Origin of the sequence: Pseudomonas soli, from assembly GCF_900110655.1 — a bacterium.
Taxonomy (GTDB): domain Bacteria; phylum Pseudomonadota; class Gammaproteobacteria; order Pseudomonadales; family Pseudomonadaceae; genus Aquipseudomonas; species Aquipseudomonas soli.
Map to the genome: position 1 here is coordinate 1 of NZ_FOEQ01000006.1, position 111,501 is coordinate 111,501.

Here is a 111,501-nt window from a genome sequence, read left to right on the forward strand (position 1 = left end):
CGAAGCACCTCCGCAACCCTCTTGATCGATCAACTCATTGATATTCAAGGAATTTTTCGTTCCGATGTCGCTGGAAGTGGGGCGCATTATAAGGGGTTCTGAAAGCCCGTCAACCGTTAATTTCATAAAAATCAAAAAGATCGCACCAGGTGCTCGCCGACGCCCTACCATCCTGACACCTATAGTAAGCAGCGCTAAAACAAAAGCGGGGAGGCCTACCGGCCTCCCCGCTTCTATATAGCTACACCTGCAGGCAATCACTCAGCCTTGAGGGTAACCCGAGCAAACGCCTTCTTGCCCGCCTGGCACACGTGGGTCGCGCCGAGCACAAACATGAAGTCACGGTCGATCACCTCACCATCCACCTTGACCGCGCCAGCGCCGAGCAGATCCCGCGCCTGCGCCGAGTTCTTCACCAGGCCAGCCCGGTTCAGCACGGCGGCGATAGGCAGATTTTCAGCAGCGGCCACTTCGATCTCCGGCAGGTCTTCTGGCAGCTCGCCTTCCTTCATGCGGTTACCCGCAGCACGGTGCGCATTGGCCGCGGCCTCTTCACCATGGAAACGCGCCACGATTTCCTCGGCCAGCTTGATCTTGATGTCACGCGGGTTGGCACCGTTCTCGACATCCGCCCGGAACTGATCGATCTCTTCCATCGAACGGAAGCTCAGCAGCTCGAAGTAACGCCACATCAAGGTATCGGGAATCGACACAAGCTTGCTATACATCACCCCAGGGGCTTCCTGGATGCCGACATAATTGCCCAGCGACTTGGACATCTTCTTCACGCCATCCAGCCCTTCAAGCAGCGGCATGGTGACGATGCTCTGCGCCTCCTGGCCATAGGCGCGCTGCAGCTCGCGCCCCATCAGCAGGTTGAACTTCTGGTCGGTGCCACCCAGCTCGACATCGGCCTTCAAGGCGACGGAGTCGTAACCCTGGACCAGCGGATAGAGAAACTCATGGATCGCGATTGGCTGGTTGGTGGTGTAGCGCTTGTCGAAGTCATCGCGCTCGAGCATGCGCGCCACGGTGTACTGCGAGGCCAGACGAATAAAGTCGGCAGGCGTGAGCGTGTCCATCCAGGTGGAGTTGAACGCCACCTCGGTCTTCGCCGGGTCGAGAATCTTGAAGACCTGCTGCTTGTAGGTCTCGGCGTTGTCCAGCACCTGCTCGCGGGTCAGTGGCGGGCGAGTAGCGCTCTTGCCGCTGGGGTCGCCGATCATGCCGGTGAAGTCGCCGATCAGGAAGATGACCTGGTGGCCCAACTCCTGGAACTGACGCAGCTTGTTGATCAGCACCGTGTGCCCCAGGTGCAGGTCGGGCGCGGTTGGGTCGAAGCCCGCCTTGATGCGCAGCGGCTGGCCGCGCTTGAGCTTCTCCACCAGTTCCGACTCGACCAATACCTCTTCCGCACCGCGCTTGATAAGCGCCAGCTGCTCTTCAACCGACTTCATAGACAGACCCGCAACGCTAGGATTCAAGGGGAGCCAACCATACAAGATCGGCCATCAAATACAAGTTTCGCAACGGATTGTGACCCGAACGGCGCACCGCAACGTCTATGCGCCCTTGCGTGAGAATGGATTTGGTTATATTTTATACAGTTATTTCATCTTCATCATGTCATTCATCTTTTCCATTTCACCTTTTTCAAAGTCACCTTACCTATGACCAACGAAACGCCTAAAGCGCCCCCGCTTTATCCGAAAAGCCATCTGTTGGCCGCCAGCGGCATCGCCGCCCTTCTCAGTCTGGCTTTGCTGGTATTCCCGTCCAGCGAAGTGGAAGCCAAGAAAACCACCCTCAGCCTGGAGCTGGAAAGCCCGGCCGAACAGCTCAAGGACGAGTCCCGCGGCGCCCCGCTGGTACAGGCCGAGCAGAACAGCGACTCGCCCTTCGCCCAGATCGAAGGTGCAGAACCCGAAACGGCCAAGGCGGAACCCGCTCCAGCCCCTGCGGCCAAACCGGAGGACAAGGCCCCGGGTCACCGCGAAGTGGTCGTCAGCCGCGGCGATACGCTCTCGACCTTGTTCAACAAGGTCGGCCTGCCTGCCAACGTCGTTCACGACGTGCTGGCCAGCAACAAGCAGGCCAAGCAGTTCAGCCAGCTCAAGCATGGCCAGGTGCTGCAATTCGAGCTGGACAAGGACGGTCAGCTGGCAAGCCTGCACAGCAAGGTCAGCAACCTCGAGACCATCCGCCTGAACCGCACCGACAAGGGCTTCGCCTTCGAGCGCGAGGTCAGCAAGCCGGTGGTGCGCACCGCCTACGCCCATGGCGTGATCAAGAGCTCGCTGTCCGCCTCCGCCCAGCGCGCCGGCCTGTCCCACAGCATGACCATGGACATGGCGCGTATCCTCGGCTACGACATCGATTTCGCCCAGGACATCCGCCCGGGCGACGAATTCGACGTGGTCTACGAGCAGAAGATGATGGACGGCAAGGTGGTCGGCACCGGCAACATCCTCTCCGCCCGCTTCACCAACCGCGGCAAGACCTACACCGCCGTGCGCTACACCAACAAGCAGGGCAACACCAACTACTACACCGCCGACGGCAACAGCCTGCGCAAGGCGTTCATCCGCACCCCGGTGGATTTCGCCCGCATCAGCTCGCGGTTCTCCGCCGGCCGCAAGCACCCAATCCTCAACAAGATCCGCGCGCACAAGGGCGTGGACTACGCCGCGCCACGCGGCACGCCGATCAAGGCTGCAGGCGATGGTCGCATCGAGCTCGCCGGCCGCCGTGGCGGCTACGGTAACACCGTGATCATCGCCCACGGCAATTCTTACAAGACGCTCTATGGCCACATGCAGGGCTTCGCCAAGGGCATCAAGACCGGCTCCAGCGTCAAGCAGGGGCAGATCATCGGGTACATCGGCACCACCGGCCTTTCGACCGGTCCGCACCTGCACTACGAGTTCCAGGTCAATGGCGTGCACGTCGACCCACTGAGCCAGAAGGTGCCGATGGCCGATCCGATCGCCAAGGCCGAGCGCCAGCGCTTCAACCAGCAGAGCCAGCCCCTGATCGCCCGCATGGATCAGGAAAAGGCCACTCTGCTCGCAGCCAACAAGCGCTGAGCCCATGGCGCTCTACCTGGGGGTGATGTCCGGCACCAGCCTCGATGGCCTGGACATCGCCCTGATCGAGCAAGACGAGCAGCTGCGGCTGCTCGCCACCCACTACATCCCCATGCCCGTCGACCTGCGCCAGGACCTGCTCGGCCTCTGCGCCAGCGGCCCCGATGAGATCGCGCGTGCCGCCCTGGCAGAGAATCGCTGGGCCACGCTGGCCGCCCAAGGCATCAACAACTTGCTGAACGCTCAAGGGCTGGCACCCGAGGCCATTCGCGCCATCGGCAGCCACGGCCAGACCGTTCGCCATGAACCGGCTCGCGGCTTCACCGTGCAGATCGGCAACCCGGCCCTGCTGGCCGAGCTCACCGGCATCTGCGTAGTGGGCGACTTCCGCCGCCGCGACGTGGCGGCAGGCGGCCAGGGCGCCCCCCTGGTACCGGCATTTCACGAAGCCTTGTTCGGCCATCTTGGCCACAACCTGGCGATCCTCAACGTAGGCGGCTTCAGCAACCTCAGCCTGATCGAGCGGGATCAACCGGTACATGGTTTCGACTGCGGGCCGGGCAATGTGTTGCTGGATGCCTGGATCGAGCGCAAGCAAGGCCAGGCCTTTGATGCCAACGGCGCCTGGGCGGCCAGCGGCTGCGTGCAGAACGATCTGTTGAAGGCGCTGCTGAGCGATCCGTTCTTCGCTGGCAGCGGCCCGAAGAGCACCGGGCGCGAGGTATTCAACCTGCCGTGGCTGGATGCCCACCTGGCCCGGCTACCCGCTTATCGCGACGAAGACGTCCAAGCCACGCTGCTGGAGCTTACGGCCCACACCATCATCGACTCGCTACGCCAGGCTCAGTCAGGGACTGAAGCCCTGCTGGTCTGCGGTGGTGGCGCCCGCAACGGCGTCCTGATGGCTCGCCTGGCCGCCCTGCTGCCTGGGGCAAAGGTTGCCAGCACCGCCGCGCATGGCGTGGACCCCGACTGGGTAGAGGCCATGGCCTTCGCCTGGCTGGCCCACTGTTGCCTGGAAGGCATTCCCGCCAATCGGCCGAGTGTGACCGCCGCCATAGGCCTGCGCATCCTCGGCGCGATCTACCCCGCCTGAATGCAAAACGCCGCGCAAATGCGCGGCGTTTTTATGCCCGACCCGATCAGATCGAGAACGACGAACCGCAACCGCAGGTGGTGGTGGCGTTCGGATTCTTGATCACGAAGCGCGAGCCTTCCAGGCCCTCCTGGTAATCCACCTCGGCGCCGGCCAGGTACTGGTAGCTCATCGGGTCGACGACCAGCGCGACGCCTTCGCGCTCGACGATGGTGTCGTCATCGGCCACGTCCTCATCGAAGGTGAAGCCGTACTGGAAGCCCGAGCAACCGCCGCCGGTCACGAACACACGCAGCTTCAGCCGGTCGTTGCCCTCTTCGCTGACCAAGGTCTTCACCTTGTGCGCAGCCCCGGGGGTGAACTCCAAAGCCGTGGGGGTGAAGGATTCGACGCTCATGTTGATTCTCCCGGCGCAGTGCCGCCATAAAACTCGATGGGGCGTATTATCCGCTTGTCCGAGAAAATCGGTCAAGAATTGTGCGGCTTTAGTCGGCCCCACGAAAAAGGCCCGCACACGGCGGGACTTGGCAACGTACGCTGGCTTACGGCAGCAGGCCCGCGTGGGACAGGCCCATGCGTTCATCCAGGCCGAACAGGATGTTGAGGTTCTGCACCGCCTGGCCTGACGCGCCCTTGACCAGGTTATCGATCACCGACAGCACCACCACCAGGTCACCGCCCTGCGGCCGGTGCACGGCGATGCGGCAGACGTTGGCACCGCGCACGCTGCGGGTTTCCGGGTGGCTGCCGGCGGGCATCACGTCGACGAACGGTTCATTGGCATAGCGCTTCTCGAACAGCGCCTGCAGGTCGACAGAAGTGTCGGCGACCGTCGCATAGAGCGTGGCATGGATGCCGCGGATCATCGGCGTCAGGTGCGGCACGAAGGTCAGGCCGATGTCCTTGCCGGCTGCCTGGCGCAGGCCCTGGCTGATCTCCGGCAGGTGACGATGCCCCTTGACCGCGTAGGCCTTCATGCTTTCCCCAGCCTCGCAGAACAGCGAACCTACCGCAGCGCCACGCCCGGCGCCACTGACGCCCGACTTGCAGTCGGCGATCAGGCGCGACGGATCGGCCAGGCCAGCCTCCAGAAGGGGCAGGAAGCCGAGCTGGGTGGCGGTCGGGTAGCAACCCGGCACTGCGATCAGCTGCGCCTGGCGGATCTTCTCGCGATTCACCTCGGGCAAGCCGTAGACCGCATCCTTGAGCAGTTCTGGTGCACCATGGGGCTGGCCGTACCACTTGCCCCACTCGACAGCGTCCTGCAGACGGAAGTCGGCGGACAGGTCGATGACCTTGGTCCCGGCGGCCAGCAGCTCACCGGCCAAGGCGTGGGCGACACCGTGGGGCGTGGCGAAGAACACCACATCGCAGGCCGCCAGGGTCTTGCTGTCCGGAACGCTGAACGCCAGGCCGTCGTAGTGGCCCCGCAGATTCGGATACATGTCGGCAACCGCCACGCCCGCCTCGGAGCGCGAAGTGATGACCGCCACTTCGGCCTGTGGATGCTGCGCCAGCAGACGCAGCAGTTCGACACCGGTGTAACCCGTGCCGCCGACGATACCGACCTTGATCATGACGCTTGCCCCTTATCAACGAGACCACTGGAAAGCGCACGATAATAGGGGGCCAAGGCGCCTGTAACAACTCTTGGGATGACCCTTCGGCCCCTTGGCCTCTACTATCTGACGACCGTGAAAACCTGAAGGAACTCCCCATGCTCTATCTATGGATCAAGGCGCTGCATATCGTCAGCGTGGTCTGCTGGTTCGCCGGCCTGTTCTACCTGCCACGGCTGTTCGTCTATCACGCCCAAAGCCAGGACAGCATCAGCCTCGAGCGCTTCGTCACCATGGAGCGCAAGCTGTACCGGGGCATCATGAACCCGGCGATGATCGCCACCTATGTGTTCGGCGGCTGGATGCTGTACCTGAACCCCGGCTGGCTGAGCCAGGGCTGGCTGCACGCCAAGCTCACCCTGGTCGCGCTGCTCACCGTCTACCATCACATGTGCGGCGCCCAGCGCAAACGCTTCGCCGCCGGCACCAACACCCGCAGCCACGTTTACTACCGCTGGTTCAACGAAGCACCGGTACTGATGCTGCTGGGCGTCGTAATCCTCGTGGTGGTCAAACCGTTCTGACGATATCCACCCGCCTACAGGAGTTTCGCCATGTCCCTGCCCGCCTCGCTCGCAAAACACCTGCGCTTGCCTCTGGTCGCGGCGCCGATGTTCCTGATCTCCAACCCCCGGCTTGTGCTGGCCTGCTGCGCCAATGGCGTGGTGGGCAGCTTCCCGGCCCTGAACCAGCGTGACAGTGCAGGGTTCAAGGCCTGGCTGGAGGAGATCGAAGCAGGGCTGGCCGAACTGCAGGCACCCGCTGCCTATGCGGTCAATCTCATCGTGCATCCGAGCAACCCGCGTCTACAGGCCGACCTCGCACTGTGCGTCGAGCATCGGGTCCCCATCGTCATCACCAGCCTTGGCGCGGTGAAGGAGGTGGTCGACGCGGTGCACGGCTATGGCGGCCTGGTGTTCCATGACGTGACCACCCGCCGCCACGCCGAAAAGGCCGCAGAGGCAGGTGTCGACGGGCTGATTGCCGTGGCGGCCGGCGCCGGGGGCCATGCCGGCACCTGGAGCCCGTTCGCCCTGGTTGCGGAGATCCGCCAGTTCTTCGACAAGACCCTGCTGCTGGCGGGCTGCCTCAACCATGGCCACGAACTGCTGGCCGCACAATTGCTGGGGGCGGACCTGGGCTACATGGGCACACGCTTCATCGCCACCCGCGAGAGCCAGGCCCAGGACGCCTACAAACAGATGATCCTGGGCGCGGGTGCGGCCGATATCGTGCATACCCCGGCGGTGTCCGGCATCCCCGCCAGCTTCCTGCGCCAGAGCCTCGAACAGGCCGGTTACGACCTGGCCGCGCTCAAGAGCAACCACGAGGCCGGTAAGCTCAAGCCGCTGGACGAGGAAGCCAAGGCCTGGAAGACGGTATGGTCGGCCGGCCAGGGTGTCGGCGAAATCCATGACCTGCCCACTGCCGGTGACCTGATCGCGCGCTTGCAGGACGAATACCGAGCGGCCCTCGAACGCAGCCAGCAGCTGCGCAGCAACGCCTTGTAGCAAAACGGCCACGCTGTACACTAGGCGCCCCTTTCGCCCCAGGAGCCTTGCATGACCCGTTACGCCATGATCACTGGTGCTTCCAGCGGCCTGGGCCTGGCCCTGGCGGAGGCTCTGGCGCGGCGCGGGCGCAACCTGATCCTGGTGGCACGCCAGCGTGAAACGCTGGAGCCGGTGGCCATCGAACTCACCCAACGCTTTGGCGTGGAAGTGCTGTTCCGTGCCTGCGACCTCAGCCAACCCTTGCGCCTTTCGGGCTTCGTGCTCGAGCTGGAGGAAGGCGAGCGGCGTATCGACCTTCTGGTCAACTGCGCGGGGCAGCGCACCTATGGGCCATTCCTGGCGCATGAATGGGCCGATGAGCAGGACCTGCTCGAGGTCAACATCCTCGCGCTCAGTCGCCTGTGCCATGCCATCGGCAACCTGATGGCGATCCAGGGTGGCGGGCAGATCCTCAATGTCGCGGGACTTGCCGGCGTCGCCCCCGGGCCGTGGATGGCCGCCTACGCGGCCAGCAAGGCCTATGTGCTGAGTTTTTCCGAGGCATTGCGCGAAGAGCTGAAACGCACCGGGATCAAGGTGTCGGTGCTGTGCCCGGGACCGGTGCGCTCAGCCAGACGTCGCATTCCCCGGCTGGAAGGCAACACCCGCTGCCTAAGCCCCGAGGAAATCGCCTTGTATGCGGTGCGCGCCCTGGACAAGAACCGCGCCCTGATCCTGCCCGGCAGGCGCAACCGCTGGCTGGCCTTCGCCCCACGCCTGCTACCGCGCTGGTTGGCGCGCAAGCTGGCCGGCGTTATCCATCGGCGCTACTGCCCGGTCGGCATGGAATAGCCACTGGGCGAGCAGCGTCGGGCTCAGTACACTCAGCCCCGACACTCACCATGGAGCACGTGCTGTGGACGATCTATTCCTCAAAATCATCAACCGGGAAATCCCGGCGGATATCATCTACGAAGATGACCAGATCCTGGCCTTCAAGGACATTGCCCCAGCGGCACCTGTGCATTTTCTGGTCATTCCGAAAAAACACATCCGCACCCTCAACGACCTGACCGAAGAGGACAAGGCCCTGGCCGGCCATATCCTGTTCACCGCCCAGCGCCTGGCCGTCGAGCAGGGCTGCGAGGAAGGCTTCCGCGTGGTCATGAACTGCAACCCGAAAGGCGGCCAGACCGTCTACCACATCCACATGCACGTGCTTGGCCAGCGCCAGATGAACTGGCCACCTGGCTGATCCAAGGCAAGCCCGTCCAAGGGGATTGAGGTAGACTGTCGGGCATCACTTCAGCGGAGGTGCCCGATGGCTACCGAACGTCACTACTCGCCGCTCGACCGCTTGTTGCTGCAGGCCGATACCGCCATGCGCACCTTGCTGCCCTTCAGCGGCCAACCCGCCCGCCCCTCGCCGGCCATCGTCCAGCCGGACGCCGAGCTCGATGAGCAGCAGTCCCGCCATATCGCCGGTCTGATGCGCATCAACCACACCGGCGAAGTCTGTGCCCAGGCGCTGTACCAGGGCCAAGCCCTGACCGCCAAGCTGCCCCAGGTGCGCAAGGCCATGGAGCATGCGGCCGAAGAAGAAATCGACCACCTGGCCTGGTGCGAGCAGCGTATTCGCCAGCTCAACAGCCACCCCAGCGTGCTCAACCCGGTATTCTACGGCCTGTCGTTCGGCATCGGCGCCCTCGCCGGGCTGGTCAGCGACAAGGTCAGCCTGGGCTTCGTCGCCGCCACCGAGCATCAGGTGTGCAAGCACCTGGACGAGCACCTTGAGCAGATCCCCGAGAACGACGGCAAGTCCCGCGCCATCCTCGAACAGATGCGCGTCGACGAGGAACACCATGCCGAGTCCGCGCTGGAAGCCGGCGGCTACCGCTTCCCCGCGCCCGTGCGCTTTGGCATGAGCCTGCTGGCCAAGGTCATGACCAAGAGCACCTACCGAATCTGAGACGCGCACCATGGAACGTTTCGACGCCAGGGACCTGGCACGCGCCGTAAGCGCCGGCGTGCTGCACCCGGGGCAGGACCAGGCCTTGCTGGCCTTCCTGCGCCAGCAGCCGGAAAGCCGCGCCAGCTTCCAGCTGGCCCATGTGGCGTTCTACTTCGGCGCACTGTTGATCATGGGTGCCATGGGCTGGTTGCTCACCGAGGCCTGGATGCGTATAGGCGACGGTGCACTGCTGGCCATCGCCCTGCTCTACATCGCCGGAATCACCCTGTTCGCCTTGTCGCTGCAACGACGCAACCAGCCTGTCGCCGCCGGCGTGCTGGCCGCCGTGGCGGTCAGCATCGTGCCGCTGGCGGTGTTCGCTATCGAGCGCCTGGCAGGCTGGTGGCCGCTGGACGACGCCCAGGGCGACTACCACCAGTACTACACCTACGTGCAGGGTGGCTGGTTGGCGATGGAGGCAGCGACGGTACTGGCTGGACTGCTGATGCTGCGCCTGATTCCCTTCCCTTTCATCGTCATGCCGATCGCGGTGGCCCTGTGGTTCATGTCCATGGACCTGAGCGAGTGGTTCCATGGCGACCTGTTCAGCTGGGAGCAACGGCGCACGGTCTCGCTGTGGTTCGGCCTGGGCCTGCTGCTGGTATTTCTGGTGATCGACGGACGCACCCGCCGGGACTATGCCTTCTGGGGCTATCTCGCCGGCCTGGCGGCGTTCTGGGGCGGGCTGACGCTGATGGACAGCGGCAGCGAGTGGGGCAAGGCGCTGTACTGCCTGATCAACCTGGGACTGATGGGCCTGGCCGTCCTGCTGCGCCGCCCCGTGTTCATGGTGTTCGGAGCGATGGGGGTGGCGGCCTATCTGGGCTATCTGTCCTACGAGGTGTTCGCCGATTCCCTGCTGTTCCCGGTCATACTGACCTTGATCGGCCTCGGCGTGATCGGTCTCGGCGTGCTGTACCAGAAGCGACGTGAGGCATTGAGCGAGCAGCTTCGGGCACAGCTACCCGAACGCCTGTTGCAACTGCTGCCGGCATTGCGTCGCTGAACATGGGACGATCGCTTACCCGGCTGCTGCAGGGCCTTGGCCTGATCCCGGTCGCCTATCTGTTCGTTTGTCTGATGGTCGCCAGTGTCGGGCACAGTACTTTCAGCCTGGAACTGCCGACGCTTACCGACCCTGACAGCAACAGCACCGCTGAGCTGATGCTCGGCACACTGCCCGCGCAATTGCTGTTCCTGCTGCTCAGCGTGTTTTTAGCCAGCCGCCAACTGCTGATCGGCACGTTCGTGCTCGCTGGCACGTTGGCTGCGTGGCTGCAGTGCCAGGTGTTTGCCGAACACTTCGGCACCACCTGGAGCAGCAGCGAAATCCTCATCCTGCTCGGGGTGAATACGCCCTGGCTGGTGCTTGCGCTGATCCCGGGGCTCGCGTTGCTGCTAGGTGTCGAACGCCTGCACAAGCAAAGCGCCTGACCGGCAGGCGCTGCCTTCGATCAACCGAGTTCGACGATTTCGTAACCGTGGGTGATCTCCACACCGGCACGCTCGAGCATGATCGACGCCGAGCAGTACTTCTCGGCCGACAGTTCCACTGCGCGCTTGACCTGCGCCTCTTTCAGCCCTCGCCCTTTGACCACGAAGTTCATGTGGATCTTGGTGAACACCTTGGGGTCTTCACCGGCGCGCTCGGCTTCGAGGAAGGCTTCGCAGCTTTCCACGGCCTGGCGGGATTTCTTGAGGATGCTGACCACGTCGAAGCTGCTGCAGCCACCCAGGCCAAGCAGGAGCATTTCCATCGGGCGCACGCCCAGGTTGCGGCCTCCGGCTTCGGGCGGGCCGTCCATGACCACGACGTGGCCACTCCCCGACTCGCCAAGGAACATCGCTTCACCGGCCCACTGGATGCGTGCCTTCATCTATCCGGACTCCCGATCTCGTAAAAGGGTGTCAGCTTAGACCTTGCGAGGCTGTCGGAAAAGCTCAAGCCGCGTCGCTTTTGTGCCGATTCAAGTTGAAGTGTCTGATAAGCTGGCGCCAAATGACTGGCGCGTACTGCCAGGCAGCCTCTATAAAAAGCCAATGCGTCGCATCGAACAGGATTTCGTGATGGTCTCCTCAGCCCTGCCACCCAAGATCAAGAACATCGACAAGCTGCTGGCCCACTGCCAACGCCGCCGCTACGCCGCCAAGAGCAACATCATCTGCGCCGGTGACCGGGCCGAGACCTTGTCGTTCATCATCAAGGGTTCGGTGACCATCCTGATCGAGGACGACGACGGCCACGAGATGATCATCGCCTACCTCAACAGCGGTGACTTCTTCGGCGAGCTGGGGCTGTTCGAACCCGCCGGCCAGGAGCATCAGCGCAGCGCCTGGGTCCGCGCCAAGACCGAGTGCGAAGTGGCCGAGATCAGTTACGACAAGTTCCGGGAGCTGGCGCGCCTGGAGCCGGACATCCTCTATGCCCTGGGTAGCCAGATGGCCCAGCGCCTGCGCAACACCACGCGCAAGGTCGGCGACCTGGCGTTCTTCGACGTCACCGGCCGCGTCGCCCGCTGCCTGCTCGACCTGTGCAAGCAGCCTGATGCCATGACCCACCCCGATGGCATGCAGATCAAGATCACCCGCCAGGAGATCGGTCGTATCGTCGGTTGTTCACGGGAGATGGTCGGCCGCGTCCTCAAGGACCTCGAGGAACGCAGCCTGGTGCAGGTCAAGGGTAAGACCATGGTGGTCTACGGCACCCGCTAGGCTCTGTACGTAATGTATCTGCACTCGCCCATACTGCGTTGAAACGGGGCTCGGAATGCTCATGTACTCCAGTACATTCCGCTTCCTCCCCCCGTTTCGCCTTGTCTGGCCTTCGCGCAGACACATTTCGTACAGACCCTAGTCCGTAGGTAGCGCCGCGAGCACTTGCGCATAGGCCTGGTTCAGACGCTCGAACCACGGCGCGGCGGGCGCCACTTCGTGCAGGGCGATATGGCTGTCGGCGCGGCAGCGCTGCTCCAGTTCGCAGCATTCATTGAAGCGATTGACCGCCGCCACCATCGATTCGCGTTCGTTGTCCAGCAGCAACGCTCCATGTACCAGCACCACCGGGCGCTTGCCGCCCAGGCCCTGGCGCCAGCGCTGGGCCGTGCCGACCAGCTTGCGACCGTTGAGGTTAACGTTGTAACGGCCGTCGCAGAAAGCCCCGTCGATCTCGCCCACCGACGCCACTCCACCCCATTCGCGCAGCACTTCGCACAGCGGCAGGCACAGGCGTTCGTAGGCATTTTCGATACGGCCATGGTCGCCTTCGCTACGCGGAGCCACATAGACCAGCGCGACGTTGACCGTCGAGTGCGACTGCGGCACCGGCTCGCCACCGGTTTCGCGCAGCAGTACCGGCCAACCGGCGATGGCCAGTTCCGCGCAGGCGGCTTCGAAGTTATCCAGTCGGCTCATGCGCCGGGGCATGACCAAGGCGTGGTCGGTGGGGCGCCAGAACAGCACGCCGGAATCGCGTTCGCCGCGGCAGACGGCGGCCAGCAGGTCTTGTTCGGCGTGCAGGCCCTGCTCGACGGTCAGGGCTAGAGGTTGATCGCTCATCGAGCCACCTTGCGTGTTGGATTCACCGGCCTCATCGCCGGGCAAGCCCGCTCCCACGCCAATACGGGACAACGTGGGAGCGGGCTTGCCCCGCGATGAGGCCGGTACAGGTATGAAAAAGCCGGCAAAAACGCCGGCTTTCGGTTCGATCAGTCCAGTTGCTGAACGGTCTTCTTCACTTGCTCGGGGAAGAACAGCCGCTGCAGCTCCAACCCTGGCTGCTCCGCGCGCATGAACGCCTCGCCGACCAGGAAGGAATACACCTCGTTGATTTCCATCAGCTCGACATCGGCTCGGTTGAGGATGCCGCTTTCGGTAATCGCCAGACGGTCACGCGGGATGCGCGGCAGCAGGTCGAGGGTGGTCTCCAGGCTGACCTCGAAGGTGTGCAGGTTACGGTTGTTGACCCCGACCAGCGGTGTGTCGAGGGTCTTCAGCGCACGCTCCAGTTCATCGCCGTCATGCACTTCGACCAGCACGTCGAGGCCGACGTCCTTGGCCGTGGCCGCCAACTCGGCCATTTTCACGTCGTCCAGCGCCGACACGATCAACAGCACGCAGTCGGCACCCAGGGCGCGGGCCTCGACGATCTGATAAGGATCGACCATGAAGTCCTTGCGGATCACCGGCAGCGAAACGGCGGCACGCGCCTGCTGCAGGTAGATGTCAGCGCCCTGGAAGTAGTCCACGTCGGTCAGCACCGACAGACAGGTCGCGCCACCCTTCTCGTAGCTGACGGCAATTTCCGCCGGCACGAAGTTTTCGCGGATCACGCCCTTGCTCGGCGAAGCCTTCTTGATTTCGGCGATGACCGCCGGCTGCTTGCGCCTGGCCTGCTCGATCAGGGCATTGGCAAAGCCACGCGGGGCATCGGCCACCTTGGCCAGGCGCTCGAGCTCGCCCAGGCTGACCCGCGCGCTGCGCTCGGCCACTTCCTGGAACTTGCGGGCGATGATCCTTTCCAGCACCGTCGGTACACTCATGCTTCGTTCTCCACCTTGAATACCGCGGTAAAGGCGCCCAGTTCCTGGAGTTTTTCCCAGGCCAAGCCGGTGTGCAGGACATCGTGAGCCAGCTCGACACCCTGGGCCAGGGTCATCGCGTGATCAGCGGCATACAGCGCCGCGCCAGCGTTGAGCACGATCATCTCGGCGGCCTTCTGGCCGTTCTCGGTCTTGCGTCGGCCCAGGGCATCGCGGATCAGTTCCAGCGAGGCCTGCGGGCCCTCGACCGCCAGGCCATGGAGGCTCTGGCTCTTCATGCCGAGGTCTTCCGGCTCGACCCAATACTCGGTGATCTGGCCGTTCTTCAGTTCAGCGACAAAGGTTGGCGCAGCCAGGCTGAACTCGTCCAGGCCATCCTTGGAGTGCACCACCAGCACATGCTTGCTGCCCATCCGCTGCAGCACTTCGGCCAATGGGCGGCACAGGGCCTGGGTGAACACGCCGACCACCTGGTGCTTCACACCGGCCGGATTCGTAAGCGGGCCGAGCATGTTGAACAAGGTACGCAGCCCCAGCTCGCGACGCGGGCCGGCGGCGTGCTTCATCGCGGTATGGTGGGTCTGGGCGAACATGAAGCCGATGCCGAGGCTGTCTATGCAGCGGGCCACCTGCACCGGGGTCAGGTTCAGGTAGATGCCGGCGGCTTCCAGCAGGTCGGCGCTGCCGCTCTTGCCGGAAACGGCGCGGTTGCCGTGCTTGGCCACCGTGCAGCCCGCAGCCGCCAGCACGAAGGCCGAGGCGGTGGACACGTTGAAGATGTTGGCGCCGTCGCCGCCGGTGCCGACGATGTCGACCACGCCGTCGAGGGTCTTGAGCTCGACCTTGTCGGCCAGCTCACGCATCACCGACACCGCGCCGACGATCTCGTCGATGCTCTCGCTCTTCATGCGCATGCCCATGAGGAAGGCGCCGATCTGCGCCTCGGTGCACTGGCCGGTCATGATCTGGCGCATGACGTCGCGCATTTCCTCTGTGGACAGGTCCAGGTGGCCGACAATGCGGCTCAAAGCGGTCTTGATTTCCATGATCGGTCCTTAACGGCGTCCGCCGGTCTGCTTGAGGAAGTTGGCGAACAGCTCGTGTCCCTGCTCGGTGAGGATGGATTCCGGGTGGAACTGTACCCCCTCCACGTTCAGGGTTTTATGACGCAGGCCCATGATCTCGTCGACGGAGCCGTCTTCATGCGCGGTCCAGGCGGTCACTTCCAGGCAGTCGGGCAACGTGTCGCGCTTGACCACCAAGGAGTGGTAGCGGGTCACGGTGAGCGGGTTGTTCAGGCCCGAGAACACACCCAGGTCGCGGTGGAACACCGGGCTGGTCTTGCCGTGCATCACCTGGCGGGCACGCACCACGTCACCGCCATAGGCCTGGCCGATGGACTGGTGACCCAGGCACACGCCGAGGATCGGCAGCTTGCCGGCAAAATGCAGGATGGCCTCGATGGACACACCCGCTTCGCTCGGCGTGCAGGGGCCCGGGGAGACGACGATGCGTTCGGGGTTCAGGGCTTCGATCTGGGCGATGGTCATTTCGTCATTGCGAATGACCTTGACCTCGGCACCGAGCTCGCCGAGGTACTGCACGACGTTGTAGGTGAAGGAGTCGTAATTGTCGATCATCAGTAACATCTGGAACGAACCTCTTGAATACTGACTTTTGATTCGAGCCTTCCCTGCTGCCGTGGGCGCGGGAAAATTCCGCGGTGGGCGGCGGTTAAAGCGAAGGGAAGGCAAACAGGAGCGGGCCGGGCATGCCGGCAAGAGATAAAGTCAGGCGCGCCAACGCCAACGGGCGACGGCCTTGATAACGCGCATCAAGAGTTTGCTGACGATCAACACGGGGTAGGTCTCGTTCATACGTCAGGGCACAGTAGCCTACCGGGGCGACGGGCGCAATACGCCCGTAAACACTGGGAAACCAATGCGATGGTGGGCGAAGACCGGCGATTTGCTAAGGTCATGCGGCTTGCTTCGATAAAAACAACGAAAAGGATATTCATGCATGCGCAAGACTCCCTTCCTGTACTCCGCCCTCGGCATCCTCGCCCTGGCTTGCAGCCAGGCGATGGCCGGCCCCTCCCCTTATTCATCGCTCATCGTCTTTGGCGACAGCCTCAGTGATGCCGGGCAGTTTCCCGACCTGACCGGCGGCACGCCAGGCATGCGTTTCACCAACCGCGATGCCGATGGCAACTACGCGCCCGTCTCGCCGATGATCCTGGGGGGCAGGTTGGGCTTTTCGGGAACTGCCCTGGGACCATCGACATCACTCACCAACCAGTTGCAAGGCACGCCCGACGGCAACAACTGGGCCGTGGGCGGCTACACCACCCAGCAGATCCTCGACTCGATCACCGACACCTCGAAAGCCGTCATCCCGCCCGGGCGCCCTGGCGCGGGGGTGGTCCTGCGCGAGCGTGACGGTTACCTGGCCAACGGCCTGCGCGCCGACCCCAATGCCCTGTACTACCTGACCGGTGGCGGCAACGACTTCCTCCAAGGCCTGGTCAACAGCCCCGCGACCGCAGCCGCAGCAGGTGCCCGCCTGGCGGCCAGCGCCCAGGCGCTGCAACAGGGCGGCGCGCGTTACATCATGGTCTGGCTGCTGCCAGACCTGGGACAGACACCGAACTTCAGCGGCACCCCCCAGCAAGGACCGCTGTCGCAGCTGTCCGGCGTGTTCAACCAGTCATTGGTCAGCCAGCTGGGGCAGATCAACGCCGAGATCATTCCGCTCAACATCCCAACCCTGCTGCAAGAGGCCCTCACCAGCCCCGCCCAGTTCGGCCTGGCCGCCGACCAGAACCTGGTCGGCACCTGCTACAGCGGCGACGGCTGCGTGGGCAACCCGGTCTACGGGCTGAACGGTACTACCCCGGACCCGACCCGGCTGCTGTTCAACGACTCGGTACACCCGACCATCGCCGGCCAGCAGCTGATCGCCGACTATGCCTATTCGATCCTGGCCGCGCCGTGGGAACTGACCCTGCTCCCGGAAATCGCCCACGCCAGTATCCGCGCCCACCAGGATGAACTGCGCAACCAGTGGCAAACACCCTGGCAGGCCGTCGGTCAATGGCAGGCCTTCGTCGCCACCGGCGGCCAGGACCTGGACTTCGGCAGCCAGCGCAGCGCCGCCAGTGGTGACGGGCGCGGTTACAACCTGACCCTCGGCGGCAGCTACCGGCTCGACGACGCCTGGCGCGTGGGGCTGGCGGCCGGCGTGTACCGGCAAAAACTCGAGGCGGGCCAGGATGACTCGGACTACAAGCTCGACAGCTACCTGGCCAGCGCCTTCGCCCAGTACCGCCAGGATCGCTGGTGGGCCGATGCGGCATTGACCGCCGGTCACCTGGATTACCGCGACCTCAAGCGCACCTTCGCCCTGGGTGTGAACGACCGCAGCGAGAAAGGCGACACCGATGGCGAGGCCTGGGCCGTCACCGGCCGGGTGGGCTACAACCTGGCGCCCGAGAGCAGCCACTGGCAACTGGCGCCGTTCATCAGTGCCGACTACGCGCGGGTCAAGGTCGATGGCTACGACGAGAAGAGCGGCCGCTCCACAGCGCTCGGTTTCGACGACCAGGAACGTACGTCACGCCGGCTCGGAGCCGGCCTGCTGGGTAGCGTGCAAGTGCTGCCGACGACAAAGCTGTTCGCCGAGGTGGCCCGCGAGCATGAGTTCGAGGATGACCAGCAGGACCTGCGCATGCATCTGACCAGCCTGCCGGCAAACGACTTCACCCTCACCGGCTATACACCACACAGCAACCTGACGCGGGCCAGCCTGGGGGTGAGCCATGAACTGGTGCCGGGATTGAACCTGCGGGGGAACTACAACTGGCGCAAGAGTGATGAGTTGCGCCAGCAGGGAGTGAGCGTGGCATTGAGCCTGGACTTCTGATTTGTCGGGGCCGCGTTGCGGCCCCGATCAATCTACTTGGAGCAGCTCTGCTCGGCCAGCGCCACCGCACGGAACATCGCCCGGCGCTTGTTGATGGTCTCTTCCCACTCCAGCGCCGGCACCGAGTCGGCGACAATGCCGCCACCGGCCTGCACATGCAGTTCGCCGTCCTTGATCACCGCAGTGCGGATGGCGATGGCGGTATCCATGTTGCCATTCCAGGCAAAATAGCCCACCGCGCCACCGTAGACACCGCGCTTGACCGGTTCGAGCTCATCGATGATTTCCATCGCGCGGATCTTCGGCGCACCCGACAGGGTGCCGGCCGGCAGGATCGCCCGCAGTGCGTCCATGGCGGTCAGGCCTTCCCGCAGCTGACCAGTGACGTTGGACACGATATGCATGACGTTCGAGTAACGCTCGATCACCATCTTCTCGGTCAGGCGCACACTGCCGGTGGACGATACACGGCCCACGTCGTTGCGCCCGAGGTCGATCAGCATCAGGTGCTCGGCGATTTCCTTGTCGTCCGACAGCAGGTCGTCTTCCAGGGCCCGGTCGGCTTCTTCGGTGGCGCCACGCGGGCGGGTACCGGCGATCGGGCGCACGGTCACCAGGTTGTCTTCGACCCGCACCAGCACTTCCGGCGAGCTGCCGACCACATGGAAGTCGCCGAAATTGAAGAAGTACATGTACGGCGTCGGGTTGAAGCAACGCAGCGCCCGGTAAAGGTCGATGGGCGCGGCCTTGAAGTCGATGGACATGCGCTGGGACGGCACCACCTGCATGCAGTCGCCGGCCAGGATGTATTCCTTGATCCGGCCCACCGCACTTTCGTAGTCGTCACGGGTGTAGCTGGAGCGGAACTCGGGCTCGGCCGCCTGCGGCCCGCTCAAGTCCAGGCCGCGCCGCGGGGTGATCGGCTGGCGGAGGGTGTCCAGCAAACCTTGCAGGCGGGCCTGGCCCTGCTCGAACGCTTGTTCTTCGGCCGGATCGACCAGCACGATCGCGTGCATCTTGCCGGCCAGGTTGTCGAACACCACCACCGCGTCGGAGACCATCAGCAGGATATCCGGCACGCCAAGCGGATCGGGGTTCGGGCTGGCACCCAGGCGTTTTTCCACATAGCGCACGCAGTCGTAGCCGAAGTAACCGACCAGGCCACCATTGAAGCGCGGCAAGCCTGGGATGTCAGCGACCTTGTAACGGTCCTTGAACGCCTCGACGAAAGCCAGCGGGTCTTCGACGTCGTGGCTTTCGACCTCGACGCCATCCTGCAGGATGCTCACATGGTAGCCATGCACACGCATGACGGTGCGCGACGGCAAGCCGATCATCGAGTAGCGGCCCCACTTCTCGCCACCTTGCACGGACTCGAGCAGGTAGGAGTTGGGCTGGTCAGCCAGTTTCAGGTAGATCGACAGCGGCGTGTCGAAGTCAGCCAGGGTTTCGCAGGCCAGGGGGATGCGGTTGTAGCCGGCAGCGGCCAGGCGCAGGAATTCTTCGCGGGTCATGTGTAGCCTCGGGGCAAGCAGCAATGGGGTCGGGCAAACGGATGTACCGGCAGGCGCCGGCGGGCGGGAGTCAGGCGCGCCAGCGCCAGCGGGCCAGGGCCTTGATGACTTTCATCCAGAATTTGCCAGTAACCACCACGTCGTTGTCTCTGCTTTGCGGGGCTTGAAGGTCCGCCAACGTTATCCCAGTGTCGGTGACTAAGCAACCGGGCAGCAGCAGGCGCAGGTCGCTGAGCACCAGGCTGGGCGACTCCTCGTCGATGGGGCGGCCATGGTTGTAGCCATAGCTCAGGCCGACGCACTGCACCCCCGCGGCCTTGGCGGCCAGCACGTCGCTGCGTGAATCGCCGACGAACAGCGCCTGCTCGGCGCTGACGCCGGCCATTTTCATGACAAACAGCAGCGCCGCAGGGTCGGGCTTCTTCTGTGGCAGGGTGTCGCCGCCGATGATCCAGCGGAAGTAGCGCCCGATCTTCATCTGGTCGAGCAAAGGGGCAACGAAGCGCTCGGGCTTGTTGGTGATCAGCGCCATTTCCACACCCTGCTTGCGCAACCAGCGCAGGGTGTCGCGCACACCGGGGTAGACCACGGTGAGTTCATGATTGTCGGCATAGGCCTCCATGAACAGCGCCAGCGCGCGCTCGGCCAGTTCGTCGTCCACTGCGGCGTGGTCGATACCACCGGCCAGCGCCCGGCGCACCAGCACCTGGGCACCGTTACCGACCCAGTGGCGCACGGCCTCAAGGCCTGCAGGCGGTCGCCCGAGTTCGAGCAGCGTTTGGTCGACGGCTGCGGCCAGGTCGGGTACCGAATCGATCAGGGTGCCATCCAGATCGAACATCACCAGCCTGGGCAGTGTCCCCGGGAACAGCTGCTCGAAGCCGCTCATGCGCGTGCCAGCGCCATTTCAGCACGCATCTTGTCGATGACTTCCTTGTAGTCCGGGGCATTGAAGATCGCCGAGCCGGCGACGAAGGTGTCAGCACCGGCGGCGGTGATCTCGCGGATGTTGTTGACGTTCACGCCACCGTCGATCTCCAGGCGGATGTCACGACCGCTGGCGTCGATCAGGGCACGGGCTTCGCGCAGCTTGTCGAGGGTGCCGGGGATGAACTTCTGGCCGCCGAAACCCGGGTTGACGCTCATCAGCAGGACCATGTCGATCTTGTCCATCACGTACTTCAACGCATCCAGGCTGGTGGCCGGATTGAACACCAGGCCAGCCTTGCAGCCGCCGTCCTTGATCAGTTGCAGCGAGCGGTCGATGTGCTGCGAGGCTTCCGGGTGGAAGGTGATGTAGGTGGCGCCGGCCTCGATGAAGTCACCGATGATGCGGTCGACCGGGCTAACCATCAGGTGCACGTCGATGGGTGCGGTCACGCCGTACTTGCGCAGGGCGCTGCAGACCATCGGACCGATGGTCAGGTTGGGCACGTAGTGGTTGTCCATGACATCGAAGTGGACGATGTCGGCCCCGGCGGCCAGGACCTTGTCGACGTCCTCGCCCAGGCGGGCGAAGTCGGCGGACAGAATGGAGGGGGCAATAGCGTAGGGCTGCATGGCGCACCTGTTGGGCAGAATCACGGTGGCGCGCATTGTAACTCAGGGAAGCGAATCGGGGCTGATTGGTATCAACGCCGGCGCAGCAGATGGTCGAACGGATGGCGCGGGAGCGGGTTTGCCCCGCGATTGCGATCGCGAATTCGGTATGCCATCGCGGGGCAAGCCCGCTCCTACGTCACCCGCGCCGAAGATTCAACCTGGCTGCTGGGTCCTCAGTTTTTCACTGCGCCCACGCAGCCACTCCAGGGTCAGCAGCAGGATCACCGAGAAGGCGATCAACAAGGTGGCCGCCGCCGCGATGGTCGGGCTCAGGTTCTCGCGGATGCCGCTGAACATCTGCCGTGGCAGGGTCGCCTGCTCGGGCCCGGCAAGGAACAGGGTCACCACCACCTCATCGAACGACGTGGCGAAGGCGAACAGCGCACCGGAGATCACCCCAGGGGCGATCAACGGCAAGGTCACCCGACGGAAGGCCAGTAGAGGCGAGGCCCCAAGGCTCGCCGCCGCGCGCACCAGGTTGTAGTTGAACCCCTGCAGCGTGGCCGACACGGTAATGATCACGAACGGCACACCCAGCACCGCATGCACCAGGATCAGCGAGGTGAAGCTGTTACCCATGCCCAACGGCGCGAAGAACAGGTAGCTGGCCACACCGATGATCACCACCGGCACCACCATCGGCGAGATCACCAGCGCCATCACCAGCGACTTGCCGGGGAAGTCGCCACGGGTCAGGCCGATGGCCGCCAGGGTGCCGAACACCATGGCCAGCAGCGTGGCTGCCGGGGCCACGATGATGCTGTTCTTCAGGGCGCGCATCCATTCGGCGGAGGCGAAGAAGTCCTGGTACCAGTGCAACGAAAAGCCTTGCAGGGGATAGACCAGGAAGCTTCCGCTGTTGAACGACAGCGGGATGATCACCAGCACCGGCAACACCAGGAACAGCAGGATCAGGCCGCACAGGATGCGCAGGCTGTAGAACCACACCCGCTCCACGGGCGACATGTAAGGGCTCAGCATGACAAGGCTCCTCAGCTCAGGCGCAGGCGGCTGGCGCCGACCAGCCAGCTATAGATCAGGTACAGCAGCACGGTGGCCAGCAGCAACAACCCGCCCAGGGCGGTGGCCATGCCCCAGTTGATGCTGGTGTTGGTGTAGAAGGCGACGAAGTAGCTGACCATCTGGTCGTTCGGGCTGCCCAGCAGCGCCGGGGTGATGTAGTAGCCGATGGCCAGGATGAACACCAGCAGGCAGCCGGCGCCGACACCGGCGTAGGTCTGCGGGAAGTACACCCGCCAGAAACTGGCGAACGGATGGCAGCCGAGGGAGATCGCCGCCCGCATGTAGCTGGGCGAGATGCCTTTCATCACGCTGTACAGCGGCAGGATCATGAACGGCAGCAGGATGTGCACCATGGAGATGTACACGCCGGTACGGTTGAACACCAGTTCCAGCGGCTGGTCGATGATGCCCACGGCCATCAGCGCACTGTTGATCAGCCCGCCTGACTGCAACAGCACGATCCATGCAGCCACCCGCACCAGGATGGAGGTCCAGAACGGCAGCAGCACCAGGATCATCAGCAGGTTGCTCTGCCGGGTCGGCAGGTTGGCCAGCAGGTAAGCCAGGGGATACGCCAGCACCAGGCAGATCACGGTGATCACCACCCCCATCCACAGGGTGCGAGCGAAGATGTCCAGGTAGATGGCCTGATCGGGGGTGGCCTTGGCCAATTCGCCCAGGTCGTCGATACGGTGGTCCAGCGCGGCCAGCAGGTAGAACGGCGTGACACTGCTGGTGTTGCGACGGATCGCCTGCCAGTAGGCAGGATCGCCCCAGCGCTCGTCGAGCGTCTGCAAGGCTTCTTTATAGGAGGCAGGCTCGGCCTTGAACGGCAGCGCCCGCGCGGTCTTGGCCAGTAGGCTGCGGTAGCCGGCCAGCTCCATGTTAAGGCGCTTGGAAAGGTCACCCAGGGTCTGGTTCTTGCGAGACTCGGCCAGGTCCTGACTCAGGGCCTTGTAGACCTCCTCGCCCGGCAGGCTCTTGCCATCCCACTGCGCGACTGCCTCGACGGTGCGCGGAAGGCCGGCGACAACCTCGGGGTTGCCGACGCTCTTGTACAACAGTGCCGCGATCGGCACCAGGAACACCAGCAGGAGGAACAGCGCCAGCGGCGCGATCAACGCCTGGGCCTTCCAGCGGTTGACCCGCTCGGCATGCTTGAGGCGCTGCTTGAGGCTTTTACCCGCGCCTTCGTTGAGGGGCACTGCAATGGCCATGGCGAACTCCGCGATACAGGCTGAAATTGGGGCTGCTGCGCAGCCCATCGCCGGCAAGCCGGCTCCCACAAGTACTGCACAGGTTTTATGGGAGCCGGCTTACCGGCGATGAAGGCTCCAGATGGTTTACTTCTTCGCCGCCCAGGCGTTGAAGCGTTGCTCCAGCTGTTCGCTGTTGTCGGCCCAGAAGGCCACGTCGATCTGCACCTGGTTGGCGATGTTCTCAGGGGTGGTCGGCATGTCCTTCTTCACCGCGTCGGCCAGCAGCGGGACGGCCTTGGAGTTGGCCGGGCCGTAGGCAATGTTCTCGGAGTAAGTCTTCTGCTGCTCGGGCTGGACGGTGTAGGCAATGAATTTCTTCGCCTCCTCCGCATCCTTGGCGCCTTTCGGGATGGCCCAGGCATCGAAGTCGTAGATGCCGCCGTTCCACACCACCTTGAGGTTGCTTTCCTTCTGCACCGCGGCGATACGACCGTTGTATGCCGAGCTCATGACCACGTCACCCGAGGCCAGGTACTGCGGCGGCTGGGCACCGGCTTCCCACCACTGGATGCTCGGCTTGAGTTCGTCGAGCTTCTTGAAGGCGCGGTCCTGGCCTTCCTTGGTGGCCAGCACCTTGTACACCTCTTTGGGTGCGACGCCGTCAGCCATCAGGGCGAATTCGAGGGTGTACTTGGCGCCCTTGCGCAGGCCGCGCTTGCCCGGGAATTTCTTGGTGTCCCAGAAATCGGCCCAACTGGCAGGCGCGCTCTTGAGTTTGTCGGCGTTGTAGGCCAGCACCGTGGACCAGACGAAGAAGCCCACGCCGCACGGCTGAATGGCCCCGGGCACGAAGTCGCCTTCATTACCGAACAGTGCGGGGTCAAGCTCTTCGAACATGCCTTCATCGCAACCCCGGGCCAACTCCGGCGACTCCACCTCGACCAGGTTCCAGCTGACGCTCTTGGTGTCGACCATGGCTTTGACCTTGGCCATCTCGCCGTTGTACTCCCCGGCGACAATCTTGCCCTTGCCCGCCTTTTCCCAAGGCTCGTAGAACGCCTTGGTCTGGGCCGCCTTGTTGGCGCCGCCGAAGGAAATCACGGTCAGGTCGGCCGCCATGGCCTGGCCGGCGGCGAACAGGCCAAGGGCCAGGGCGGTCAGTTTCAACTGCTTGCGCATTATTATTCTCTCCACAGTTCAGGGTTGGTGAAGCAAACCATCAATGGGCCTCGGCAATCGGATCGAGCGCGCGGGCGTGCTCCACCTCCCAGCCCAGCGGTACCACGTCGCCCAAAGCCAGGGCCGGGTCGAGCTCGGCGATCGGCTGCTTGACGAAGAAATCGGCCTTGCCACAGACCTCCAGGCGTACCCGCACGTGGTCACCTAGGTAGATGAACTCGGCGACACGACCGGAGAAGCGGTTGACGCAGTTCTCGCTGTGGCCGTTCAAGCGTACCCGCTCGGGGCGGATCGACAGGGTCACCGGGTCACCGGCCTGGCCGACATTCACCGCCAGCGCATCGACCCGCTCGCCACGGGCCAGTTGCACCTGGCAACGATTACCGTCACTGGCCAGCAGGGTGCCGTTGATGCGGTTGTTCTCACCGATGAAGTTGGCGACGAAGGTGTTGCAAGGCTCTTCGTAAAGGGTGCGCGGGTCGGCGATCTGCTGGATCTCGCCCTGATGGAACACCGCCACCCGGTCGGACATGGTCAGCGCTTCGCCCTGGTCGTGGGTCACGTAGACCACGGTCACGCCCAGGCGCTGGTGGATGTGCTTGATCTCCATCTGCATGTGTTCACGCAGCTGTTTGTCGAGGGCGCCAAGCGGCTCGTCCATCAGCACCAGTTGCGGCTCGAACACCAGGGCGCGTGCCAGCGCCACGCGCTGCTGCTGGCCACCGGAAAGCTGGCCGGGATAGCGTTTGGCGAAGGCATCAAGCTGAACCATGCCGAGCACGCGCTTGACCCGCTCGCTGACGTCTGTCTTGCTGAGGTTGCGCACGGTCAGCGGGAAGGCCAGGTTCTCGGCCACGGTCATGTGCGGGAACAGTGCGTAGTTCTGGAACACCATGCCGATATCGCGCTTGTGCGGCGGCACATTGTTGATCGAGCGCCCGGCCAGCTGGATCTCACCGGCGGTGGGGGTCTCGAAACCTGCCAGCATCATCAGGCTGGTTGTCTTGCCCGAACCGGAAGGGCCGAGCAGGGTCAGGAACTCGCCCTTGCGGATGTCCAGGTTGAGGTCCTTGACGATCAGCGATTCGCCGTCGTAGCTCTTCTGCACACCTCGGAAGCTGACCAGCGTCTCGTTCGAATTCGCCTCGCTCATGCCCTGCACCTTCTTGTTGGAATGACTGCGTAGGCAAAAGCGTAGAAGACGCGTAAAGCCCCGGAAATCGGGGGCGCTGAGAGAATGCCATCATCCGGATGGAAGACTTGTTGTAGGGATCGCCCTACAAGGATGGCGTTTTCAGGTAACTCGAGCTTTGCAGAAGCGGCTTTAGCCGCTCCTGCGGTGAGATCGCGTAAAAGCCATTGTCGTAACCAGAACACTCACACTAACTTGTGCTCCATGGCGTATTTCACCAGCTCCGCCAGCGAGTTGACCTTGAGCTTCTGCATCAGCCGCGCCTTGTGGGTGCTGATGGTCTTGCTCGACAGCGCCAGTTGCAGGGCGATGTCGTTGACGTTGGCGCCTTGGGCCAGGCGCTCGAACACCGAGAACTCACGCTCGGACAGCAGGGTGTGCAGCGGCCGGGTTTCGGTCAGGCCCACCTCGAATACCATGCGGTCGGCCAGGGCCGGGTCGATGTAGCGCCCTCCCCCCGCCACTCGACGGATGGCCGTGAGCAACAGCGCCGGATCGCTGTCCTTGGTCGCATAGCCCGCCGCTCCGGCCTTGAGCGCCCGCGCCGCCATCTGCGCCTCGTCATGCATCGACAGCATCAGGATCGCCGGCGGGTTGTTCAGCGCGCGGATCCGCGGGATCGCTTCCAGGCCATTCACCCCAGGCATGGAGATATCCAGCAGCACCACCTCGCAGGGCGTGTGGCGCAGGGTCTCCAGCAACTGCTCGCCATTGCCCGCCTCGCCCGCCACCTGCATGTCCTTGGCCAGGCCGATCAATTGCTTGATGCCTTCCCGGACGATGGTGTGGTCTTCCGCCACCAGCACTCGAATCACGATTGTTTCTCCTGCTTCAAAGGAATCGCCACGCTCAGGCTGGTGCCCTCGCCCGGCTCGCTGTCCAGGCTCATGCTGCCACCGTGCATCAGCACCCGCTCACGCACACCCACCAGGCCGAACGAAGTCGGCCGCGCCGCCTCCATGGCAAACCCCACGCCGTCGTCGATCACGGTCATGCGCAACTGCCCGGCCTCGTGAACCAGCTCGATCTGCACCGTGTGCGCCTGGGCATGGCGCATGACGTTGGTCAGCGCCTCCTGCAAGATACGGAACAGGCCGATGGCCTTGGCATCGCTCAAGGGTGGCAGATTGTCCGGTACCTGCACCAGGCAGGGGATCTGCGTGCGAGCCTCGAAACGCCGCGCCTGCCACTCGATGGCCGAGGCGATGCCGGCGTCGAGGATAGGCGGGCGCAGGGCCGTAGCCACGTCGCGTACCAGCTGGAACAGCTGGGCGATCAGGCGCTTCATGCTGGCCAGGCGCTCGTTGAGGGCGGGATCCAGTTCGGCGAAGGCAAGCTCGCACATCGACACCTCAAGCTTGAGCACCGTGAGCATCTGCCCCAGTTCGTCGTGGACTTCGCGGGCAATCCGCGCCTTCTCCTCTTCGCGCACGCTTTCCAGGTGCGCCGACAACTCGCGCAATTGCTCCTGGGACCCGGCCAGCGCCAGCTCGGCCTGCTTGCCCTGGGTGATGTCCCAGACCACGCCATCCCACACCATGCGCCCATCGGCCAGGCGGCGAGTGGTCGCCTTGATGTCGGCCCAGCGCTGCTCGCCCTGGCGGGTGAGGATACGCCCCTGCCAGGACCAGTCCCGGTCGCTGGCCAAGGCCAGGTCCTGGACCCGATGGTAGTCGGCGCGATCCTCCGGGTGGACCAGGTTGCGCAGCCCCATCTGCGGGTGCTGGATCGCCGCCGGGGTGTAGCCGACCAGCGCCTCGCTGCCTTCGCTGATGTAGGGAAATTCCGGGTCGCCTTCGGCCGGATCGCGCTCCAGGCGGAACACCAGCCCCGGCACGTTGCCAGCGATCCCCTTGAGCCGCGCCTCGCTTTCGCGCAACGCGGCCAGGTCGCGCCGGCGCTCGGTGACGTCGGCGAGGAACACCACCAGGTACTCGGCATCGCGAAAACGCAGGAACGACAGCGACAACTCGACCGGGAACAGGCTGCCATCGGCGCGCCGACACTGGCTTTCGAACTGCTGTTCGCCGCCATCTCCGGTACGGGCACGCTTCCACAGTTCCAGCCAGCGATCCATCTTCAGGTTCGGCTCGATAACGACCAGTGGCAGCTCCAGCAACGCCCCCTCGGCAAAGCCCAGCATGCGCTCGGCGGCATGGTTGGCGTAGCGCACATGGCTGTCCCAGTTGACCCAGAGGATGCCCACCGTGCTCTGGTCGATGGAAAACTGACTCAGACGCAAAGCCTCCTCACGCACCTGGCGCTCGACCAGGCTCTCCCGGGCCGCCAGCAACCCACGCTCCAGGCCGCGCTGCTGACGACGCTGCCAAGCCAGGGTGGCCAAGGCGCACAGCAGCAGCAGGCCGAACAGCAAGGCCAGGTTCTGCCAGAACCCGGCGGATTCGGAGAACCGTGGATACCTGGGCTGCAACCAGCGCTGGTGCATCTGCTCCAGAGTCTTGGCCGGCAGGACCTGCAAGGCACGCTCAAGAATATCGGCCAGCATTGGCCAATCGCGCCGTGAGCCGACCCGCAGCAGTTGCGGCAGACCGATATCACCCACCACCGCGAGGTCGGCGAACTCGCCTTCGCGCGACAGCCGGCTGAGCTGCGCCTCGTCCAGCACGGCGAAGCTGGCCTGCCCGCCCAACACCAACTGCAGGGCCTCGCGCTCGTCGGGTACACCCTGCAGGTTCAGATTGCCGTAGTTGCCGCGCAGGTAATCCGCCAAGGTACCGGGCATGCGTACCGCCACGCGGTCATTGGCGTTCAGTTTTTCCAGTTCCACGGCTACCGCGCCGCTGCGCATCCCCACCACCAGCTGCGGCACACGCATGTAAGGGTCACTGAACAGCCACAGCCGCAGGCTGGTCGGCGTTTGCATAAGGCCTGGGGCGAAATCGATCTCGCCCGCCTGCAAGGCATGCTCAAGGGCGGCCTGATCGGCAAAGCCGCGCCAGGTCAAATCCAGGCCCAACGCCTGGGACAGGGCGCCGACCAGTTCGACGTTGGCCCCGTAGAATTGCTGCAGGCGGCGGTCGAACTGGGCATAGGGCGCCTGCAGTACCAGGCCGACGCGCAAGCCGCGGTGTTCGTCCAACCATTGCTGCTGGGCTGGATCCAGTACCACTGCGGGCGGCGCCGGCGGCTTGGCCAGGGCGATCAAGGGTAGACACAACCAGCCGATAACCCACAGGCAACGCACTCGCTTCATCTCTACGCTCGTCTTGGCAATGACGGCCACCTGGCGTGGCCGTCGCGGGCAAATACCATTAGGCTGCCAGTATGATTCTGGCCTTGGATTGATCGATGTTCACACTTTATCGCACGACGCTGGCAATGTTCTGCCTGGCTTCGGCCCTGCCGTTCGCGGCTCAGGCCGACGACGCCGAGAAACCCGAAGCGCCCGTCGAGGCGGCCGCCTCCGCCCCCGCTCCGCGCCCACCGCTGCTCGAGCGTAGCCAGGACGATGCACTGGCCCTCGAGCGCCAGGTACCCAAGGCAGAACAACAGACCTTGCAGGCCAATGGTGAAAACTTCCTGGCGCTGTGGAAGCCGGCCAACGACAGCGACCCGCAAGGCGCGGTGATCATTGTCCCTGGCGCGGGCGAAAGCGCCGACTGGCCGACCACCGTTGGCCCGCTGCGCCGTGGTTTCCCCGATGTCGGCTGGGGCACCTTGAGCCTGAGCATGCCCGACCTGCTGGCCGAGCGCCCGCAGGCGCGGGTCGAGGCCAAGCCTGCAGTCGAACCGAAAAAAGAGGACGGCGAGTCGGCTCCGGCCAAGGACACGCCTGCCGATGCCAACGCCAACGTCGCCCAGGCAACCGCGCCGGAAGCGGATACCGCCGAGAGCACCGACGCGGTCGAAGCCGACGAACACACCAGCGAGGAGGACGCCGAGCGTATCTTCGCCCGCCTCGACGCCGCCGTGGCCTATGCCCAGCAGCAGAAGGCGCGCAGCATCGTGCTGCTGGGCAGCGGCAGTGGCGCATACTGGGCCGCGCGCTATCTCAGCGAGAAGCAGCCGCCTCAAGTGCAGAAACTGGTGATGGTCGCCGCGCAGACACCGGCGCGGGTCGAGCATGACCTGCTGAGCCTGACGCCGACCCTCAAGGTGCCGACCGCCGACCTCTACTACGCCACCCGCACAGCCGATCGGCTCGCGGCCCAGCAGCGCCTGCAAGCTAGCAAGCGGCAGAAGAGCAGCCTGTACCGACAGCTTTCGCTGATGGCCGTGCCTGGCAACAAATCGGCGGAGCAGGAACAACTGTTGCGTCGGGTACGCGGCTGGCTGACGCCGAAGGCAGAGTAAGAGTGACCGCGCCTGCCTACTCCGGCAGGCGCGACCTTGCCCACAATGGCGTTACAAGCCCCGCCGCTTGCGGATCATGGCATAGGCCTGATGCAGCTCGCGGGTAAGCTCGGTCGCCTCGCGCACCTTCGCTTCGCTGGCGCCACTGCCCACCAGCTTGTCCGGATGATGCCGGCTGAGCAATCGCCGATAGGCCTGCTTGACCCGGTCGGCCTCGGTGTCCGGCTCCACCCCCAGCAACCTCAGCGCCGCCGCATAGGTCATGACGCCACCTTCTATCGACGACCGGCGAGGCTCATACTCCAGCGACAAGGCCTGCACCTGGTTGCGACTGAGCCCCAGTTGCTGGCCCCAGCCCAGCAACAGGTCGCGTTCCTGCCGCCCGGCCTTGCCGTCGGCCCAGACCATGCGCCAGCAGGCGCGCAAGGTACCTTCGGCGCCGTGGGGCTGCACCCTGATACGGCGCAGGTAGTGCCCCAGGCGCTCCTTGCCCGACTTCCCGCGGTTGAACGCGGCAATCGCTCGCATCCGAGCAGGTTCCGCCAGGTCCAGACGGGACATCTCCTGTCGCGCCTGCTGGATGTGACCCTCGACAACCCTGCCATCACTCTTGGCCAAGCGGCCGAGCAACACAAACAACAACTCTTCGTCACGCAGCGCCGGGCGCCCGCCCAGGCGCTCGCGCACGTCTTCCCAACCCTGCAGCCGCAGGCGCCGATCCATGGCCTGGCCCAGCAGCGCCCCCAGCAACGCGCCGGGGATGCTGGCCACGGCGAAACCGGCACCGGCACCAATCACTGTGCTCGGCCACCACATATCAGGCACGCTCCCCGATCAGGCGCTCGACATCGGCCAGACGCTCGAGGGTGCCGACATCGATCCAGTGGCCACGGTAGTGCTCACCACTCACTCGACCGTCGGCCATGGCCTTGCGCAACAACGGGGCCAGTTTGAATGCGCCGGGCTGGCAACCTGCGAACAGCGCCGGGTCCAGTACAGAGATACCACTGAAAGTCAGCGTTCCCGGGGCGTCATCGCCATCGCTCACCTGCCCGTCCGCCAGGCGGAAGTCGCCCCGGCCGTGGTGGCCGGGGTTGTCCACCAGCACCAGATGCGCCAGGCCGTGCAACGGCGCATTCAGGCCGGCGAAGTCGTAGTCGGTCCAGACATCGCCATTGACCAGGATGAACGGCGCATCACCCAGCAACGGCAGCGCCTTGAAGATCCCGCCACCGGTCTCCAGCGGTTCGCCCTCCGGCGAATAGCTGATCACCAGGCCGAAGCGGCTGCCATCGCCCAGGTGATCCTCGATCTGCTGGCCAAGCCAGGCGTGGTTGATGACCACCTCGCCAATACCGGCACGGGCCAGCGCCTCGAGGTGATACTCGATCAACGGCTTGCCGGCGGCTCGCACCAGCGGCTTGGGCGTGTGCAGGGTCAGCGGGCGCATGCGCTCGCCCTTGCCTGCCGCCAGGATCATCGCCTTCATGAACGCGCCCCGGCCTGGAGTTCGGCAATCAGCTGGCCCAGCTCGGCCAGCTCAGGCCGGCGGCTGATCACCTCATCTATATAGGCAAAGAAACGCGGCACGTCGGCCAGGTAGCGTGGCTTGCCGTCGCGGTGGCAGATGCGCGCGAAGATACCGATCACCTTGAGGTGGCGCTGCACCCCCATCAGGTCGCTGGCACGCTGGAAGGCTTCGAAGTCTGCCTGTACCGGAATCCCGGCGGCCTGCGCCTTGCGCCAGTAATCACGCAACCAGCCCTCGATGCGGGCCTGGGGCCAGCTGAGGAAAGCGTCCTTGAACAGGCAGGTGATGTCGTAGGTGACCGGGCCATAGACCGCATCCTGGAAATCCAGCACGCCTGGATTTTGCGCACTGTGCATCAGGTTGCGCGGCATGTAGTCGCGGTGCACCAGTACCTTGGGCTGGGCCAGGGCACTGTCGATCAGCAGCTGGCTGACCCGCTGCCAAATGGCCTGTTGCGCGTCGCTGAAGCTCAGGCCAAGCGCGCGGCCCACGTACCACTCGGGGAACAGCTCGACCTCACGGCGCAGCAGGGCGACATCGTAGCTGGGCAGTGCCGCGTCCATCGGCAAGCGCTGGAACGCCAGCAGCGCATCGATGGCGTCGGCGAACAGGGCATCGGCATTGCCCTGATCAATGATGTCCAGGTATGTCTGGCGGCCGAGATCCCCCAGCAGCAGGAAACCGCGCTCCAAGTCCTGGGCATGGATGACCGGCACGTTCACGCCGGCCGTGGCCAGCAAATGGTCGATGTCGACGAACGGGCGGCAGTTCTCCTGGGGCGGCGGCGCATCCATGATCACGAAGCTGTGCCCGGCGCCCTCCCAGCGGAAGTAGCGGCGGAAACTCGCATCGCTGCTGGCGGCGGTCAGGCTGCCGGCGGGCACTTCGCCCCAGGCATTGGTACGGAAGAGGTTCTCCAGTTGCCCGGCAAGCCAGGCGGTCAGTTGTTGCAGGCGTACATCGTGATCGGGCATTACAAGGGTTCTCCGACGGCCCTAGCCGTCAAGCGGGTCATGCTTTATTATCCAGCATCTTTTTCAGACCATCGAGAGGCGTGCGGCCCCCACACGCGGGCAGATGGCACGCAGGAAGCCCGGACTAATAAGATGGCATTGAAATCCCCCGCGTTTCGTAGAAAGTTTCCGTTGCTCGTGACTGGCGGTTTGCTGGCCCTGCAACCCCTGGCCACGTCGTACGTGGTAGCGGCCGAGCAGTTCGACTGCCAAGTGTCCGCTTCCGGTGGCTGGGACTGCAAGCCCAAGACCGCTGCCAACTTGCCTCCGCGCCCGGTACACCCGGGCGCTGCCGCGGCCAGCACGGGTGCCGAGGCATCCGGCGAAGTCGCCGCGACCGAGGCCGACAAGCCGATGCTGGTCACCGAGGCCAAGGGCCGCGGCCTGAAGTCGCGCAGCGAAGACTACAGCCATCTGGACTGGGTCCCGCGCGAGAAGCTCACTGCCGCGCAGCTGGCCGAGACCGGCCCGTACTGCGGCGGCGCCTACATCGAGCCGACCCGCCCGGGCATGAACGACTCCACGCCCAAGGACGAGTCGCCGACCTACATCAACGCCAAGGTCTCCAAGTACCAGCAGGAGCAGCAGATCGCCACCCTCGCCGGTGACGTGGTCATGCGCCAGGGCAGCATGCAGGCCGAAGCCGACGAAGCCAACCTGTACCAGGCCGAAAACCGCGGCGAGCTCAAGGGCAACGTCAAGATCCGCGACAACGGCTCGCTGGTGGTCGGCGACGAAGCGCAGATCCAGCTCGATACCGGCGAGGCCCGGGTCGACAACGCCGAATACGTGATGCACAAGTCGCACATCCGCGGCAACGCGCTGTACGCCAAGCGTGCGGAAAACGCCATCATCCGCCTCAAGGACGGTACCTATACCACCTGTGAGCCGGGCAGCAACGCGTGGCAACTCAAGGGCAACAACATCACCCTGAACCCGGCCACCGGCTTCGGCACCGCGACCAACGTGACGCTGCGGGTCAAGGATTTCCCGGTGTTCTACACACCGTACATCTACTTCCCGATCGACGACCGTCGCCAGTCCGGCTTCCTGCCGCCGTCGTTCAGCTCCAGCAGCGACACCGGCTTCATGCTGGTCACGCCGTATTACTTCAACCTGGCACCGAACTACGATGCCACGTTGTACCCGCGCTACATGACCAAGCGCGGCATGTTGATGGAAGGCGAGTTCCGCTACCTGACCAAGTCCAGCGAAGGGCAGTTCGGTGGCGCGTTCCTGAACGATCAGGACGATGACCGCAAGAAGCAGACGGACTACAAGAAAGACCGCTGGATGGTCAACTGGCAGCACAAGGGCGGCCTCGACGAGCGCCTGATGACCGAGGTGGACTACACCGACATCAGTGACCCGTTCTATTTCCAGGACTTGGAATCTGACCAGATCGGCATCAAGACCCAAGACATCGTCAACCAGCAGGGCGCGCTGACCTACCGGGGTGACAGTTATACCGCACGTCTGAACGTGCATGCCTACGAGATGGCGACCATTTCGCAGACCACTCCATACGACCGACTGCCGCAGATCACTTTCAACGGCATGCTGCCCTACCATCCGGGTGGCTTCGACCTGACCTACGACAGCGAAGCGGTACGCTTCGATCGTGACTTGAAGGACGACTTCGTTCTTGACAAGGACGGCAAACCCGACGCGTCTGCCGGTCGTGCAGGTCGTCGCCTGGACGAGAACATCTTCGGTGTTGCTCGCTCCAATGGCACTCGCCTGAATCTTGCACCGGCGATCAGCCTGCCCATGCAGGCAAGCTATGGTTTCATCACCCCGAAACTGAAATACGTCTACACCCATTACGATCTGGATCTGGACAGCAAGGGCAAACAGGACCTGATCGACAATCCAGGCCGGACTGAACTCTACGGCGACTTCAAGAGCAACCAGAATCGCGACATTCCGGTCTTCAGTGTCGACAGTGGCCTGTATTTCGATCGCAACACCCAGCTGTTCGGTACCAACTACCGCCAGACCCTGGAACCACGCCTGTTCTACCTTTATGTGCCGTACAAAGACCAGACCGATATCCCGCTCTTCGACACCGGCGAGAACACGTTCAACTACTCTTCGCTTTTCCGCGACAACCGTTTCGTTGGCACCGACCGTATTGGCGACGAGAACAAGCTGTCGCTGGGCGTAACCAACCGCTGGATCGAAGACAACGGCTTCCAACGCCAGCGCTTCAGCATCGGCCAGGCGTTCTACTTCAAGGATCGCAAGGTCCAACTGCCAGGGATCGACTACCGTACCCGAGTGGACAGCAAGTCGGATGTGTCGCCGTACGCGCTTGAATACGAATACGCTTTCAACCGCGACTGGCGCTTCAATTCGGCCTACAACTGGGACCCGGACACCCACAGCCCTCGCTCAGGCAGCGCGATGTTCCACTACCAGCCCGAGGACAACCCGAACAAGGTCGTCAATCTCGGCTATCGCTACCGCAACGACCTGATCACCTACGACTCGCAGACCGGTAACTGGAAGGTCGGCGGTGGTGACTACGGTACGCCGGGCACGCCGGGTTACATCAAGGACTACTACAAGATCCAGCAGCACGACTTCTCGGTCATCTGGCCGATCGTGCCGCAATGGAGCGTCATTGCCCGCTGGCAGCATGACTACAACCGTAACCGCACACTGGAAGCGATGGGCGGCTTCGAGTACGACAACTGCTGCTGGAAACTGCGCCTGATCAGTCGCTACTGGATGGACTACGACGACTTCAGCCAGGCCCTACCTGAAAACGAAAAGGGCGACCACGGCATCTTCCTGCAGATCGTGCTCAAAGGGCTCGGTGGTGTAGTCGGCAACAAGGTCGAATCGTTCCTGGACCAAGGCATTCAAGGTTACCGTACCCGTGAAGAGCAAGCTTATTGATCGTCTGCGCCCGCTGATGCTGGGCGCCGCATTGTTGAGTGGCGCGGTGCATGCCGCGGTACAACCCATCGACCGCATCGTGGCCACCGTCGACAACGACGTGGTCATGCAGAGCCAACTGGACCAGCGCGTTCGCGAAGTGCAGCAGACCATCGCCAAACGTGGCGGCGGCGTGCCGCCCACCAGCGCACTGGAACAGCAAGTGCTGGAACGCCTGATCGTCGAGAACCTGCAACTGCAGATCGGCGAGCGCTCAGGCATCCGCATCACCGACGAAGAACTGAACCAGGCCGTCGGTACCATTGCCCAGCGCAATGGCATGTCGCTGGAACAGTTCCGTGCAGCCCTGGCCCATGATGGCCTGTCGTACGATGACGCCCGCGATCAGATCAAGCGCGAGATGATCATCAGCCGTGTGCGCCAGCGCCGCGTGGCCGAGCGCATTCAGGTGTCCGAGCAAGAAGTGAAGAACTTCCTCAACTCGGACCTGGGCAAGATGCAATTGTCAGAAGAATACCGCCTGGCCAACATTCTCATCCCGACCCCGGAAGGTGCCAACTCGGAGGCAATCCAGGCTGCAGCGCGTCAGGTAGGTGATGTCTACCAGCAACTCCGTCAAGGCGCGGACTTCGGCCAGATGGCCATCGCCCGCTCGCGCAGTGAAAATGCCCTGGAAGGCGGCGAAATGGGCTGGCGCCAGGCAGGCCAACTGCCTCCAGACTTCGCCAAGATGCTCAGCGGCATGGCGGTCGGCGATATCACCCAGCCAATCCGCATCCCCACCGGTTTCATCATCCTCAAGCTGGAAGAGAAGCGCGGCGGGAGCCAAAGCGTGCTGCGCGACGAAGTGCATGTTCGCCACATCCTGATCAAACCGAGCGAAATCCGCAGCGAAGCCGCCACCGAGCAACTGGCCGAGCGCCTGTACGACCGCATCCAGAACGGTGAAAACTTCGCCGATTTGGCGAAGAGCTTCTCGGAAGACCCGGGCTCGGCACTCAACGGCGGCGATCTCAACTGGGTCGACCCGAACAGCCTGGTACCTGAGTTCCGCGAGCAGATGGCCAATGCCGAGCAAGGCGTGGTGACCAAGCCGTTCAAGACCCAGTACGGCTGGCATGTGCTGGAAGTGCTTGGCCGCCGCGCCACCGACAGCACCGAACAGGCTCGCGAGCAGCAGGCCATGAACGTCCTGCGCAACCGCAAGTATGACGAAGAGCTGCAGAACTGGCTGCGCCAGATCCGCGACGAAGCCTACGTTGAAATCAAGCTGCCTGGCGCCGACCAGGCCGCCCAGTGAAACCCCTGCGCTTCGCCGTCACCCCCGGCGAGCCTGCCGGCATCGGTCCCGACCTGTGCCTGCTGCTCGCCACCGAGGTACAGCCCTACCCCCTGATCGCCATCACCAGCCGTGACCTGCTCGCCGAGCGGGCCACGCAGCTGGGCCTGGACGTCAAGCTGATCACGGTTGTGCCGACCGCCTGGCCGGAGCAACCGGCTGCCGCCGGCAGCCTGTATATCTGGGATACCCCCCTGGCCCGCCCGGTGACAGCCGGGCAGCTGGACAAGGCCAACGCCGCATTCGTCCTGGAAACCCTGACCCGTGCCGGGCAAGGCTGCCTGGACGGGCACTTCGCCGGGATGATCACCGCGCCGGTGCACAAGGGCGTGATCAACGAAAGCGGTATCGCCTTTTCCGGGCATACCGAGTTCCTCGCCGACCTCACCCACACCACGCAAGTGGTGATGATGCTGGCCACCCACGGGCTGCGTGTGGCACTGGTGACCACCCACCTGCCACTGCGGGACATTGCCGAGGCCATTACTGGCGAGCGCCTGGAGCGCGTCACCCGCATCCTGCATGCGGACATGCGCGACAAGTTCGGCATCGCCAACCCACGCATCCTGGTCTGCGGGCTCAACCCGCATGCCGGAGAAGGCGGCCACCTGGGCCGCGAAGAAATCGACATCATCGAGCCGGCGCTGCAACGCCTGCGTGCCGAAGGCATGGACCTGCGCGGCCCACTGCCGGCCGATACCCTGTTTACCCCCAAATATCTGGAGCACTGCGACGCGGTGCTGGCGATGTACCACGACCAAGGCCTGCCCGTGCTCAAGTACAAGGGCTTCGGCGCCGCGGTCAACGTGACGCTGGGCCTGCCGATCATCCGCACATCGGTCGACCACGGCACAGCCCTGGACCTGGCCGGCACCGGCCGGATCGACACCGGCAGCCTGCGCGTCGCCCTGCAAACCGCCTACCAGATGGCCGAGAACCGACCATGACCGAGCAATACCAACACCGGGCGCGCAAGCGCTTCGGCCAGAACTTCCTGCATGACGCCGGAATCATCGACCGTATCCTGCGGGCGATCAACGCCAAGGCCGGCGAACACTTGCTGGAGATCGGCCCGGGCCAGGGCGCCCTGACCGAGGGCCTGCTGGGCAGCGGCGCTCAGCTGGACGTGGTCGAGCTGGACAAAGACCTGGTGCCGATCCTGCAACACAAGTTCGCCGGGCGCGACAACTTCCGCCTGCACCAGGGTGACGCCCTGAAGTTCGACTTCAATCAGCTGGGTGTGCCGGAGCGCAGCCTCAAGGTGGTGGGCAACCTGCCCTACAACATCTCCACGCCACTGATCTTCCATCTCCTGGCCCACGCCAACCTGATCCGCGACATGCATTTCATGCTGCAGAAGGAAGTGGTCGAACGCATGGCTGCGGGCCCTGGCGGCGGCGACTGGGGCCGTCTGTCGATCATGGTGCAGTACCACTGCCGCGTGGAGCACCTGTTCAACGTCGGCCCGGGTGCCTTCAACCCGCCACCAAAGGTGGACTCGGCAATCGTGCGCCTGGTGCCCCACGAAGTGCTGCCCTTCCCGGCCAAGAACCCCAAGCTGCTGGAGCACGTGGTGCGCGAAGCCTTCAACCAGCGCCGTAAGACCCTGCGCAACACGCTCAAGGGCGTGCTCGACAGCCAGGCCATCGAGGCCGCTGGCGTCGACGGCAGCTTGCGCCCCGAGCAGCTCGACCTCGCCGCCTTCGTGCGCCTGGCCGACAAGCTGGCCGAATAGCAGGCCTGACCGAGCCTGCGCAGGACAAGCCCGTCCCACCCTGGGGGTGGGCTTGCCCCGCGCTCAGGCATGACTGGCCTCCACCCCCGCCAATGGCCTAGACTGCGTTATTGCGTCAGTTCGCCCAAGGCCCTTGCATGTCCGACCCCCGCTACCAGATCGACGTCAGCGTCGTGACCCGCTATCTCAAAGAACAATCCGACCCCGAAAGCAGCCGCTTCGCCTTCGCCTACACCATCACCGTGCAGAATAACGGCACGCTCAAGGCCAAGCTGATGTCCCGCCACTGGCTGATCACCAACGGTGACGGCGAAGTCGAGGAGGTGCGCGGTGCCGGTGTGATCGGCCAACAGCCGCTGATCGAGCCAGGCCAGAGCCACACCTACAGCAGCGGTGCGGTGATCAGCACCCGCGTCGGCACCATGCAGGGCAGCTATCAGATGTTCGCCGAAGACGGCAAACGCTTCGATGCCCAGATCGCCCCGTTCCGCCTGGCCGTGCCCGGGGCGCTGCACTGATGGCCACCTATGCCGTCGGGGACCTGCAAGGCTGCCTGCAACCACTCAAGTGCCTGCTCGAGCGCGTGCGCTTCGACCCGGCTGTCGATCGCCTGTGGCTGGTGGGCGACCTGGTCAACCGTGGCCCAGAGTCCCTCGAGACGTTGCGTTATCTCTACTCGATCCGCCATGCGCTGGTCTGCGTGCTGGGCAACCATGACCTGCACCTGCTGGCCGCCTGGCACAATGTCGAGCGCCTGAAGAAAAGCGATACCCTGCGCGAAGTCATCGAAGCCCCGGACGCCGACCATCTGTTCGACTGGCTCCGCCAGCAGAAACTGCTGCACTACGACGAAGCCCGCGGCATCGCCATGGCCCATGCCGGCATCCCGCCGCAGTGGACCCTGGGCAAGGCGCTGGAGCTGGCGGCGGAGGTCGAGGAGGTGCTGCGCGACGACAGTCGCCTGAAACTGTATCTGGACGGTATGTACGGCAACGAGCCGAACAAGTGGAGCAAGGATCTGGCCGGCGTCGAACGCCTGCGAGTGATCACCAACTACTTCACCCGCATGCGCTTCTGCACCGCCACCGGCAAGCTCGACCTCAAGAGCAAGGAAGGCGCCGACAGCGCGCCCAAAGGCTATAAACCATGGTTCGCTCACCCGGACCGCCGCTCGCGCCATGTGAAGATCATCTTCGGCCACTGGGCAGCCCTCGAAGGCCGGGTCGACGTCCCCGGTGTGATTGCCCTGGACACCGGCTGTGTCTGGGGGGGCGCGATGACCCTGTACAATGTCGACAGCGGCGAATTCCACCGCTGCGACTGCACCCGCGAAGGCACACCTCGCCCGCCGGCATCTCTCAACGATCAGCCATGAAGGAACCGCACCCATGAGCGAATTCAAGCGTATCTCCCCAGAACAAGCCCTCGCCCTGCGTGCCGAAGGTGCGATCGTTGTCGATATCCGCGACCCACAGGCGTTTGCCGCCGGCCATATCGCCGGCGCCACTCATCTGGATAATCACTCGGTAGCCGACTTCATCCGCAGCGCCGACCTGGACGCGCCTACACTGGTAGTCTGCTACCACGGCAATTCCAGCCAGAGTGCCGCCGCCTACCTGGTCGGCCAGGGCTTCTCCAACGTCTACAGCATCGATGGTGGCTTCGAACTGTGGCGTAACACCTACCCGGGGGAAACCGCCCAGGGCAGCGCCGAATAATTTTTTCATTTTTCCTGCAGCCCGCGCTTGGCGCGGGCTAGGGCCCGACCTGACGAACGGTCGTAGGCGTCTTCTCCGCTCCCCGCCCTTGACCTCTCGTATAACCAACTATCCTTAAGCCCAGGCCATCCAAAAAAGGGGAGAGCCGGTACACCGGCGTGCGGGTCATCGGTAGCGTTACAGGGTGTTCTGGGGGGTATACAGCAACCGACAAAACCGGTTGCATGCCAGCATCGGCTGACTGATCCGGCGTCGTCTCCACGTATCGAGCGAGGTGACGTCATGAGCATTTTTAGCCACTTCCAACAACGTTTCGAGTCCACCCGCCAGGAAGAACTTTCGCTGCAGGAGTACCTTGAGCTGTGCAAAGAGGATCGCAGCGCCTATGCCTCGGCGGCCGAGCGGCTGTTGCTGGCCATCGGTGAACCAGAGCTGATCGACACCTCAAGTAACTCCCGGCTGTCGCGGATCTTCTCCAACAAGGTGATCCGCCGCTATCCGGCCTTTGCCGATTTCCATGGCATGGAAGAGTGCATCGACCAGATCGTCTCCTACTTCCGCCACGCCGCTCAGGGCCTGGAAGAGAAGAAGCAGATCCTCTACCTGCTGGGTCCGGTGGGCGGCGGCAAGTCGTCGCTGGCCGAAAAACTCAAGCAATTGATGGAAAAGGTACCGTTCTACGCCATCAAGGGCTCGCCGGTCTTCGAGTCGCCACTCGGGCTGTTCAACGCCACCGAGGACGGAGCGATCCTCGAGGAAGAATTCGGCATTTCGCGCCGCTATCTGAATACCATCATGTCGCCCTGGGCCACCAAGCGCCTGCAGGAGTTCGGCGGCGACATCAGCAAGTTCCGGGTGGTGAAGCTCTATCCATCGATCCTCAACCAGATCGCCATCGCCAAGACCGAACCAGGTGACGAGAACAACCAGGATATCTCGGCCTTGGTCGGCAAGGTGGATATCCGCAAGCTCGAGGAGTTTCCGCAGAACGACGCCGACGCCTACAGCTACTCGGGCGCGTTGTGCCGGGCCAACCAAGGCCTGATGGAGTTCGTCGAGATGTTCAAGGCGCCGATCAAGGTGCTTCACCCGCTGCTCACCGCTACCCAGGAGGGCAACTACAACAGTACCGAAGGCCTGGGGGCGATCCCCTACACCGGTATCTTGTTGGCCCACTCCAACGAATCGGAATGGCACACCTTCCGCAACAACAAGAATAACGAAGCGTTCATCGACCGTATCTATATCGTCAAGGTGCCGTACTGCCTTCGCGTCAGCGACGAGATCAAGATCTACGACAAGTTGCTGATCAACAGCTCGCTGGCCAAGGCTCATTGCGCGCCCGACACACTGAAGATGCTCGCCCAGTTCACAGTGCTTTCACGCCTCAAGGAGCCGGAGAACTCCAACATCTACTCGAAGATGCGCGTCTACGACGGCGAGAACCTCAAGGACACCGACCCCAAGGCCAAGTCGATCCAGGAGTACCGCGACTCCGCCGGCGTCGACGAGGGCATGAACGGCCTGTCGACCCGCTTCGCCTTCAAGATCCTCTCCAAGGTATTCAACTTCGATCCACATGAGATTGCCGCCAACCCGGTGCACCTGCTGTACGTGCTGGAACAGCAGATCGAGCAGGAGCAGTTCCCTGCCGAAGTACGCGAGCGCTACCTGCGCTACCTCAAGGAGTACCTGGCGCCGCGCTACATCGAGTTCATCGGCAAGGAAATCCAGACCGCTTATCTGGAATCCTACAGCGAGTACGGCCAGAACATCTTCGACCGCTACGTGCTGTATGCCGACTTCTGGATCCAGGACCAGGAGTACCGCGACCCGGAGACTGGCGAAATCCTCAACCGCATCGCGCTCAACGAGGAGCTGGAGAAGATCGAGAAGCCGGCCGGTATCAGCAATCCGAAGGACTTCCGCAACGAGATCGTCAACTTCGTGCTGCGCGCCCGTGCCAACAATAATGGCAAGAACCCCAGCTGGCTCAGCTACGAGAAGCTGCGGGTGGTGATCGAGAAGAAAATGTTCTCCAACACCGAAGACCTGCTGCCGGTCATCAGCTTCAACGCCAAGGCCAGCAAGGAAGACCAGCAGAAGCACAACGATTTCGTCACCCGGATGGTGGAACGTGGCTACACCGACAAACAGGTACGCCTGCTGTCGGAATGGTACCTGCGGGTCAGGAAATCGCAGTAAAAGCCGCACGCACCGGCCGCTTGGCGGTGTGCCCCGGCACACCGCTGACCTGTGTCGGCAGCGATTGCTTTTACTTGCAGCTCGTAGCTTGAAGCTTGCAGCTGTACCCAGCTACCGGAGGGCCCATGAGCTACGTTATCGACCGACGCCTGAACGGCAAGAACAAGAGCACGGTCAACCGCCAGCGCTTCTTGCGGCGTTACCGTGAGCACATCAAGAAAGCCGTCGAAGAGGCCGTGAGCCGCCGCTCCATCATGGACATGGAACACGGCGAGCAGATCAGTATCCCGGGGCGTGACATCGACGAACCGGTGCTGCACCACGGCCGCGGCGGCAAGCAGACCATCGTTCACCCAGGTAACAAGGAGTTCACCGCTGGCGAACACATTGCCCGGCCCCAAGGTGGCGGCGGTGGCGGCGGGCGCGGCAAGGCCGGCAACTCCGGCGAGGGCATGGACGATTTCGTGTTCCAGATCACCCAGGAAGAATTCCTCGAATTCATGTTCGAAGACCTGGAACTGCCCAACCTGGTCAAACGCCACCTTACTGGTGCCGACACCTTCAAGACCGTGCGCGCCGGTATTGCCAACGAGGGCAATCCTTCGCGCATCAACATCGTGCGTACGCTGCGCTCGGCCCACGCCCGCCGTATCGCCCTGACCGGCAGCAGCCGCGCGCTGTTGCGCGAGGCGCAAAAGGAACTGGAACGGCTCAAGGTCGAGGAGCCGGACAACTTCACCGACATCCAGGATACCGAGGCCGAGATCGAGCGCCTCAAGGCGCGCATCAATCGCCTGCCCTTCCTCGACACCTTTGACCTCAAGTACAACCTCCTGGTCAGGCAACCCAACCCCAGCTCCAAGGCAGTGATGTTCTGCCTGATGGATGTCTCAGGCTCCATGACACAGGCTACCAAGGACATCGCCAAGCGCTTTTTCATCCTGCTATACCTGTTCCTCAAGCGTAACTACGACCGCATCGAGGTGGTGTTCATCCGTCACCACACCAGCGCCCGCGAAGTGGACGAGGAAGAGTTCTTCTACTCCCGCGAGACCGGCGGCACCATCGTCTCCAGCGCGCTCAAGCTGATGCAGGAAGTCATGGCCGAGCGCTACCCGGCCAGCGACTGGAACATCTATGCCGCCCAGGCATCGGACGGTGACAACTGGAACGACGATTCGCCGATCTGCCGCGACATCCTCGCCAACCAGATCATGCCGCATGTGCAGTACTACACTTACGTCGAGATCACCCCACGCGAGCACCAAGCGCTGTGGTATGAGTACGAGCGCATCGGCGAAGCATTTCCCGACACCTTCGCCCAGCAGCAGTTGGTATCGGCCGGCGATATCTACCCGGTCTTCCGTGAACTCTTCCAGCGCAGGTTAGCCACATGACCGCCAGAGAGCAGAGACGCCAACCCATTTCCACCGGCTCCGAATGGACGTTCGAGCTGATCCAGACGTACGACCGCGAGATCAGTCGCCTGGCCGCCCGCTACGCCCTGGATACCTACCCCAACCAGATCGAAGTCATCACCGCCGAACAGATGATGGACGCCTACGCCTCGGTGGGCATGCCACTGGGCTATCACCACTGGTCCTACGGCAAACAGTTCCTCAGCACCGAGAAGTCCTATAGTCGGGGCCAGATGGGCCTGGCGTACGAGATCGTTATCAATTCCGATCCGTGCATCGCCTACCTGATGGAAGAAAACACCATGTGCATGCAGGCACTGGTGATCGCCCACGCCTGCTATGGCCACAACAGTTTCTTCAAGGGCAACTACCTGTTTCGCACCTGGACCGACGCCAGTTCGATCATCGACTACCTGGTGTTCGCCAAGCAGTACATTGCCCAGTGCGAGGAGCGTCATGGCATCGACGCCGTCGAGGACCTGATCGACTCCTGTCATGCGCTGATGAACTATGGCGTGGATCGCTACAAACGCCCCTACCCCATCTCCGCCGAAGAAGAACGGCGCCGGCAGAAGGAGCGTGAAGAGCACCTGCAACGACAGATCAATGACCTCTGGCGGACCATTCCCAAAGGCGTGGAAAAAGGCGGCGACAGGGACGATGCGCGATTCCCCGCCGAGCCCCAGGAGAACATTCTCTACTTCATCGAGAAGCACGCCCCGCTGCTCGAACCCTGGCAGCGCGAGGTGGTGCGCATCGTGCGCAAGATCGCCCAGTACTTCTATCCACAACGCCAGACCCAAGTGATGAACGAAGGTTGGGCGACCTTCTGGCACTACACGCTGATGAACGACCTCTATGACGAGGGCCTGATCACCGAGGGCTTCATGATGGAGTTCCTCCAGTCTCATACCAGCGTGGTGTTCCAGCCTGGCTTCGACAGCCCCTACTACAGCGGCATCAACCCGTACGCCCTTGGCTTTGCGATGTACACCGACATCCGTCGCATGTGCGAGGCCCCCACCGAGGAAGATCGCCGCTGGTTCCCGGATATCGCCGGCAGTGACTGGCTTTCGACCATCAAGTTCGCCATGAGCAGCTTCAAGGACGAAAGCTTCATCCTGCAGTACCTGTCGCCCAAGGTGATGCGCGACCTCAAGCTGTTCAGCATCCTCGACGATGACCAGCGTGACGACCTGCTGGTCCCGGCGATCCATGACGAAGCCGGCTACCGCACCATCCGCGAGCAACTGGCCGCCCAGTACAACCTGGGCAACCGTGAACCCAACGTGCAGATCTGGAGCATTGATCGCCGCGGCGACCGCTCGCTCACCCTGCGCCACCAGCAGCACAACCGCAAACCCCTGGGTGATTCCACCGAAGAGGTGCTCAAGCACCTGCACCGCCTGTGGGGCTTCGATATCCACCTGGAGACCGTTCAGGGCGACCAGGTGATGAAGACCCACCACATGCCGCCACGGGGCGAGCACAGCGAGGCCGGCGACTACGGGCGCATGGACCTGGCCGTGGTGCACCACCTCTAGCGGCAGCCCACCTCCATTGCCGTCGACAAGGTATCCTGTCGCCAGTAATGGAGGTTCCACATGCAGATCTACAAGGTTGGCGGCGCCGTGCGCGACCGTCTGCTCGGCCGTCCGGTCAGCGACGTCGACTGGCTGGTGGTCGGCGCCACGGTCGAACAAATGCAGGCCGAGGGCTTTCGTCCGGTCGGTGCCGATTTTCCGGTATTCCTTCACCCCAGGACGGGCGAGGAATATGCCCTGGCCCGTACCGAACGCAAGAGCGGGCGCGGGTATGGTGGTTTCACCTTCCACGCGAGCCCCGAAGTCACCCTCGAGGAGGATCTGGTTCGTCGCGACCTGACCATCAATGCAATGGCCGAGGACGAGCACGGCAACCTGCACGATCCCTACCATGGCAAGGCAGATCTCGAGCAGCGCCTCCTGCGCCATGTTTCCCCGGCATTCGCCGAAGATCCCCTGCGGGTGCTGCGCGTTGCCCGCTTTGCCGCGCGCTACGCGCCCCTGGGCTTTCGTGTAGCCGATGAGACCTTGCAGTTGATGCGCCAGATCGCCGAATCAGGCGAACTGCAGGCGTTGACCGCCGAGCGCAGCTGGAAGGAGATCGAGCGCGCATTGATGGAAAGCGAGCCGCAGGTGTTCATTGAGGTGCTACGCAGCTGCGGCGGGCTGAGCGAGCTGATGCCCGAGCTTGAGGGCGCCAGTACACTGGCCGCGCTGCACCAGGCGGCAAGGCACCAGCAGCCGCTGGCGGTGCGCTGGGCGTGCCTGCTACGCGGGCTGCAGCCTGCCGCGCTCAAAGCGCTGAACCAGCGCTTCAAGGCCCCGCGTGAGTGCCAGGAACTGGCGATGCTGGTGGGGGAGTTTGCCGAGCGAGCGGACCAGGCTCCGCAGCTGGAACCTGCAAGCCTGCTGGAGATGCTGCAGAAGTTTGATGTGTACCGACGGCCGAAGCGCTTCGAGGACTTCATCGCCGCCTGCGAGATGGCGGCGCTGGGTTCAGAGTATCCACAAGGCGAGTATTTGCGCGGGGCCGCTGAAGCTGCACGCGCCGTGGATGTCAAGCCGTTGCTTGAAGCCGGGCTTGCCGGCCAGGGCCTGGGTGAAGCGCTCAAAGGTGAGCGACTGAAGGCGCTCGAAGCCTACAAGGCTGCTTGATCTGCCCGGCCTCTTCGCAGGTAGAACCGCGAAGAGGCCGGGGCAGGCTAAGCGGGGGTCAACTGCAACCCGCGCCATTCGAACGGTACCGGCGCCAGTACCTGCTCGATGCGCGCCTCCCGCCACAACTGCCCCATGGACCTGCCCTCGCCCGGGTGCACCAACTCCGGGGCCAGCAAGGACAGCGGCCAGAGCACGAAGGCGTTCTTCAGGATCTCCGCGCGCGGCAGCACCAGGCCATCGAAGGTCCCGCACAGGTCATCGAACATCAGTACGTCGATATCCAGTGGCAGCCCCTTGCGGTCCGGCGCGTAGCGGCCATTGTCGGCCTCGATGAACTTGAGCCGGCGATCGAGTTCCAGCAGCGGCAGTTCGGTGCGCCCGCGCACCACCAGGTTGTAGAACGGGCCACTCTTGATCCCCACGGCCTGGCTCTCGAACACCGCGGAACACTGCATGTCTTTGAGGATGCCGGCGAGGGCATCGAGCCCGGCGCACAAGTGCCGCTCACGCTCGATGTTGCTGCCCAGCCCAAGGTATACCGTGCTCAGAGACATCCGCGCTCGATCTCCACGCCAACACCACCACGGGCCGCCGGTACCGCGCCCGGCTTGGTGAGTTTCAGGCGCACCCAGGGAATGTTGAATTCCGCCATCAACACCGCGACCAAGCGCTCGGCGAAGGTCTCGACCAGCTCGAAACGGGCCTGTTCGGCGAACGCCTGGATACGTGCCGAGACACTGGCATAGTCCAGTGCCAGCGACAGGTCGTCACCGGCCGCCGCCGGACGGTTGTCCCAGGCGAAGCTCAGGTCCAGGCGCAGGCACTGGCGAATATCCCGCTCCCAGTCATAGGCGCCGATCACGGTATCGACTTCCAGGCCTTCGATGAACACTCTGTCCAAGCACTTCTCTCCACAGCACGACAAGGGCGACAGGCGCCGTTAGAATCAGGGCGTCCTCGCCCGGAATAGTTAGCATGTTTTGGTCACTGGCGCTGCTTGCCTACCTGCTCGGCTCTCTGTCCTTCGCCATTGTCCTGAGCCGCCTCAGTGGCAGCCCCGACCCGCGCTCCAGCGGTTCCGGCAATGCCGGCGCCACCAACATGCTACGCCTGGCGGGCCGCAAACTGGCGATCCTGACGCTGCTCGGCGACCTGTGCAAGGGCATGTTGCCTGTGCTGCTTGCTCGCCTGGCCGGACTCGACCAGCAAGAGCAGGCCTGGGTGGGCATCTGCGCAGTGCTCGGTCACCTGTTCCCAGTGTACTTCCGCTTCAAAGGCGGCAAAGGGGTGGCCACCGCCGCCGGCATGCTGATGGCGCTGTACTTTCCAGCGGCCCTGCTGGCCATTGGCGCCTGGCTGCTGACCTTCTACCTGACCCGCACCAGTTCGCTCGCGGCGTTGATCGCCACACCGCTGACGCTGCCCTTGCTGGCCTGGCGCGAGCCTGAAGCACTGCTGCCGATGACCGTGCTGACGGTGCTGATCGTCTGGCGCCACCGCCGCAACCTGCGTGACCTGTTCGCCGGGCGCGAACGCCACTTCTGATGCATTCGCACAAGCCCGGCTCACTTCATACTGCCGGCAACTGCTCCATCGGCCAGCGCGCCTGCACGCTGATCGCCAGGTCCTGCTGCTGCCCGGCCAACAGACGCTGGCAACCGGCATAGGCGATCATCGCACCGTTGTCGGTGCAGAAACGTGGGCGGGCGTAGTAGACGTTGCCCTTGATGCTGGTCAGCATCTCTTCCAACGAAACACGCAAGGCCTTGTTGGCGCTCACGCCGCCGGCGATGACCAGGCGCTTGAGGCCGGTCTGCTTGAGGGCGCGCTTGCACTTGATGGTCAGAGTTTCCACCACCGCCTGCTGGAACGCCAGCGACACGTCGCAACGGGTTTGCTCGTTGTCGTCCCCGGCATCGCGGCATTGCTGCCAGGTATTCAGGGCAAAGGTCTTGAGGCCGCTGAAGCTGAACTGCAGCCCGGGGCGGTCGCACATCGGCCGCGGGAACACGAAGCGCCCGAGCGTGCCTTGTTCGGCCAGACGGGCGATCTCGGGGCCACCCGGATAATTGAGGCCGATCAGCTTGGCGGTCTTGTCGAACGCCTCGCCGGCGGCGTCGTCGAGGCTCTCGCCCAGCAGTTCGTACTGGCCGATGCCATCGACCCGCACCAGCTGAGTATGGCCACCTGAAACCAACAAGGCGACGAACGGGAACTGCGGCGGCTGCTCTTCGAGCATCGGCGCCAGCAGATGGCCCTCCATATGATGCACACCGATCGCCGGAATATCCCAGGCGAACGCCAGTGCCTGGGCGCAAGAGGCGCCCACCAGCAGCGCGCCAACCAGGCCTGGGCCTGCGGTATAGGCGATGGCGTCGATCTCGGTGGCGACGCAGTCGGCCTCCTGCAGCACCTGGCGTATCAGGGGCAGCATGCGCTTGACGTGATCGCGCGAGGCGAGCTCGGGCACCACGCCGCCATAGACGCGGTGCAGGTCGATCTGGCTGAACAGCGCGTCGGCCAGCAGGCCGCGTTCACTGTCGTATAATGCGACGCCAGTTTCGTCGCAGGATGTTTCCAATCCCAGTACTAGCATGGGTCCGTGCCTTGTGGAGGCTGAATTCGAAGGCGCGCATGATAGTCCCCGTGCCCGGTGCCGACCAGCGGTTTTCGATCAGAGGCTTTGCATTCCGGCCAGCTAAGGGTTAACATCCGCAACCCTTGAAAACCGACGTTCTCCAGCACACCTTATGTTTTGCCAGGAGCACGTCTACCCCGGTAATGAATTAAGGTAGCCCTGGATGCCAGCCGTCAAAGTTAAAGAGAACGAACCCTTCGACGTAGCTCTGCGTCGTTTCAAGCGCTCCTGCGAAAAAGCCGGTGTACTGGCTGAAGTTCGTAGCCGCGAGTTTTACGAGAAGCCGACCGCCGAGCGTAAGCGCAAAGCCGCTGCCGCTGTTAAGCGTCACGCGAAGAAAGTTCAGCGCGAACAGCGCCGCGCCGTTCGTCTGTACTAAGTACAGCCGTTCTACGCAAAGCTTCTGCCATGCCCGGCCTCGTGCCGGGCTTATGGTAGCGGTTGCTTGAAACCCTTGGCCATGCGCCTGGGGTGCCCCGGCAAAAGCCATGGGCAACCTGCCTCAACGCGTCAGAACTGGTCTTTGGCCAGGCGTGCACGTCTTTTCTGACGAGCCTTCACCGGCTACCGACGAGCACACACCTCTTCCTGCGACACCCCACGCCAAACCCGCGCACAAGCGTTTAGACTTGCCAGTTGCCAGATGACGAGACTGCCATGGCCGGGCTAATTCCCCAGAGCTTTATCGATGACCTTCTCAACCGCACCGACATCGTCGATGTGGTGAGTTCGCGCATCCAGCTGAAAAAGACCGGCAAGAATCTTTCCGCCTGCTGCCCGTTCCACAAGGAAAAGAGCCCCTCCTTCACTGTCAGCCCCGACAAGCAGTTCTACTATTGCTTCGGTTGCGGCGCTGGGGGTAACGCCCTCGGCTTTGTCATGGACCACGACAACCTGGACTTCCCCCAGGCAGTCGAGGAGCTGGCCCGAGCGGCCGGCATGGAAGTCCCCCGCGAGGAAGGCCGCCGCGGGCAGAAGCCGCGCCAGCCGACAGACTCGCCGCTGTACCCCTTGCTCGAGGCGGCCAGCGAGTTCTATCGCCAGGCCCTGCGCAGCCACGCCACCCGCAAGGCGGCAGTGGAGTATCTCAAGGGGCGCGGCCTGTCCGGCGAGATCGCCCGCGACTTTGGCCTGGGCTTCGCGCCGCCGGGCTGGGACAACCTGCTCAAGCACCTGGGTGCCGACTCGCTGCAACAGAAAGTGATGATCGACGCCGGCCTGCTGATCGAGAACGCCGAAAGCGGCAAGCGCTATGACCGCTTCCGCGACCGAGTGATGTTCCCGATCCGCGACAGCCGCGGCCGGGTCATCGCCTTCGGCGGCCGGGTACTGGGCGACGACAAGCCCAAGTACCTGAACTCCCCGGAAACCCCGGTGTTCCACAAGGGCCAGGAGCTCTACGGCCTGTACGAGGCGCGCAAGCACAACCGCAACCTCGACGAGATCATCGTCGTCGAAGGCTACATGGACGTCATCGCCCTGGCCCAGCAGGGCTTGCGCAACGCCGTGGCCACCCTCGGCACGTCCACCAGCGAGGAACACCTCAAGCGCCTGTTCCGCGTGGTGCCCAGCGTGCTGTTCTGTTTCGACGGCGACCAGGCTGGCCGCAAGGCCGCCTGGCGTGCCCTGGAGGCGACCCTGTCGAGCCTGCAGGACGGTCGCCGCGCACGCTTCCTGTTCCTGCCCGAAGGCGAAGACCCGGACAGCCTGGTGCGCGCCGAAGGCACCGATGCCTTCCAGGCCCGTATCAACCAGCACGCCCAGCCACTGGCCGATTATTTCTTCGAGCAGTTGAGCAACGAGGCCGACCCGCGCTCACTGGAAGGCAAGGCGCACATGGTGACGCTGGCCGCACCGCTGATCGAAAAGGTCCCGGGCGCCAACCTGCGCCAACTGATGCGCAACCGCCTGAAAGACATCACCGGCCTCGACCCGCAGCAGATGGAGCAACTGGCCCAGAGCGCGCCAGCACCCAGCGCGCCTGATTACGACCCCGGTTACGACTACGACGCCATGGCAAGCTACGTGCCTGACCATGGCGACATGCACTACCAGCCCGACTACTCGGCGCCACAACAGGAGCAACGCCCCTGGACGCCGAACAAAGGTGGCGGCAAGAAGCAGTGGGACGGCAAACCCTGGGACAAGAAAGGTGGCAAGCCGTGGCAGCGCGATGGCCAGCGCGGCGAAGCGCCGCCACGGGTGCCCGCGCCAGTGGAACCACCGACGCTCTCGGCCTTGCGCACCTTGCTGCATCACCCGCTGCTGGCGGGCAAGGTCGAGGATGCCAGCCACTTCGCCGACGAAGAGCAACTGTACAGCCAGCTGCTGGTGGCCCTCATCGAGGCCGCGCAGAAGAATCCTAAGCTAAGCTCAATGCAGCTGATCGCGCGCTGGCACGGGACCGAACAGGGTCGCCTGCTGCGCGCTCTGGCGGAAAAGGAATGGTTGATCGATGCCGACAACCTTGAACAACAGTTTTTCGACACTATAACTAGCTTGTCCGCTCGCCAGCGCGAGCGCAGCCTGGAACATCTGCTCAGGAAAGCGCGTCTAAGTGAACTGAGTACAGAGGAAAAATCTCAGCTGCTTACCCTGCTGAGCCGTAATGTTCCCGCACAAAACCCGACCTCATCTGGCGCGTGAGGTCCATGCTCGGGTATAATCCTCGGCTTGTTTTTTGCCCGCCAAGACCTTCAGTGGATAGGGTGTTATGTCCGGAAAAGCGCAACAGCAATCTCGTATCAAAGAGTTGATCACCCGCGGTCGTGAGCAGGGCTACCTGACTTACGCGGAGGTCAACGACCACCTGCCAGAGGATATTTCAGATCCGGAGCAGGTGGAAGACATCATCCGCATGATCAACGACATGGGGATCAACGTATTCGAGAGTGCTCCGGATGCGGATGCCCTGTTGTTGGCGGAAGCCGACACTGACGAGGCCGCAGCCGAAGAGGCCGCCGCCGCATTGGCGGCTGTCGAGACCGATATCGGCCGCACGACCGACCCGGTGCGCATGTACATGCGCGAAATGGGTACCGTCGAGCTGCTGACCCGCGAAGGCGAGATCGAAATCGCCAAGCGTATCGAGGAAGGCATCCGTGAAGTCATGGGCGCCATCGCTCACTTCCCGGGTACTGTCGACTACATCCTCGGCGAATACGACCGTGTCACCTCCGAAGGCGGCCGTCTTTCCGACGTCCTCAGCGGTTACATCGACCCTGACGACAACATCGCCGCACCGACCGAAGAGGTACCAATCCCGGGTGCCAAGGCCGCTGCCGCGAAGGAAGAAAGCGACGAAGAAGACGAAGAGAACGCCGATGGCGACGACGAGGAAGAGGCCGAAAGCGGTCCGGACCCGGTCGTTGCCGCCCAGCGTTTTGGTGCAGTCAAGGATCAGCTGGTCGATACCCTCAAAGTGCTGAAGAAACACGGTCGAGGCCATAAAGACAGCATCAGCGCCATGCAGGCGCTGGCCGACCTGTTCATGCCGATCAAGCTGGTGCCCAAGCAGTTCGACGTTCTGGTTGAGCGCGTACGCAGTGCCCTGGATCGCTTGCGCCAGCAAGAACGCGCCATCATGCAACTGTGCGTGCGTGACGCGCGCATGCCGCGTGCCGACTTCCTGCGCCTGTTCCCGAGCAACGAGACCGACCAGACCTGGTCCGGTGACCTGGCCAAGCGCAACACCAAATGGGCCGCCGCCCTGGGTGAGAAAAACGCCGCCATCGTCGCTTGCCAGCAAAAACTGATCGACCTCGAGAGCGAGACCGGCCTGACCGTCGCCGAGATCAAGGACGTCAACCGCCGCATGTCCATCGGTGAAGCCAAGGCTCGCCGCGCCAAGAAGGAAATGGTCGAGGCGAACCTGCGTCTGGTGATCTCGATCGCCAAGAAGTACACCAACCGCGGCCTGCAGTTCCTCGATCTGATCCAGGAAGGCAACATCGGCCTGATGAAGGCGGTGGACAAGTTCGAATACCGTCGCGGCTACAAGTTCTCGACCTACGCCACCTGGTGGATCCGCCAGGCGATCACCCGCTCGATCGCCGACCAGGCGCGCACCATCCGTATCCCGGTGCACATGATCGAGACGATCAACAAGCTCAACCGTATTTCCCGCCAGATGCTGCAGGAAATGGGTCGCGAACCGACCCCGGAAGAGCTGGGCGAGCGCATGGAGATGCCTGAGGACAAGATCCGCAAGGTCCTGAAGATCGCCAAAGAGCCGATCTCCATGGAAACCCCGATCGGTGACGACGAAGATTCGCACCTGGGCGACTTCATCGAGGACTCCACCATGCAGTCCCCGATCGACGTGGCCACGGTCGAAAGCCTCAAGGAAGCGACCCGTGACGTGCTCTCGGGCCTGACCGCACGCGAAGCCAAGGTGCTGCGCATGCGTTTCGGCATCGACATGAACACCGACCACACCCTCGAAGAAGTCGGCAAGCAGTTCGACGTGACCCGTGAGCGGATCCGTCAGATCGAAGCCAAGGCGCTGCGCAAGCTGCGCCACCCGACGCGAAGCGAGCACTTGCGCTCCTTCCTCGACGAGTAAAGAAAAACCCCGGCCCAGGCCGGGGTTTTTCTTATGTGACAGAAGGTCGTGGCCCCTGTCTACCCAGCGGGCGGCAAGCCCGTCTACACTCGAATCAGACCCCCTGATCGAGAGGCCGCTATGCCCCTGATGCCGGCCTTCCTGTTGCTGATCCTGCTCGCCTGGAACACAACGGCCGGCGCCCTGACCCTGACCGACGAGGAACAAGCCTGGCTCAGCGCCCACCAGCAGCTGCGCCTGGGCGTCGATGCTTCATGGCCGCCGTTCGAATTCCGCGACCAGGAAGGTCGCTACCAGGGATTGGCCGCCGATTACATCGCTTTGATCCAGGAACGCCTGGGGATAACCCTCAAGCCGATCGAGCCCAGCAGTTGGACCGAAGTCCTGGCACAGGCACGTAGCAACCAGCTCGACCTGCTCCCCGGAATCATGTCCACCCCGGAACGGCAAGCCTACCTGGCCTTCACCCGTCCTTACCTGGACTTCCCGATCGTCATCCTCGCCCACTCCGGCGGCGCGCAACCGCGCAACCTCAAGGACCTCTATGGCCTGAAGATCGCCGTAGTGGAGAACTATGCCCCTCATGAGCTGCTGCGCACCCACCACCCGGACCTCAACCTGGTGGCCATGCCCAATGTCAGCTCCGCCTTGCAGGCCCTGGCTACTGATGAGGTAGACGCCGTGGTCGGCGACCTCGCTTCGAGCATCTGGAGCCTTCGCCAACTCAAGCTGGATGGTTTGTATGTAAGCGGTGAAACGCCATACCGCTACCAGCTGGCCATGGCCGTGCCGCGGGAACAGAAGATGCTCGTTGGCATCCTCGACAAGGTCATCGCCGACATGAGCAGTAGCGAAGTCAGCCACATACAGCAGCGCTGGGTAGGCAACGTCGTCGACCAAAGGACTTTCTGGCACGACGTGCTGCTCTACGGCCTGCCGGCCGTGCTGGTGCTCATGGCGATTCTGGCAGTGGTGATCCGTATCAACCGCCGGCTGAGCTCGGAGATTTCCCGGCGCATCGCCCTGGAACAGGAACTGCGCAGCAGCGAGTACCACTACCGCGGCCTGATCGAGAGCCTGTCAGCGGTGGCCTGGGAAGCCGATGCCAACGACTTCAGCTACAGCTATGTATCGCCGCACGCCGAGGACCTGCTCGGCTACCCGACGGGAGAATGGCTCAAGCCGGGCTTCTGGCGCAGCATCCTGCACCCGGAAGATGCCCTGTGGGCGCAGGCCTACTGCGACAGCGAAACAGCCGCCGGGCGCGACCACAGCCTGGACTACCGGGTGATCCGCGCCGACGGCCATACGCTATGGGTACGCAACATCGTCAGCATGATCGAACACGGCCACAAGTCGCTGATGCGCGGCTTGATGATCGACATCAGCGAAACCAAGCACACCGAAGATGCCCTGCGCCTGTCGGAGCAGAAGTTCGCCTCGGTGTTCCAGCAGTGCCCGGACATCCTGATCATCGCACGGCACAGCGATGGCTGCCTGCTGGAGGTCAACGAGGCCTTCGAAGAACTGATCGGCCTGAGTCCGGCGCAAGTGATCGGCCGCACCGCCACCGAGCTCGGCCTGTGGGGCGTGGCCGGTACCGGCCCGGCCCTGCTCGAACGCCTGCATCGCGGCGGCATCCGCAACCTGGAAATGACCTTCCGCCGCAACAACGGCGAGTTGTTCACCGGGCTGACCTCGGCCGAGACCTTCGACCTCGACGGCATGCCGGCGCTGGTGGTGGCGATCCGCGATATCAGTCAGTTGAAGGAAACCCAGCAGCAACTGCAGACCTCCGAGGAGAAGTTCGCCAAGGCCTTCCATGCCTCACCCGATGGCCTGTTGCTGTCACGCCAGAGCGATGGCCTGCTGCTGGAGGTCAACGAAGGCTTCTGCCGCCTCACCGGCTACGACATCAGCCCAACGGTTGACCAGACCTCGCTGGACCTGGGTATCTGGGTCGACCTCAACGAGCGCCAGCGCCTGGTCGATCAACTGCAGCGTGACGGTTTCGTGCGCGATTTCAGTTGCCACATCCGCCGCAGCGACGGCCAGATCCGCCTCTGCGAACTGTCCGCCCGACCACTGCCCATTGGCGGCGTCGACTGCATGCTGACCATCGCCCGCGATATCACCGAACGCCACCTGATGCAGGAGAAACTGCAACTCGCCGCCACGGTGTTCGAGAACACCGCCGAAGGCGTGCTGATCACCGACACCGACCAGCGCATTAGCGCAGTCAACCGCGCGTTCAGCGAAATCACCGGCTACAGCGAAATCGAAGCCCTCGGCCAGACCCCGCGCCTGCTCGCCTCCGGCCAACATGACAGCGCCTTCTACGTCGCCATGTGGCACCAGTTGACCGCCGAAGGTCACTGGCAGGGGGAAATCTACAACAAGCGCAAGAACGGCGAACTCTACCCCGGCTGGCTGACCATCAGCGCCGTGCGCAACCACGAACGCGAGATCACCCACTTCGTCGCCGTGTTCGCCGACATTTCCAGTCTGAAGCACGCCCAGGCCAAGCTCGACTACCAGGCCCACCACGACCCGCTGACCGGCCTGCCCAATCGCGCCCTGTTCGAAAGCCGCCTGCAGGCCGCACTCAGTTGCGCCCAGGTCTCCAACCGCCAGGGCGCGGTGCTGTTCCTCGACCTCGACCGCTTCAAGCACATCAACGACAGCCTCGGGCACCCGGTGGGCGACCTGTTGCTCAAGGGTATCGCCCAGCGCCTCAAGGAGCAGGTGCGTGATGTCGACACCGTGGCCCGCCTGGGCGGCGACGAATTCATCATCCTGCTGCCCGGCCTGCACAAGCCCAGCGATGCCAGCGCCATCGCCAACAAGTTGCTGGCCGGCTTCCACGCACCTTTCCAGGCCGGCGAGCACGAGTTCTTCACCAGTGCCAGCATCGGCATCAGCCTATACCCACAAGACGGCACCGATGTCGCCAACCTGATCCGCAACGCCGACGCCGCCATGTACCGCTCCAAAGCCAAGGGCCGCAACCGGGTCGAGGCCTACACTCGCGAACTGACCACCCAGGCCAGCGAGCGCATTGCCTTGGAGCACGAACTGCGCCGCGCCATCGAGCGCAACGAGCTGAGCCTGTGCTACCAGCCCAAGTTCAGCCTCAAGACCCAGAGCCTGGTGGGCGCCGAGGCCCTGATTCGCTGGACCCATCCAACCTTCGGCGACGTGCCCCCCGAGCAGTTCATTCACCTGGCCGAGGAGAACGGCACCATTCTCCAGCTTGGCGACTGGGTACTTGAACAGGCCTGCCGGCAGATGCACAGCTGGAAGAAGACCTACCACGCCTTCGGCCCGCTCTCGATCAACCTCGCCGGAGCCCAGCTGCGCCAGCCCAACCTGGCCCGGCGCATCGAGCAACTGCTGCGCAACTACCAGCTCAAGGCGGGCGATCTGCAGCTGGAGATCACCGAAAACTTCATCATGAGCCAGGCCGAGGAAGCCCTGAGCGTGCTCCATCAGCTCAAGCAGCTGGGCGTGCAGCTGGCCATCGACGACTTCGGCACCGGCTACTCCTCGCTCAGCTACCTCAAGCGCCTGCCGCTGGACATCCTCAAGATCGACCAGTCGTTCATCCGCGGCCTGCCCGACGATCCCCACGACGCCGCCATCGCCCGCGCGATCATCGCCCTGGGCCGCAGCATGCAATTGACGATCATTGCCGAAGGCGTGGAGAACCAGGCGCAGCAGCGCTTCCTCGCCGCCGAAGGCTGCGAGCAGATTCAGGGCTATATCGTCAGCCTGCCCCTGCCGCCGGACGAATTCGCGGCGACCTTTCTTCGCATAGCACAAACGGATCTTTCGGATGGCACGCTATCGAAACCCTCGTTATAATCCAGCGCTCCTGCTGAGGGCCTATAGCTCAGTCGGTTAGAGCAGAGGACTCATAATCCTTTGGTCCACGGTTCGAGTCCGTGTGGGCCCACCACCTTCAAAGCCGCGCACTGCGCGGCTTTCGTGTTTCTCGGCTGCCGACTGCGACTTTTTCTCCGCCGTCCCACGTCCACAAATTGTCCACGCTTACTGAATCACATGCGTGTACTTCCGTGAAATCCAACCCTCAACTCCGTCCTGGGCAACCACCGAGACCTTCAACCAAACGCGGTTACTGCTATCAAGAACTTCGAGTGTGGCTCGATCGGGAAGATCTACAGGAATGACCTCTGCTTTCATGCTCGGTCCAGTTCGAAGCCTAACTCCCTGCCCCTTAACAGAACGAAGACTACTCAATAGCTCGCTCGGGAAACTACAGAGCGCCGACCTTACTGCTTTGCCGACTTGATTAGAGGTCATACCAGGCAACCACTTGGCCTGTTGAAAACAAATTTCCTCACGCGCACCATTCATAGTTGCCAAAGTGGCAAACAACATGATGAACAACCTCAGATACTGAAGTAGATAGTTTCTCTGCGCCACCGGTAGGTTTTCAAGATCAGAACCAGCCCTGAGACTCTCAACAATCTCCGCCTCAAGTTCTAGCGCTTCAGCCGGCACAACACGAGCCTCACAATTAGCAGTAATACTGATTTGTGCAGAACTTGTCGCCGACACTAGATTCTGGACATCCACCTTCTCGAGCGAAGATAAAAACTCAAATAGCGGAGTTCCAGAAAACTCAGCAAGAATATTGCTAAAGCTTTTCGATGCAGCGGCTATTTGCTTAGCCTCCTCTGAAACAGCAAAGGCGCCAACGAACTTACTAAAATTATGACTAGCCCGGACCACCGCCCCAACTTCAGGAGACAGTGCAATTCGCCCTACCGCAAGCTGCACACTTCTAATCTTATCAACCAACTCGGGACTAAACGCCACACGTTGGAGAACACTGGCAAAATTAATTGCAGCGCCAATAGCCTCAGTAACGTTTGGAGCGAAAAAATGCTTCGTAACTGACTCGCCCATTACAACAGATCCCACCGCCGCTCCAAGCTCATTAGCGCCTTCGTCACCAGACATTTCTATTTCTCCAACATTTCAACATCGAGCTTCGCCAAAGGATTAAGCGCTACAACTTCAGCCAGATGACCGGGACTGAAGTGCGCATACTTCTGGGTCATTGCTAATGTTGCGTGACCTAAAACACGCTGCAGGGTTAAGATATCGCCACCATTCATCATGTAATGACTAGCAAAAGTGTGACGCAGTACGTGAGTCAATTGCCCTTCCGGAAGCTCCAGGCCGATCTCCACCACAACATCCCGAAACTTGGAATAGCTTGATTTGAAAGGTAATGAAGCACTCAAACGCTTTTGTAGATTTTCAGTAATCGGAACGGTGCGATTCTTACTAGACTTAGTCTTACTGTAATGAATCAAACAGTTTCTGACCTGGCGTGGTAAAAGCCCCTCGGCCTCCCCCCACCTGGCACCTGTAGCAAGACAAACTTCAGCGATTAACCTGACACCTGCATCCCTCGCATCCAAGGCATCGAGCAGCGGCTGAATCTGCTCGACATCAAGAAAGGCCATTTCTGTCTCATCGAATTTGAGCTTACGGACTTTGGCCAGCGGATTCTCACCGGACCATTCTCCGAGTCTCTCCAATTCGTTAAACACCGCTCGTAGGTAGGCGAGTTCATGGTTGAGCATGTTTGAGCTTATCGGCTTAACTGTTCCCTCTTTTTTGCTAAAGCCTCGACCTGGCGTGCTTCTTGTGTGCTTACCCTCAGCACGCTCCGCTCGGTAGGCAGCAAAATGATGAGCCGTAAACTTGTGCACCTTCGGATCACCCATCCGCTCGGCCATGGCTAGCAGCAGGCGCTGACGTTCTTCGCCGGTTTTGAGATTTTGACCGTGCAGCCGGTACCAGAGTCGAACCAGGTCGCTGAGTTTCCGCTCATCCAACTTCGGCGCCTTCTTGAACTCGCCCTTGGAACCATCACCCATTATCCGGCGTTCGACGTGCATAGCTTCTTGCTTCGACTTCACCAGTCGGCGAATGCGCGGGCCCGCTCGACCCTCGGGGCGGCAATCGACAAGCCACTGACCGTCGTCCTGCTTTTTTATCGACATACGGTGCCTACCGTGAGCTCAACTCAAACAGCTGTCGGAAAGTGGCCATCTTACCGGTGGAAGTATCGGTGACCCGCCCCTTGATACGATCGAGGCGAAAGGTCCTTGGCTCCCCTCGCATATGGCAGAAGCCCTTGAAGTAGGTGCTGCTGTTGCCCCGCCCCTTAGAAACAACCTTGTGTACCGTGACTTCGCGATCTGAATCGCCGGTCTCGAAACTCTGGTACGCGAACCTGATCTGTCGTTGCCCTTGCCACAGCACCCGACCGCTATCCATCAAGTCATCATCGTCGGAGTCCGAATAGGTCGAGGGGGCAGGCTGGTACCCCGTTGCACCCAATTCGCGTTGGGGGGTGTACTCCTGGTTCGCACGATGAACCTCTAGCGCTTCATTCAGCCATCCGACGAGCACGGCAAAAACAAGCACTACCGCGACGACCCAGGCCCAGGTGGCCCAGTCAAAGTACCAAAGCATCAGCAGATCGATCACTACAACGCCGCCCATGGGCGCCTTGAACGATGGGTATTCCTTGTTCATAAATCTGTCCTTGTCGTTGTGTGTCAGCGTGGGCTGATTTGTCCGCCATCCGGGGCGGTATCCCCCGTCATCAGCCATAGCGTGTACTTCTTGAAGCGGGGGTGATTGGCGATCTTGAGCAGCGCCGGCGCCCCCAGCTCGATGATCCCCGCCTCGTACTTTCTGAAGGTGCTCTCGCTGAAATCTAGCACCTCGCAGAACTCTCGCTGCGTCAGTCCCTCGGCTTTCCGAATTGCTTTGAGCTTGGTTGGAAAATCCATCACGTCCTCTTGACTTGTTCCTTGCACGGAACAACAATGTTCCTCGCAAGGAACATTTAGCCCCAATATTTTGCCAAGAGGTTAACAGAATGCAGATCGCCATCGACACGCCCTACGTCACCGTAGGCGAGTACGCCAAGCGCTCCGGCCAGTCCGACTCCGCCATTCGTCGCGAGATCGAGCTGGGCCGCTACATCATCCGCCCCAAAGTCGAGGGCTCGAAGTCGGCAGTCCTGATCAACATGGTCCACCTCGCTATGGAAGCGGCCGAGCAAGCAGAACGTGTTCGTGTAGAAGCCAAGCGGTAAGGGTCGAAAATGAGCGCACGCATCAACCCGGAGCACTTCGACCGCATCTACCTTGAGGACGTGATTCCCGCCCTCGAACACGATCCGGAGCTGGGTTTCCAGGCCAAGGACGAGACGAAGGAGTACCTGAACAAGGGCATGTGCCCGAGCTGCGGTAAACGCTCTGTCTTCGTCAAAAAGGAGAAGCCCTATCAGCTCAAGTGCAACAGGCTGAACAACTGCGGCTACGAGGAACGCACCCGCGATCGCTATCAGCACCTGTTCGAAAACCTGAGTGAGCGCTTCCCGTCCACACCCGAGAACCCCAACGCCACCGCTGACGCCTACCTGAGCCGGGCCCGCGGCTTCGATATCAGCAAACTCAAAGGCTGGTACGTCCAGGGCCGTCGCCAGATGAAGCCTTCCGGGATATGGGCCGACACCGTCCGCTTCCCGCTCTGTGACGGGTATTGGGAGCGAATCATTGATGCGCGTGCCATCGCCGGCAATGAGGACCAGAAGGCGGGTATCAAGGCTGGCATGCGCTACACCAACGCCGGCTGGATACCACCTGGGCAGACGATCGAAAAGCACGACCGTGTGTACATCGTAGAAGGCATCTTTCACGCCATCGCTCTGCACCTGGCCGGTTTCAAAACGATCGCCGCGATCAGCTGTGTGAACTTCCCCTGGGACATTGTCGAGGCCAATGCGGGCAAGCTCGTCACCTGGGTAATAGCCCTGGACGACGACAAGGCAGGCCGCACCTACATCCGCAAGCACCTGAAAGAGCTGCGCTCCAGGAAGGAAATCGGCTGGGTCGCGCTGGCTGGAAAGCTGGACTGGGACGACGTCTACAGAGACGGCAAGCTCGATCAGCTGTTCATTGATGATGCCTGCTATCGCGGGCGCCTATTCACCGCCGAAAGTGCCCGCAAACTCGCCTACCTGGTGTACCTGCGCAAACCGGCAGGCTTCTACCTGGTCGAGTTCAACAACCAGTTGTTCTCTGTCCGGGTCAACCAGGCCGAGCTGACCAAGGCCTTGGGCGACGAAAAGCTGGAAGGCAATCGGGACATCTTCTTTGGCGCGTCGAAAGTGGAGCAGGTATCGAACTGTGTCCCGGATCTCGACTACCTGGAGAAGGACGTCATCACCGGGGAGCAGCGCTACCACTTCAGCTTTGCGTTCCCGGACCAAACACGCAACTGCCAGGCTGCGCTGTCCTCGGGGTCGATCGCAGATCCTCGAGGCTTTGTGAAGGGCATGCTGGACTTCACGCCTGGCGGCAACTTCGAAGGCGGCGCTCGAGAGCTGGCCTGGCTCAAAGCCAAGTGGCTGAACGACGAGTACCGCCCCGTTCGAACCGTGCGAAGCCTGCCGTTTCTCGGCTATGACGAAGACACCGGCACCTACTGCTTCCCTGACTTTGGATTCCAGGGCGGGCGCGAGCTGCAGGTGAACAGCCATGGCTTCATCGAGGTTAAGGGCCGAGGGATCAAGACCGCCCTGGCCACCGTCAAGTTCGAGCGTGGGGACGAGTTCGATCCGTCCTGGTTCCGCGACTTCGTGGACGTCACCGGTTTGAATGGGCTCGCCGCTCTGTCCTGGTGGACCGCGACCCTGTTCGTGCAGCAGATCGCCAGTCAGCAGGCGTCGTTCGGCTTCCTTGAGCTGAGCGGTGAACCTGGCTCTGGCAAATCCATGTTACTGCGCTTCCTTTGGCGATTGCTGGGACGCGAAAACACCGAGGGCATCAAGCCAAGCGGATCTGGCGCCAGTGCTGTGGGCCTGCTGCGATCGTTCGCAGAGGTCAGCAACCTGCCGCTGGTGCTGATCGAGTCCGACCGCACCTACATCGATGCACAGGGCCGTACCGTGACCATCCAATTCACCTGGGACGACGTCAAGCCGATGTTCGACTATCACGCCCAGCTACGAGTTACGGGCGCGAAAACAACGGGCAACGAGAAGCGCGTGGACCTCTGGCGCGGCGCGCTGGCCATCGCACAGAACGCAAGCGTCACCGGTGACGAAGCAACGCTATCGCGCATTGTGCACTTCCACTTCACGAAGGAAGGCCACAGCCTCGCCCTCAAGCCCAAAGCCGATCGACTCAAGGCCATGAAGGCCACGCAACTCGGCGGTTACCTGCGCCGCTGCCTGACCAATGAAAAGGCATGGTTGGACCGGTACTTCGAGGCCTTCCAACGATTCGAACGCAAGCTGATGGAGAACCCCGCCATCAGCGAAATGCGGATCTACCAATCCCACGCCCAAGTGCTGGCAGCAGCCTACGCCACACAGATGTTTTTCCCCGACTGGAGCAACCATGACCTGGACCAGTTGGCGGCACACATCGAGTCCCGCGCCATCGATCGGCAGCAGCGCTGCAAGTCGGAAGACCCCACGGCCGCGAAGTTCTGGCAGATCTACCACTACTTGAACGAGGACATGGTGACGACGATCGACGCGGACGGTGAACGGGAGGAAACCCGGGAGACGCTGAACCACAGCACCGACAGAGAGCTGATCGCCATCAACATCGAGCACTTCCAGCAGCGCTGCAGGATGGCCGGCCAAGAGGTAATCCCCGATACACAGCTGCGTCGAGCTCTCGCCAGTAGCACAACCCACAAGTTCATCGAGCTGCGCAAAGCACGGTCACGCATAGAGAAGCGGTCCCTGAACCTGTGGTTCTTCAGCAAGCGTGGCGGGGCTTGAAACGTTGGGGGTTTGCTCCTGTGGGGAGGGCTCCATGGGGTTGAAAGGAATTTGTGCGGAGCCCCCCGTTTTGTCCGGAACATCCGGAACATTTCTAACTTAAGAGAAAAATAATCAATAAATACAGGTAGTTAAATCAAAAAAAACGTTCCGGTAGCACCGGAACAGACCGGAACGCACCGGAACATATTCCGTTCCGGCATGTTCTGGAAATGTTCCGCTTTTGACCCTTGAGTCAACTTCAGCTGCAGCCCAGTAACCATGCGGGATACAGCGATTATCACGGAAAACCACGTTCCGGCATGTTCCGGTAGTACCGGAACGTTTTGGAAAAGCTGGAAGCCACGTATTTCAAGGCCTCCAGAAAACGCCCCCGACAATGTTCCGGATGTTCCGGACAAAACGGGGGACTACACACGGGTGATTTTTTCACCCGCTCAAGGAGAGACGTCATGCACAACAACAACCGCACCCTGGCCACCGTCATGGCCGAAGCCCAGGCCCACCAGCAGCGCCTGCCCGCAATCGTCACCGCTGGCACCCAGGCTCTACACCGCCTGGTGCCCCTTGCCCTGCGCGACACCGGCCAAAGCCGCGTCCTGGGCCGGTTCCTGCTGGGGGTCTACAACGGCGAGGACTTCCCCTTTGAACTCAGCGCCCTGCGCGGCCTGGACCTGCCGCTGTTCGAGGACTGCCTGAAGGTGCTGATGATGGATTACACCCCGGACCTAGAGGTCCACGAACGCATCCAGGGTGGCAACCAAATTTGGCAGCAACTGATCGAGCGATGGGCGCCGGAGGTCGTCGGGGAATGATCGTGCGCTATCTGGTCAACGGCACCCCGAGCGAACTGCCGCTGCCCTCGATCTACCTGGAGAGAGCACGACCGGAGGACCTGGCAGAACTGGTGGCCAGCGACTTTTGGCGACAACGGCAGGACGTAATGCCGCCCGTCCTAAGCCTGATCCACCTGGTGGAGGTGGACGGCTCGGATCTTGGGGTTTTCGAAGTGCGTAGCGAGCTGCGCCCCGTGTTCACCGCTGCCGCGCTTTCCGTTCAACAGAACCAATTCAGAAGGAAACCGAAATGCTGATTCTGACCCGCCGTATTGGCGAAACCATCCGCATCGATGACGACATTCAAGTCACGGTATTGGGCGTCAAGGGCAACCAGGTGCGCATTGGCGTAACCGCGCCAGACGCCGTCGAGGTGCACCGCCAGGAGGTCTACGAGCGCATCTATCGCGAGAGCGCGCAGCTTGATCCAGCCCTGCAGGGCTAGTTGGGAATTGACGGTGCCTAGGAGCGGCAACTCCAGGCACCAGCCACTACGAGAAGGAGAAACACCCTTGAAAGCATCCACCCCAAGCAGCAGCGGTTCGAAGGCTACCACAACGCCGCGCCACCTGCAGGCGACCGCCATTGTCGGCGGCGCCCTCATTGGCTTCCTAGTCATGAAGACGCGGGAAGCGAGGAGCCAGCTGGAGAACGTGACCCACACGGCGTGCCTACAGGGCGACCTGTCCGCCCAGGACGCCGCCCTGGTCCACCAACTGCTGGCGGCATCGCCACGCACCAACCTGATCTGAAGGAGCATGCATCGATGACAACAACACACACCAACTCCCGCAACGCTGACAAGTTCGTGATCCGCCTGCCTGACGGCTTGAGAGGCCGCATCGCCGCAGTGGCGAGCGCCGCGCACCGCAGCATGAATTCGGAAATCGTCGCTCGCCTCACGCAGTCGATCGACGCTGACAACGACATGCACCAGGCCGGCGCGGTAACGGTGTTTCTGCCTGAGGTTGTCACCAATGAAATCAGCGGCCTGGCCCAGCTCAACGAGCGGTCAGTGAACGGCGAAATTACCGACCGGCTCAAGCGCTCCGCCGTCGTGGATCAGCTCAACGACGAGCAGGCCCGCATGATCGGCATCTTGCTGCGCAGGATCGAGGAGCTGGAATCGCGGCTGCAGTTGAAGGGGGCCGCGTGATGCTGATCGACGGCAACCTGGTCGCGGTGACAGACATCGAGATTGACGAGGCGCGGCGTCAGTTGGCCCTGCCTGAAGACTTCTTTCTGATGCAAGCGACCCAACGGCTTTACCACGACCCTGGCGACGGCACCGTGATGATTCCGCTGCCCGCTGACATGCTGGTGGTCAACTTCGAGAACAACACAGGGGACAGGAAATTTGGTGTTGTCCGCATCAACTCTCTTAAATACAAACTAGAGGGATACCAAAAGGATACTTAATAGATATCTACTAGGCATCCATTAGATATCAAAATGAGCGCTGCGGCGCTCATTTTTGTTATTTCATGCAAAGTTATCCACAAGCGCTGATTGAGCTTGCCATCAAGAAACCAAATCCCACACTTACGAGAGAAATTCAACACGCTTAAAATTCTTGACGAACTGAAACTTTGGATCACAAAATATTAGCCATGTGCCATCATGCAAACGGAGTTACGCCATGACACACCCAGCCCCTTGCCTCACTGAGCTGGCCGACGACATTGAAAGCCACGGAAACATGTTGGCGCTTCTGACCGACGTGCATGTTGCTGAACTTTCCCCACGAGGCAGGATTGGCCTGATTCAGTTGTCGTCGGAGTTGATGCGGGAGTACACAGACATCGAAGTTCGATTCAAGCGCTATCGTGCATCGTTGACGCCGAGTTGCTGAAATATCTCCTGCTGCCGGGTCCGGCTCATGCTGCTGAGGCGGTCGAACACGAGGCGGTCCATCATCTGCTCTGACGGCCGCAGCGTGTGGGAAAACGTCAGATGCGACACGAAGCGATGGCCACAGTCCTGGCAGTCACAGTAGAGGGAAACGAACTCCTTGGAGATATCGTTCCTGGAAGAGATCCGGCACTTTCCGCCACATTCCCTGCAGTACACTCGCATAACCCACCCCGGTTCCAAATTGGGCACTATTCTGCCACAGGAAAGTGCCCGCTGCCGCCTAGGCCATGGATTCATTGCGCAACTGGCGCAGGCTCACGCCAACTTATACGGCGATCCTCTCGCAGCAGTTCGTTGACCTGGTCGAACAACTGGCAGATCGGCTTGATCTCATTGTTGGTATAAACACGGTCGATTTTCTCGATATCACCAAACCCGCCGGAGTTTTCTGGAATGATTCCTGCCAACGCGGGATTCATGCGCCAGGCCGCGATAATGTCGTTCCTGGTGATGTTTTTCACCTTTTCCAATTCGTCCCGCGCTTGAAAGTCTCCCACAGGGATAATCTTGATCGCATTTTCCTGCCCCCCGGGAATATTGACGAACATCGAGCGGAAGTTACCTACACCTTTGCTCGCGCTGATCTGCGCCTGCAGGTTCTCTTCGTCCTCCTCCGACAGGTTGGGATCGTTGGTGTAGAAGATGTAACCCGCGTGGGCACCGTTGCTGTAGTAGCGCCGGCGGAACAAGGTCGCGGCCTCGTTGAGCAGCAGCGCCTGCAGGCCGCCCAGGTAGTCGGGCACGCCGTAGATGTTTTGCTCCACGTCGTAGTCCTTGATGTGGATAACCTCGTCCTGTTCGAACTCCTCTTCCTTGCTGTGCGGCAGCAACATGGTGAAGCCGCCATCCACCTTTACCCGCATGTTGAGCGCCGGCAGGTGCTCTAGCTCCAGGGCGTGGTCCGCGAAGTTGAAGTGCACCAGGAAGAACGCTTCCCCGAACACCATGTAGTCCATCGCCGCGCAGCCCATGGTATGGGTGCTGCAGCCTGCCGAGGGGATGAACTCACGCAGCAGCAGGTTGCGCTTGAACTTGGGGATGGCGCCGTGGTGCGCGTTGGCACGCAACAGCCTGGCCAGACCAATCCGCGACACCGGCGGTTTGTACAGGCGGCCGTCGTCGGTGGGAAACACGCCCAGGTACTCGCCCATGTTGGCAGTAAGCACCTGTTCCGGCTCTCCGAACGTGAACACCCGCGTTCGCTGTTCCGCGCTCTGCTGGGTGGGGTGGGTTTTTCTGCGTCGATTGGGCATGGGAAGCGCTCATCAGGTAGCGGCTACGGCGCCGCCGGTTGGTGTTCAGGGGTTCGTTGTGCAGGGCGTGCATCACCGCCCAGGCGATGTCGGCGTGGCCGGTGGCATCCGTCCTGGACGCACTGAAGGTGATCTGACCACCGCCGGTGGTGCCGCGCTTGATGGTCAGGAAGGCCTGGGCGATGTCGGTCCAGCCGGCGTCCCACTCGATCCGCGCCGCACGAATCACGTCTTGGGCTTTGAGCACCAACGTGGTTTTGGTCTCCAGGCTGTAGTGGATTTGCGTGGCGCGGGGGTAGAAGTCGTGCACCAGGTCGAACACGCCGATGCCGACACCGGTTGTATCGATACCGATGTGTTGCACGTTGAAGCGCTCGGTAAGCAACTTCACCTGGTTGGCCTGGTAGGTGAACGACTGCCCCCGCCAACTGTGCTTTTCCAGGATCCTGAATTTGCCGCCCTGCTCCGCCGGCGGAGCCACCACCACACAGGTCGCATCGTCCCGGGTTCGGCTGGGGTCGTATCCCAGCCACACTGGGGCATCACCAAACGGACGGTCTTCGTGGGGCTTGTAGTCGTCCCACAAACCGAGGTCGGAGTAGCAGCTTTCGAGGTCCGCCAGCGCGAACGCTGACTGGGTGCTATCGATGAACTTGCACATGAATAGCTGCTCGAAACGCTCTTCGTCGTTCTCCAGGCGTAGGCGATCGATATCGAACAGGTTGCAGCCGCCGGCGATGGCGTCTTCCAGGGTGATGATCTTGCGCCACTGCCCATCCGGGCAAAGCGTGCCGGCGTGGACCTCGGCATCGCTGGGCCAGACGCCGGCCTTTTTGGCCCGCTTGCTGTTGCGGAAGGTCTCGCCCGTCCAAAACGGATAGGCCTCATGGGTGACCGCGCTGGGGGTCGAGAAATACGTCTGCCGCCACTTCGCATGGGCGGCCATACCGCTGGCTACGCCCTGGATCTTGTCGAAGCGCGGAATCCAGAAGATTTCGTCCACGTACAGGTGCCCGTGGTAGCTCTGCGCGGTGTTGGCGTTGGTGGACAGGAAACGCAGTTCGGCCCAGGGCTTGCCGTCCTTGCTGAGCTTGATCGGGTTGCCGGTCAGCTCGATGTCGAACCACTTGCTGGCAAACTCCACGATGTAGCTGCGAAACACCTCGGACTGGGCACGGCTGGCCGACAGGAAGATCTGGTTATCCCCCGTCAACACCGCGTCCATGAAGGCCTCGGCAGCAAAGTAGTAGGTCAGGCCGATCTGCCGAGACTTGAGGATGTTGCGGATCCGCGCCGTCAGCGGGTTCTTCTTGGCCTCGAACAGCTCCAGCTGGTAGTTGAACATCCTGGAGGTGAATTTCTCCAGGAAGTCCACTTCGGTCAGCTGGCTGATGTCGTTCTTCAGCGCCTTTTCCCGCTTCTTGCTGCCCCGCTCGCGACGCTCCTGGTTCGGCGCCTGGTCGCGCTCCTGGCGCTTGCGCGGGGCATCGCCATCCGCCGGCGCAGGTGGCCGGCTCGACTGTTTCAGCAACTTATCGCGGATCGAGGTCAGACGGTCCAGCTCGTCCAGTTCGGCCTTCGTCAGCGTTTCCTGCTTCTCCAGGATGAGGGTGATTCGCCGGCTCACAGCGGTCACCGGCTCTTCATCCGTCAGCATGTCGTCCCAGCCGCCCTGTCGGATCCAGTAGTAAATGATCCGCACGTTGGGCAGCTTCAGCTGAGCCTGGATTTCCTTCACCGATGCTCGGCGCAGGTAGAGGCGTTTAGCGGCCTCTTTGACTTCGATGGAGTAGTTCATGGGCCGCAGTCTATGCGGCGAAAAACCTGAAAACGCGGGGTAAAACTGCGTGAAATTCCTAGATCGTGGAAATAGGAATTTCGCTCAAACAAAGCGTTTGGCCGGTGCCGACCGGCTCCCTATCGTGGCGCTCATCGACCACCACCGAGCCACCCACAATGCCCCGTTCCCTTGTCTCCTACTGGAAGCGTGTCGCGCTCAGCGGTTACACCGCCGACAACCGCGAGATCACCGTGCAGGAACTGGTCGATTGTGCCGAGACCTACAAGCTCACCACCTACACCGCCGTGATCTGGAGCGAGCATGAACGCTGGCCAGGCTCCCACGGCACCGTGTTCGCCGTGCGCCTGGTCACCGAGAACGACGACCCCGAGCTGGAGCCCGGACAGGTGGCCTTGGAAGCGCAGCTCAAGCCCAACGACAAGCTGCTGCACCTGAACGACCAGGGCGAAAAGCTGTTCACCAGCGTGGAGATCACCCCGAATTTCGCCAACACCGGTCGCTTCTACCTCACCGGCCTGGCCGTCACCGATTCACCCGCCAGCCTGGGCACCCAAGAGCTGTATTTCTCCCGTGGCGCCCGCAAGGGGCACCGCTACGCCAAGACCTCCTACTACTGCGCCGCTGTGCCCCTGGATTCCCTGCGCGAAAGCGGCCAGCAACAGGGCGAGCTGCGCCGCTTCTTTTCCGGACTGGCCGGCCTGTGCAAGCGCTTCGCCGACATCACCACCCCTGATACCCCCTCACCCGACGAGAACCAACCAATGGATGAAGCAACTGCCAAGGCGCTGAAAGCGCTGTATGACCAATTCGTGATCCTGCTGGCCGGCATGCAGGCCGTGCTTGAGCCGGTCGTGGAAGAAGTGGACGACAGCGAGAACAAGGACGCTGTCGATGCCGTGGGCGCCGCTGTCCAGGACGTGGTGGATGAAGCCGACGAAAACCGCGAATACAACCGCAAGGGTGGTAAGGGCGGCAACAAGCAGGTCAAGGAGCTGAGCGCCCGTATGGATGAACTGCAGGAAACGATGACCCAAATGTTCAACCAGGCATCGAACCGCCGTCAGGTACCACGCACCACCGGCCCGGCCAACACCAAACGCGGCAAGGGCCTGCGCTAATGGCCGCCCTCTCGCAGCGCGCTGCAGCGCAATACCTGCAGCTCCAGGAGGATCTGGCCGAGGCGTACAACACCGGTGACGCCGCCCGCACCTTTGCCGTGGAGCCAACCCACGCCCAAGAGCTGAACGACCAGATCACCGAGCGGGTGGACTTCCTGGGCCGTATCAACGTCGTGCCGGTCAGCGAGATCAAGGGCGAGAAGGTACTACTGGGCCTGAATGGCCCGGCCACCAGCCGCACCGACACTGACAAGAACGACCGCGAGCCGCGCCACCTGCTCGATCTGAAGAACAACACCTACGAGCTGTTCCACACCGAGACTGACGTGGCGCTGAAGTTTGCCACCATCGACGCCTGGGCCAAGTTCCCGGACTTTGCCCAGCGCTACCTGGCGGCGGTGCAGAAGCGTATCGCCCTGGACCGCATCATGATCGGCTGGCATGGCCTCAGTGCAGCGAAGCAGACCGACCTGGCCAACTTCCCGATGCTCCAGGACGTGAACAAGGGTTGGCTGCAGATCGCCCGCGAGCAGATCCCCGAGCAGATCCTGAAGTCGGACCCAGCCAAGAAGATCACCCTGGGCAAAGGCGGCGACTACGAAAACCTCGACTCCGCGGTGCATGACGTCAAGCAAATGATCGACCCGGTATTCCGCGACGAGGGCGACCTGGTGGCCATCGTCGGCTCGGATCTGCTGGCCCACGACAAGGGCCGCCTGTACGCCGCCCAGGGCCAGACACCGACCGAGAAAGAGCGCATCGAGGATGCCCAGGTGATCGCCACGTATGGCGGGCTGCCGTCCTTCCTGATCCCGTTCTTCCCAAGCAAGGGCATCGTCATTACCTCCTGGGACAACCTGTCCATCTACTTCCAGGACACCAGCTGGCGGCGCCACCTGATCGAGAACCCGAAACGCTCCCGTACCGAGGACTACAACGGGCGCAACGAAGGTTACGTGATCGAGCAGTTGGGTAAGTTCGCCGGCCTCGAAGCCAGCTCTGTGGAGCTTGTGTGATGAGCCTGGCTCTGGCCCACAAACGGCGGATCCTGGAGGAAGGCGTGGCGGTGTTGGCCAGCAGCCTGGCCGCTGCCGCACTGCCCTACTCCCCCAGCGAGGCGTTGAGCAGCCCGGCTAATGCCGCCAAGCATCTGGCCCTGATGGAGGTCGGCCTGGGCGAGGACCTGGCCCGCCTGAGCGATATCAAGGGCCTTTCCACTCGCCAGGACCTCAAGCGCAACGAGCTGCTGCCCAAGTACCAGGACTACGTCCAGCGCTATGTCGAGTCCGGCCTGGTCTTTCCAAACCGAGTGCTCGTCCAGGTCATGGTCTGGCTGTTCGATACCGCTCAGTTCGAGGACGCCCTGGAGCTGGCAGACATCGCGATCGAGCAGGGGCAGGAAATGCCTGAGCGCTTCAAGCGCCGCGACATCCAGACCTTTGTCGCTGATGCCATCTGCGAGTGGGCCTATGGCGAGTATCAGGCGAAGCGCAGCCCAGAGCCGTACCTGTCCAACTTGCTGCCGCGTGTCGATGGCGAGTGGGAGCTGACAGAACAGATCCCGGCCAAATTCCACAAGCTGATCGGCATCCGTGCACTGGAGGCCCAGGAGTGGAACAAGGCGATCGAGCATCTGGAACGTGCCCAGGCGCTCTATCCCAAGGTCGGCGTAGGCACTCGTATCGAGAACGCCCGCAAGGCTTTGAACAAGCAGCAAGCCGCCGTCGGCGGCACTGAATAACCGGCTACCCCCCCAGCGGGAACCCGTGAAACGAGTTGGCCATTTATGGCCCATCCCGTGGCAACGGTGTCTCCCGCCCTTTTCGAGTGACCAGCGATGAGCTTTTCAGGCAAACCCACCACGGTCGTAGAGCAGACCATCGAGAACAACGGCTTCTGGCCGGACCTCTCGCTGGCTGAATACCAGAAGGCTTACCGTCTGCCGGGTGAGTACCTGAGCGAGGTGCTGGTCACTCAACTTGAACTGGCCATGGGCGATGTGAACAGCGACCTGGCCCGTCTGATGGCCAGTTGGCAAAGCCTCGGGATCACCGAGGTGGCTACCGCTGACCCGCTGCTCCTGCAGGAGCGGGCCTACAAAGTGAAGCTGTACAAGCGCGCCGTGTACTGCCGGGCCAAGGCCACTGCCCTGACCGACTTTGCGACCGTTACCCGTCGCGAGGTGGCCGAGAATACCGGCAAGGAAGCCCCAGAGCGTGCCGATACCTTCCTGGCCTTCAGCCAGTCCGCTGTCCGTGCCTTGCAGGGCCGCAGCCGCATCACGGCGGCATTGCTGTGAACCTGCTGCGCGCCCTGACGGCGTACCTACAGGAGCAGAACCTGGTGCTGCCTGAGCAGCTGGACAGTTGGGTCGACCAGGTGAACCTGGATCTGATCTGGAAGCCCACCGGCAACGGCGGCATGCACATGGGCGACATGCGTTATCGCGCTGTGCTCGTCCTAGAGCGCTTCGCCGGTAACCCCGCGCTGCTCATGGCCCTGGTCGGCTCGTGGTTGGAGTCGAACGACCCCGACCGCGACGACGGTATGCCGGTACCGGCCTTTGCCGTCGAGCCCCTGGACAACGACCTGTTCGACGTAGAACTGACCATCGAATTCGAGGAAGGGCAGCACCTAGTCGAGGATCCGAACGGTCAGATCGAGTCCGGCGGCAAGAAGTACGGCCTGGGCCAGGCCGAGCTGTGGGTGGCAGAACAGGGCGAGGTGGCGCATGGCGCGTAGCACCCTCGACCTGGACGTGCGCGGCCTGCTCGATGCACAGGCCCTGCTAGATCTGCTGGTACTGCCGCCTAAGCTGCGCCGGCGCCTGCTCAACCGCCTGGGCACCCGTGCCCGAAGCCTGAGCCGCAAGCGCATTCGCAACCAGCAGAACCTGGACGGCTCGCCATTCGCCCCACGTCGCGATGCTGACGCTGGCAGGAAGAAGATGGAGGCAGGCCTGGGCAAGCTGCTGCAGGTCACCCGCGTGGATGCCGATGAAGCCGTCCTGGGCTGGAAGAACAACCTGACCAGTTGGGTGGCCTCCCAGCAGCACAACGGCGCATCCGAACGCCGCACCGCGCAGCAGATGCGCCGCTGGAACCGAGTCGAGGAAGGCGCCAAGAGCACCGACAAGCAGGCCAAGCGGCTACGCCGACTGGGCTTTCGCGTGCGCCAGGCCGGCAAGAAGCGGCTGAGCCGTCCTCCAGTGTCATGGATCCTCGAGAACGTCAGCTACATGCAGGCCGGCGTGCTGATCCGCGTTCTGGACGAGGAACGCGGCGAGTCCACCGGCGCGCAGAGCTGGGAAATCAAGCTGCCCAAGCGGCAGTTCCTGGGCGCTGGCAACGAGCAGGAGAACCGCGACCTGCTCAACCTCCTGCTTGATCAAATCATCAACTCACCCCGTTAACGAGGCATCACATGGCACTCGGCAAAGTCAGCGTGAACAATCTCAACCTCGGCCAGGGTGCCGTGACCGAGATCGAGCGCTATTTCCTTTTCATCGGCCCTGCCGGCAAGAACGTCGGACAGCTGCTGCAGCTCAACACTGACAGCGACTTGGACGCCATGCTGGGCGTGCCGGCAAGCGACCTGAAAACCCAGGTGACCGCCGCCCGCCTGAATGGTGGCGATCGCTGGGCCTGCCTGGTAGCGCCGATCGGCGGTGAGAACACTTGGCAGAGCGCGCTGGAGAAGGCCCAACAGCAAGGCTACTCCGTGGAAGCGGTCGTGATTACCACCCCAGTCACCGCCGGCGCCGAGCTGTCAGCAATGCACGACGCGGCAACCTCGGTAATCAACACCTACGGGCGCCGACTGTTCGTCATGGCCGCTACTGTCGGCATCAGCGCCGCACAGACCTGGTCGGAGTACGCCGCAGCCCAGAAAGCGATCACCAAGGACTTGGTGGCGCCGCGTGTCCTGGTTGTGCCCCAGTTGCACGACAACGACCTGGGCGTGCTGGCCGGGCGTCTGGCGAACGCTGCCGTCAGCATCGCTGACAGCCCCATGCGTGTGGCCACCGGCGCCGTCCTGGGCCTCGGCGCGGTGCCGAAGGACAAGGAAGGCATCCCGCTGCCGTCTGCCATCCGCGCCGCCCTGGACGCCGACCGGCTCTCGGTTTCGCAGACCTACCCAGACTATCCAGGCGTTTACTGGGGCGATGGCAACATGCTCGACGCCCCGGGCAGCGACTACCTGGTGATCGAGTACCTGCGCTTGGCCGACAAGGCTGCCCGGCAGATCCGCCCGCTGCTGATCCGCCGTGTGGGCGATCGCCGCCTGAACAACAGCCCGGCCAGCATGGCAGCAGCGGTCACCGCCTTCATGAAGCCGCTGCGCGTGATGGCCAAGGCCACCACCTTCGCCGGCGAACAGTTCCCGGGCGAGATCAAGCAGCCCAAGGACGGCGACATCGTCCTGACCTGGGTCACCAAGACCCGGGTGGAGGTGTACATCAAGCTCACCCCGCTGAACTGCCCGAAAGACCTCACCGCCAACATCGCACTTGACCTTTCGAACGAGTAAGGAGCCCGTATGTCCCGCATTGGCGGCAAGAACTTCGATATCGCCCTGGGCGACCTGCAGGTGCACGTCGAGTCCTGCACCCTGGATATCACCGACAACAGCGCCGTGGCGCAAACCCGGGGCGTGCCTGATGGCTATGTCGACGGCGACGTGACGGCCAGCGGTGAATTCGAGTTCGACAGCATGAACTTCAACCTGCTGATTGAGGCCGCCCGCACTGCCGGCAGCTTCCGCCAGCTGAGCGTCTTCGACACCGTGTTTTTCGGTTCTGCAGGTGACCAGGAGCTGAAGGTGGAGGCCTTCGGCTGTCGCCTCAAGGTTTCCAGCCTGCTCAGCGTCGACCCCAAGGGCGGCGAGAAGTCCAAGCACAAGGTGCCGTTCGACGTCACCAGCCCGGACTTCATCCACATCAATGGCGTGCCGTACCTGGCCGCGTCCGAGATCGAGGGCCTGAGCTGATGGTTTGCCCGTTCGATCGCGCACAAGCCCTGGAACAGCGTCAGCGTGACCAGGCGATCGCCGCCGCCCTGGCCAACGCGCCGTCGAGCGGGCCGAGCCTGACCCATTGCGAGGACTGCGACAGCCCGATCCCGGAGGCGCGCCGCGCCCTGGGTGGGAAGACGCGCTGCGTGGCCTGCCAATCCACTTTCGAGAAAGGGGGCCAGCGATGAGCGCGAATCAAGCTGCCCAGGACACCGCCATTGCCGTTGCCAAGGCGGCACCCGCGATCGGAGTGGCCGCCACCGGCGCGACAGGCACCGTCGACTGGTCGTCGGTCGCCTACATGCTGACCGCGCTCTACATGGTGCTGCAGATCCTGCTGCTGGCCCCCAAGTACCGGCAGATGCTGCGCAACTGGAAGATCAAGCCATGAGCCTGCGCAACAAGATTATCACCGGTTCTATCACCCTGGTGCTGGGCAGCAGCACGCTGATGGCGTTCCTGGGCAAGTGGGAAGGCGAGGGTCAGAACGTGGTCTACGCCGACAAGCTGGCACGGGGCCTGCCGACTGTATGCATGGGCGTCACCCGCCATACCAGCCCTTACCCGGTGATCGTGGGCGACTACTGGTCCCCCGAGCGCTGCGCCGAGGTGGAAAAGCTGGTGGTCGAGAAGGGCCAACTGGCCCTGGCCGACTGCCTGACCAACCCCAACATCACCCAGGACACGTTCGACGCCCTGAGCAGCCACGGCCACAACGTCGGCGTGCCGTCGACCTGCGCGAGCCGCGCCGTGGGGCTCATCAACGCCGGGCGCATCAAGGAAGGCTGCCGGGCGCTGGCTTGGGGCGCCGATGGCCGCCCGGTCTGGGCGTACGTCACCGACGCCAAGGGCAACAAGCGGTTCGTGCCCGGGTTACATGCTCGCCGGCTCGAGGAGGCGCAGCTATGCGCCGCCTGATCCAGCAGGTCCTGGGTGCCTTGCTGCTGGCCGGCGCCACCTGGTTGCTGTTCGACCGGGTCCTGGAGCAGCGCGACACCGCCCGATCGGAGCGCGACCAGGCCCAGGACGAGGCGGCAGGCCTGCGCGAAGCCGCCCGTATCACCGGTGAGCGGCTGGCCCAAGCCGCCGCCCTGGACAGCAAACACACCCAGGAGCTGAGCAATGTGCTCAAGAACAACCAGGTTCTGCAGCGCGCTGTTGATCTTCGCGATCAGCGGCTGCTCGTCAAAGCCAGTTGCCCCAACGCCGCAGTGCGCACCGATTCCGCCGGCGCCGGCGTGGCTGATGCAGGAACCGCCGAACTCGCAGCAGACGCTCGACCGGATTATTTCACCCTCCGCGATCAGCTCGCCCTCAGCCGGCAAATGATCCTCGGCCTGCAGGAGCGCGAACGCAGCTTCTGCACCAACACCCCAACCACTACTGGAGCAACACAATGACCGACCGCCGCGAGATCACCCTGGAACTGGGCGAACAGGAATTCACCTTCACCCTGACCCCGGCCGACGTGACCAAGTATTTCAACAGCCTGAACCAGAACAACAAAGTCGCGCCGGCCAACAACCTGCTGGTCACCACCGTGGACCAGGAGCAGCGCGCCACCCTGAAGCCATTCCTGGGCAACCCGGTGATGACCATGCAACTGGCCGGCGCGCTGCTCGAGGAGTACGGCCCGAACGTTGAAATCATCGTAAAAAAGTCCTCGAGCACGCTGACCGCCTGACCGAAAACGGCCTGGGCCAACTGATGGCCATCACTCAGCGCTGGCTGCCCGGCGCTGAGCCGTCGATTGAGAACATGGGTCTGGCCAAGTGGCTGGACGATGAACACTGGAGACGCATGGAGATCGCCGTGGCCAACGGCATCGCCCATGCACTCAACGGATAACCCCCCATGGCTGACCGCTCCTCTCGCCTGGACTTCATCCTGGCACTGACCGACAAGGTCACCGCGCCGATCGGCAAGGTGAAGACGACCTTTTCCGACCTGGCGGACCAGAGCCAGGAGAACTTCAAGCAGATGGGCATCGGCCTGGCGGGCGTGACCGGCAGCTTCGTCGCCATCAACGCATCGCTCGAGCCCGCGCTGGAGATGAACCGCGCCCTGGGCGACGTCCGATCGCTGGGTGTAGCCGAGAACGCCCTGGAGTCGCTGAACGCCAAGGCCCTGGAGTTTTCAGTTGCCTACGGCGAGAACGCCCAGGAGTTCGTCGCCTCGGCGTACAAGATTCAGGGCGCGGTCGAAGGCCTGGCCGGCACCCAGCTGGCCACCTTCACCAACACCAGCGCCGTGCTGGCCAAGGCCACCAAGGCCGACAAGGAAGTGATGAGCGAGTACGTCGGCACGCTCTACAACCTGCAGAAGCAGCAGGCTGACGCCATGGGCGCAAACCAGTGGGTCGAGAAGTTGGGCGGGCAGACAGCGCTGGCCACTCAGCTATTCCGCACTTCCGGTGAAGCCATGAAGGACGCCTTCAAGGAGGCCGGCGCGATCGCCACGGCCTCCGGCGTCGACCTGGCCGAACAGATGGCGGTGATCGGTACCCTCTCGTCAACCATGGAAGGCGGCGACGCCGGCGGGCGCTACAAGGCGTTCTTCGAGAACATCGCCAACGCCGGCGACAAACTGGGGATGAAGTTCACCGACGCCAATGGCAAGGCCCTGCCGATGCTCGACATCCTAGGCAAGCTCGAGGGCAAGTACGGCGACCTCAAGGGCGCGGCGGCAAACACCAAGCTGGTGGAGGCCTTCGGCGGCGAGGGCGCCCAGGTGATCGGCGCCCTCGCCGCAGATACCGGACGGCTGCGCAACGGCATCGAGCAGTTGGGAAAAGTACACGGGCTCGAGCAGGCCGAGCGCATGGCTAAGGCCATGGTTGACCCCTGGCAGCAGTTCGGCGCCGCAGTACAGGCCCTGCGCATCGCCTTCGGCCAATCGCTAATTCCCGTGCTTACCCCACTGATGGACCGTCTGGTCGGCATCGCCAGCACGCTGACCCGCTGGACCCAGCTGTTCCCCAACATCACCCGCGTGATCGGGTTCGCTACGCTGGCTATCCTCGGCATGGCTGCCGGCATGGGCCTGCTCACCTTCGCTGTAGGCCTGGGCCGGTCGACCTGGTTGTCCCTGGTCACGATCTGGAAAGTGCTGACCTGGACCGGCTGGAAGAGCATCGCGATGTTCCTGTACCACACCGTGATGTTCACGTTGTTCGTGGCCGGCATGGTCGCCATGTACACCTGGATGGGCCTTGTGCGCGTGGCGATGCTCGCCTGGCAGGGCGTGATCTGGCTGGTGAACGCGGCCCTCAGTGCGAACCCGGTTGGGCTGATCGTGATCGGCATCGCCGCGCTGATCGCCCTGGTGGTTGCGGCAGTTGCCTATTGGGACGAATGGACCACGGCCCTCATGAACACCGCCGCGTTTCAGTTGATCAGCGAGCAGTTGCAGGCCCTCTCGGCATGGTTCGACACCATGGGCGGCTGGTCCGGCATTGCCAAAGCCGCCTGGGACGGCATCGTCTCGATCTTCCAGAACGCAATCAATGGCCTGATCGAACTCATCAACAAAATCCCCGGCGTGAACATCGAAACTCGCCTCGGTGACATGCCGACGATCCCCGGTGCCGACCAGGCGGCAATGGCTGGTGAGACCGCCAGTGTCTCGCAGAACGCCCAGCAGGCTCTTAGCGCCTCGGTACCAAGCCTTGCGCCGGCGCGACCCAACGCCGTGCCCAAGGGCGGGCTGCTGAGCAGCATCCAGAACACCAGCAACCAGACCAACACCGGCAACAAGGTGGAGAACGTGAACATCTACAACAGCCAGCCCATGGACGCTCAGCGCCTGGAAGGCATGCTTGAAATGGCGGTGGGTTGATGGACGGCCAGTACATCGACCTGCTTATCCAGGACAACGACCTGGTGTTGGACCTGGCCCGCCAGCCCGAGCCGATCGCCGACCGTGCGAGCATCGCCCAGGACATCGCCCACATGATCCGCGACAGCGGCCTGCTGATCACTCTGGTGGCCGAGCGTGACCGCTTGCGACAACGCGACTGCATCCAGCAGCTGGAGCTGCTGGTGGAGAACGACGAGCGCCTGGTGCCGGGTACCGCGCAGATCATCGAGCAGGAGCCTGGTGTGTTCCTGGTCACCGCCACCACCCTGGAGTTCGGCATGGTTGAAGTCAGCGGGGTGTCGGCATGAGCGACGTCGATTTCCAGCAGGCGCTGGCCGACGCCGGCATTCCGACCACCGAGGCGGGCCTGCGCCAAGCCTGGGAGGCGGAAGTGGCCGCCCAGGGCAGCAAACTGAGCAACACCAGCGCCTACTCGCCGTTCTGGCGGGTGGTTACCGCCCTGGTGACGAAGCCAGTGCTGTGGCTACTTGGCTTTGTCAGCGGTACCGTGCTGCCCAACTTCTTCGTCAAAACAGCGACCGGTAGCTGGCTGGAAATGCTGGCCTGGGCGGTGGATGTCACGCGCAAAGGCGCGACCAAGGCCACTGGCGTGATCCAGTTCACCCGCAACGCGCCGGGCGGAACGCTGGTGGTGCCTGCCGGCGCCGTGGTCCAGTCGCCGGCGATCAACGGGCGTGTCTACCAGCTGGTGACCACCGCAGAAGGCCAGTTCAGCGACGGCCTGATGCAGTTGGACATCCCAGTCGAGGCCGTCGAGGCTGGGTCTGGGTTCAACCTGGCCCCGGGTTACTACGCGATTCTGCCGGTGCCGGTTCAGGGCATCGCCCAAGTGGCCAACGGTGAAAGCTGGCTGGCTACCCCGGGCGCGGATCCTGAACCCGACGACGAGCTGCGTCTGCGCACCCGCAACCAGTTCAGCGCTGTCAACCAGTACCACACCGACGCCGTCTACCGCGCCATGATTTCGGCCTTCCCGGGTGTGCGTCCCGATGGCGTTTACTTCCAACATGGCGCACCGCGTGGCCCAGGCAGCGCCAACGCCTATGTGCTGTTCGACGCCGGCGTGCCGGCGGATACCTACCTGGCGCAGATCAATGCCCACATCCGCGACGAGGGCAACCACGGCCACGGCGACGACTTGCTGGTGATGGTCATGCCCGAGACGTTCCACGACCTGGTGGTGCAGCTGTGGCCCCGTTCCACCCTAACTTCCGAGCAACGCAACAAGCTTGAGGCGGATGTGGGCCAGTTCATCCGCGCCGCATTCCGGGAAAACAGCGAGTACACGGCCACACTGACCTACCCACAGGCGCGGTTCTCCTTCAGCCGCCTGGGCGAGGAGTTGCATCAGCAGTTCGCCGGCATTGAGTCGTTGCACTTCGAGAACGCCGACATCGTGTCGGAGCTGAGCATTCCGCGCATCCGGACGCTGCAGGTGGTGCCCCGTGATTAAGCTCGATCTGAAATTCTGGCTCGCCGGCACCGAGCTGACCAAGCTCAAGCTGGCCGCGCAATCCTGGTGGGAAAAGGTCGAAGGCTGGCTGCGCTGGCCGCTCCTGCAGCTCGACGCCGAGACCTGCCACCTGACCATCCTGGACCTGCTGGCCTGGCAGCGGGACATCAACCGCTTCAAGGGTGAGCCCGAGTCGCTGTACCGGCTCCGGGTCAAGCACGCCTTCGTCAACGCAGTGGACGCCGGCAGCACCGCCGGCATGAAGCGGATACTGGTGCGCCTGGGCGTCGGCTATGTCGAGATCGAGGAGCGCAAGCCAGACCGGGACTGGGACGTGGTCCTGCTCAAGCTCAGCAACAACCAGCTGGCCGACAACCCGGAGCTGCTGCGCGTTCTGATCCAGCAATACGGTCGCACCTGCCGCCGCTACGACTTCGTGACTATCACCCCCGTGACCATGGGCGTAGCCCTGGTGCACTTCAACGACGACCAGCAGACGCTCGTCGCACGCCTGTAGGAACTCCCATGGCAAGCATCACCCTTGCAGGCGAAAGCCTGATTGCACAAAAGCAGGCCGCGCAGCAGGCCCTGGTTATCAAGCGATTCATCTTCGCCAACGTTCCCGGGCTGGACCCGGCGGCAGCGGTCAACCGAGCCGCACCTAAGCCCGTGGCCGCGCAGATCGTGTACACGGCCAACATCGCCAGTGGTAACGCCGGGTACGTGAACCCGAATCAGGTGGTGTACAGCCTGCAGGTCGGGTCCGACGTGGGCGACTGGGATTTCAACTGGATCGGCCTGGAGTCGGCCGAGGGCGTGCTGTTCGCCGTGGCCTACGTGCCCCTGCAGCAGAAGCGCCGCAACAACCCGCCACTGCAGGTGGGCAACAACATAACCCGCAACTTCCTGGTGGTGTTCGACGGCGCGCAGTCGCTGACCGGGATCACCATCGACGCGAAGACCTGGCAGCACGACTTCACCGTCCGGCTCGCCGGCATCGACGAGCGCGAGCGGCAGAGTAACCGCGACCTCTTCGGTCGTGCCTGCTTCTTTGGCAGCGCCCTGCAGGTCGAGAAGGCAGGCGGGCTCTATCAACTGAAAGCCGGTACCGCGTACATCGAGGGGATCCGGATTGCCCGGACTTCAGCGCTCGCCTTCACTAAGCCGGGTGGATACCCAACTGGTGTCTGGGTCGACGTATCGCTGGCCCGGGACGGCAACGACATGGTGGCCAACGTCGTTCCTCTATATGGGTCAGCGGCGAACAGGTTGGACTACACCGACAGCGCCGGAGTGAAGCACTACCTGGTGCAGCTCGCAGACCTGACCAACGCCGACACCATCGTTGATCGCCGGCCATCCGAGCCGGTCACCGGGGCGCTGGTGACGCACTTTGCTGCCCGCACTGGGGACTATCCGGGGCTGCGTGCCCGGGCTACGACAAAGGACGACGTGCAACTGAGCAACATCCCGAACGCCATCAGCGACGACGAAGCCAGCAACAGCAGCGCGATCCTGGCCACTACCAAGGCGGTCAAGAGCGCCACGACGCTGCTTTGGAACGCTCTCGCGAACATCGTCGCTGGCGATACCGCCGTCGGACGTGCTGTGAAGCTGGCCACCGCCCGGGTTATCACGTTGACCGGCGCCGTCACTGGCTCTGTGTCATTCGACGGCTCGGGAAATGTGAGCCTGGCCACCACCGCCACCCAAGCCACGGAAGCAGTGGCCGGCGGTGCAAAGGTGGCAACCAACGCACAAACGGCGGATGGTACTGACGACACGACCTTCGTCAGCCCGAAGAAGCTGCGCTGGGGGCTTTCCGCGAGCTTCCTGGCCTCGGGATACCTGCTTCTGCCCAGCTGGCTCGGCGGCTTCATCTTTCAATGGGGGCGGATCAACGGCATCACCCACACCGCCGAGATCACCCGGGACATCACCTACCCGATCGCCTTCACCACCACGCTCCTGGGCCTACACCCGACCGTGATCTGCAACCAGCACTGGGCGGCGCAGATCACCGTCTACGTGGGCAACGAGACGCTGCAGGGCGCGCGGCTCTACATCGACAAGGACAGCGCCGAGACATCGACCATCGGCCTGTTCTGGTTCGCCATCGGAAAGTGAGGTAAGTCATGCAGTTCTTCTATTCGCGTTCCACCGGCGGCCTGTACCTGGACGGCGTCCACGGCGACGGTATCCCTGTCGACGCCGTGGCGATCAGCAAGGCCCAGCACACCGAGCTGCTCCAGGGCGAAGCTGCCGGTCGGAAGATCGTCAGCGACGCCGCCGGCGTCCCGTTCCTGACCGATCTGCCGCCATCAGCCTCGCATGTGTGGGTCAACGGCGCCTGGACTCTTGAGCCAAGCGGCCTGTATGAGCTGAAGCGCAGCGAGATCAACGCCGCGTGCGAACAAGCCATCATCGCCGGGTTCACCTCCTCGGCGCTCGGCGATAGCTATCGATACGACAGCGCAGTGGAGGATCAACTGAACCTGCAGAGCTGGGTCATTCGCAAGCAGGACACGGAGTATCCATGCGCCGGTCAGGACGGCATCGTCCGGTTCCGACCGCACACTGCAGCGCAGTTGCAGCGGGTCAGCGACGATTTCACCGTCTTCCGGCACGCGCTGCTGCTCCGGGCCAATGAGTTGAAGGGCCAGCTGGAGGAGGCCCTGGCGATCGGCGACGCCGGCGCTATCGAGGCGATCGCCTGGAGTGAACCATGACCTGGTCGCCGATCACGATGCGCTGGCCAGCGCAGTCCACCAGTTGGCTCGGCGACCTGGACGCAGCGAAAGCCCTGGCTGCTACCGAGCTGGCCAGCACCGGCCAGCGGCTCAGCGGTCTGGCAGACATCGCCACGACTGCGCCAGGCCCAGTCGGCGAAGCCGCCCAGGGCGCAGTGGCAGCCGGGCACAGTGCTCTCGCCGCCCAGCTCGGTCAGGTGCCGGCCTGCCTGGCGGTCACGCCGTTCCAGAGCGGTGTTGGCCAGGGGCGGGGCCATCAAAAGTACCTGTCGGCGCCGAACCTCCTGCAGCAGCTGGCCAGCAAGCTGACCGACGCGGGCGACAGCGCCCGGCCTGCCGGCGAGCAATACGCCCTGGCGGTGATGTTCCTGGGCACCCGATACGACCAGTTCGCCGACACCCTGGGGCGCTTCAATGCGCTGCTGCCAATCCCCGACCTTGTGCGCACCGAGCGGCGCGCCCGGCACCTGTCCATGCTCGAGCAGGAAAAGTGGGTGATCCCCAGCGCCGGCGCGCTCCCGCGCTGGTGCGCCCTGCCGCTCGAGCGCTGCACCGTTGTGAAGGCTGCCAAGCAGTCGATGGCCGGCCAGATCGCCGCCCTGGAGAGCTACGCCGACAGCTCGCCCATGGCGGATCTCGCCGGACTGGCTGGGCGCAAGGCCGAGAAGGCTAAAGCCCGGGACCAGAAACTGGCCGACCTGCAGGCGCTGCTCGCCGGCGGACAGACTGATGGCAGCATGCGCGCCCGTTTGATCGGCCCGGGCTCACCAGCGGATCTGCGCCGTGATCTGCTCCAAGGCGATGCTCCGGGGCACGAGTGGGTGCTGTCCGCCGGCGTACTCTTGGTCGGATCCCGCGAGGGCTTGAGCTTCGTGCGCGAACTGGTGGGCCTATGACCCTGATGCTCGATGGCCAAAAGATCCAGGGCAAGCGCATGAAGGTCACCGCGAACCTGCGCATCGAGGCCGACGATATGTCGGGCCAGACCAGCGGCACTGAGAAGGCGCACAAGGGCTTCAAGCCCAAGACCCTGACCGTATCGCTGATGATCCCTTACAAGGATGCTGCGGACCTGCGCGCCCTGATGAGCCTGGCCGAGGCCACCGCCGGCGGCGGGCAGCTCAAGACATACCGGGTCGTGAACGATACCGCCGCGGCCTTCGGGATCCGCCAGGTGCAGTTCGCCGAGGGCGTGAGCGCCCGGGAGGACGACACGCTGGCCCAGTGGGTCGTCCAGTTCACCCTGTCCGAGAAACTGTCGAACCCGGAACGCGTGGAAGGCCGGCGCAAGGCCAGCAGCACCACGGCGCAATCCGGCCCTGGCCAAGCAGTAGGCAGCGGTGCCGGCGGCAGCGGGAGCGACGGTAGTGGCGGCGAACAGGGCCTGACTGGCTTCGAAGCCGTGCTCAAAAAGGTGGACACGTACATCGGCGGTGGCTCATGAGCATGAAGCTCCACAAGGTGCTGAGTGTTGGCGGGGCCGTTCTGCCGCTGATCCAGGACGAGGTTCGTCTGCAGCTCAAACACCCCGGGCGGGCTTCGTTCACGGTACAGGCCGGCAACTCGGTCAAGGGCCTGGTAACGCTGGACATCGGCTACAACGAAAGCCAGCTGCAGCGCCACTTTATCGGCTACGTCGAGCGCAGCACCGCAGTAAACGGCCAGCAGCAGATCCTGTTCTGCCGTGAGCTGGCCACTGTGCTCGAGCAGCCGCTGCCGCTCAACCTACGGCACGTCAGCCTGCAGGCCGTGCTCGAGGAGGTCAGCCAGAAGACCGGGCTGCGCTTTCGTGTACCTGCCCAGGCCTACGCCCAGGTGAAGGCCCCGTACTTCTACAGCTTGGGTGGCGGCTACCAGGCCATGGACAACCTGGCCAAGGTGTTCAGCGTGCCGGACTTCATCTGGCAGCAGCAGGGCGACGGCGAGGTGTTCGTGGGCAGCTGGGCCGATAGCTTCTTCGGCACACGCTCGCCGTTGCAGTTGCCGATCGAGCTGTTCGATGGCTACCAGGGCAACCAGAGCGCCACGATCTCAGCCCTTCCCGGGCTGCGACCAGGCGCATCGATCAACCAGGGCGAGCGGATCACGAATGTGACGCTGGCCGGCAACCAGATGGCCATCCGATGGACAACGCAATCAAGCGCAGCGTAGAGCGCCAATTCCCCGAACTCACCGGCGGTTGCCACCTGCCGCGCTTTGGCCGCGTCGTGGCGGTACCGGACGCGCCAACGGCGTCCGGGTTGTGCGACGACTTCCGGCCGCGCTTCGGCGTCGACGTGGAGATCCTGCTGCCGGATGGCGAACCCGACCCTGACCTGCCGGTACTGACCGGGCTGCCGCTGCCGGCGCCGATGGGCGGGCAAGAGGCCGGTATGTTCGGCTTTCCCGAGGAGGGCACCACCGTGGTGGTGGGATTCGCCTACGGCCTGCCACATAAGCCCTTCATCCAGCAGATCCTGGCCAACGGGCTAAGCCTGCCCCGGGTACCGAAAGGGGACCAGGTCTGGCAGCACAGCGAGGCCTGTCAGCAGCGCGTGGACGCGGACGGCAATTGGCTGCGCCAAACGGACGGAAAGATCCAGGATAAGGCGATCGAGCGCGAGGTTGAGGCCCTGGCCAACGCCGAGCAGTTCCAGAGCCACACCAGGAGCGTGGACGACCATTCGACCGAGACGGTGGGTGGAACCAAGACGCTCGAGGCACTGGGCGCGCTCAAGCTGCTTTCGGGCGGATCCGCGAGCCTGGCCGCGATTGATGACCTGCACCAGGCGACGGGCCGCGACCTCAACCTTGTGGTCGGACAGACGCTCAACACGACGATCGGGGGGGACCTGCAGGAGCGCATCGAGGGGATGCGCCAGAGCGTCACGGCGGGTAGTCAGCGGCTGCAAGCGTCAAAGACGTGGCTGGGGTCTGAGGGGGTGAACGTGCTGCAAGTGCTGTGCGACCTACTCGACTTGGTGCAGGAGATGAATACCCAGCTGGCGGGGCACGTTCATGGAATAACACCACCACCTAAAAATGCTGAAGCTTTTGTGAAAGCCGCGTCCGACTCAATGGGTTTAATGTTAAAAATTGACTCCATCAAACTCCGATAGCGCCCTAACCAATTAGAGCGCCATTTAAAGCGGGGCAGTTAAAAGCACCAGCTAAGAGATGCATGACACACAGAAGCCTCTACCTTGGAACCACATCACTACTTAGGTATCTCCTATCCATATTCTGAATAGGCTGATTTTTCTCTTCCAGCTCTATCCTGACATCATCCCATTCAAGAGAAAGCGACAGTGGTCTGCTGACTGCAGAGAATGCAGCCAGCCCAAAACTTTCACCATCGTTAATAGCTGCATATTTATCAGTATAATTCTGAATCACTTCCCGAGCCTCTCGCACCGAGCCTTCAATGAAGGAACGGACCTGCTCTTGCAGCTCGCTAATACACCCCATGTATTTCCTTGCAACCTGTTTCAGGTCTATCTTATCCTCCATTTCATTTAAGACTGATTTTTTGAACCCGGAATTCTCTCGAAGCCTATCTTTTAAAGAGTGCACTCCGATATTGAACACAAGCTTATCTGCCTGTTTATCTGCATTCATAGTCCATCTATTGGGATTGGTCACCGAGTGCACGGCATCAGCACAGTGAGTTATATGGCCTCGGAGAGCCTCAGCAAACCGATACTCCAAAGTTTCATCGTAGATTTTACTCCTCAAAGCTTCGACCATTTTTATCATGTGCGCTTTATCATCAACACACTTAGAGGCCATGCCAGGAATTAACTCCGTGTAGTTTTTTCCAAAAAATATGAAGTTTGCCACCCTTCTATTAAGGGCCGATAAAACTGTATAAGCCTTACTATAGTTGAAGGACGTATCTGTCAGGCTATCCATGGTTAGCAAAATAGCTTCACGCTCAAAGTCCATGAAATTCCCTAAAACAAGATCATATTTTTCCTCAATCGAAAGCGCTGCACTAAGGATGCTCCGTGACCTGACCAGCAACTTATATTCAGCCTCACTCACCTCGAGAGACTTCACAGGGCCCAGGAAATTTTGTTTCAAATAAAACTCATACTCGCCACTCAAGACTCTATTCCTTTTCCAAAAAACCAACTGCAAAACAGTGCGCGCAACTAAAATTTATTGAGCCCTAGCTTCTCATCCCTTACCTCGGCATTCTCAACCAGCCCAAAATAACAATATACCTGATCATTAGTAGCACCAATTAGCTCCAAAAGGTCCTTATTGGTGGTGTCAAAGTATGCACCTCTAACTACGTTCTCACACATATTCCATACCGTCATCGCTCGACTCGATAAATTTAGAAGCGCCAGAGAGTAGCTATAGAATGAAGAGACATTTGCTTCCCAGAGCTCAGGTAGAGCCTTGTTTATAATCTCGACTTCTGTAAGCAACTGCTGCACCCATTCCCTTTGCTCCTTACTAAACTTATGCGCTATATCGGAAAAGTACTCATTCAAATAGAGAGAGCTGATACTACCCGGGAGATTATGACGTGCAGGCTTTTTCTTGAAAGCGACGCACTCCATCAACTTGCAAAGTTCTAAAAGCAACTGGACCACTGAACCTTGTATCTGACGGACGTTCTCATCACAACACATAAGTTTATTTTTACTTGCTTGCCCCTCCTTACGCGAAGAGCTTAAATAATTTAAGTAAAAACCCAACAGCGCCCCGCATAGGGCAGATACAACTGGAATAAATTTATCCACAGTCAGCTTAACCTGACCTACCTGCATGTACTCAATACACTGCGAAAAGCTTTCAATATCCATATATCAGACGCTCAAAACTGAAATCCACATTTAAAATCCTATTCTGCTCCACTGTAACACCCCACTGTTTCCAACTCTGATCATAGGAGATTTTAGTACATCTGCCTTCAGGCGATGGGGCCTTACAAAGCATAAGCTTTCTTCAATACTAGCGAAAAGCTTGCCAACACGATGCCAAGCGATTTGAGAAAACTGGGAGCTGCGAAAAAAATCGGGATTGGGAATCACTTATCCCCCTCCCGCCGACGCGCTTTGCCTCGTAGAAAAGTGAAAAGGACCTGGTAGGTGCAACGGAGAGCTACAGCAGGCCCGGCGCGGGCCGCCGGGGAGGAAGGGGCATTGCACGCTGTGCAAGCATTTGAACAGGTATGCAATCAGGTACAGCTGCGAGCGTCCACATTACGTCCACACCGCCGACCGAAACCCGACCCGCATGTACGTACATATTCAATAAAATCAGCGTATTGCGGAGTTTTCACAACGGCCACAGGCATTTTTGTCGGGCTCATAATCCTTTGGTCCACGGTTCGAGTCCGTGTGGGCCCACCACCTTCAAAGCCGCGCATTGCGCGGCTTTCGTGTGTTTGGCAGCCGTACCCCGCCCCGACCCCAGATCGCCCCTTCATGCCAACTGCGACCACCTGCCCCATCTCGACAAAACTTATAAATAACTTATAATTCAACCTTGGGAGCAAGGTGAAATGGGCATGGGCACGATCATCTGGTCACGCAAGGCAGTCAAACAGCTCAGAAAGATCAACAAGGCCGATCAGCCCAAGATCTACGATGCCGCCCAGGCACTGGCTCACATGCCGAACGTCCAGAACGTCAAGACGTTGGTCAACCATCAGTATGGCTACAGGCTACGGGTCGGGAACTACCGCATCCTTTTCGACTGGGACGGCGGGGTGAAGATCGTAAATATCGAAGAGGTCAAGAAGCGCGATGAGCACACCTACTAACGTACAGATCATCAACGGGGCGGATGGCCGGCCAGCCTTCGTCGTGCTCCCTTACGCCGACTACATCTCCAGCCGCCCAAAGGATGACTTGGTGCCCAATGCAGTCGTGGGCTACATGGTCAAAGACGGTTTGACCCCCATCGGCGCGTGGCGCAAGCATCTGGACCTCACCCAGGCTCAAGTGGCAGAGCGCCTGGGTATATCCCAGTCAGCCTACGCCCAACAAGAAGCGGCCGAACGGCCACGCAAGGCTACCCGCGAGAAGATCGCGGCAGCGCTGGGTATACCGGTGCAGTCTCTGGATCTGTAGTTCGGGTCGCTCTGACCAGCGGCAAAGTGCCTCTAGCACACCCGTTCTATTTCGCCATCACGGCCGCGTTTCTAGAATCCCTCCATCGCTTCGGCACCGGGTCGGAGCCCAGTGATCGAGGGAACGTCACATGAACATCCAAGGAACGCTTGGAACCCTGCTCGTTGTACCGATGCTGGCCACGCTCGCAGGTTGCGTGGCACCGGGCTCCTACAACCAGGGCCAGCAGCCCAGTCAGATGGCTGGCGGCAATGCCCCGTGCACGCCCAGCGCAACCGACAACCTGATCTCCACAGGCCGCAGCCTGCTCAGCATCGCCAACTCCGTGCTCGAAACCAAGAACAGCATGAATGGCACTTCAGCCACCTATGACCAACGCATGCAGCTTGCCGAGAACGCGCAGAAGGTCAACAAAGGCAACCAGATGCTCGACAATGTCGAGAGCATGACTGCTGGCCTGAAGTCGCCTTGCGCCACGGCGCAGACCAGCGCGTCACGTTGATCAAATCCGATCAGGGCTGCGCAGCAGCCCCGGTCGTAAACGTCTCTCGGCGATTCAAACCGACGCCAGCACCTTGCAGCCCCGCCGCGAAATTTCGATCCTCGTGTAACTTGCCTCACCGAGCCCGCTGATCCGGTCAAGACAGGCGGCAGGGTCGTGCAGCGGCAGCTCCAGCAACTGCCGGGTATCGCGCTCCCACCAGCGCGATGCGAGCAGACGCTCGATCATCGCTTCCGGGTATCGATAACGCACCACCTTGGCTGGAAAGCCCGCCACCACGGCATAGGGCGGCACGTCCCGAGTCACCAGGGCGCGAGTGGCGACAATCGCGCCCGTGCCCACTTCGACGCCCTCCATGATCATCGCACCTTCGCCGATCCACACGTCATGGCCAATGCGTGCCGGCGTGCTCGGCGGCTCGTATTGCCACTGGGTGCCGGTGAACTGGAAAGGGTGGGAACTCAGCCAGTCGGTGGGATGAGCGTATTTTTCCTGGCCGATGACCACCGCGCTGCCGATCGAGCAATAGCGCCCGATCGACTCGACCACCTGCAGCGAGCCGCCACTGCGGATATAGGTGTGAGCCCCGATCGAGACATCCAGGGTGGCGGCGCTGACCGCCACATCGCCGATGCGCACCTCGGCCTCGAGCGCCAGCCTGGCGCGCTTGCCGAACTTGGAAATGCCCGTGCTCACCTTGCAACCGTGTTGGCGAATCCATCGCCGCCAGTACCAGTCCTTGAACTTCATGGGTCAATCACTCCTGCCATGGTCCAGGCTGCCGAGCGGCAGCGGCCCGCTATCGTACCGCCTTGCCAACGTAATGCCAGCCTTGGGCGCCTTGCGCGAATCGGTCGCGCTTGCATAGGCTAGCAGCTCGACAAAAGAGACCTACCATGCCGGCCACCTCCTCCATCACCCTCGACGCCATCGATCGCCAGTTGATCTCCCTGTTGCAGATCAACGCCCGCGAAAGCGTCGCCACGCTCGCCCGCCAACTGGGGATCGCCCGTACCACGGTGAACTCGCGCCTCGAACGCCTGGAGCGCAACAAGGTGATCACCGGCTATGGCGTGCGCCTGGGGCAGCGCCTGATCGGCGGCGGTCTGCAGGCGTACGTGGGGATCAAGGCGCAGCCGCGCTCAGGCAAGGACATCGTACGCCACCTGAGCGCCATGGGGCAGGTCCAGCAGTTGTGCGCGGTCAGTGGCGAATTCGACTATGTGGCCTGGCTGCTCAGCGACTCACCGGAGCAACTGGACCAGTTGCTCGACCTGATCGGCAGCCTCGACGGGGTGGAGAAGACCACCACGTCGATCATCCTCAGCAGCAAGGTGGACCGCGGGCAGCCAGGCTGAGGTCCTCAGGCCTCCATCGCGTCGAGCAACCCCTCCAGCAGCGCCCGTACCGTTTCCGCCGAATGCAGGATCGACCAGATCATCGCCCGCCCCGCCTCGGGGGCATGATGCTGGGCATAGTCGTCGGCGATTTCCTGGATGGCCTGGGCCAGCATGCTCGCGTGGACCAGGGCGTCGGCGGCATCGACGCCGGGGCGTACGGTGAAGATAGGGGGATGGCTGGACTGGCAGGAGCAGAAGGACTGCTCGGTGGTTGGGTTCAAAGTGAGGGGTGGGTCGGGGACGACCTTTTTCATGGTGTTGCCTCCATTACCGGCTCAAGCAGGCCACCACGCAACCTTCTCACGGGAATGGGTGGCAGCCATGGGCGGGGTGAGAACCGGCGAAGTTGGAGGCTACATTCCGGCCAGGCAGAACCTGCCCGCGCACAGCTGCCATGACAGCATGCCTCCAGTTTGATCGCCGGGTTCTCACGCCCGATCACCGAATATGCGGTGACCGGCTGAAGTTAACCGCGAAGGTTTACCCGCACAGCCAGACCGGAGCGACAGGGCTTGTAGGATAGGTCTCGTTAAATTTCACGTCTGTAGGAAATGGTCTGACAAACAAAAACCTAGCATCCTCCCAATGACATATCCGGCAACTCTCCCCCGCCAGCACTCCCTCGATCCACGTTTAGGCTGATGACATCTGCCCTATTGACGTAGCACAAACCTCATCACAAACTATACGCGGATCACGTACAAAAAATGGATGCCCTATTTATCGAGCTGCCCGCTTTCGAGCGCTTTCGCAGCCAGTATCTGGACGATGAAGATTTCCGGTCTCTGCAACGCGTACTGCTTCTGCATCCCCATGCGGGTGACGTCATCAAGGGAACGGGCGGCCTCAGGAAGGTGCGTTTCGCCGATGCACTACGCCATAAAGGCAAGCGAGGCGGCACCCGGATCATCTACTACTGGTGGCAGGCTGGGCTGCAGTTCTGGCTTTTCACGCTTTACGGAAAGGAAGTCCAGGATGACCTGACACCGCAGCAACGCCAGGCCCTGAAGAACCTGCTTGAACGCGAATACCTGATGAGGACGACCAATGCCACGCAACATCTTCACTGAACTCACCGAAGGTTTCGATGCCCTTGCCGATGTGCGCTCCGGCAAACTGACCCTGCGTTCGCACAAGGTAACCTTCGAGGAACTGGCCCCGCTGGCCCCCAATGAACTGACCGAGCTGCGCCAGCGCCTGAACATGTCCCGGGCGGTGTTTGCCGCGTACCTGCGCACCAACGCCCGCACCCTGGAGAGCTGGGAGCAAGGCCGCTCCAAGCCCAACGCCCAGGCCGTGGCACTGATCCGGCTGGTGCAGAAGTACCCTGAAACCGTCGAGCACTTGGCATCATTGAGCTGATTCGTCATTTTTTAATGAACATCAATCATCAAGACGAAACAAATCACATAACGACGTCAGTTTTCACCTTAATAACGAACACCCCGCTTCATAAAATGGCCACCAGGCATTCTCTATACTCAGGCTCCGCCCCCTGCGCAGCCCCTGGCAAGGTCATTACATGAACAAGAAAAACCGCCACCCCGCCGACGGCAAGAAACCCATCACCATCTTCGGCCCGGACTTCCCCTTCGCCTTCGACGACTGGCTGGAGCACCCGGCCGGCCTGGGCAGCATTCCCGAGGCGCGCCATGGCGAAGAGGTGGCGATCGTCGGTGGCGGTATTGCCGGGCTGGTGGCGGCCTACGAGTTGATGAAGCTGGGCCTCAAGCCCGTGGTGTACGAAGCTTCCAAGCTGGGTGGCAGGCTGCGTTCGCAGGTGTTCAACGGCACCGACGGCATCGTCGCCGAACTGGGCGGCATGCGCTTCCCGGTGTCGTCCACCGCCTTCTACCACTACGTCGACAAGCTGGGCCTGGAGACCAAGCCCTTCCCTAACCCGCTGACGCCGGCCTCGGGGAGTACGGTGATCGACTTGGAAGGCCAGACCTACTACGCCGAGAAGTACGCCGACCTGCCACACCTGTTCCACGAAGTGGCCGACGCCTGGGCGGACGCCCTGGAGAGCGGCGCGCAGTTCGCCGACATTCAGCAGGCCATTCGTGACCGCGACGTGCCGCGCCTGAAAGACCTGTGGAACAAGCTGGTGCCTCTGTGGGACGACCGCACTTTCTATGACTTCGTCGCCACTTCGCGCTCGTTCGCCAAACTGAGCTTCCAGCACCGCGAGGTGTTCGGCCAGGTGGGCTTCGGCACAGGCGGCTGGGACTCGGACTTCCCCAATTCGATGCTGGAAATCTTCCGCGTGGTGATGACCAACTGCGACGACCATCAGCATTTGGTGGTCGGCGGCGTCGAGCAGGTGCCGCAGGGCATCTGGCGCCATGTACCGGAGCGCTGCGCCCACTGGCCGGCCGGCACCAGCCTCAGTACGCTGCATGGCGGCGCGCCGCGCACCGGGGTCAAGCGCATTGCCCGCGCCAGCGATGGTCGCCTGGCGGTCACCGACAACTATGGTGACGTGCGCCACTACGCTGCTGTACTCACCACCTGCCAAAGCTGGCTGCTGACCACCCAGATCGACTGCGAGGAGTCGCTGTTCTCACAGAAAATGTGGATGGCCCTGGACCGCACCCGCTACATGCAGTCGTCGAAGACCTTCGTCATGGTCGATCGCCCGTTCTGGAAGGACAAGGATCCGCAGACCGGCCGCGACCTGATGAGCATGACCCTCACCGACCGTCTGACCCGCGGCACCTACCTGTTCGACAACGGCGACGACAAGCCGGGAGTGATCTGCCTGTCCTACGCCTGGATGAGCGACGCCCTGAAGATGCTGCCGCACCCGACCGAAAAGCGCGTGCAACTGGCCCTCGACGCGCTGAAGAAGATCTACCCCAAGACCGATATCGCCGGGCATATCATCGGCGATCCGATCACCATCTCGTGGGAGGCCGACCCGCACTTCCTCGGCGCCTTCAAGGGCGCGCTGCCGGGCCACTACCGCTACAACCAGCGCATGTACGCACACTTCATGCAGGCCGACATGCCCGCCGAGCAGCGCGGCATCTTCATCGCCGGTGACGACGTGTCGTGGACCCCGGCCTGGGTCGAAGGCGCGGTGCAGACTTCGCTCAATGCCGTGTGGGGTATCATCAACCACTTCGGTGGCCAGACCCACCCGGACAATCCCGGCCCAGGCGATGTGTTCCACGAGATCGGTCCGATCGCCCTGGCCGACTGAGCGAAGGAGTAGCGCCATGCGCATCGCCCTCTACCAGGGTACGCCAAAGCCATTGGACGTGCCCGGCAACCTCGAGCGCCTGCAGCACCAGGCCCAGCTGGCCGCTGCCCGCGGCGCGCAGTTGCTGGTATGCCCGGAGATGTTCCTCAGCGGCTACAACATCGGCCTGGACCAGGTGGAACGCCTGGCCGAGGCCGAGGACGGCCCCTCGGCGATGAGCGTCGTCGAGATTGCCCAAGCGCACCGGATCGCCATCGTCTATGGCTATCCGGAGCGGGCCGAGGACGGGGCGATCTACAACAGCGTGCAACTGATCGATGCCCATGGCAGCAGCCTGTGCAACTACCGCAAGACCCACCTGTTCGGTGAGCTCGACCGCTCGATGTTCAGCCCAGGCGCCGATCACTTCCCGGTAGTCGAGCTGGACGGCTGGAAGGTAGGTCTGTTGATCTGCTACGACATCGAGTTCCCGGAGAACGCCCGGCGCCTGGCGCTGAACGGCGCTGAGCTGATCCTGGTGCCGACGGCGAACATGGCGCCCTACGACTTCGTCTGCCAGGTGACCGTGCGCTCGCGGGCGCAAGAGAACCAGTGCTACCTGGTGTACGCCAACTACTGCGGCAGCGAGAGCGAGATCCAGTATTGCGGGCAGAGCAGCATCATTGGGCCGGACGGGGATGTGCTGGCAATAGCCGGCCACGAAGAAGGACTGTTGCTGGCAGATCTGCAGCGCGAGCGGGTATTGAAAGGGCGGGAAGCATTTCCCTACCTGGCGGACCTGCGTCGGGATCTGCATTAACTGCGGCAGGGCCAGACCAGACAACCTCAGCATTGCGCGCTAGCATGGCGTCATGTCCGACGCCATTCGCCACCTCACCCTCGCCAACGGCCTGCACCTGACCCTGCGCCATGCCCCACGCCTCAAGCGCGCTGCGGCAGCGCTGCGGGTGCATGCAGGCAGCCACGACGCCCCGGCGCGCTGGCCGGGCCTGGCGCACTTTCTCGAACACCTGTTCTTCCTCGGCACCGCGCGCTTCCCGCTGCACGACGGCCTCATGCGCTATGTCCAGGGCCTGGGTGGCCAGGTCAACGCCAGCACCCGCGAGCGCACCACCGACTTCTTCTTCGAAGTGCCGCCCATGGCGCTGGCCGGCGGGCTGGAGCGTCTGTGCCAGATGCTCGCCGAACCGGACTTTGCCATCGAGCGCCAGCGCCGCGAACGCGAGGTGATTCATGCCGAGTTCATCGCCTGGTCGCGCAACCCCGAAGCCCAACGCCAGTTCACTCTGTTGCAATCGGTGTCGGCGCGCCATCCGCTGAGCGCTTTCCATGCGGGCAACCGCTACAGCCTGCCGCTGGAAAGCCCGGCCTTCCAGCAAGGGCTGAGACTGTTCCATCAACACCACTATCAAGGCACGCAGCTCACCTTGAGCCTGGTCGGCCCGCAGTCACTGGATGAGCTGGCACAACTGGGCAGACGATACGGCAAGTTGTTCGCCCAGGGTCCGGGCGCCGTCCGCAATCCGCCGCCCGCCTTGCTCGAAGCGCCTTTGCGCCAGCCAACCGCATGGGGTGCCCGTCAGGACTGGCTGTTCGCCCATGACCGCATGCCGGAAGGCGCGGAGCAGGCGCTTGAATTGTTACTGGCCCAGCTCACCGACAGCCGGCCTGGCGGTTGGCTGGATGCCTTGCGCAAACGGGGCTGGCTGCAGGACTGCAAGGCGCAACAACTCCACGCCCATGCCGGGCAGCTGCTCTGGCATGTCCAGTTGCAGCTGTCGGACGAGGCCTGCCTGGCCGAGGCCCGGGCGCTGCTGCATGGCTGGCTGGGCTTTCTACGCCAGCAGGATCCTGGACAGCTGAACCTGCGCTTCACTCAACTACAGCAGCGCCGGGAACAAGCTGGAAGCGCGCTCGAACTGGCCCAGCGCGACAGCGCCGGCCGGTCGTTCAGCGGTCTGTCGGGCCAAGGACTGGCCGCCTTCGATGCACTGTTGGCCGACCTGCCATCCATGGCTGCAGGGGACTGGCAACTGCCACCCGAGGAAGCACTGCTGGCAGACGCCCTGCCCACGATCGGCAGTGCATTGCCAACCGCGCTCGCTATCGGCCACTGCCTGCCGCCAGCACGCCAGTTCGCGGCCCTGGACCTGCGCTGGCAGGTTCCGTCACCTCTGCGCCAACGCCTGTGGACCGTTCTCGAGCACAGCCTTCGACCGTTGCGCGAGCGTGCCACGCAGGCGGCATTGCACCTGGGCTTCGAGGCCTGCGGCGAGTACTGGCAGTTGCACCTGGCGGGGCATCCCCTGGCCGTGATCAATGCCACACAGGAGGCGCTTGCGTTGCTGCGCGCGCCTGCCAGGCAGCATTGGCAGGCACCAACGGCAGCCGAAGCCCCCTTGATACCGATCCGCGCGTTACTCAAGGCACTGCCGAACACCTTGCTGATGGGCGCAATGCAACCACTACCGGCCTGCACGCCGGACCAGCCGCAGCTCGATTCACTCTGGCAGCAGGCCCGGTGGCAGGGGTTGGCGCAAGGATTCGACGCGGCGCAACAGGGGGCGCTGGGAACGGTACTGCAAAGCCTCATGGGTCAACCTGCCGAGCCCTCAGAGCCTCATCCGTTCCACGAGCGCCACTGGCGGCAGATCCCGACCAAGGGCAGCGAGCCCGCACTGTTGCTGTTCTGTCCATTGCCTGCGCACCTGCAGCCCACCGGCCGCCTGCTCGCCCATCTGTTGCAAGGCCCCGTCTATCAACGCCTGCGCGTTGAGCTGCAATTGGGTTATGCGGTGTTCAGCGCCTTTCGTCAGATCGAAGGCTACGGTGGGCTCCTGTTCGGCGTGCAATCCCCGCACGCCAGCCACGCGCAGATCCTTGGCCACCTGCTGGATCTGCTGGGTCAAGGCGTCGCGCTGGACGCCGATGCCCGCACGCAACTGGCCAATCAGTTCGACGAAACGGCGATGAGCAATGCCGATGTCGCTCAATGGGCCTGGCAGGCACATATGGCGACCCACAATCCGGACCTGTCGCGGATGCGCCGGTCTATTCTCAATGTCGAGCAAGTTCAGTTGGACGAACTACTGCAGCAACTCATCGACGCCAGGCACGGTTGGCTTTGCCTGGCCAATGCCGTCGCGCCGGACGCCAAATGGCGGTGAGGGCCGAAATGATTGTTACCGTTTGCGCAAGGGCACATTTCGAATAATTAACCTTTCGGCACAATTTTTTCTTGTAAGATAGCGCAATCTCGGTCAATGGAACCTCTCGTGCCTGAGAGAACCCAATAATGAACCGACCACCTCAAACCCCATCCGGAAGGAGCAAACCCATGTGGACCAAACCTGCATACACTGACCTGCGTATCGGCTTCGAAGTTACCATGTACTTCGCCAACCGCTGAGCGGCAGTGCGTTACGACGCCTCGGCCCGCCGGGGCGTTGTCGTTTTTCGGATCAGCGTTTACGAGGGCGCGCATGTACATCCAGATTCTCGGTTCCGCCGCCGGTGGCGGCTTCCCCCAGTGGAACTGCAACTGCGTCAACTGCAAGGGCTACCGCGACGGCACCCTGCGCGCCACGGCGCGTACCCAGTCGTCCATCGCCCTGTCCGACGACGGCGAGCACTGGATCCTGTGCAATGCCTCACCGGACATCCGCGCCCAGCTCCAGGCCTTCGCGCCGATGCAGCCGGCCCGTGCCCTGCGTGACACCGGTATCGATGCCATCGTCCTGCTCGACAGCCAGATCGACCACACCACCGGCCTGCTCAGCCTGCGCGAAGGCTGCCCGCACCAAGTGTGGTGCACCGACATGGTCCACCAGGACCTGTCCACCGGCTTCCCGCTGTTCAACATGCTCAGCCACTGGAACGGCGGGCTGGTGTGGAACCGCATTGAGCTGGCTGGCAGCTTCGTCATCAATGCCTGCCCTAACCTTCGCTTTACCCCCTTCCCACTGCGCAGCGCCGCACCGCCCTACTCGCCGCACCGTTTCGACCCGCACCCGGGCGACAACCTCGGGCTGCTGGTGGAGGACACCCGCACCGGCGGCAAGCTGTTCTACGCGCCGGGCCTGGGCCAGGTCGACGCCAAGCTGCTGGAGAAGATGCATGGCGCCGACTGCCTGCTGGTCGACGGCACCCTGTGGGAGGATGATGAGATGCAGCGCCGCGGCGTCGGCACCCGCACCGGCCGCGAGATGGGCCACCTGGCGCAGAATGGCGCGGGCGGCATGCTCGAGGTGCTGGACGGTTTCCCACGTCAGCGCAAGGTGCTTATCCACATCAACAACACCAACCCGATCCTCGACGAAGACTCGCCGGAACGCGCCGAAGTACAGCGCCGGGGCGTGGAAGTCGCCTTCGATGGCATGAGTATCGAGCTGTAAGGAGGCCCCGTGAGCGACGCAACGCCGATGTCCCCTACCGAGTTCGAGCAGGCCCTGCGCGCCAAGGGTGCCTATTACCACATCCATCACCCCTACCACGTGGCGATGTATGAAGGCCGCGCCAGCCGCGAGCAGATCCAGGGCTGGGTGGCCAACCGCTTCTACTACCAGGTCAACATCCCGATGAAGGATGCGGCGATCCTGGCCAACTGCCCGGACCGCGAAATCCGCCGCGAGTGGATCCAGCGCCTGCTCGACCACGATGGCGCACCCGGCGAGGACGGCGGCATCGAGGCCTGGTTGCGCCTGGGCCAGGCCGTGGGCCTGGACCCGGACCAATTGCGTAGCCAGGAGCTGGTGTTGCCCGGCGTGCGCTTCGCCGTCGACGCCTACGTCAACTTCGCCCGCCGCGCCAGCTGGCAGGAGGCCGCCAGCAGCTCGCTGACCGAACTGTTCGCCCCACAGATCCACCAGTCACGCCTGGACAGCTGGCCGCAGCACTACCCGTGGATCGACCCGGCCGGCTACGAATACTTCCGCACCCGCCTGGGCCAGGCCCGGCGTGATGTAGAACACGGTCTGGCGATCACCCTGCAGCACTACACCACCCGCGAAGGGCAGGAGCGCATGCTGGAGATCCTGCAGTTCAAGCTGGATATCCTGTGGAGCATGCTCGATGCCATGAGCATGGCCTATGAACTGAACCGCCCGCCGTATCACAGCGTCACCGCCGAGCGGGTCTGGCACAAGGGGATTGCCCTATGAGTTTCGACCGTCAACAAGTGCCCGCCTGGCGCCCCGGCTATCGTTTCCAGTACGAGCCCGCGCAAAAGGGCCATGTGCTGCTGTACCCCGAGGGGATGATCAAGCTCAACGACAGCGCGGGCCTGATTGGCGGACTGATCGATGGCCAGCGCAGCGTCGCCGCGATCATTAGCGAGCTGCAACAGCAGTTCCCCGGTGTGCCCGAAGTCGCCGACGACATCGAGCAGTTCATGGAGGTGGCCCGTGCCGAACACTGGATCACCCTCGCCTGAGGTGCCGGTCGGCCTGCCGTTGTGGCTCCTGGCCGAACTCACCTACCGCTGCCCGCTGCAGTGCCCGTACTGCTCGAACCCGCTGGATTTCGCCGAGCAGGGCAAAGAGCTGAGCACCGAGCAGTGGTTCAAGGTGATGGCCGAAGCCCGCGAGATGGGCGCCGCGCAAATCGGTTTTTCCGGCGGCGAACCGCTGGTGCGCCAGGACCTCGCCGAGCTGATCGGCGAGGCCCGGCGCCTGGGCTACTACACCAACCTGATCACCTCCGGCATCGGCCTGACCGAGCAGAAGATCGCCGCGTTCAAGCAGGCCGGGCTGGATCATATCCAGATCAGCTTCCAGGCCAGCGACGAGCAGGTGAACAACCTGCTGGCCGGCTCGAAGAAGGCCTTCGCGCAGAAACTGGAGATGGCCCGGGCGGTGAAGGCCCACGGCTACCCGATGGTGCTCAACTTCGTCACCCATCGGCACAACATCGACCGGATCGACCGCATCATCGAGCTGTGCATCGCCCTTGAGGCCGACTTCGTGGAGCTGGCCACCTGCCAGTTCTACGGCTGGGCGCACCTCAACCGCCTTGGCCTGCTGCCGACCCGCGCCCAGCTGGAACGGGCCGAGCGCATCACCAATGAGTACCGCGACAAGCTCAAGGCCGAAGGCAGCCCGTGCAAGCTGATCTTCGTCACCCCCGACTACTACGAAGAGCGCCCCAAGGCCTGCATGAATGGCTGGGGCAGCCTGTTCCTGACCATCACCCCGGACGGCACCGCCCTGCCCTGCCATGGCGCGCGCCAGCTGCCGGTGCAGTTCCCCAATGTGCGCGACCATGACCTGCGCCACATCTGGTACGACTCGTTCGGCTTCAACCGCTTCCGGGGCTATGACTGGATGCCCGAGCCGTGCCGCTCGTGCGACGAGAAGGAAAAGGACTTCGGCGGCTGCCGCTGCCAGGCCTTCATGCTCACCGGCGATGCCAGCAAGGCCGACCCGGTGTGCGCCAAGTCACCGGACCACGGCATCATCCTCAAGGCCCGCGAAGAAGCCGAGCACGCTACGCTGGAGATTGAACAGATGACCTTCCGCAACGAGCGCAACTCCCATGTCATTGCCCGCGGCTGAGTTCAGCGCCACCCAGGCGGTGGCCGCCGGGACCGACTTCGCCGAACTGAAGGTCGGCGAACACGGTGTGTTCTGGAACGAGTTCCGGCCGGCCGATGGCGCTTGTCGGATCTGGCATTGGCGCGACCACCAGGCACGTTGCCTGACCCCGGAGGGGTTCAGTGTGCGCAGCCGGGTCTACGAGTACGGCGGCGGCAGTTTTTGCCTGAGCGACGAAGGGCTGGTGTTCGTCAACGAACAGGACCAGCAGGTCTATCTGCAGGCACTGGACGGCAGCTTGCCGCACCGGCTCACCCATGCTGACGACCGCCGCTACGGTGATGTGCAGTGGCATGCGGGCCTGGTTCTGGCCGTCGAGGAACACCACGGGGAGCAGGTCGAGCATCGCCTTGTGGGTCTCACCGCAGAGCATCGACAGATCCTGGCAGAAGGCGCCGACTTCTATGCCTCCCCCACACTGAGCCACGATGGATGCCGCCTGGCCTGGATCGAGTGGGACCGGCCGGCGCAACCCTGGACCGTCACCCGCCTGATGTGCCGGGAACGCGAACCTTCTGGCGCCTGGGGCGCGGTACGCTGCGTCGCCGCGCAGGACGAATCCTTGCAGCAGCCCCGCTTCGATGAGCAAGGCCGCTTGTACTGCCTTTCCGATCGCGACGGTTTCTGGCAACCCTGGGGCGAGCTCGACGGACACTGGCAACGTCTGCCCGCCGCATCCGCAGACCACGCCGCAGCTCCTTGGCAGCTGGGCGCCAGCACTTGGCTGGCCCTCGGCCCCGCCAGCTATCTGGCCAGCTGGTTCGAGGACGGCTTCGGAGAACTGGGGTTGCGCCGCGACAGCGGCGAAGTGGAACGCTATGCCAGTGCATACACGCGGTTCCGTGGCCTGGCCTTGGATAACGAGCGCATCTATGCAGTGGCCGCCTCGCCGATCAGCCCAGCGGCGGTGATCGCCATCGACCAGCGCAGCCACGCAGTCGAAGTACTGGCAGGCGGCGCCGAGGTGCTACCGGTGGAACACATCAGCCGCCCCCAGCCGATCCACTATGCCAGTGGCGATGGTTCGGCCCACGGCTTCTTCTACCCAGCCATGCAAGGTACGGCCGGCCTACCCCCACTGGTGGTGTTCATCCATGGCGGCCCGACCTCGGCCTGCTACCCGGTGCTCGACTCGCGTATCCAGTATTGGACCCAACGCGGCTTCGCCGTCGCCGACCTCAACTACCGAGGCAGCAGCGGCTACGGTCGCGCTTATCGCCAGGCGCTGTACCTGCGCTGGGGCGAATGCGACGTCGAGGACGCCTGCGGGGCAGTCAGGCATCTTGCCGAGCTGGGCCTGATCGACCCGGCCCAGGCCTTCATCCGCGGTGGCAGCGCGGGGGGCTACACTACCCTATGCGCCTTGGCCTTCCAGGATGTGTTCCGTGGCGGCGCCAGCCTGTACGGCGTCAGCGACCCCGAAGCGCTGGGCAGGGCCACCCACAAGTTCGAAAGCGACTACCTGGACTGGCTGATCGGCGACCCGCAACGCGATGCCGATCGATATCGCCAGCGCACACCATTGCTGCACGCCGGACGGATCAAGGTACCGGTGATTTTCTTCCAGGGTGAGCTGGATGCGGTGGTGGTACCGGGGCAGACACGCTTGATGCTCGAGGCCCTACAGGCCAATGGCATCCAAGCCGAGGGGCATTTTTATGCGGGCGAGCGGCATGGGTTTCGCCAGGCGGCGAATCTGGCGCATGCGCTCGACGAAGAGTGGAAGTTCTACTGCCGGTTGCTAGGCCGGTAGGGCAAAACAGAGTTTCAGGCTTCAACTGCAACTGCGTGGGAGCGGCGGTGCGCCGCTCCCACGCAGTTCATGCTTGCAGAGCGGTCTTTGCTCTCAGCGCTTGGCAATGATGTACACCGCGTGCACGATCCCGGGGATATAACCCAGCAGGGTCAGCAGGATGTTCAGCCAGAACGCGCCACCGAATCCCACCTGGAGAAATACGCCCAGCGGTGGCAGGAGGATAGCGATGATGATGCGAATGAAGTCCATGCGGTGCGCTCCTTGAAAGTGTATCAACACAGACTAGTCGCACCGCCCGGAGGTTCCACCGGGCAAAAAAACGCCCCTGGCCATGTATTTCAGACCAGAGGCGATGCGCAGGAACGCGAGACGGTTCGTTGAAATTCTGTATGCCGGTGCCAAGTCAGGCCGGAACTTCGCGGCGATTGTGCTGGTGGGCATGCAGCCGGGTGAACGCCCGGGCCAGGCGCTGAAGCATTTCGTCGATGTTGCCTTTGCTCACGGTCAGCGCCGGCGAGAAGCGCACAACATCGGCCTGCGGGGCATTGAGCAGCAAGCCTTCCTGCAATGCCGCCTCGACCAGCGGCACTGCGGTCCCCTCACGCAGTTGCAGCCCCCACAGCAGCCCCTGGCCACGCACTTCGCCCTGGCCATAGCGGCCAGCCAGGCGGCTGAGGCCATCGCGCAGGTGGCGACCACTGTCCATCACCTGCTCGAAGAACCCCTTCTCCAGCACGGTCTGCAGCACAGCCATCCCGGCAGCGCTCATCAGTGCGTTGCCATGGTGGCTGCCTTCCAGCTCGCCCGGTTCGGCGCAGCAGGCGCGTCCGCGGGCCAGCAGCGCGGCCAACGGCACACCGCCGCCCAGGCCTTTGCCGAGAGTGATGATGTCGGCCCGCACGCCGTAGGTTTCCTCTGCCAACAGGGCGCCGCAACGTCCTACACCGGTCTGCACCTCATCGAGGATCAGCAGAATGCCCAGCTCACGGCACAACCGCTCGACACCCTGGAGGTACTCACGGGTGGCCGGAATCACGCCGGCCTCACCCTGTATCGGCTCGAGCATGATCGCCACGGTGCGCGAGTCGACCGCCGCATGCAGCGCCGCCAGGTCGTTGAAAGGCACCTTGCTGAAGCCCGGCAAGCCGGGCTCGCAACGGTTGCATGGCAGCGGGTCGGACGCCGACAACGCCCCGAGCGTGCGCCCATGGCAACCTTGGCTGGCGGTAATGATGTGATAGGCGCCGTTGCGGTGCAGCTGGCCCCATTTGCGCGCCAGCTTGATCGCCCCCTCGCAGGCCTCGGCGCCACTGTTGAGCAGGTAGGCCTGATCACTGTCGGTGCGCTGGCACAGCAACTCGGCCAGGTTCAGCAGGCCGCGGCTGTGGTAGCCCGCGCCTGGATTGATCAAGGCCTGGGCCTGGTCGCCCAGGGCCTTGACCAGCACGCTCGGGCTGTGGCCCAGACTGTTCACCGCGCAACCCTGGGTGAAGTCCAGGTAGGCGTGACCCTCGTCGTCCCACAACCACGATCCCTGGCCTCGCACGAACACGTGCGGCGCACGTTCGATGCTGGGCATCAGCCGCTCGCGGGAGCACTGCGCGGCGGCCGGCACGCTCACCGAGGCACCCTTGGGCTCGGCGACGGCGGGTGCCGAACGGCGCAGGTTGAACAGGTTCATCGGGACTCCGGCCAATCACGGTGGTGGGCGGTCAAGGCTCCGGTCTGACGCCGGAATTGAATATTCTGCCTTGCCTATCAAAAGTGTTTCTCAGCTGCGGTAACAATCGCCGGGTTGAGCGCTGTAACCCGTTGGAATACGGCGATAGACTAGGGCTCTAGTCGTTTCCCGGCCATTTCGATTTCTCAGCTTTTTCGATAAGTATCACTTATGGATTTTCGCCAACTGCGTTACTTCGTCGCGGTCTATGAAGAAGGCCATGTGGGCCGCGCCGCCGAACGCCTTTCGCTGTCCCAGCCAGCGCTGTCCCAACAGATTCGCCAGCTGGAGCACAGCCTCGACCTGAGCCTGTTTGAACGCAGCAACAAACGCCTGCTGCCCACGCTCGCCGCGCATACCCTGTACAACCACGCCGTGCCCTTGCTCGAAGGCCTTCAACGGGCCCACGAGGCCATGGGCAACTTCAAGGGCCAATCACTGCGCACCCTGGCTATCGGGGTACTGCAGACCGTGCGGCCAAGCCTGGTGCCGCAACTTCTGGAGCGGGTGCGCAAAGCCCAGCCGCACCTGGTGGTACAGATCTATGAACTGTCGGGGTCAGAGATCGAGCGGCGCCTGCTCAACGGCAGCCTGGACATCGGCATCAGCTACCTGCCGCCACGCCAGCCTGGCCTGCATGGCTTGCTGCTGTACGAAGATGAACTGCAGTTGGTCATCCCCCGTGCCCACCCGTTGAAGGACTTCAAGAAAGTCTCGATGCGTCAGGCTGCCGAGTTACCGATGCTGATGCTTGGCGAAGAATTCCAGATCCGCCAGATCTGGAAGGCGCACCTGGCCAGCCAAGGGCGCAGGCCGCAGGTGCAGGCCGAGATGAACAACATGGCGGGTATCCTCGACAGCCTGGCGCACACTGCGCTGGCGACCATCCTGCCGGGTCGGGCCAAGGAAGCCACCCAGGACGACCAGGAGCTGCTATGGAAACCTCTCAGCGAGCCACGTATTCCGTTGAAGGTAGGCCTGGTGTTTCGTGACGCACAACGTCAACAGGCCTCGGTCGAGCTGCTGCGCAGCTTGTTGGAGGAAGAAGCCGACCCACGCCAGCTGGGGATTTCACCGTTGGACGTGCTTGTCTGAAACGCGCCCATAAAGAAAACCCCGCCTAAGCGGGGTTTTCCAGACTGTTTCCCTTCGACATCCCTATCACCCCGCCATCCTGGCAGGAAATCCTTCTTGTCCCTGTTCTATCTTTTCGCGCTTCCTGCGCAACTTCCTTGTAAGGCGTCCTGCTCTGTCCATTGCGCGTCCTGCGCTACGTCCATGTAAGAAAGAGTAACCGTGGATCCAATCTCAGGAAAGAGGCGAAACGTCACCACGTCTTGTAAGCCAAAGCTTACAAAAGAGGTTTGTTCACAAACATGTGCCGCCGGCAAAACAAAAAGCCGCCCGGCACCGGATGTATCCGGTGCCGGGCGGCCTCATGCCGCAATCAGGTTATCAAGCAGTCCGCTCGGGGTCAGAACTGCGCAGCGTCCAGCAGGTACAGCGATTCGCTACCAGCTTTCACCGACGCCGCCAGCGAATGGACTCGCGGCAACAGGCGTGCAAAGTAGAAACGTGCCGTGCCCAACTTGGCGCCATAGAAGTCCGCATCGCCTTCGCCGGCCTTGGCAGCCCGCGCCATCAGTGCCCACATGTAGGCGTAGGCGACATAACCGAATGCGTGCAGGTATTCGACCGAAGCCGCGCCGATCTCGTTGGGGTTGCCCTTGGCCTGATCCAGCACCCAGTTGGTCAGCTCGTCGAGCTGGTCGAGGGAGGCTGCCAGGGGCTTGGTGAACTCGCCAAGGTCAGCAGCGCTGACGGCGATGAACTCGCGAATCTCGTCGGCGAACAGCTTGTAGTAAGCGCCACCACTGGCTACCACCTTGCGACCGACCAGGTCCAGTGCCTGGATACCATTGGTGCCTTCGTAGATCTGGGTGATGCGCACATCGCGCACCAGCTGCTCCTGGCCCCACTCACGGATGTAGCCATGGCCGCCGAAGACCTGCTGGCCATGCACCGTGCACTCCAGACCCAGGTCGGTGAGGAAGGCCTTGGCAACCGGGGTAAGCAGCGCCACCAGTTCCTCACTGCGCTTGCGGGTCGCGGCGTCTTCGCTGTACTTGGCGCTGTCGAGCTGCATCGCCACATAGGTGGAGAACGCCCGGCCGCCTTCGGTCAGCGCCTTCATGGTCAGCAGCATGCGGCGCACGTCCGGGTGGACGATGATCGGGTCGGCCACCTTGTCCTTGGCCTGCGGGCCGGTCGGGGCGCGGCTCTGCAGACGGTCGCGGGCATACTCCACGGCGTTCTGGTAGGAGCGCTCGGCCGAGGCCAGGCCCTGGATGCCAACCCCCAGGCGCTCGTAGTTCATCATGGTGAACATGGCTGCCAGGCCTTTGTTCGGCTCGCCGACGATATAGCCGACCGCTTCGTCGAAGTTCATCACGCAGGTGGCCGAGCCCTGGATGCCCATCTTGTGCTCGATCGAGCCGCAAGTGGCCGGGTTGCGCGCGCCGAGACTGCCATCTTCGTTGACCAGGAACTTGGGCACCAGAAACAGCGAGATGCCTTTCGGGCCTGCCGGTGCATCCGGCAGCTTGGCCAGTACCAGATGGATGATGTTCTCGGTGAGATCGTGCTCGCCACCGGTGATGAAGATCTTGGTGCCGCTGACCTTGTAGCTGCCATCAGCCTGGGGCTCGGCCTTGGTGCGGATGATGCCCAGGTCGGTACCGGCGTGGGGCTCGGTGAGGCACATGGAGCCGGCCCAGACACCCGAGTACATGTTCGGCAGGTACTTTTCCTTGAGCGCTTCACTGGCGTGGGCGTTGATCGACAGGCAGGCGCCGGCGGTCAGCATCGGGTACAGGCCGAAGGCCAGGCTCGAGGCATTGACCATTTCCTCGACCTGGGCCGAAACGACCTTGGGCATGCCCATGCCACCGAAGAGCGGATCGCCGCCAACGCCGACCCAGCCACCTTCGGCATAAGTGTTGTATGCCTCGATGAAGCCCGCCGGGGTGCGCACCGAGCCGTTGTCCCAATGGCAACCCTCTTCGTCGGCGGCACGGCTCAGCGGCGCGATGGTCTTGCCGGTGACCTTGCCGGCCTCCTCCAGCACCGCCATGGCCGTATCGGCATCGACTGCCTCGGCAAGGCCGGGCAGTTGCGACCAGAGCGTGGCCACGTCGAAGACTTCATTGAGGACGAAGCGCATATCGCGCAGGGGCGCTTTATATTCAGCCATGACAACCTCTCGCTATCGGGGTCGGGGCGGCCGATGAGGGCCGCAGCACTGGGATGACCGCAGTGTAACCGAACAACTTTTACGAGACATAGGGTCATCATGCGACCGAATGGTCTACCATAGTCACTCACTAACCTGCCATGCGCACAGCACCACGACGCGACTGCTGGCCGAAGGTCATGACGCAGTTACGTCCCGCGCCTTTGGCGCTATACAGCGCCTGGTCGGCCGACTTGAGCACTTCATCGGGGTTGCGGTGCTCGGCCTGGCGCTCGGCCACGCCGATGCTGATAGTCACCGACACCGTGGTGTTTGCGCCGCCCCCGCGACGCTGGCGACCGGTTGAGTCATCCTGCGGCCGGCTGTTCTGGTCACGCAGTTGGATCGCATAGTTGGCGATCATCTCGCGTACCGCCTCCAGGTGGGGCAAGCATTCTTCGGCAGTCTTGCCGGCAAACACCAAGGCGAACTCTTCGCCACCATAACGGTAGGCGCGACCGCCGCCGGTCACCTTGGACAAGCGGCTTGCAACCAGGCGCAATACCTGGTCGCCGACATCATGACCATGGGTATCGTTGAATTTCTTGAAGTGGTCAACGTCGGTCATGGCGATTACATAGTTGCGCCCCAGGCGTTGCATACGCTCGTTCAAGGCCCGTCGTCCCGGCAGGCCGGTCAACTCATCGCGGAAGGCCATCTGGTAGGCCTCGTGGGACACCGCCGCGGCAATCATCAGCATCACCTGGCTGCACATGATGTTCAGGGTGAAGGGGAGGATGAAAGTCTTGGGCAGCATCCAGAAGATACCCACCAGGCCGATGATCTGTGCGGCATGCAACGGCCTGGGCTCACGCAGGTACTGCGCCACCAACAGGATGAACACCGCCAGGAACAGCGGATAGGCCAACTGGATTAGGCTCATCCACTGGCCATGCAACGAGGGCCAGCGGATCTCGGCCAGCCAGCCAAGTAGCGCCTCGGGGAAACTTTGCTCCAGCGCCACGGCCACGCTGCTAACCGCGAACAGCACGGCGAAACGGGCCAGAAGGTCCTGGGCCAGGTGCGTACGTTCCTGCCAGGCGCCATACAGGCCAAACAGCGCCGGCAACAACAGGCAAACCAAGTGGAAGATCACCGCGGCATCGTCACGGACCCGGCCGTTGTCGCGGTAGAAGTCGGTCTGGGTGTCGAGCAGGAAATAGGCGATGTACACCGTGACCATCAGGAACAGCTCACGCTGGCGGCGATACACCGCGCAGTAGGCGCCGCCCAGTAACAGAACCAAGGTGGGCAAAACATTGAACAGCGATGTGAAAAAGACACTGAGGTCCCTCACATAGGCTGCAGCGAGCCCCGCCAGCAGAAGGATCAGCGATGGCAGAAAGTGGCTCGCACGTACAGCGGATAGACGAAACAAGGGTAATCTCCGACCCGGCAGATCAATAATGGCATTGTGCCCCTACTTCATCGGCAGCGCACATGAATAGATGAATTTACGGACGCTTTAACGGCAAGGATGGCGGCCAGCTTGAGACTTTCTCGTAACTGGATGCGACATTGGCCTGTTGGCAAGGCCCATCGCGGGCCTCTGCCTAACTTGTGGGCTTGCCCCGCGACAGGCTCCTGGAGCCAAAATCACAGGCAAAAAAAACCGCCTGCCGGTAACGGCAGGCGGTTTCGTGCAACCGTCTGGGCTTAGATGGACAGACCGAAGTCTTCTTCCTTCATCGCCATCAGGTTGTCGGCGCCGGACAGAATGGCCGCCACGTGGGTGCGGGTACGCGGCAGGATGCGCTGGAAGTAGAAGCGCGCAGTCTGCAGTTTGGCGGTGTAGAACGCCTCTTCGCTGGTGCCGGCTGCCAGTTTCTCGGCTGCCAAGCGGGCGATGTCGGCCCAGAAGTAGGCCAGGCACGCATAGCCGGAGTACATCAGGTAGTCCACCGAAGCGGCACCCACTTCCTCGCGGTCCTTCATCGCGGCCATGCCGATCTTCATGGTCAGCTCGCCCCATTCCTTGTTGATCGCGGCCAGCGGCTCGACGAACTCCTTGGTGGCGGCGTTGCCTTCCTGGGATTGGCAGAACTTGTGAACGATCTTGGTGAAGCCTTTGAGCGCCTCGCCCTGGGTCATCAGCACCTTGCGGCCGAGCAGGTCAAGCGCCTGGATGCCTGTGGTGCCTTCGTACAGCATGGAAATGCGGCTGTCGCGTACGTTTTGCTCCATGCCCCATTCGGCGATGAAGCCATGACCGCCGTAGATCTGCACACCGTGGTTGGCCGACTCGAAACCAACTTCGGTCATGAACGCCTTGGCGATCGGGGTCAGGAAAGCCAACAGCGCGTCGGCCTTCTTGCGCTCTTCCTCATCCTGGCTGTACTTGACGATGTCCACCTGCTTGGCGGTGAAGTAGACCATGGCGCGGTTGCCTTCGGCGAACGCCTTCATGGTCAGCAACATGCGGCGCACGTCCGGGTGGACAATGATCGGGTCAGCGGCTTTATCCGGGGCTTTAGGGCCGGTCAGCGAGCGCATCTGCAGGCGGTCACGGGCATATTTCAGACCACCCTGGAACGCCACCTCGGCGTGGGCCAGGCCTTGCAGCGCGGTGCCCAGGCGAGCGGTGTTCATGAAAGTGAACATGCAGTTCAGGCCCTTGTTGGCGGGGCCGATCAGATAGCCGGTGGCGCTGTCGAAGTTCATCACGCAGGTGGCGTTGCCGTGGATGCCCATCTTGTGCTCAAGCGAGCCGCAGCTCACGCCGTTGCGCTCGCCCGCGCCTCCTTCGGCGTTGGGCAGGAACTTCGGCACGATGAACAGCGAGATACCCTTGGTGCCGGCCGGCGCATCGGGCAGGCGGGCCAGGACGATGTGCACGATGTTGTCGGCCATGTCGTGTTCACCGGCCGAGATGAAGATCTTGGTGCCGGACACTTTGTAGCTACCGTCGGCCTGAGGTTCGGCCTTGGTGCGCAGCATGCCCAAGTCGGTGCCGCAGTGCGGTTCGGTCAGGCACATGGTGCCGGTCCATTCGCCGGACACCAGCTTGGTCAGATAGGTTTCCTGCTGCTCTGGGGTTCCGTGCTCGGAGATGGTGTTCATTGCACCGTGGGAGAGGCCTGGATACATGCCCCACGACCAGTTCGCTTCACCGACCATTTCGCTCAGGGCCAAGCCCAACGATTCTGGCAGGCCCTGACCGCCGTGCTCGACGTCATGGGCCAGGCTCGGCCAGCCGCCTTCGACGAACTGTTGGTAGGCTTCCTTGAAGCCGGTCGGGGTCTTCACGCCCGCCTCGCTCCAGGTGCAGCCTTCCAGGTCGCCGACGCGGTTCAGCGGGGCCAGTACCTCTTCACAGAACTTCGCGCCTTCCTGCAGGATCGCGTCGACCATGTCGGGCGTGGCGTCCTGGCAGCCCGGCAGGCTCTGATAATGCGCCTCATAGCCGAGCAGTTCGTCGCGGACGAAGCGGATATCACGCAAGGGGGCTTTGTAATCAGGCATTGCGATGAACCTCTGTGATGAGTTCGGTAGGGAGACCGCGGGTACCGACCAGCTCTTGGCGGCTTTCGGTCAAACAGTTGTT

115 protein-coding genes, 1 tRNA gene and 1 pseudogene are annotated in these 111,501 nt (G+C 62.7%); 78 read left to right on the forward strand and 39 right to left on the reverse strand.

The annotated features are described in order from the left end of the window. Positions 1-257: 257 nt before the first annotated feature. Entirely contained in the window at positions 258-1,457 is a 1,200-nt protein-coding gene (gene tyrS / locus BMY03_RS14475; RefSeq protein WP_023629315.1) for a tyrosine--tRNA ligase, read from the reverse strand. 213 nt (positions 1,458-1,670) lie between these two features. On the opposite strand from tyrS, the gene BMY03_RS14480 reads away from it, so the two are divergent. Next, the gene (locus tag BMY03_RS14480; protein WP_094011451.1) at positions 1,671-3,086 is read left to right on the forward strand and encodes a peptidoglycan DD-metalloendopeptidase family protein; all 1,416 of its coding nucleotides are present in this window, start codon (positions 1,671-1,673) and stop codon (positions 3,084-3,086) included. 4 nt (positions 3,087-3,090) lie between these two features. Beyond that, positions 3,091-4,182, forward strand: coding sequence for an anhydro-N-acetylmuramic acid kinase (locus BMY03_RS14485; protein ID WP_023629313.1), 1,092 nt, complete (start codon positions 3,091-3,093; stop codon positions 4,180-4,182). A 46-nt stretch (positions 4,183-4,228) separates the two neighbouring features. Here the strand turns inward: BMY03_RS14485 and erpA are convergent, their stop codons facing one another. Then, on the reverse strand, positions 4,229-4,579 hold the full coding sequence (gene erpA, locus BMY03_RS14490; RefSeq protein WP_023629312.1) for an iron-sulfur cluster insertion protein ErpA: 351 nt from the start codon (positions 4,577-4,579) through the stop codon (positions 4,229-4,231). Between the two features lie 145 nt (positions 4,580-4,724). Beyond that, positions 4,725-5,759, reverse strand: a complete 1,035-nt coding sequence (gene argC, locus BMY03_RS14495) for an N-acetyl-gamma-glutamyl-phosphate reductase (protein ID WP_023629311.1) — start codon at positions 5,757-5,759, stop codon at positions 4,725-4,727. 140 nt (positions 5,760-5,899) lie between these two features. Here argC and hemJ point away from each other — a divergent pair, with 140 nt between their 5' ends. From hemJ to BMY03_RS14530, 7 genes are all read left to right on the forward strand, one after another. Beyond that, entirely contained in the window at positions 5,900-6,325 is a 426-nt protein-coding gene (gene hemJ, locus BMY03_RS14500) for a protoporphyrinogen oxidase HemJ (protein WP_023629310.1), read from the forward strand. 30 nt (positions 6,326-6,355) lie between these two features. Further along, positions 6,356-7,312 (forward strand): NAD(P)H-dependent flavin oxidoreductase, encoded by a 957-nt coding sequence (locus BMY03_RS14505; protein ID WP_094011452.1) that lies wholly within the window; start codon positions 6,356-6,358, stop codon positions 7,310-7,312. 51 nt (positions 7,313-7,363) lie between these two features. Then, positions 7,364-8,146, forward strand: coding sequence for an SDR family NAD(P)-dependent oxidoreductase (locus tag BMY03_RS14510; RefSeq protein WP_023629308.1), 783 nt, complete (start codon positions 7,364-7,366; stop codon positions 8,144-8,146). A gap of 64 nt (positions 8,147-8,210) precedes the next feature. Then, the gene (locus BMY03_RS14515) at positions 8,211-8,549 is read left to right on the forward strand and encodes a histidine triad nucleotide-binding protein (RefSeq protein ID WP_003255518.1); all 339 of its coding nucleotides are present in this window, start codon (positions 8,211-8,213) and stop codon (positions 8,547-8,549) included. A gap of 66 nt (positions 8,550-8,615) precedes the next feature. Beyond that, on the forward strand, positions 8,616-9,263 hold the full coding sequence (gene coq7 / locus BMY03_RS14520; protein WP_023629307.1) for a 2-polyprenyl-3-methyl-6-methoxy-1,4-benzoquinone monooxygenase: 648 nt from the start codon (positions 8,616-8,618) through the stop codon (positions 9,261-9,263). A gap of 10 nt (positions 9,264-9,273) precedes the next feature. Further along, positions 9,274-10,311: a DUF2157 domain-containing protein gene (locus BMY03_RS14525; protein WP_094011453.1), complete on the forward strand. Its 1,038-nt coding sequence runs from the start codon at positions 9,274-9,276 to the stop codon at positions 10,309-10,311. A 2-nt stretch (positions 10,312-10,313) separates the two neighbouring features. Then, positions 10,314-10,739, forward strand: coding sequence for a hypothetical protein (locus BMY03_RS14530; protein WP_094011454.1), 426 nt, complete (start codon positions 10,314-10,316; stop codon positions 10,737-10,739). A gap of 20 nt (positions 10,740-10,759) precedes the next feature. On the opposite strand, the gene BMY03_RS14535 is transcribed toward BMY03_RS14530, so the two are convergent. Beyond that, complete coding sequence (locus BMY03_RS14535; RefSeq protein WP_023532673.1) at positions 10,760-11,182, reverse strand: OsmC family protein; 423 nt, start codon at positions 11,180-11,182, stop codon at positions 10,760-10,762. Positions 11,183-11,372: 190 nt separating this feature from the next. Here BMY03_RS14535 and crp point away from each other — a divergent pair, with 190 nt between their 5' ends. After that, entirely contained in the window at positions 11,373-12,017 is a 645-nt protein-coding gene (gene crp, locus BMY03_RS14540; protein WP_094011629.1) for a cAMP-activated global transcriptional regulator CRP, read from the forward strand. Positions 12,018-12,155: 138 nt separating this feature from the next. Here crp and BMY03_RS14545 read toward each other — a convergent pair whose 3' ends face one another. The 4 genes from BMY03_RS14545 to BMY03_RS14560 all read right to left on the reverse strand — a co-directional run bounded on the left by BMY03_RS14545 (position 12,156) and on the right by BMY03_RS14560 (position 15,492). Continuing rightward, on the reverse strand, positions 12,156-12,860 hold the full coding sequence (locus BMY03_RS14545) for a lipoate--protein ligase family protein (protein WP_094011455.1): 705 nt from the start codon (positions 12,858-12,860) through the stop codon (positions 12,156-12,158). Between the two features lie 149 nt (positions 12,861-13,009). Continuing rightward, positions 13,010-13,843, reverse strand: coding sequence for an indole-3-glycerol phosphate synthase TrpC (trpC, locus tag BMY03_RS14550; protein WP_023629302.1), 834 nt, complete (start codon positions 13,841-13,843; stop codon positions 13,010-13,012). Next, entirely contained in the window at positions 13,840-14,889 is a 1,050-nt protein-coding gene (gene trpD, locus BMY03_RS14555; RefSeq protein ID WP_094011456.1) for an anthranilate phosphoribosyltransferase, read from the reverse strand. The genes trpC and trpD overlap by 4 nt, the downstream gene beginning before the upstream one ends. Before the next feature lie 9 nt (positions 14,890-14,898). Further along, entirely contained in the window at positions 14,899-15,492 is a 594-nt protein-coding gene (locus BMY03_RS14560) for an aminodeoxychorismate/anthranilate synthase component II (RefSeq protein WP_023629300.1), read from the reverse strand. 373 nt (positions 15,493-15,865) lie between these two features. Between BMY03_RS14560 and estP the strand changes: the two genes are divergently transcribed. Further along, on the forward strand, positions 15,866-17,767 hold the full coding sequence (gene estP / locus BMY03_RS14565) for an esterase EstP (protein ID WP_094011457.1): 1,902 nt from the start codon (positions 15,866-15,868) through the stop codon (positions 17,765-17,767). A 32-nt stretch (positions 17,768-17,799) separates the two neighbouring features. Here estP and trpE read toward each other — a convergent pair whose 3' ends face one another. The 9 genes from trpE to BMY03_RS14610 all read right to left on the reverse strand — a co-directional run bounded on the left by trpE (position 17,800) and on the right by BMY03_RS14610 (position 28,690). After that, the gene (gene trpE, locus BMY03_RS14570) at positions 17,800-19,281 is read right to left on the reverse strand and encodes an anthranilate synthase component I (protein ID WP_094011458.1); all 1,482 of its coding nucleotides are present in this window, start codon (positions 19,279-19,281) and stop codon (positions 17,800-17,802) included. A 70-nt stretch (positions 19,282-19,351) separates the two neighbouring features. Continuing rightward, the gene (locus tag BMY03_RS14575; RefSeq protein ID WP_094011459.1) at positions 19,352-20,170 is read right to left on the reverse strand and encodes a phosphoglycolate phosphatase; all 819 of its coding nucleotides are present in this window, start codon (positions 20,168-20,170) and stop codon (positions 19,352-19,354) included. After that, positions 20,167-20,841, reverse strand: a complete 675-nt coding sequence (rpe, locus tag BMY03_RS14580) for a ribulose-phosphate 3-epimerase (protein WP_031315131.1) — start codon at positions 20,839-20,841, stop codon at positions 20,167-20,169. Before rpe ends, BMY03_RS14575 begins: the two co-directional genes overlap by 4 nt. A gap of 195 nt (positions 20,842-21,036) precedes the next feature. Continuing rightward, positions 21,037-21,864: an ABC transporter permease gene (locus BMY03_RS14585; protein WP_023630658.1), complete on the reverse strand. Its 828-nt coding sequence runs from the start codon at positions 21,862-21,864 to the stop codon at positions 21,037-21,039. Between the two features lie 11 nt (positions 21,865-21,875). Then, positions 21,876-23,123: an ABC transporter permease gene (locus tag BMY03_RS14590; protein WP_094011460.1), complete on the reverse strand. Its 1,248-nt coding sequence runs from the start codon at positions 23,121-23,123 to the stop codon at positions 21,876-21,878. Positions 23,124-23,249: 126 nt separating this feature from the next. Further along, positions 23,250-24,284, reverse strand: coding sequence for an ABC transporter substrate-binding protein (locus tag BMY03_RS14595; protein WP_023630660.1), 1,035 nt, complete (start codon positions 24,282-24,284; stop codon positions 23,250-23,252). 40 nt (positions 24,285-24,324) lie between these two features. Further along, positions 24,325-25,437, reverse strand: a complete 1,113-nt coding sequence (locus tag BMY03_RS14600; protein WP_094011461.1) for an ABC transporter ATP-binding protein — start codon at positions 25,435-25,437, stop codon at positions 24,325-24,327. Positions 25,438-25,661: 224 nt separating this feature from the next. Beyond that, positions 25,662-26,294, reverse strand: coding sequence for a response regulator (locus BMY03_RS14605; protein WP_172670942.1), 633 nt, complete (start codon positions 26,292-26,294; stop codon positions 25,662-25,664). Continuing rightward, a complete protein-coding gene (locus tag BMY03_RS14610; RefSeq protein ID WP_094011462.1) occupies positions 26,288-28,690 on the reverse strand; it encodes a PAS domain-containing sensor histidine kinase in 2,403 nt (800 codons plus the stop codon). Before BMY03_RS14610 ends, BMY03_RS14605 begins: the two co-directional genes overlap by 7 nt. A 95-nt stretch (positions 28,691-28,785) precedes the next feature. On the opposite strand from BMY03_RS14610, the gene BMY03_RS14615 reads away from it, so the two are divergent. After that, on the forward strand, positions 28,786-29,790 hold the full coding sequence (locus BMY03_RS14615; RefSeq protein ID WP_094011463.1) for an alpha/beta hydrolase family protein: 1,005 nt from the start codon (positions 28,786-28,788) through the stop codon (positions 29,788-29,790). A gap of 51 nt (positions 29,791-29,841) precedes the next feature. Here BMY03_RS14615 and BMY03_RS14620 read toward each other — a convergent pair whose 3' ends face one another. From BMY03_RS14620 to BMY03_RS14630, 3 genes are read right to left on the reverse strand one after another with little or no spacing between them, the layout of a single operon-like run. After that, positions 29,842-30,606 (reverse strand): TerB family tellurite resistance protein, encoded by a 765-nt coding sequence (locus BMY03_RS14620; RefSeq protein WP_038707236.1) that lies wholly within the window; start codon positions 30,604-30,606, stop codon positions 29,842-29,844. A gap of 1 nt (position 30,607) precedes the next feature. Further along, complete coding sequence (gene murU, locus BMY03_RS14625; protein WP_023632128.1) at positions 30,608-31,279, reverse strand: N-acetylmuramate alpha-1-phosphate uridylyltransferase MurU; 672 nt, start codon at positions 31,277-31,279, stop codon at positions 30,608-30,610. After that, positions 31,276-32,295, reverse strand: coding sequence for an aminoglycoside phosphotransferase family protein (locus BMY03_RS14630; RefSeq protein ID WP_094011464.1), 1,020 nt, complete (start codon positions 32,293-32,295; stop codon positions 31,276-31,278). The genes murU and BMY03_RS14630 overlap by 4 nt, the downstream gene beginning before the upstream one ends. A gap of 132 nt (positions 32,296-32,427) precedes the next feature. Here BMY03_RS14630 and BMY03_RS14635 point away from each other — a divergent pair, with 132 nt between their 5' ends. The 11 genes from BMY03_RS14635 to BMY03_RS14685 all read left to right on the forward strand — a co-directional run bounded on the left by BMY03_RS14635 (position 32,428) and on the right by BMY03_RS14685 (position 46,352). Next, positions 32,428-35,238 carry an LPS-assembly protein LptD gene (locus BMY03_RS14635; RefSeq protein ID WP_094011465.1) on the forward strand — a complete coding sequence of 937 codons (2,811 nt, stop codon included), beginning with the start codon at positions 32,428-32,430 and terminating at the stop codon, positions 35,236-35,238. After that, positions 35,219-36,538 (forward strand): peptidylprolyl isomerase, encoded by a 1,320-nt coding sequence (locus BMY03_RS14640; protein WP_094011466.1) that lies wholly within the window; start codon positions 35,219-35,221, stop codon positions 36,536-36,538. The genes BMY03_RS14635 and BMY03_RS14640 overlap by 20 nt, the downstream gene beginning before the upstream one ends. Next, positions 36,535-37,524, forward strand: a complete 990-nt coding sequence (gene pdxA, locus BMY03_RS14645; protein WP_094011467.1) for a 4-hydroxythreonine-4-phosphate dehydrogenase PdxA — start codon at positions 36,535-36,537, stop codon at positions 37,522-37,524. The genes BMY03_RS14640 and pdxA overlap by 4 nt, the downstream gene beginning before the upstream one ends. Continuing rightward, positions 37,521-38,312 carry a 16S rRNA (adenine(1518)-N(6)/adenine(1519)-N(6))-dimethyltransferase RsmA gene (gene rsmA / locus BMY03_RS14650; RefSeq protein ID WP_094011468.1) on the forward strand — a complete coding sequence of 264 codons (792 nt, stop codon included), beginning with the start codon at positions 37,521-37,523 and terminating at the stop codon, positions 38,310-38,312. Before pdxA ends, rsmA begins: the two co-directional genes overlap by 4 nt. A gap of 137 nt (positions 38,313-38,449) precedes the next feature. After that, a complete protein-coding gene (gene apaG, locus BMY03_RS14655; protein WP_023629263.1) occupies positions 38,450-38,830 on the forward strand; it encodes a Co2+/Mg2+ efflux protein ApaG in 381 nt (126 codons plus the stop codon). After that, positions 38,830-39,687: a symmetrical bis(5'-nucleosyl)-tetraphosphatase gene (locus BMY03_RS14660; protein WP_094011469.1), complete on the forward strand. Its 858-nt coding sequence runs from the start codon at positions 38,830-38,832 to the stop codon at positions 39,685-39,687. Before apaG ends, BMY03_RS14660 begins: the two co-directional genes overlap by 1 nt. A 13-nt stretch (positions 39,688-39,700) precedes the next feature. Beyond that, positions 39,701-40,030, forward strand: coding sequence for a thiosulfate sulfurtransferase GlpE (gene glpE / locus BMY03_RS14665; protein WP_094011470.1), 330 nt, complete (start codon positions 39,701-39,703; stop codon positions 40,028-40,030). Positions 40,031-40,312: 282 nt separating this feature from the next. Beyond that, the gene (locus tag BMY03_RS14670) at positions 40,313-42,235 is read left to right on the forward strand and encodes a PrkA family serine protein kinase (protein ID WP_023629260.1); all 1,923 of its coding nucleotides are present in this window, start codon (positions 40,313-40,315) and stop codon (positions 42,233-42,235) included. 125 nt (positions 42,236-42,360) lie between these two features. Next, positions 42,361-43,632: a YeaH/YhbH family protein gene (locus BMY03_RS14675; RefSeq protein ID WP_023629259.1), complete on the forward strand. Its 1,272-nt coding sequence runs from the start codon at positions 42,361-42,363 to the stop codon at positions 43,630-43,632. Next, positions 43,629-45,197, forward strand: a complete 1,569-nt coding sequence (locus BMY03_RS14680; protein ID WP_023629258.1) for a SpoVR family protein — start codon at positions 43,629-43,631, stop codon at positions 45,195-45,197. Before BMY03_RS14675 ends, BMY03_RS14680 begins: the two co-directional genes overlap by 4 nt. Before the next feature lie 60 nt (positions 45,198-45,257). After that, positions 45,258-46,352 (forward strand): tRNA nucleotidyltransferase/poly(A) polymerase-related protein, encoded by a 1,095-nt coding sequence (locus BMY03_RS14685; protein WP_094011471.1) that lies wholly within the window; start codon positions 45,258-45,260, stop codon positions 46,350-46,352. Positions 46,353-46,399: 47 nt separating this feature from the next. Here the strand turns inward: BMY03_RS14685 and folK are convergent, their stop codons facing one another. Together folK and folB are read right to left on the reverse strand one after the other, a co-directional pair. Beyond that, complete coding sequence (gene folK / locus BMY03_RS14690; protein ID WP_023629256.1) at positions 46,400-46,909, reverse strand: 2-amino-4-hydroxy-6-hydroxymethyldihydropteridine diphosphokinase; 510 nt, start codon at positions 46,907-46,909, stop codon at positions 46,400-46,402. Beyond that, positions 46,900-47,256, reverse strand: coding sequence for a dihydroneopterin aldolase (folB, locus tag BMY03_RS14695; protein ID WP_046857386.1), 357 nt, complete (start codon positions 47,254-47,256; stop codon positions 46,900-46,902). Before folB ends, folK begins: the two co-directional genes overlap by 10 nt. Positions 47,257-47,330: 74 nt before the next feature. On the opposite strand from folB, the gene plsY reads away from it, so the two are divergent. After that, on the forward strand, positions 47,331-47,900 hold the full coding sequence (plsY, locus tag BMY03_RS14700; protein ID WP_046857387.1) for a glycerol-3-phosphate 1-O-acyltransferase PlsY: 570 nt from the start codon (positions 47,331-47,333) through the stop codon (positions 47,898-47,900). A 25-nt stretch (positions 47,901-47,925) separates the two neighbouring features. Here plsY and tsaD read toward each other — a convergent pair whose 3' ends face one another. Continuing rightward, positions 47,926-48,951 carry a tRNA (adenosine(37)-N6)-threonylcarbamoyltransferase complex transferase subunit TsaD gene (gene tsaD, locus BMY03_RS14705; protein WP_094011472.1) on the reverse strand — a complete coding sequence of 342 codons (1,026 nt, stop codon included), beginning with the start codon at positions 48,949-48,951 and terminating at the stop codon, positions 47,926-47,928. 205 nt (positions 48,952-49,156) lie between these two features. Between tsaD and rpsU the strand changes: the two genes are divergently transcribed. The 5 genes from rpsU (at position 49,157) to BMY03_RS14730 (ending at position 57,515) form a co-directional block, all read left to right on the forward strand. Beyond that, entirely contained in the window at positions 49,157-49,372 is a 216-nt protein-coding gene (gene rpsU / locus BMY03_RS14710; RefSeq protein WP_003255575.1) for a 30S ribosomal protein S21, read from the forward strand. A gap of 278 nt (positions 49,373-49,650) precedes the next feature. Continuing rightward, positions 49,651-51,639: a DNA primase gene (gene dnaG / locus BMY03_RS14715; protein ID WP_094011473.1), complete on the forward strand. Its 1,989-nt coding sequence runs from the start codon at positions 49,651-49,653 to the stop codon at positions 51,637-51,639. Positions 51,640-51,706: 67 nt separating this feature from the next. After that, the gene (gene rpoD / locus BMY03_RS14720) at positions 51,707-53,557 is read left to right on the forward strand and encodes an RNA polymerase sigma factor RpoD (protein ID WP_094011474.1); all 1,851 of its coding nucleotides are present in this window, start codon (positions 51,707-51,709) and stop codon (positions 53,555-53,557) included. A gap of 120 nt (positions 53,558-53,677) precedes the next feature. Continuing rightward, a complete protein-coding gene (locus BMY03_RS14725; protein WP_094011475.1) occupies positions 53,678-57,421 on the forward strand; it encodes an EAL domain-containing protein in 3,744 nt (1,247 codons plus the stop codon). A gap of 17 nt (positions 57,422-57,438) precedes the next feature. Further along, positions 57,439-57,515, forward strand: a tRNA-Ile gene (locus tag BMY03_RS14730). 92 nt (positions 57,516-57,607) lie between these two features. Here BMY03_RS14730 and BMY03_RS26155 read toward each other — a convergent pair. The 4 genes from BMY03_RS26155 to BMY03_RS14745 are packed head-to-tail and all read right to left on the reverse strand — an operon-like array spanning position 57,608 to position 60,396. Then, on the reverse strand, positions 57,608-58,543 hold the full coding sequence (locus BMY03_RS26155) for an SH3 domain-containing protein (protein ID WP_143067549.1): 936 nt from the start codon (positions 58,541-58,543) through the stop codon (positions 57,608-57,610). A 2-nt stretch (positions 58,544-58,545) separates the two neighbouring features. Continuing rightward, positions 58,546-59,598: a phage integrase gene (locus tag BMY03_RS14735; RefSeq protein WP_094011476.1), complete on the reverse strand. Its 1,053-nt coding sequence runs from the start codon at positions 59,596-59,598 to the stop codon at positions 58,546-58,548. Between the two features lie 7 nt (positions 59,599-59,605). After that, positions 59,606-60,136: a WYL domain-containing protein gene (locus BMY03_RS14740; RefSeq protein WP_177182915.1), complete on the reverse strand. Its 531-nt coding sequence runs from the start codon at positions 60,134-60,136 to the stop codon at positions 59,606-59,608. Positions 60,137-60,159: 23 nt separating this feature from the next. Further along, complete coding sequence (locus BMY03_RS14745) at positions 60,160-60,396, reverse strand: helix-turn-helix domain-containing protein (RefSeq protein WP_094011478.1); 237 nt, start codon at positions 60,394-60,396, stop codon at positions 60,160-60,162. Between the two features lie 89 nt (positions 60,397-60,485). On the opposite strand from BMY03_RS14745, the gene BMY03_RS14750 reads away from it, so the two are divergent. The 9 genes and pseudogenes from BMY03_RS14750 (at position 60,486) to BMY03_RS26640 (ending at position 66,095) form a co-directional block, all read left to right on the forward strand. Continuing rightward, a complete protein-coding gene (locus BMY03_RS14750) occupies positions 60,486-60,704 on the forward strand; it encodes a hypothetical protein (protein ID WP_094011479.1) in 219 nt (72 codons plus the stop codon). Positions 60,705-60,713: 9 nt separating this feature from the next. After that, entirely contained in the window at positions 60,714-63,407 is a 2,694-nt protein-coding gene (locus BMY03_RS14755) for a toprim domain-containing protein (protein WP_094011480.1), read from the forward strand. A 452-nt stretch (positions 63,408-63,859) separates the two neighbouring features. Then, positions 63,860-64,222: a DUF7673 family protein gene (locus BMY03_RS14760; protein ID WP_244891324.1), complete on the forward strand. Its 363-nt coding sequence runs from the start codon at positions 63,860-63,862 to the stop codon at positions 64,220-64,222. After that, complete coding sequence (locus BMY03_RS14765) at positions 64,219-64,500, forward strand: hypothetical protein (protein WP_094011481.1); 282 nt, start codon at positions 64,219-64,221, stop codon at positions 64,498-64,500. Before BMY03_RS14760 ends, BMY03_RS14765 begins: the two co-directional genes overlap by 4 nt. Then, the gene (csrA, locus tag BMY03_RS14770) at positions 64,494-64,688 is read left to right on the forward strand and encodes a carbon storage regulator CsrA (RefSeq protein ID WP_094011482.1); all 195 of its coding nucleotides are present in this window, start codon (positions 64,494-64,496) and stop codon (positions 64,686-64,688) included. The genes BMY03_RS14765 and csrA overlap by 7 nt, the downstream gene beginning before the upstream one ends. Positions 64,689-64,755: 67 nt before the next feature. Beyond that, the gene (locus tag BMY03_RS14775) at positions 64,756-64,995 is read left to right on the forward strand and encodes a hypothetical protein (protein ID WP_094011483.1); all 240 of its coding nucleotides are present in this window, start codon (positions 64,756-64,758) and stop codon (positions 64,993-64,995) included. Positions 64,996-65,009: 14 nt separating this feature from the next. Beyond that, positions 65,010-65,154, forward strand: a pseudogene (locus tag BMY03_RS26810) (Arc family DNA-binding protein); the annotation flags it as partial. Positions 65,155-65,395: 241 nt separating this feature from the next. Then, on the forward strand, positions 65,396-65,662 hold the full coding sequence (locus BMY03_RS14790; RefSeq protein WP_143067550.1) for a hypothetical protein: 267 nt from the start codon (positions 65,396-65,398) through the stop codon (positions 65,660-65,662). 220 nt (positions 65,663-65,882) lie between these two features. Next, entirely contained in the window at positions 65,883-66,095 is a 213-nt protein-coding gene (locus BMY03_RS26640) for a hypothetical protein (protein ID WP_244891329.1), read from the forward strand. Here BMY03_RS26640 and BMY03_RS14795 read toward each other — a convergent pair. Genes BMY03_RS14795 through BMY03_RS14805 form a run of 3 tightly spaced genes read right to left on the reverse strand, consistent with a single transcriptional unit; the run spans position 66,065 to position 69,208 of the window. Beyond that, positions 66,065-66,394 carry an ogr/Delta-like zinc finger family protein gene (locus BMY03_RS14795; RefSeq protein WP_425311896.1) on the reverse strand — a complete coding sequence of 110 codons (330 nt, stop codon included), beginning with the start codon at positions 66,392-66,394 and terminating at the stop codon, positions 66,065-66,067. The genes BMY03_RS26640 and BMY03_RS14795 overlap by 31 nt on opposite strands. Next, complete coding sequence (locus BMY03_RS14800) at positions 66,391-67,251, reverse strand: phage portal protein (protein WP_244891327.1); 861 nt, start codon at positions 67,249-67,251, stop codon at positions 66,391-66,393. Before BMY03_RS14800 ends, BMY03_RS14795 begins: the two co-directional genes overlap by 4 nt. Beyond that, positions 67,163-69,208 carry a terminase large subunit domain-containing protein gene (locus BMY03_RS14805; protein WP_244891325.1) on the reverse strand — a complete coding sequence of 682 codons (2,046 nt, stop codon included), beginning with the start codon at positions 69,206-69,208 and terminating at the stop codon, positions 67,163-67,165. The genes BMY03_RS14800 and BMY03_RS14805 overlap by 89 nt, the downstream gene beginning before the upstream one ends. A gap of 158 nt (positions 69,209-69,366) precedes the next feature. Here BMY03_RS14805 and BMY03_RS14810 point away from each other — a divergent pair, with 158 nt between their 5' ends. From BMY03_RS14810 to BMY03_RS14920, 24 genes are all read left to right on the forward strand, one after another. Next, positions 69,367-70,329 carry a GPO family capsid scaffolding protein gene (locus BMY03_RS14810; protein WP_094011487.1) on the forward strand — a complete coding sequence of 321 codons (963 nt, stop codon included), beginning with the start codon at positions 69,367-69,369 and terminating at the stop codon, positions 70,327-70,329. Then, positions 70,329-71,345, forward strand: a complete 1,017-nt coding sequence (locus BMY03_RS14815; RefSeq protein WP_094011488.1) for a phage major capsid protein, P2 family — start codon at positions 70,329-70,331, stop codon at positions 71,343-71,345. Before BMY03_RS14810 ends, BMY03_RS14815 begins: the two co-directional genes overlap by 1 nt. Beyond that, positions 71,345-72,070 carry a phage terminase small subunit gene (gene gpM, locus BMY03_RS14820; RefSeq protein WP_094011489.1) on the forward strand — a complete coding sequence of 242 codons (726 nt, stop codon included), beginning with the start codon at positions 71,345-71,347 and terminating at the stop codon, positions 72,068-72,070. The genes BMY03_RS14815 and gpM overlap by 1 nt, the downstream gene beginning before the upstream one ends. 96 nt (positions 72,071-72,166) lie before the next feature. Further along, positions 72,167-72,628 (forward strand): head completion/stabilization protein, encoded by a 462-nt coding sequence (locus BMY03_RS14825; RefSeq protein ID WP_094011490.1) that lies wholly within the window; start codon positions 72,167-72,169, stop codon positions 72,626-72,628. Next, complete coding sequence (locus BMY03_RS14830; protein ID WP_094011491.1) at positions 72,625-73,071, forward strand: phage tail protein; 447 nt, start codon at positions 72,625-72,627, stop codon at positions 73,069-73,071. The genes BMY03_RS14825 and BMY03_RS14830 overlap by 4 nt, the downstream gene beginning before the upstream one ends. After that, positions 73,061-73,741, forward strand: coding sequence for a phage virion morphogenesis family protein (locus BMY03_RS14835; RefSeq protein ID WP_094011492.1), 681 nt, complete (start codon positions 73,061-73,063; stop codon positions 73,739-73,741). Before BMY03_RS14830 ends, BMY03_RS14835 begins: the two co-directional genes overlap by 11 nt. 11 nt (positions 73,742-73,752) lie before the next feature. Further along, positions 73,753-74,859 carry a DUF2586 domain-containing protein gene (locus BMY03_RS14840; RefSeq protein WP_094011493.1) on the forward strand — a complete coding sequence of 369 codons (1,107 nt, stop codon included), beginning with the start codon at positions 73,753-73,755 and terminating at the stop codon, positions 74,857-74,859. 9 nt (positions 74,860-74,868) lie between these two features. After that, positions 74,869-75,318, forward strand: coding sequence for a phage protein (locus BMY03_RS14845; RefSeq protein ID WP_094011494.1), 450 nt, complete (start codon positions 74,869-74,871; stop codon positions 75,316-75,318). Continuing rightward, entirely contained in the window at positions 75,318-75,530 is a 213-nt protein-coding gene (locus BMY03_RS14850; protein ID WP_094011495.1) for a TraR/DksA family transcriptional regulator, read from the forward strand. Before BMY03_RS14845 ends, BMY03_RS14850 begins: the two co-directional genes overlap by 1 nt. Continuing rightward, positions 75,527-75,733: a hypothetical protein gene (locus tag BMY03_RS14855; RefSeq protein ID WP_094011496.1), complete on the forward strand. Its 207-nt coding sequence runs from the start codon at positions 75,527-75,529 to the stop codon at positions 75,731-75,733. The genes BMY03_RS14850 and BMY03_RS14855 overlap by 4 nt, the downstream gene beginning before the upstream one ends. Then, a complete protein-coding gene (locus BMY03_RS14860) occupies positions 75,730-76,260 on the forward strand; it encodes a lysozyme (protein ID WP_094011497.1) in 531 nt (176 codons plus the stop codon). The genes BMY03_RS14855 and BMY03_RS14860 overlap by 4 nt, the downstream gene beginning before the upstream one ends. Beyond that, positions 76,248-76,742 carry a lysis system i-spanin subunit Rz gene (locus BMY03_RS14865; protein WP_094011498.1) on the forward strand — a complete coding sequence of 165 codons (495 nt, stop codon included), beginning with the start codon at positions 76,248-76,250 and terminating at the stop codon, positions 76,740-76,742. The genes BMY03_RS14860 and BMY03_RS14865 overlap by 13 nt, the downstream gene beginning before the upstream one ends. Next, positions 76,739-77,026, forward strand: a complete 288-nt coding sequence (locus BMY03_RS14870; RefSeq protein ID WP_094011499.1) for a putative phage tail assembly chaperone — start codon at positions 76,739-76,741, stop codon at positions 77,024-77,026. Before BMY03_RS14865 ends, BMY03_RS14870 begins: the two co-directional genes overlap by 4 nt. 23 nt (positions 77,027-77,049) lie before the next feature. Beyond that, positions 77,050-77,190, forward strand: coding sequence for a DUF6890 family protein (locus tag BMY03_RS26370; RefSeq protein ID WP_177182917.1), 141 nt, complete (start codon positions 77,050-77,052; stop codon positions 77,188-77,190). A 6-nt stretch (positions 77,191-77,196) separates the two neighbouring features. Next, positions 77,197-79,179 (forward strand): phage tail tape measure protein, encoded by a 1,983-nt coding sequence (locus BMY03_RS14875; protein ID WP_094011500.1) that lies wholly within the window; start codon positions 77,197-77,199, stop codon positions 79,177-79,179. Continuing rightward, entirely contained in the window at positions 79,179-79,508 is a 330-nt protein-coding gene (locus BMY03_RS14880) for a DUF2590 family protein (protein WP_094011501.1), read from the forward strand. Before BMY03_RS14875 ends, BMY03_RS14880 begins: the two co-directional genes overlap by 1 nt. Further along, complete coding sequence (locus BMY03_RS14885; protein WP_094011502.1) at positions 79,505-80,674, forward strand: baseplate J/gp47 family protein; 1,170 nt, start codon at positions 79,505-79,507, stop codon at positions 80,672-80,674. The genes BMY03_RS14880 and BMY03_RS14885 overlap by 4 nt, the downstream gene beginning before the upstream one ends. Continuing rightward, entirely contained in the window at positions 80,667-81,191 is a 525-nt protein-coding gene (locus BMY03_RS14890) for a phage tail protein (RefSeq protein ID WP_094011503.1), read from the forward strand. The genes BMY03_RS14885 and BMY03_RS14890 overlap by 8 nt, the downstream gene beginning before the upstream one ends. Positions 81,192-81,199: 8 nt before the next feature. Further along, a complete protein-coding gene (locus BMY03_RS14895; protein WP_094011504.1) occupies positions 81,200-82,801 on the forward strand; it encodes a phage tail-collar fiber domain-containing protein in 1,602 nt (533 codons plus the stop codon). Positions 82,802-82,809: 8 nt separating this feature from the next. Then, on the forward strand, positions 82,810-83,403 hold the full coding sequence (locus BMY03_RS14900; RefSeq protein WP_094011505.1) for a DUF4376 domain-containing protein: 594 nt from the start codon (positions 82,810-82,812) through the stop codon (positions 83,401-83,403). Continuing rightward, positions 83,400-84,320, forward strand: a complete 921-nt coding sequence (locus tag BMY03_RS14905) for a hypothetical protein (RefSeq protein WP_094011506.1) — start codon at positions 83,400-83,402, stop codon at positions 84,318-84,320. Before BMY03_RS14900 ends, BMY03_RS14905 begins: the two co-directional genes overlap by 4 nt. Beyond that, positions 84,317-84,868 (forward strand): baseplate complex protein, encoded by a 552-nt coding sequence (locus BMY03_RS14910; RefSeq protein WP_094011507.1) that lies wholly within the window; start codon positions 84,317-84,319, stop codon positions 84,866-84,868. Before BMY03_RS14905 ends, BMY03_RS14910 begins: the two co-directional genes overlap by 4 nt. Continuing rightward, positions 84,865-85,575: a hypothetical protein gene (locus BMY03_RS14915; RefSeq protein WP_094011508.1), complete on the forward strand. Its 711-nt coding sequence runs from the start codon at positions 84,865-84,867 to the stop codon at positions 85,573-85,575. Before BMY03_RS14910 ends, BMY03_RS14915 begins: the two co-directional genes overlap by 4 nt. Continuing rightward, a complete protein-coding gene (locus BMY03_RS14920; protein ID WP_094011509.1) occupies positions 85,548-86,522 on the forward strand; it encodes a hypothetical protein in 975 nt (324 codons plus the stop codon). Before BMY03_RS14915 ends, BMY03_RS14920 begins: the two co-directional genes overlap by 28 nt. Before the next feature lie 79 nt (positions 86,523-86,601). On the opposite strand, the gene BMY03_RS14925 is transcribed toward BMY03_RS14920, so the two are convergent. Continuing rightward, the gene (locus BMY03_RS14925; RefSeq protein WP_094011510.1) at positions 86,602-87,510 is read right to left on the reverse strand and encodes a hypothetical protein; all 909 of its coding nucleotides are present in this window, start codon (positions 87,508-87,510) and stop codon (positions 86,602-86,604) included. A gap of 47 nt (positions 87,511-87,557) precedes the next feature. Beyond that, positions 87,558-88,220 (reverse strand): hypothetical protein, encoded by a 663-nt coding sequence (locus tag BMY03_RS14930; RefSeq protein ID WP_143067551.1) that lies wholly within the window; start codon positions 88,218-88,220, stop codon positions 87,558-87,560. Between the two features lie 707 nt (positions 88,221-88,927). On the opposite strand from BMY03_RS14930, the gene BMY03_RS14935 reads away from it, so the two are divergent. The 3 genes from BMY03_RS14935 to BMY03_RS14945 all read left to right on the forward strand — a co-directional run bounded on the left by BMY03_RS14935 (position 88,928) and on the right by BMY03_RS14945 (position 89,994). Further along, complete coding sequence (locus BMY03_RS14935) at positions 88,928-89,182, forward strand: type II toxin-antitoxin system RelE family toxin (RefSeq protein ID WP_094011512.1); 255 nt, start codon at positions 88,928-88,930, stop codon at positions 89,180-89,182. Then, positions 89,166-89,492 (forward strand): helix-turn-helix domain-containing protein, encoded by a 327-nt coding sequence (locus tag BMY03_RS14940; protein ID WP_094011513.1) that lies wholly within the window; start codon positions 89,166-89,168, stop codon positions 89,490-89,492. The genes BMY03_RS14935 and BMY03_RS14940 overlap by 17 nt, the downstream gene beginning before the upstream one ends. 130 nt (positions 89,493-89,622) lie before the next feature. After that, a complete protein-coding gene (locus BMY03_RS14945) occupies positions 89,623-89,994 on the forward strand; it encodes a hypothetical protein (protein WP_094011514.1) in 372 nt (123 codons plus the stop codon). 54 nt (positions 89,995-90,048) lie between these two features. On the opposite strand, the gene BMY03_RS14950 is transcribed toward BMY03_RS14945, so the two are convergent. Then, entirely contained in the window at positions 90,049-90,744 is a 696-nt protein-coding gene (locus BMY03_RS14950; protein WP_094011515.1) for a CatB-related O-acetyltransferase, read from the reverse strand. Positions 90,745-90,890: 146 nt separating this feature from the next. Here BMY03_RS14950 and BMY03_RS14955 point away from each other — a divergent pair, with 146 nt between their 5' ends. Next, positions 90,891-91,352, forward strand: a complete 462-nt coding sequence (locus BMY03_RS14955; RefSeq protein ID WP_094011516.1) for an Lrp/AsnC family transcriptional regulator — start codon at positions 90,891-90,893, stop codon at positions 91,350-91,352. Between the two features lie 5 nt (positions 91,353-91,357). Here the strand turns inward: BMY03_RS14955 and BMY03_RS26760 are convergent, their stop codons facing one another. After that, complete coding sequence (locus tag BMY03_RS26760; RefSeq protein ID WP_094011517.1) at positions 91,358-91,648, reverse strand: DUF3077 domain-containing protein; 291 nt, start codon at positions 91,646-91,648, stop codon at positions 91,358-91,360. Positions 91,649-92,101: 453 nt separating this feature from the next. On the opposite strand from BMY03_RS26760, the gene BMY03_RS14965 reads away from it, so the two are divergent. The 11 genes from BMY03_RS14965 to BMY03_RS15015 all read left to right on the forward strand — a co-directional run bounded on the left by BMY03_RS14965 (position 92,102) and on the right by BMY03_RS15015 (position 102,942). Continuing rightward, positions 92,102-92,464 carry a toxin gene (locus BMY03_RS14965; RefSeq protein WP_094011518.1) on the forward strand — a complete coding sequence of 121 codons (363 nt, stop codon included), beginning with the start codon at positions 92,102-92,104 and terminating at the stop codon, positions 92,462-92,464. After that, positions 92,442-92,756 carry a helix-turn-helix domain-containing protein gene (locus BMY03_RS14970; protein WP_094011519.1) on the forward strand — a complete coding sequence of 105 codons (315 nt, stop codon included), beginning with the start codon at positions 92,442-92,444 and terminating at the stop codon, positions 92,754-92,756. The genes BMY03_RS14965 and BMY03_RS14970 overlap by 23 nt, the downstream gene beginning before the upstream one ends. A gap of 160 nt (positions 92,757-92,916) precedes the next feature. Then, a complete protein-coding gene (locus tag BMY03_RS14975; RefSeq protein WP_094011520.1) occupies positions 92,917-94,599 on the forward strand; it encodes a flavin monoamine oxidase family protein in 1,683 nt (560 codons plus the stop codon). Positions 94,600-94,615: 16 nt separating this feature from the next. Then, entirely contained in the window at positions 94,616-95,398 is a 783-nt protein-coding gene (locus BMY03_RS14980; protein WP_094011521.1) for a carbon-nitrogen hydrolase family protein, read from the forward strand. A 52-nt stretch (positions 95,399-95,450) separates the two neighbouring features. After that, positions 95,451-97,766, forward strand: a complete 2,316-nt coding sequence (gene pqqF, locus BMY03_RS14985) for a pyrroloquinoline quinone biosynthesis protein PqqF (RefSeq protein WP_094011522.1) — start codon at positions 95,451-95,453, stop codon at positions 97,764-97,766. A gap of 170 nt (positions 97,767-97,936) precedes the next feature. Further along, on the forward strand, positions 97,937-98,008 hold the full coding sequence (pqqA, locus tag BMY03_RS14990) for a pyrroloquinoline quinone precursor peptide PqqA (RefSeq protein WP_003243383.1): 72 nt from the start codon (positions 97,937-97,939) through the stop codon (positions 98,006-98,008). A gap of 73 nt (positions 98,009-98,081) precedes the next feature. Then, complete coding sequence (gene pqqB, locus BMY03_RS14995) at positions 98,082-98,993, forward strand: pyrroloquinoline quinone biosynthesis protein PqqB (protein WP_094011523.1); 912 nt, start codon at positions 98,082-98,084, stop codon at positions 98,991-98,993. Between the two features lie 27 nt (positions 98,994-99,020). Next, entirely contained in the window at positions 99,021-99,758 is a 738-nt protein-coding gene (gene pqqC, locus BMY03_RS15000; protein WP_177182920.1) for a pyrroloquinoline-quinone synthase PqqC, read from the forward strand. Beyond that, complete coding sequence (gene pqqD, locus BMY03_RS15005) at positions 99,755-100,030, forward strand: pyrroloquinoline quinone biosynthesis peptide chaperone PqqD (RefSeq protein ID WP_023629204.1); 276 nt, start codon at positions 99,755-99,757, stop codon at positions 100,028-100,030. Before pqqC ends, pqqD begins: the two co-directional genes overlap by 4 nt. Then, positions 100,002-101,150, forward strand: a complete 1,149-nt coding sequence (gene pqqE, locus BMY03_RS15010) for a pyrroloquinoline quinone biosynthesis protein PqqE (RefSeq protein WP_038707229.1) — start codon at positions 100,002-100,004, stop codon at positions 101,148-101,150. Before pqqD ends, pqqE begins: the two co-directional genes overlap by 29 nt. Then, positions 101,131-102,942 carry an alpha/beta hydrolase family protein gene (locus BMY03_RS15015; protein WP_094011524.1) on the forward strand — a complete coding sequence of 604 codons (1,812 nt, stop codon included), beginning with the start codon at positions 101,131-101,133 and terminating at the stop codon, positions 102,940-102,942. Before pqqE ends, BMY03_RS15015 begins: the two co-directional genes overlap by 20 nt. Before the next feature lie 93 nt (positions 102,943-103,035). Here BMY03_RS15015 and BMY03_RS15020 read toward each other — a convergent pair whose 3' ends face one another. Both BMY03_RS15020 and BMY03_RS15025 read right to left on the reverse strand, forming a co-directional pair. Continuing rightward, positions 103,036-103,194, reverse strand: a complete 159-nt coding sequence (locus BMY03_RS15020) for a YqaE/Pmp3 family membrane protein (protein WP_003177654.1) — start codon at positions 103,192-103,194, stop codon at positions 103,036-103,038. Positions 103,195-103,348: 154 nt separating this feature from the next. Then, a complete protein-coding gene (locus BMY03_RS15025) occupies positions 103,349-104,626 on the reverse strand; it encodes an aspartate aminotransferase family protein (RefSeq protein ID WP_094011525.1) in 1,278 nt (425 codons plus the stop codon). Positions 104,627-104,836: 210 nt separating this feature from the next. Here BMY03_RS15025 and BMY03_RS15030 point away from each other — a divergent pair, with 210 nt between their 5' ends. Then, on the forward strand, positions 104,837-105,760 hold the full coding sequence (locus BMY03_RS15030; RefSeq protein WP_094011526.1) for a LysR family transcriptional regulator: 924 nt from the start codon (positions 104,837-104,839) through the stop codon (positions 105,758-105,760). Between the two features lie 379 nt (positions 105,761-106,139). Here BMY03_RS15030 and BMY03_RS15035 read toward each other — a convergent pair whose 3' ends face one another. The 3 genes from BMY03_RS15035 to BMY03_RS15045 all read right to left on the reverse strand — a co-directional run bounded on the left by BMY03_RS15035 (position 106,140) and on the right by BMY03_RS15045 (position 111,419). Further along, on the reverse strand, positions 106,140-107,918 hold the full coding sequence (locus BMY03_RS15035; protein ID WP_023629201.1) for an acyl-CoA dehydrogenase C-terminal domain-containing protein: 1,779 nt from the start codon (positions 107,916-107,918) through the stop codon (positions 106,140-106,142). 130 nt (positions 107,919-108,048) lie between these two features. Beyond that, positions 108,049-109,335: a GGDEF domain-containing protein gene (locus tag BMY03_RS15040; RefSeq protein ID WP_094011527.1), complete on the reverse strand. Its 1,287-nt coding sequence runs from the start codon at positions 109,333-109,335 to the stop codon at positions 108,049-108,051. A gap of 278 nt (positions 109,336-109,613) precedes the next feature. Then, positions 109,614-111,419 carry a phenylacyl-CoA dehydrogenase gene (locus BMY03_RS15045; RefSeq protein ID WP_094011528.1) on the reverse strand — a complete coding sequence of 602 codons (1,806 nt, stop codon included), beginning with the start codon at positions 111,417-111,419 and terminating at the stop codon, positions 109,614-109,616. Between the last annotated feature and the right edge of the window lie 82 nt (positions 111,420-111,501).

Bases quoted from the DNA above. Each gene is read 5' to 3' on its own strand.
- BMY03_RS14955 (WP_094011516.1), top strand. From the start codon at position 90,891: ATGCCGGCCACCTCCTCCATCACCCTCGACGCCATCGATCGCCAGTTG.
- BMY03_RS14860 (WP_094011497.1), top strand. From the start codon at position 75,730: ATGAGCCTGCGCAACAAGATTATCACCGGTTCTATCACCCTGGTGCTG.
- BMY03_RS14585 (WP_023630658.1), bottom strand. From the start codon at position 21,864: ATGCTGAGCCCTTACATGTCGCCCGTGGAGCGGGTGTGGTTCTACAGC.
- pqqD (WP_023629204.1), top strand. From the start codon at position 99,755: ATGAGTTTCGACCGTCAACAAGTGCCCGCCTGGCGCCCCGGCTATCGT.
- BMY03_RS14735 (WP_094011476.1), bottom strand. From the start codon at position 59,598: ATGTCGATAAAAAAGCAGGACGACGGTCAGTGGCTTGTCGATTGCCGC.
- BMY03_RS14620 (WP_038707236.1), bottom strand. From the start codon at position 30,606: ATGTGGTGGCCGAGCACAGTGATTGGTGCCGGTGCCGGTTTCGCCGTG.
- BMY03_RS14760 (WP_244891324.1), top strand. From the start codon at position 63,860: ATGCACAACAACAACCGCACCCTGGCCACCGTCATGGCCGAAGCCCAG.
- dnaG (WP_094011473.1), top strand. From the start codon at position 49,651: ATGGCCGGGCTAATTCCCCAGAGCTTTATCGATGACCTTCTCAACCGC.
- BMY03_RS14510 (WP_023629308.1), top strand. From the start codon at position 7,364: ATGACCCGTTACGCCATGATCACTGGTGCTTCCAGCGGCCTGGGCCTG.
- erpA (WP_023629312.1), bottom strand. From the start codon at position 4,579: ATGAGCGTCGAATCCTTCACCCCCACGGCTTTGGAGTTCACCCCCGGG.
- crp (WP_094011629.1), top strand. From the start codon at position 11,373: ATGGTCTCCTCAGCCCTGCCACCCAAGATCAAGAACATCGACAAGCTG.
- BMY03_RS14545 (WP_094011455.1), bottom strand. From the start codon at position 12,860: ATGAGCGATCAACCTCTAGCCCTGACCGTCGAGCAGGGCCTGCACGCC.
- BMY03_RS26155 (WP_143067549.1), bottom strand. From the start codon at position 58,543: ATGTCTGGTGACGAAGGCGCTAATGAGCTTGGAGCGGCGGTGGGATCT.
- BMY03_RS26760 (WP_094011517.1), bottom strand. From the start codon at position 91,648: ATGAAAAAGGTCGTCCCCGACCCACCCCTCACTTTGAACCCAACCACC.
- murU (WP_023632128.1), bottom strand. From the start codon at position 31,279: ATGAAGGCGATGATCCTGGCGGCAGGCAAGGGCGAGCGCATGCGCCCG.
- BMY03_RS15045 (WP_094011528.1), bottom strand. From the start codon at position 111,419: ATGCCTGATTACAAAGCCCCCTTGCGTGATATCCGCTTCGTCCGCGAC.
- BMY03_RS14905 (WP_094011506.1), top strand. From the start codon at position 83,400: ATGACCTGGTCGCCGATCACGATGCGCTGGCCAGCGCAGTCCACCAGT.
- BMY03_RS14590 (WP_094011460.1), bottom strand. From the start codon at position 23,123: ATGGCCATTGCAGTGCCCCTCAACGAAGGCGCGGGTAAAAGCCTCAAG.
- BMY03_RS14610 (WP_094011462.1), bottom strand. From the start codon at position 28,690: ATGAAGCGAGTGCGTTGCCTGTGGGTTATCGGCTGGTTGTGTCTACCC.
- BMY03_RS14975 (WP_094011520.1), top strand. From the start codon at position 92,917: ATGAACAAGAAAAACCGCCACCCCGCCGACGGCAAGAAACCCATCACC.
- tsaD (WP_094011472.1), bottom strand. From the start codon at position 48,951: ATGCTAGTACTGGGATTGGAAACATCCTGCGACGAAACTGGCGTCGCA.
- BMY03_RS14750 (WP_094011479.1), top strand. From the start codon at position 60,486: ATGCAGATCGCCATCGACACGCCCTACGTCACCGTAGGCGAGTACGCC.
- BMY03_RS14940 (WP_094011513.1), top strand. From the start codon at position 89,166: ATGAGCACACCTACTAACGTACAGATCATCAACGGGGCGGATGGCCGG.
- rpe (WP_031315131.1), bottom strand. From the start codon at position 20,841: ATGCAGCCCTACGCTATTGCCCCCTCCATTCTGTCCGCCGACTTCGCC.
- BMY03_RS14825 (WP_094011490.1), top strand. From the start codon at position 72,167: ATGAGCTTTTCAGGCAAACCCACCACGGTCGTAGAGCAGACCATCGAG.
- BMY03_RS15025 (WP_094011525.1), bottom strand. From the start codon at position 104,626: ATGAACCTGTTCAACCTGCGCCGTTCGGCACCCGCCGTCGCCGAGCCC.
- BMY03_RS14535 (WP_023532673.1), bottom strand. From the start codon at position 11,182: ATGAAGGCACGCATCCAGTGGGCCGGTGAAGCGATGTTCCTTGGCGAG.
- BMY03_RS14530 (WP_094011454.1), top strand. From the start codon at position 10,314: ATGGGACGATCGCTTACCCGGCTGCTGCAGGGCCTTGGCCTGATCCCG.
- BMY03_RS14980 (WP_094011521.1), top strand. From the start codon at position 94,616: ATGCGCATCGCCCTCTACCAGGGTACGCCAAAGCCATTGGACGTGCCC.
- csrA (WP_094011482.1), top strand. From the start codon at position 64,494: ATGCTGATTCTGACCCGCCGTATTGGCGAAACCATCCGCATCGATGAC.
- BMY03_RS14740 (WP_177182915.1), bottom strand. From the start codon at position 60,136: ATGAACAAGGAATACCCATCGTTCAAGGCGCCCATGGGCGGCGTTGTA.
- glpE (WP_094011470.1), top strand. From the start codon at position 39,701: ATGAGCGAATTCAAGCGTATCTCCCCAGAACAAGCCCTCGCCCTGCGT.
- BMY03_RS14850 (WP_094011495.1), top strand. From the start codon at position 75,318: ATGGTTTGCCCGTTCGATCGCGCACAAGCCCTGGAACAGCGTCAGCGT.
- BMY03_RS14875 (WP_094011500.1), top strand. From the start codon at position 77,197: ATGGCTGACCGCTCCTCTCGCCTGGACTTCATCCTGGCACTGACCGAC.
- BMY03_RS14810 (WP_094011487.1), top strand. From the start codon at position 69,367: ATGCCCCGTTCCCTTGTCTCCTACTGGAAGCGTGTCGCGCTCAGCGGT.
- apaG (WP_023629263.1), top strand. From the start codon at position 38,450: ATGTCCGACCCCCGCTACCAGATCGACGTCAGCGTCGTGACCCGCTAT.
- BMY03_RS14835 (WP_094011492.1), top strand. From the start codon at position 73,061: ATGGCGCGTAGCACCCTCGACCTGGACGTGCGCGGCCTGCTCGATGCA.
- BMY03_RS14595 (WP_023630660.1), bottom strand. From the start codon at position 24,284: ATGCGCAAGCAGTTGAAACTGACCGCCCTGGCCCTTGGCCTGTTCGCC.
- BMY03_RS14895 (WP_094011504.1), top strand. From the start codon at position 81,200: ATGGCAAGCATCACCCTTGCAGGCGAAAGCCTGATTGCACAAAAGCAG.
- pqqF (WP_094011522.1), top strand. From the start codon at position 95,451: ATGTCCGACGCCATTCGCCACCTCACCCTCGCCAACGGCCTGCACCTG.
- BMY03_RS14525 (WP_094011453.1), top strand. From the start codon at position 9,274: ATGGAACGTTTCGACGCCAGGGACCTGGCACGCGCCGTAAGCGCCGGC.
- BMY03_RS14920 (WP_094011509.1), top strand. From the start codon at position 85,548: ATGGACAACGCAATCAAGCGCAGCGTAGAGCGCCAATTCCCCGAACTC.
- BMY03_RS14970 (WP_094011519.1), top strand. From the start codon at position 92,442: ATGCCACGCAACATCTTCACTGAACTCACCGAAGGTTTCGATGCCCTT.
- BMY03_RS14815 (WP_094011488.1), top strand. From the start codon at position 70,329: ATGGCCGCCCTCTCGCAGCGCGCTGCAGCGCAATACCTGCAGCTCCAG.
- estP (WP_094011457.1), top strand. From the start codon at position 15,866: ATGCGCAAGACTCCCTTCCTGTACTCCGCCCTCGGCATCCTCGCCCTG.
- BMY03_RS14685 (WP_094011471.1), top strand. From the start codon at position 45,258: ATGCAGATCTACAAGGTTGGCGGCGCCGTGCGCGACCGTCTGCTCGGC.
- BMY03_RS14745 (WP_094011478.1), bottom strand. From the start codon at position 60,396: ATGGATTTTCCAACCAAGCTCAAAGCAATTCGGAAAGCCGAGGGACTG.
- coq7 (WP_023629307.1), top strand. From the start codon at position 8,616: ATGGCTACCGAACGTCACTACTCGCCGCTCGACCGCTTGTTGCTGCAG.
- argC (WP_023629311.1), bottom strand. From the start codon at position 5,759: ATGATCAAGGTCGGTATCGTCGGCGGCACGGGTTACACCGGTGTCGAA.
- BMY03_RS14680 (WP_023629258.1), top strand. From the start codon at position 43,629: ATGACCGCCAGAGAGCAGAGACGCCAACCCATTTCCACCGGCTCCGAA.
- BMY03_RS14600 (WP_094011461.1), bottom strand. From the start codon at position 25,437: ATGAGCGAGGCGAATTCGAACGAGACGCTGGTCAGCTTCCGAGGTGTG.
- BMY03_RS14670 (WP_023629260.1), top strand. From the start codon at position 40,313: ATGAGCATTTTTAGCCACTTCCAACAACGTTTCGAGTCCACCCGCCAG.
- BMY03_RS14560 (WP_023629300.1), bottom strand. From the start codon at position 15,492: ATGTTACTGATGATCGACAATTACGACTCCTTCACCTACAACGTCGTG.
- folK (WP_023629256.1), bottom strand. From the start codon at position 46,909: ATGTCTCTGAGCACGGTATACCTTGGGCTGGGCAGCAACATCGAGCGT.
- BMY03_RS14795 (WP_425311896.1), bottom strand. From the start codon at position 66,394: ATGAATCCATGGCCTAGGCGGCAGCGGGCACTTTCCTGTGGCAGAATA.
- BMY03_RS14805 (WP_244891325.1), bottom strand. From the start codon at position 69,208: ATGAACTACTCCATCGAAGTCAAAGAGGCCGCTAAACGCCTCTACCTG.
- pqqC (WP_177182920.1), top strand. From the start codon at position 99,021: ATGTCCCCTACCGAGTTCGAGCAGGCCCTGCGCGCCAAGGGTGCCTAT.
- BMY03_RS14755 (WP_094011480.1), top strand. From the start codon at position 60,714: ATGAGCGCACGCATCAACCCGGAGCACTTCGACCGCATCTACCTTGAG.
- BMY03_RS15035 (WP_023629201.1), bottom strand. From the start codon at position 107,918: ATGGCTGAATATAAAGCGCCCCTGCGCGATATGCGCTTCGTCCTCAAT.
- BMY03_RS14615 (WP_094011463.1), top strand. From the start codon at position 28,786: ATGTTCACACTTTATCGCACGACGCTGGCAATGTTCTGCCTGGCTTCG.
- BMY03_RS14910 (WP_094011507.1), top strand. From the start codon at position 84,317: ATGACCCTGATGCTCGATGGCCAAAAGATCCAGGGCAAGCGCATGAAG.
- BMY03_RS14765 (WP_094011481.1), top strand. From the start codon at position 64,219: ATGATCGTGCGCTATCTGGTCAACGGCACCCCGAGCGAACTGCCGCTG.
- BMY03_RS26370 (WP_177182917.1), top strand. From the start codon at position 77,050: ATGGCCATCACTCAGCGCTGGCTGCCCGGCGCTGAGCCGTCGATTGAG.
- BMY03_RS14930 (WP_143067551.1), bottom strand. From the start codon at position 88,220: ATGGATATTGAAAGCTTTTCGCAGTGTATTGAGTACATGCAGGTAGGT.
- BMY03_RS14635 (WP_094011465.1), top strand. From the start codon at position 32,428: ATGGCATTGAAATCCCCCGCGTTTCGTAGAAAGTTTCCGTTGCTCGTG.
- BMY03_RS14865 (WP_094011498.1), top strand. From the start codon at position 76,248: ATGCGCCGCCTGATCCAGCAGGTCCTGGGTGCCTTGCTGCTGGCCGGC.
- BMY03_RS14660 (WP_094011469.1), top strand. From the start codon at position 38,830: ATGGCCACCTATGCCGTCGGGGACCTGCAAGGCTGCCTGCAACCACTC.
- BMY03_RS14630 (WP_094011464.1), bottom strand. From the start codon at position 32,295: ATGCCCGATCACGATGTACGCCTGCAACAACTGACCGCCTGGCTTGCC.
- BMY03_RS14915 (WP_094011508.1), top strand. From the start codon at position 84,865: ATGAGCATGAAGCTCCACAAGGTGCTGAGTGTTGGCGGGGCCGTTCTG.
- rpoD (WP_094011474.1), top strand. From the start codon at position 51,707: ATGTCCGGAAAAGCGCAACAGCAATCTCGTATCAAAGAGTTGATCACC.
- BMY03_RS15020 (WP_003177654.1), bottom strand. From the start codon at position 103,194: ATGGACTTCATTCGCATCATCATCGCTATCCTCCTGCCACCGCTGGGC.
- BMY03_RS14880 (WP_094011501.1), top strand. From the start codon at position 79,179: ATGGACGGCCAGTACATCGACCTGCTTATCCAGGACAACGACCTGGTG.
- BMY03_RS14480 (WP_094011451.1), top strand. From the start codon at position 1,671: ATGACCAACGAAACGCCTAAAGCGCCCCCGCTTTATCCGAAAAGCCAT.
- BMY03_RS14900 (WP_094011505.1), top strand. From the start codon at position 82,810: ATGCAGTTCTTCTATTCGCGTTCCACCGGCGGCCTGTACCTGGACGGC.
- BMY03_RS14885 (WP_094011502.1), top strand. From the start codon at position 79,505: ATGAGCGACGTCGATTTCCAGCAGGCGCTGGCCGACGCCGGCATTCCG.
- BMY03_RS14870 (WP_094011499.1), top strand. From the start codon at position 76,739: ATGACCGACCGCCGCGAGATCACCCTGGAACTGGGCGAACAGGAATTC.
- hemJ (WP_023629310.1), top strand. From the start codon at position 5,900: ATGCTCTATCTATGGATCAAGGCGCTGCATATCGTCAGCGTGGTCTGC.
- BMY03_RS14675 (WP_023629259.1), top strand. From the start codon at position 42,361: ATGAGCTACGTTATCGACCGACGCCTGAACGGCAAGAACAAGAGCACG.
- rpsU (WP_003255575.1), top strand. From the start codon at position 49,157: ATGCCAGCCGTCAAAGTTAAAGAGAACGAACCCTTCGACGTAGCTCTG.
- rsmA (WP_094011468.1), top strand. From the start codon at position 37,521: ATGACCGAGCAATACCAACACCGGGCGCGCAAGCGCTTCGGCCAGAAC.
- trpD (WP_094011456.1), bottom strand. From the start codon at position 14,889: ATGGAAATCAAGACCGCTTTGAGCCGCATTGTCGGCCACCTGGACCTG.
- BMY03_RS14855 (WP_094011496.1), top strand. From the start codon at position 75,527: ATGAGCGCGAATCAAGCTGCCCAGGACACCGCCATTGCCGTTGCCAAG.
- BMY03_RS14505 (WP_094011452.1), top strand. From the start codon at position 6,356: ATGTCCCTGCCCGCCTCGCTCGCAAAACACCTGCGCTTGCCTCTGGTC.
- trpC (WP_023629302.1), bottom strand. From the start codon at position 13,843: ATGAGTGTACCGACGGTGCTGGAAAGGATCATCGCCCGCAAGTTCCAG.
- BMY03_RS14845 (WP_094011494.1), top strand. From the start codon at position 74,869: ATGTCCCGCATTGGCGGCAAGAACTTCGATATCGCCCTGGGCGACCTG.
- tyrS (WP_023629315.1), bottom strand. From the start codon at position 1,457: ATGAAGTCGGTTGAAGAGCAGCTGGCGCTTATCAAGCGCGGTGCGGAA.
- BMY03_RS14485 (WP_023629313.1), top strand. From the start codon at position 3,091: ATGGCGCTCTACCTGGGGGTGATGTCCGGCACCAGCCTCGATGGCCTG.
- BMY03_RS14725 (WP_094011475.1), top strand. From the start codon at position 53,678: ATGCCCCTGATGCCGGCCTTCCTGTTGCTGATCCTGCTCGCCTGGAAC.
- BMY03_RS14935 (WP_094011512.1), top strand. From the start codon at position 88,928: ATGGGCACGATCATCTGGTCACGCAAGGCAGTCAAACAGCTCAGAAAG.
- BMY03_RS14945 (WP_094011514.1), top strand. From the start codon at position 89,623: ATGAACATCCAAGGAACGCTTGGAACCCTGCTCGTTGTACCGATGCTG.
- BMY03_RS14965 (WP_094011518.1), top strand. From the start codon at position 92,102: ATGGATGCCCTATTTATCGAGCTGCCCGCTTTCGAGCGCTTTCGCAGC.
- pqqB (WP_094011523.1), top strand. From the start codon at position 98,082: ATGTACATCCAGATTCTCGGTTCCGCCGCCGGTGGCGGCTTCCCCCAG.
- BMY03_RS14575 (WP_094011459.1), bottom strand. From the start codon at position 20,170: ATGAGCGGCTTCGAGCAGCTGTTCCCGGGGACACTGCCCAGGCTGGTG.
- BMY03_RS15030 (WP_094011526.1), top strand. From the start codon at position 104,837: ATGGATTTTCGCCAACTGCGTTACTTCGTCGCGGTCTATGAAGAAGGC.
- BMY03_RS26640 (WP_244891329.1), top strand. From the start codon at position 65,883: ATGACACACCCAGCCCCTTGCCTCACTGAGCTGGCCGACGACATTGAA.
- BMY03_RS14840 (WP_094011493.1), top strand. From the start codon at position 73,753: ATGGCACTCGGCAAAGTCAGCGTGAACAATCTCAACCTCGGCCAGGGT.
- BMY03_RS15015 (WP_094011524.1), top strand. From the start codon at position 101,131: ATGTCATTGCCCGCGGCTGAGTTCAGCGCCACCCAGGCGGTGGCCGCC.
- plsY (WP_046857387.1), top strand. From the start codon at position 47,331: ATGTTTTGGTCACTGGCGCTGCTTGCCTACCTGCTCGGCTCTCTGTCC.
- BMY03_RS14950 (WP_094011515.1), bottom strand. From the start codon at position 90,744: ATGAAGTTCAAGGACTGGTACTGGCGGCGATGGATTCGCCAACACGGT.
- trpE (WP_094011458.1), bottom strand. From the start codon at position 19,281: ATGACCCGCGAAGAATTCCTGCGCCTGGCCGCTGCCGGCTACAACCGC.
- gpM (WP_094011489.1), top strand. From the start codon at position 71,345: ATGAGCCTGGCTCTGGCCCACAAACGGCGGATCCTGGAGGAAGGCGTG.